The organism is Dactylosporangium sp. CA-139114, assembly GCF_050955725.1.
Classification (GTDB): domain Bacteria; phylum Actinomycetota; class Actinomycetes; order Mycobacteriales; family Micromonosporaceae; genus Dactylosporangium.
Genome location: NZ_CP192080.1, coordinates 4,148,646 through 4,263,297, shown reverse-complemented (window position 1 = coordinate 4,263,297; position 114,652 = coordinate 4,148,646). Strand labels below are relative to the sequence as shown.

Here is a 114,652-nt window from a genome sequence, read left to right as displayed (position 1 = left end):
ACCGTGCTCGCCGACGGGCCGTAGCCGATCAGGTGGACCAGCGGTTCACGGACGGCGCGGGTGCCCTCCATGCGGATGCCGCCGCCCGGCTCGCGCAGGTGCAGCGGGGCGAGGTGGGCCAGGGCCGCGCGGAAGCCGGTCGCCCAGATGACCGCGTCGAACGGCTCGAACCGCGACCCCCACACGGCGCCGCCGGCCACGAGCCGGTCGAACATCGGGCGCCGGTGCAGGGCGCCGCGCTCCTCGGCCCGCCGGGCGAGGTCGGTCCAGCCGAGGCCGGTCACGCTCACCACGCTGCGCGGCGGCAGGCCCGACGACACGCGGGCGGCGACCCGCGCCACGACCTCGCGGCCGTGGTCCTCGGTGAACTCGCCGGCGTGGAAGACCGGCTCGCGGCGCGTCACCCACACCGCGGAGGGCAGCTCGGCCAGCAGGTGGATCGCCGACGCGCCGCCCCCGACCACCAGCACCCGCTGGTGCTCGAACTCCCCGGGGCCGCGGTAGTCCGCGTAGTGCAGGCGGCGGCCGCGGAAGTCGGACATCCCCGGGTAGTACGGGACGTACGGGGCGGTCCAGGTGCCGGTCGCGTTGATGACGGCGCGAGCGCTCCACGAGCCGGTGCGGGCGTCGACACGCAAGCCGTCGCCGTCGCGGGACACCGAGGTCACCGCGACCGGGCGCAGCACCGGCAGGTCGAAGGCGGCCTCGTAGTCGCGGAAGTACGCCGGGACGACCTCGGCCGCCGAGCCGCCCGGCGGGGGCGTGAACGGGAGGCCGGGCAGGTCGAAGATGCGGTGCAGGGAGCCGGCGCCGAGCGACGGGGAGCGGTGCCGCCACGCGCCCCCCGGCCCCGCGCCGGCGTCGAGCACCGCGAAGGACAGGCCGCGCCGCCGCAGCCAGTAGGCGGCCGACAGCCCGGCCTGTCCCGCGCCGATCACCACGACGTCCACGGCGGGTACAACCCCGCCGGGGACGCCGATCATGCCGGAGGGTGACCGGCCTTACTTCGCCTTGCCCTTCACCAGGGCCCAGGCGGTGGTGTTCAGCGTGTCCTCGGTGCCGGCCAGGCCCTCGTCCGGCGTGAAGACCTCCTCGCCGAAGTCGTAGTCGACGTCGTCCGCGGTGCCGCCGATGTTGTCCGGCCCGACGCCGAACAGGCCCGGGAACGCGCCGCCGGCGTCCATGAGGTTGGGCGTGTCGTTGAGCGGGTCGGTGTGGAAGTTGCCGTAGAGGTGCCCGGCCTCGTGCGTGATCACGTTGCCCAGCGCCCGGCCGATGAACTTGATCTTGTCGCTGGCCGGGGTGATGTACGTGTTCAGCGACGCGTCCCCGCCCGGGTCGCTGAGCACGTCGAGCAGCACGATCGCGCTGTCCTCGGTCGCGTAGTTGCCCGGGTCGATGTACTGCGAGATGCCGATCGTGTCGATGCCCGACTCCGCGATGGTGCCGCCGACGACGATGCGGTGCACGTTGGGCCGGCCGAACGGGTCGGCGTCGTCGCGGCTGTTGAGGATCTTCAGCCCGATGCGCGGGTCGGTGCCGCGGGCCTTCGCGTCGGTCAGGATGTTCTCCCGCACCGTGGCGATGACCTCGTTGATCACCTTGTCCTCGTCGGCGGCGCTCAGCCCCCACCGGCCGAGGAAGCCCTGCAGGGGGCTGAGCTGGCGCACCCCGGGGCCGCCGAAGATCGCGGTGTTGATCCGGGCGCCGTCGAAGTCCAGGAAGAGCGTCTGGGTGACGCCCTGCTCCAGGGCCTCGGGGCCGGGCCGGTAGGCCTCGACGGTGATGTCGTACTGCCCGGCGGCCCCGCCGACCTCGATGGTGTAGCGGCCGTCGCGCGGCGCCACGTAGGACACGACCGCGTTGCCGCCGCCCGGCAGCGGCGAGGCGGGCGCGTAGATGAAGCTCGCGTCCTGCTCGGAGCCGAAGACGACCCGCCCGCCCGGGTCGCGCACGGTCAGGCGGGTGCCGACCCCGGCCACCGAGCCGCCGAGCACGTCGCCGGCGACCAGGTCCACGGCGTAGAAGTCGAGGTCGGGGTAGGCGAGGGAGACGTCGAGGTTGTAGGCGCCCTCCCGGCCGGTGCCGAGGCCGCTGCCGGAGTCGAAGGGGTCGGCCGGGAACACGGTGCCCAGGCCGTACCCGGCGATCATGAGGTAGTAGTCGCCGGTCGCCGGGACGGCGAAGTCGAGCAGGCTGCTCAGGCCGGGGCCGCTGTCGTCGTCGGCGGCGACGATCTCGCCGGTCGCGTCGTAGAGGCCGACGACGGTGTCCAGGGCGCCCGAGGTGCCGGCGATGAGCCGCTGCCCGGCGTGGCCGTGGACCTTGACGAAGTCGAAGTCGCCGGTCGCGTCGCCGGTGCTGCCGTGCGGGCCGTCGCCGATGACGCCGGTGGTGCTGAACCCGTTGCGGTTGGCACCGAGGCCGAACTCGAAGGCGAGCGGGATCGAGCCGTCGTCCTCCGCGGCCGGGTTGAGCGCCGAGGGGCTCACCGCCTCCGGCGAGAGCTGGCCGAGGACTCGGACGCGGTTGTTGAGCTTCTTGCCGGTGCCGAAGCCCTTGATCAGCTCGGCGGTGGCGTGCGAGTCGTTGGACCCGTGGGTGCCCTTCGGCTCGGCCTCGTCGTGGATGATCGGGTTCGCCGCGGCGAGCGTGTTCTGCGCCTGCCGCTGCTGGGCGCGGGCCTTGCCGGCCGCCTTGGCCTGCTCGGACCAGAAGTACTTGTCGACCTTGGCCGGGTCCCGCAGCAGCGCGGTGTAGGGGTTCGCGGCCCCGGTCGCCGCCGCCTTGCCGGACGCGGTCTGCTTCGGGACCACCTGGACACCCGCGGCGAGCTGCCGCCGGATCCCCGCCTGGAGGTCACCGTGCGGGGCCCTGGGTGCCGCGACCGCCGGTGTCTGGGCAACCACCACCCCGGCCCCGGCGATCAGGCCGGCCACGGCGATACTCGCGAGCCTCTTCCTCACTTGGCCTCCCCATGGAGTAAGGCTGATCCGAGCACGCTACCAATGATGTCCTTCAATTCATAAGGCGATCAAGCGACCGAGCGACGTCAATGTCCCGGCCGGCGGTAGGGTGTATCGGTGTCCGCGGTCATCAGTCCCACCCAGCGGCAGCTGACGCCGGCGGCCGTCACGGCCCTGCTGCGCGAGCGCACGGGCCGCACAGCCGTCCACTGTGGACCGCTCTCCGGCGGGACCTTCGCGGCCGTCTGGGCGGTCACCCTCGACGACGGCACCGAGGCCGTGGTCAAGATCGGGCCGCCGCCGGGCGTGCCGCTGCTGCGCTACGAGCGCGGGCTGATCGCCGCCGAGGCGCGCTACTACCGCCGGGCCGGCCGCGCCCCCGGGGTACCGGTGCCGCCGGTGCTCGCCGCCGACGAGGAGCTGGTCCTGGCCGGACGGCTGCCGGGACGCCCGTTGACGCAGCCGCATACAGACGACGCATCGGTACGGCACGAGCTGGGTGCGGCACTACGGCGCCTGCACACCGTGACCGGCGAGCGGTTCGGCTACGACGGGCCCGGCCGGGCGAGCGGCGGCACGTGGCCCGCGGCGTTCGCGGCGATGACCGCCGACCTGCTCGCCGACGGCCGCGACTGGGGCGTGGACCTGCCGGTGCCCGAGTCCGGGATCATGGCGGTGCTCGACCGCCACGCGGGAACGCTGGCCGAGGTCACGGCGCCGAGCCTGGTGCACTTCGACCTCTGGGACGGCAACGTGCTGGGCGAGGACGGGCGGCTCACCGGGCTCGTCGACGGCGAGCGGTACTTCTGGGGCGACCCGCTCTACGACTTCGTCTCCCCCGCCATCGGGCGCCGGATCGAGGACGAGCCCGGGCACCCCGTCCTGCGGGGGTACTACGGGCAGTCTTCGGTCGCGCTCACGGACGCGCAGCGGGTGCGGCTCATGCTGTACCGAATCCAGTTCTGCCTGCTGCTGCTGATCGAGATGCCGAGCCGGGCCCTGGCCGGCGAGGCGGAGCGGGAGCGCCGGGAGTGGGTCACCCCCTGGCTGCTGTCGGACCTGCGGGATCTGGGCTGATCGATCACGTTGTGGTATAGATGGCATCACCGAGGGTGAGGATGTCGATGGGCGTGCTGCGCGGAAGACGACTCCTGGCTGGCTACGCCGTGCTCGTGGCGGCCCTGGCGACCGTGCTCTTCGTCCGGCCGGGCCTGGCCCCGGTCGTCTGGGCGGCGATCGGCCTCGCCTCGGCCGGCGCGATCGCCGCCGGCATCGCACGGCACCGCCCGCACCGGCCGGCCCCCTGGTGGGCGCTCGCCGCGGCGCTGATCGCGATGACGGTCGGCGACGTCCTCTACGGCCTCACGCCGGACGACCCGCCCGCCCTCGCCGACGTCGCCTACCTCACGATGTTCCCGGTCGGCGCGGTCGCCCTCATCGGCCTGACCCGCGCCAGCACGGTCCTCGACGACCGCACCCGCCTGATCGACCTGCTCGCGCTCGCCACCGCCGCGCTGCTGGCCGCCTGGGTGTTCATCGCCTCCCCGCGCCTCGCCGTCGGCCTGAGCCCGGCGGACTGGTCCACCGATGCCGCCTTCACCCTCGGCGACGTGATCGTGCTCGTCGTGACCGTCCGGCTGGTCAGCGCGGCGCCGCGCAGCCCGTCCGCGATCCTGCTCGCGCTCGGCGCGGCCGCGATGCTGACCGGCGACGTGTGGTACGAGGTCGGCCAGGCCGCCCACGACGCGGTCCGCCCCGGCGGGCCCGCGGACCTCGCCTACGTGGTGTCGTACGCCGCCTGGGCCGCCGCCGCCCTGCGCCCCTCGATGACCGGGCTCACCGCCCCGCCGACCGGCGCCGTGCGCGCCCCCCGCGAGCCGATGCGCGGCCTCGGCCTGGCCCTGCTGCTCGCCTGCGTCGCGTTCGCCCCGCTCGTGCTCCTGGTGCAGGCGCTCACCGGCGGCGTGCACGACGGCCCGATGATCGCCATCGCCTCCGGCATCACCCTCGTGCTGCTCGTGGTGCGGCTCAGCGACGCGATGGGCAAGCACGCCAGCGCCCTGCGCCGCGAGCGCGCCCTGCGCCAGACCGGCACCGTGCTCGTCGGCGCCCACGACGCCGGGCAGGTCGCGGCCGCGGTCAAGTCGGCCGTCGCCACGCTGCTGCCCGCCGAGGCCCCGCACGCGATCGTCGTGGACTTCAGCCTCACCGACCTGCTGCCGCTGGGCGAGCACACCGCGCCGCGCATCCAGCCGATCGGCGACATCCCGCCGCTGTGGAGCGCCAAGCTCTCCGAGTGGGACCACGTGCTCGTCTGCCCGCTCGACGCCGGCGTGCTCTACGTGGCCGGGCGCCGCCGCGACCTGCTCACCGCGATCGACGCCGTCTCCGTCGTCGCCGCGCAGGCGGCCCTCGCCCTGGCCCGCATCGGCCTGACCGACGCCGCGAGCCGCCGCGACAGCGACGAATACCTGCGCGCCGTCACCGAACACGGCGGCGACGTCGTGCTCGTCCTCGACGACGACCAGCGCGTCCGGTACACCAGCCCGTCGGTCACCGACGTGCTCGGCATCTGGCCGACACCGTTCGCGACCCTCCGCGAGATCGTCGCCCCCGAGGACCGCGAGCAGGTCGAGCGCACCGTGGCCCGCGCCCTCGCCGAGGACCGCGACGGCACCCGCGACCAGTGGAGCCTGCGCCGCCCCGACGGCCGCCGCGTCCTGCTCGAGGTCATCTTCCGCGACCTGCGCGACGACCGCCTGGTCCGGGGCATGGTCCTGACGCTGCACGACGTCACCCAGGACCGCCGGGCCGAGCACGAGCTGCTGCGCCGCGCCTTCACCGACACCCCGGCGGCCCAGAACCGCGACAGCTCGGCCCGCAAGTTCCAGTGACCGCTCCCCCGGTGACGTGGCAGCGGCACACCGCGTGCGCGGCCGTCGCACCGTCGCACCGGGGCCGCGGCCCCGTCGACCGGCGCGGCCTGCCGTGGTGACCCCGCTGGTCGCCGCCGCCCGGGCCGCCGGCTTCGCCCGGTCCTGCCGGGCCGAACAGGGCGAGCTGCTGCGCGTGCTGGCCCGGGGCGTCGGCGACGGCGTGATCGGCGAGACGGGCACCGGCGCCGGGGTCGGCCTGGCCTGGCTCACGGCGGGCGCGGCGCCGGGCGCACGCCTGGTGAGCATCGAGCGGGACCCGGCGCGCGCCGCCGCGGCCGCGCGGTTGTTCCGCGACGAGCCGCGGGTCGAGGTCGTGACCGGCGACTGGCGCGAGCTGCGGCCGTACGGCCCGTTCGACCTGCTGGTGCTGGACGGCGGCGGCCAGGGCAAGGGCTCCGAGCCGCCGCTGGACCCGGCCGAGTGGCTCCGCCCGGGCGGCCTCGTCGTCATGGACGTCTTCACGCCGTGCACGAGCTGGCCCCCGACGTACGAGGGCCGGCCGGACGCGGCGCGGCAGTGGTGGCTGACCCACCCGGACCTGCGCGCGGCCCAGGTGAACGTGGCTCCCGACGCCGCGACCCTCCTGGCGACCTACCTCCCCGGCGCTACGGCACCACGGTGACGGGCCAGCGGCCGGACTTCACCAGGCGCACGGCCAGGGAGCCGACCCAGCGATGGCCGAAGCGGCGGCTCGCCCCCACCACGACCGCGTCGGCGCGCAGCTCCGTCGCCACGCGCACCAGCTCCTGGTAGGGGTCGCCGCGCACGGCGACGAAGTCGGTCGTCACGCCGGCGTGCAGGGCGCCCTCGTGGACCTGCCGGCGCATGTCCTCGATCGACTCCGTGATCGCCTGCTCGACGGCGCCGGCCGCCTCGGCGACCAGGCGGCTCGCGGCCGGGGCTCCGGTCACGAAGACGACGACCAGGCGGGCGCGCTGGCGGCGGGCCAGCCCCGCGGCGTAGGCGCCGGCCCGCATCGACGTGTCCGAGCCGTCGACACCGACCACGATGACCTTCGGGCCGTCGGTCCCGAGTTCGAACTGCACGGGAACAGGATGCCGTACTAGGTCCGGTCGCGCCGGTGGGAGGGGTGTGGCTCGTCGTTACTCACGAACCGATCCGCGAATCGGCCGGCTGCGAGGCGGCGGCCCGTCACCCGGTCTTCGCCCACGTGCCGCAGCCGTCGCTCTTGAACCCCGCGTCGGACTTGGCAATCTTGACCGTGATCGGCGAGCCGGGACCGGCGTTGTCGTTGGCCAGGATCGATCCGACCCCGCCGCCGAAGTCCTTCATCCGCTCCCAGTAGCAGTTGCGTTCACTCGCCGGAACCTTGGTCTTGTAGGTGCCGGGCGCGATGTCGACGTTCACCTCGTACGTTCCGTCGCCGAAGGAGGTCACCGGCCCGGCGGCCGGCGGCGGCGCGGCGGTCGTGGCCGGCGTGGTCGTGGCAGGTGCGGTCGTGGCCGGCGGCGATGGGATGTAGACCGTCTCGATCTTGTAGGCCGTCGTGACCACCGGCGAGGGCGTCACGACGACCGAGGTCACGGCATCGCCGTCGCCGGCTACGGCCGCGCCGGCCACGCCGCCGAGCCCGAGCCCGACAACGAGGCCGGCGACGCCGACGGCCGCCGTCAGGCGACGTGCGTTGCGCACCGGAGCCGGCGGCGGCACGACGGCCGGCGGCGGCGCCTCCGGCGGCGGGTCGAACGCAACCGGTCCGGGAACGACGGGAACGTCCGGCTGTGTGGTGCTCGGGTCACTCATGTGCGGCAGTGTCGCAGCGTGGCCGTGCGGTGGCGTACCGCTGAACGGGTTCGGCCGATCGAGAAACGGTCCACCTTGATCTGCCGGCGGCCGACGCATTCCGGCAGGCGCTACCGGGCCGGTGGGTCAGGTCGTGTCGGCGAGTGCCAGGGCCGCCGGCGGCACGGGTGGGGCGCGGACCGGCTCCGGGGCCGGTTCCCGGTAGATGAAGCGATCGGTCACGGCGAAGCGCAGCACGAAGGCCGCCGCCAGCGTGGCCAGGTTCGCCGGCACCGAGTGCAGGTGCAGGGCGCCGACCAGGAGGGTGAGCAGGGGCAGGCGCACGGCCAGGTCGAGGTTGTTCAGCACGGCGAAGCGGGCCAGGCGGCTCCACCAGGGGCGGGCCGCGCGGCGCCGGCGGAACACGAGCGTGTCGACCAGGACGAAGTTCCACAGGACGGCCACCTCGGTCGCCGCGACCGCGGAGGCCAGGTAGTGCACGCCCAGCCGCTGCGACAGCAGCCACATGACCGCCAGGTTCGGCAGGACGCCCGACGCGCCCGCGGCGCCGAAGGCCGCGAGGCGTAGCAGGCGGGTCACCGGCGGACCTTCCGGACCTCGATCTCGCCGAAGCGCTCGACGACGTCGGAGCCGGCCACGCCCGCGCGCAGGGTCGGCAGGGACGCCAGGGTGCTGTCGGCCTGGCCCGCCATCACGATGTAGTCGATGCTCGACACGCCCGCGGGCAGGACCTCCTCCATCACCTCCGGGTCGGTGTCGACCTTCCAGAGCCAGACGGGCTTCGTGAAGCCGGCGAGCTTCAGGTCGAGCCAGATGTAGTCGTCGGTCACGACGACCGAGTCGCGGGGGACGTGGTCGACGACCCACCGCGTGGCGGCGCGGGAGTCGGCGCTGCCGTCCGTCCTCGACTGGGCGATCATCGTCGAGGCCCACGCGGGGAGCACGAGGGTCACGGCCACCAGCGCGGCCGCGCCCGCCGGGAGGTACCGGCGCCAGGACGGCAGCCACGCCCACAGCTCGTCGCCGGCGCCCGCGATGAGCAGGGCCGCGAACGGGAGCAGGGCGATGACGTAGGCGAAGGGCAGGTAGCCGCCGCGGCACATCATCGCGACCTGGATGAGCAGGGCCAGGGCGATCGGGCGCAGGCGCGGGACGAGCAACGCCACCGGCACGAGCAGGACACCGGCGACGATCAGCCAGGGATCGAGGTCCACCCACGAGTGGGCCAGCGAGTAGGCGCCCGACGACGGGTCGAGGAGGCTGCCGCTGCCCGATCGGCCGAACAGCTGCCACCACAGCGCCCAGCTGAGGCTCACGTGCCCGTCCCCCGGCACGAGCTCGTTCTTGAGCAGGGCGAAGACCGGGTAGGCCGAGACGAGCACGACGAACGCGACCCCGAACACGCCGAGGTTCCACGGCCGGGTCCGGCGGTCCGTGTGCCGCACGAGCAGCCAGACCAGCGCCGGGAGCAGGATGACGATGGTCTCCTTGCACAGCGCGGCCCCGGCGAACCACACCGCGCTGCCCAGCGCCGCGCCGACGCTGCGCCGCGGGGAGGCGGCCGCGGCCAGGGCGGCGAGCATGAACATGGTGGCCAGGTTGTCCAGGAACACCATGCGGTGGAAGTACACCGCGAGCGGGCTCAGCGCGAACAGGGCGACGGCGACCGCCGACCAGGCCCGGTTGAACCTCAGCCGCCGGGCCAGCAGCCAGAGCAGGGCGCAGCTGACCAGCGCGGCGATGAGCATGACCTCGCGGCCGACCATGACGCCGCTGGGGGCGCGGTCGAAGCCGTCGGTCAGGCCGGCGTACCCGGCGATGATGGCCCAGCCGAGGAAGGGGTGGTCGTACCAGTACGTGTAGTGGGCCAGGGCGCCGTGGTCGAGCATCGCCCAGGCCTGGTCGACGTAGGTGCCCTCGTCGTCGTTGACCCGGCCCGGCCAGCCGTGCAGGTTCCACCCGTTGACGAGACCGGCGACGACGAGCAGCGGCACGAGGATCCAGGCGGAGCGGTAGGACCGTCGCTGGACCGGCGGCGCCGGTGCGGCCACGGCGGCCGAGCGCTCGATCTCCAGCAGCGCGGTCATGACGCGAGCACCGGGCGGTGGTGGCCGCCGTGGGCCGTCTTGTGCCAGGTGGTGTTCCCGTCGATGTGCTGCCAGACGGCCCAGAACGCCGCGCCCATGAGCACCCACTGGTACACCGGGGCCCCGGCGAGGAGGAAGGCGTAGTGGCGCCACAGGACCTTCTGCCGATACGAGCGCGCGAACTCCCGCAGCCCCACGACCTGCGTCGCGAGCGTGATGAGGATGGGCAGGAACGGCGCGTACATGAGCATGGCCACGAACACGGGCACCTTCAGCCACACGATCGTCGCGATCGACAGCGGCAGCAGCAGCGCCGAGAAGGCCTGCAGGAACGGGGTGGCCAGGATGTACCCCGCCAGCACCCGCTGCCGCAGCGTGGGCAGCGCCGACCAGCGGCCCTCGAGCAGGATGCTGAGGAACCCCTGGTTCCAGCGCACCCGCTGCCAGAACAGCGATCCGGCCCGCTTGTTCGCGATGGTCTGCGGCACCTCCTCCCGGGTCGCGAGCTCGGGCTCGTAGGCGGCGACGACCTTCGCGCCGTACCGCGTGCACAGCAGCACCCCGAGCGCGCAGTCCTCGGTGAGGTTGTCCGGCCACCCGCCGGCCTTCTCCAGCAGCGCGCGGCGGATGAACACGGTGTTCCCGCCGAGCGGCACGAAACCGGTCCGCACCTGGTAGAACATGCGGCTGGTGAACCAGAAGAAGTACTCCATGACGTTGTGCACCTTGAACCAGTCCCGCGCCCGCGAGCCCAGCGTCATCAGCTGCACCCCGCCCTGCACGACGTCGGCCCCGGTGCGCCCCAGGAGGGTGTCGACCCGCGTGAGCAGCTGCGGGGCGACGTCGTCCTCGGCGTCGACGACGCCGACGACGGTGCCGGTGGCCACGGCCAGGGCGGCGTTGAGCTGCCGCGGCTTGTTGGAGCGCTCGTAGGCGCGGATCACCGTGCGCACCCGCCCGTGCGGGTCGTGGCCCGCCCGCACGCGCTCGACCTCGGCGATCGTGGCGTCGTCGCCCTCGCACAGCGACACCAGGATCTCGTAGTCCGGGTGGTCCTGCTCGAGCAGGTGCCGCAGCGTCCCGGCGATGACCAGGTCCTCGTGCAGCGCCGGCACGATGATCGTGAACCGCTCCTGGTGGACGCCGTCGCTGAACGGCCAGCGCATCTGCGAGACCGCCTCGGGCGTGCGCCAGCCGTACAGCCGCCAGCGCACCTCCAGCGCGCCGACGACGGTGTTGTAGACGGCGACGGCGGTCACGAGCAGTGCCAGCACCGCGGCCCCGGACAGCGGCGCGGCCGCCAGCCCGGCGGTGAGCGCGGCGACGAGCGCGAGCAGCGTGCCCCAGCGGGCGGCCGGGGTCGCGAACCAGGTCGTCGCGCGCAGGGACGGCAGCTGGCGCAGGTACAGCAGCCCCTGCCGCAGGTCGCCCTTGCTCTGCCCCGCCAGCCGCGCGCCGAACTCCAGCGGCAGCTCGGTCCGGCGCAGCCGCGGGTAGCGGGCCAGGATCTCCAGGAGGATCTTGAACCCGCGGGCGCGCAGCCGGTCCGGGTCGACCTTGTCCAGCCGCACCCCGAAGAAGCCGGTCATGGGGTCGGTGACGCCGCGCAGCGCGACCGGGAACGCGGCCCGGGCGAGCAGCGTCGAGCCGGTCGAGACGGCCTGGCGCAGCGGCCCGTCGAGCCCGCCGCTGGTGCCGCCCTCGCGGTAGCGGCTGGCCATGACGAGGTCGTGGTCGTCGAGCGCGGCGAGCATCGCGGGCACGAGCTCCGGCGGGTGCTGCAGGTCGGCGTCCATCACGAGCGCCCGGGTCGCGCGGGCGCGCCGGTAGCCGTCGACGACCGCGCCGGCCAGCCCGCCCACGCGCTGCGCGCCGGTGCGGTGGAAGACCCGCACGCGCATGGTCGCGGGCAGTTCGCGGGCCGCGTTCGAGATGGCGGCAACGGTACCGTCGTCGTCGCTGTCGTCCACGAAGAGCAGCTCGACGTCGTCGACGACCGCGGCGAGCCGGCGCATCAGCGGCCCGACGTTGTCCTCCTCGTGCCGGCAGGGGATGACGATCGTGGCCCTTGGGCTGGTCACAGTGGATCTCCTCAAGATCACAAACGGATGACCGAACAGCGCGCCAGTGCGCTCCCGCCGCGCTCGAAGTACTCGACCGTGATCGTGTGGTCGCCCTCGAGCAGGGTGGTGTCGTACGTGTAGGTGGCCGGTGGGTGTTCGGACCAGCCGTCGATGACCACGTCCCCGTCGAGGCGCACGCGGATCCCGTCGTCGCTGGTGGCGGTGATGCGGTAGGCGCCGCCGGCGAGGTGCTCGGTCCTCGTCCAGCGGGCGGAGAAGCCGTCGGCGGGGATCGCCGGGCCGGGCGAGCCGCTGCCCCAGTCGAAGTCGATGGCGCCGTCGGTGCGCAGCATCGCCGGCGCGCCGCCGAGGTCGGTGCCCACGTAGTAGGCGCCGGTCCAGCCGGCCGGGGCGGCGACGTCGCCGACGCGCTTGTAGCCGAAGTGCAGGCGGGCGCCGGCGGCGTGCTCGTAGTACTCGACCCTGATGTCGTGCGCGCCGCCGAGCAGGGAGACGTCGGCGCTGAAGTCCTCGTTCTGGTCGCGCCACTTGTCCACGATCGGCAGCCCGTCGACCGAGACGCGGACCCCGTCGTCGGAGGCGCCGGAGAAGCGGTAGAGCCCGGCGGGCAGCACGACGGTGCGGGTGTACTCCGCGCGGAAGTCGTCCGCCCCGATCCCGTGCCCGGGCCCGCCGTCGCCCCACTCGTGGTCCACTGCGGACTCACTCGCGTAGTACTCGGCGTTCGCGTCCGTGTACTTCGCCAGGTACGGCGGGGCGGCCGGGATGTCCCCGGTGCGGGCCCAGGTCAGCCGGGCGAGGGCGCCGCCGCCGTTCTCGTAGTACTCCATGACCACCGTGTGCGCGCCGTTGCCCAGCGGCAGGTGGGCCGTGTAGGGCGTCGGGCCCTGGTCGCCCCAGTGGTCGACGGCGAGCTGCCCGTCGACCCACAGGCGCACGCCGTCGTCGGTCGTGGTGGTGAAGTCGTAGTACCCGGCGGTCAGGGTCAGCGACCGGGTCCACCGGGCGACGAAGTGGTCGTCGGCGATGCCCGGACCCGGCGACCCGAGCTGCCAGTCGTGGTCGATCGCGGGCTCGTCGCGGGTCAGCGCCGGGGCGGCCGACGGCACGCTGGGCTTGTCGCCGGAGCCGGGGGTGTTCCAGTACTGCGCGGTGAACACGTCCCGCGGCTGGTCCGGCGTCGTGTCCCAGCTCAGCCGGGCGCTCGCGTCCACGACGTTGTCGTAGAACTCCATCCGCACCGTGTGCTCGCCGGCGCCGAGGTCGGCGACGTGGTCGTAGGCGGTGGGGCCCTGGTCGTGCCACTGGTCGATGACGAGGTCGTCGTCGATGAAGAGGCGGGCGCCGTCGTCGGAGGCGATGGTGAAGCGGTAGCGGCCGTAGGCGAAGTACTCGGTCTTCGTCCAGCGCGCCGAGAAGTGGTCGGCGGCGATGCTCGGATCGGGCGAGCCGGTGGACCACACGAAGTCGACGGTCTTGTCGCCCCGGACGAGGGCGGGGGCGCCGTCGAGGTTCTGGTTGTTGAAGTACTCGCCGGTGAACGGGGCCGACGGGGCGTAGGTCGCGGTCCAGGTGGCGTCGGCCGGCGGGGTGGTCACGAAGTGCCGGATCGCGCCGCCGTCGGACCAGCCGGTGAAGTGGTAGACGGTGCCGGCCGCGTCCACGGCGGTCGGCGGCGCGGCCAGCTCGCGCTGGAAGCCGACCACGCCCGGCACCTGGTCCGGGGTCGCGATCGGGACGCCGTCGAGGGTCAGGCCGAGGCCGGGCGGGTTGGTCGCGAACGTCATCGTGGACGTGCGCGGGTAGATGAACACCGACCGGGCGCTCGACAGGCCGTTGCGGTCGGTGACGGTCACCTTGATCTCGAACCAGGTGTTCGCCGACGCCTCGCCGGTGGTCGGGATCGTGAACTGCCCGACCCGGCCGGTCAGCGGCCCGACGAACGGGTGCACGTGGGTGTTGTGGTGCAGGAAGACCTCGGTCTTGATGTCCCCGTCGGAGACGTCGAAGCCGGCCGCGTCGTTGCCGAAGGCGTTGACCGTGATCGTGTCGCCCGAGTCGTACGCGCTGCCGTCGACCGGCGCCGCGATCCGCACGGTGGGCGGGGTGCCGACCTGGACCACGATCGGCCGGGAGGCGACGGTGCTCGTGCCGTCCGAGACCGTGAGCGTCGCGGGATAGACGCCGACGTTCGCGTAGACCTTCGCCGGGTTCGGCGCCGTGCTGCTGCTGCCGTCGCCGAAGTCCCAGGTGTAGGTCAGGTCGTCCCCGTCGGGATCGCTCGTGCCGGCCGAGGAGAAGTGCACGGTCAGCGGGGCCGGGCCGCCGGTGGAGTCGGCGGCGGCGTGCACCACGGGGGCGTTGCCGGCCGGGCTGTACGACACGCGGTAGAGCTGGCCGGGGAAGTACGTGAGGTAGTAGAGCGACCCGTCGGGCGCCACCTTCAGGTCGACGACGCTGCCCGCGTCGAGGTCGAAGTCCTCGACGCGCTCGACCTGGCCCGCCCCGTCGAGCACCGCGCGCTTGATGAAGCCGCGGGAGTAGTCGCCGAAGAACAGGCTCCCGGCGTACTCGGCCGGGAACTGGGTGCCGTGGTAGACGGGTCCGGCGGTGACCGCGCCGCTGCCGCCGTCGTGGTTGTAGGCCGAGACGGGGTCGGTGTAGCCCGCGCAGCCGGTGCTGCAGCGGCCCTCGTGCACCGGCCAGCCGTAGTTGCCGCCCTTGACGACGAGGTTGAGCTCCTCCCAGGTGTAGTCGCCGACGTCGCCCGCGTAGAGGCGCCCGGTCGCGGCGTCGAACTGGAAGCGCCACGGGTTGCGGAACCCGTAGGCCCAGATCGCTCCGAGCCGGCCCGGCTGCCCGGCGAACGGGTTGTCGGCCGGGATCGAGCCGTCCGGGTTGATCCGCAGGATCTTGCCGTGCGGGTTGGAGAGGTCCTGGGCGTTGGGCGGGTAGCCGTTGTCACCGACCGCGAAGTAGAGCTTGCCGTCCGGCCCGAAGCGGATGCTCCCGCCGACGTGCAGCAGCTGCGACGGCGACTGGGTCTCGAAGATCGTGAAGGGGCCCTCGGTGCCGACGTCGCCGGACGCGTCGAAGCGCACGAGATGGTTTCGCAGGTCGTGGCCGGTGTAGTAGAAGTACACCCAGTGGTTGGCGACCCCGAACCCGGGATCGAACGCGACCCCGATCAGCCCCCGGTCGCCCGAGGCCTCCGAGGGCAGGTCGGCGAACGGCTGCGCGAGCAGGTGGCCGTCCTTGAGGATCTTGACCTTGCCGGTGCGCTCGAGGATGAAGACCCGCCCGTCGGGCGCGATCTCGAACCCGCTCGGCCCGTCCAGCCCCGCCCCGACGACGAGCTGCGTGGCGAAGCCCGCGGGGGTGGCGGCGCGGGCCGCGGGCACGGGCCCGAGCAGCGCGGCGACCAGGGCCAGCACGAGAGAGAATGGCAGCGTCCGACGCACGGCGAGAATGCTCCGGCCCCGGTGTGATGCGCCCGTGGCATTTCCACGAATACGCCGTCACAGCATTGATTCGGCGCCGTTTCCAGCAATTCAGGGATGCACACGTGTGAGGCGGCAGGACGCATCCGGAAACACGCGCTTGCTCAGATCGTCACGGGCAGCGACTCGAACCCGCGCAGGACCCGGGTGGTCCGTCGATGTGGTTCACCGTCGATGCGCAGGTCAGGATAGCGCTCGAAGAGCATCCGCAGCCCGATCTCGCCCTCGAGCCGGGCCAGCGCGGCGCCGAGGCAGTAATGCACCCCGCCGGAGAACGACAAATGCTCGCGCGCATTCGTCCGGGTCACATCGAATGTGTCCGGATCGGGAAATACTTCCGGGTCGCGGTTGGCACCGCCGAGCATCGCCATGACGACGTGCCCCGGCTGGATCGCCTCCCCGCCGAACTCGGTGGCCTTCCGGCACACGCGCGCGGTCACCTGCACCGGCGAGTCGAAGCGCAGCGTCTCCTCGACCGCGTTGCCCCACCGCTGCGGCTGCTCGCGCAGGATCGCGAGCTGCTCCGGGTGGCGCATGAGCAGCCAGGCGCCGGTGCCGAGCAGGTTCACGGTGGTCTCGAACCCGGCCGCGAGCAGCAGCCCCGCGGTCGCCAGCAGCTCGTCCTCGCTCAGGTCGTCGAGCCGCACCAGCTGGCTGAGCAGGTCGTCGCCGGGGTCGCGGCGCAGCCGCGCGAAGTGCCCGCGCATCCAGTCGTTGACGTGGCGGATGTTGACCTCGGTCTGCCGGTACGTCGAGAACGCCAGCCCCAGGTCCAGCGTCGGCGCGGCGGCGTTGCCCCAGGCCAGGAACTTCTGGCGCATGTCCAGCGGGACGCCGAGGATCTCCGCGATCACCGTCACCGGCAGCAGGGAGGCGAAGTCGGCGATCAGGTCGGCCGGCTTGTCCCGCAGCAGCTCGGCGCAGGTCTGCTCGATGCGCGGCCGCAGCCCCTCGATCGCACGGGCGGTGAACACCTTCGAGACCAGCCGGCGGTACCGCGTGTGGTCGGGCGGGTCCGTCACGAGCATCGACGGCGGGTCGACCGGCCCGATCGGCGAGCTGCGCCGGCTGAACCGGAACATGAGCCCGACCGGCGCCGGCAGCGGCCGGTCGGAGAACCCGACCCCGAAGGCCTCGTGCCGCAGCACCGCCCCGGCGAGGTCGTGCCGCGCGGTGGCCCACATGAGCCGGCCGCGCACGAGCGGCGCGGTCTCGCGAATGCCCCGGTAGAACGGGTAGGGATCGGCGCGCACGGCCGGATCGACGAAGAACCGGGCCTGCTCGTCGCCCTTGCGCGCGGCGGCGTTGATGCCGGCCCGCATGAAGCCGTGCTTGGTGGCCCATCGGACCGCGGTGCCTGGCAGCATGGCACACACCCCCTTGGTACTCGACGGTACCAAGGGGGTGCGCCTCCGGTCTACTTCGCCTCGATCGCCCCGGGCTTGCCGTTGCTCCCGCTCGCGCCGCTCGCCGCCAGCCCGGCCAGGAGGGCCTTGAGGTCGATGCCGGTCAGGTCGGTGCCGAGCTGCAGCCCCTGGGCCACGTTGCTCGCCACCGCCTTGGTCAGCGAGGTCGCGCCCTCGGTCGAGATGACCGTCATCCGGTCGATCTCCCCGATCGGCGCGCTCGCCGCCCCCACCACCTCGGGCAGCACGCGCACGAGCAGGTCGAGGATGGCCGCCTGGCCGTACTCCCCGAACGCCCCGGCCTTGGCCCGCATCGCCGCCGCCTCGGCCTGCCCGCGGGCCAGCACCGCGTCCGCCTCGGCCGCGCCCTCCAGCCGCACCGCCTCCGCGGCCGCCGCGCGCCGGGCCCGCTCGCCCTCGCCGACCAGCCGCGCCTGCTCCGCCTGGGCCTGTGCGCCGGCGATGGTCGCCTGCCGCCCGGCCTCGGCCCGCGCGATCGCCGCGTTCTTGGCCGCCTCGGCCTCCTGCTCCACCCGGTAGCGCTCGGCGTCGGCGGGCTTGCGCACCTCGGTGTCGAGCTGGCGCTGCTTGAGCTCGGCATTGCGCTCGGCCACCTTCTGCTGCTCGGCGAGGACCGCCTGCTGCATCTCGGCCTGCGCGATCGGGCCCGCGCTCGCCGAGCGGGCGTTGGCCGCGTCGATCTCGGCCTGCACCGTGGCCTTCTTGACCGCCAGGTTCCGCTCCGACTCGGCGATCGCCTCCTCGGCCCGCATCCGCTCCTGCTCGGCCCCCTGCCGGGCCTGCGCCTCGGCGATCGCGGCCAGCCGGAACACCCGGGCCGCCTCCGGCCGCCCGAGGTCCTGCAGGTAGGTGCCCGCGGTGCGGATGTCCTCGAGCTGGAACACGTCGAGGACCAGCCCCTGATGCGTGAGGGTGAGCTCGGCCTCCTCGGCGACGTGCGCCGCGAACCCGGCCCGGTCCCGGATGATCTCCTCGATGGTGAGCCGCCCGATGACGCTGCGCAGCGCGCCGGCGAGCACCTGCGCGGTGAACGTCTCGATGCGGTTCTGCTGGTGCAGGAACCGCTGCGCGGCCGGGCGGATCATCTCGGCGGTGCCGCCGACCTTGACGATCGCGACCGCCTCGGCGTCGCACCGGATGCCCTGCTTGCTCACCGCCGCGCTGACCTGGACGGGGATCTCGCGGCTGGACAGGTCCAGGCGGTACAGCCGCTGCACGACCGGCAGCACGAAGACCGACGCGCCCATGACGACCTTCTGGCCGGACAGGTCCGTGGTGACACTGCCGTCGGCGCTCGTGACGGCGCGGCCCTTGCGGCCGGTGACGATGAACGCCTCGTTGGGCCCGGCGACCCGGACCCGCGACAGCACGGAGGCGACGATGAGCACGACGAGGACGGCGAGGCCGCCGACGGCGACGTACAGGGGATTCATGACCCTTCCTCAAGGTTGAGAACGGCCGACAGCGGCATGACGAGCACGCTGGTGGGCGTCGGGACCCCGATGACCAGCACCTCGACGCCGAGCGCGAGCGGGCCGTCCGCGCGCGCGTTGCACTGCATCGGCTGCCCGGCATAGGACAGCCGCACCTGGCCGAGCCCGCCCACGGGGATCTCGCTGACGACGATCCCGGTGGCCCCGACGAGCCCGGCGCTCTCGGGGGTGGCGTCGGTGCGCATGCCGGCGACGGCGGCCACGAACCGCCCCGCCGCCCAGGCCAGCGGCGCCCCGACCACGACGCCGGCGACGATCCCGGCGAGCACCGCCGCGCCGCCGGTGCGATGGGTGGCCTCGATCGCGATCGCCCCGCCGAACCCGAACCCGCCCAGAAACCCGCTCGTGGCCGGCAGGGCGAACCCTGGGCCCCGCGCGTGACCCCGCGGCAGGTGCGGCCACCGCGGATGACCGGGGAGGTGCGGCCACCGCAGGTGCCCCAGGTGGCGGAACCGCAGCGAGATCAGCAGCGACAGCAGGCTCAGGCCACCCAGGCCCAGAAAGGCGAGCGTCACAGCGCTCATGTGCCATCCCCGTTGGTCCCGGTGTCAGGGCGCCGGGACCCGCAAGGCTGAACATACGCCCGTCACCGTCGACGAGCGCCGATGCGTTCGGTGACGCCGGTCACGCTCCCGGCACGCCCGTGTACTGCCGGTAACGACCGTCAGGCGCCGGCGCGCAGTACGATCTCGGTGATCTCGCTGGGCGCGAACACGCGGAACGGCGGTCCCCAGAAGCCGGTGCCGCGGCTGGTGTAGAGCTGCGTGCGCTCCCCGTGCCGGGTCAGCCCCTGCACCACGGGCTGGTCGACGCGCACCAGGTAGTGGAACGGCCAGATCTGCCCGCCGTGGGTGTGCCCGGAGATCTGCAGATCGATGCCGTGCGCCACCGCGGCGTCGATCTGCTTGGGCTGGTGGGCGAGCAGCAGCACGGGCAGCTGCGGGTCGGCCCCCTCCAGCGCGATGGCGTGGTCGGCCCGGTGCCCCTCCAGCCCGCTGCCGGCGGCGGTGCGGTCGTCGACCCCGGCCACCACGAGCCGGTCACCGCCGCGCTCGATCACGATGTGCCGGTTGTGCAGCGGTTCCCAGCCGAGGCCCTGCATGTGGTCGAGCCAGCCCTGGGCCTCGCCGAAGTACTCGTGGTTGCCGGTGACGTAGACCCGCGCCAGCCCGGCCCGCACGTCGGCCAGCGGGGCCGCCTGCGCGGTGCGCTGCCCGGGGGTGCCGTCGGCGATGTCGCCGGTGTGGGCCACGATGTCGGCCCCGAGCGTGTTGACCACCTCGGTGACCCCCTTCGACCAGGCGACGCGGTCGATCGGCCCGTAGTGGGTGTCGGTGAGCTGGACGATCTTGAGCCCGTCGAGCCCGGCCCCGAGCCGCGGGATGCGCACCTCGACCCGGCGCACCCGCGGGACGCGCATGGCCTCGCGGTATCCCCACACGCCCAGCCCCAGCGCGACCACCGCGGTGAACCCGGCCGCCACGCGGGAGCGCACCGGGTCGTCGACTCCCCCGGCGAGCAGGGCGAGGCGCAGCAGGTCCCCGGCCACGGCCCAGACGAAGAGGATCCACACGGCACCGAGGATCGTGTCGGCGAGGCGGGCCGCCCGGTCGACGCGGCGCCCGTGGCCGAGGAACATCGTCACCGGGAACACGACGAGCGCCACGGCGAACACGGCGGTGCCGGCGACCCGGACGCCGAGCGGCCAGTCGTTGCCGGCCATGACCAGCGACCACCACGGCACCCCGAACAGCAGCCCGAGCACCACGGCGAGGGTCGCCGTGAACGCGAGGGGCCGCAGGAGCGAACGCCGCCGGACCGCAGGGCCGGGAACCGCCTCAGTAGTCGCCATCGGATAAGCATGACACGCAGTGCCATCCGATTGCTGAGAGCGGGCTGTGATGCCGGTTGCAGGCTCGGGGACCCGGGCGGCGACCCGCGACGACGCGAAAGTGTCGTACCCCCGGTCTACGGTCGGCGGCGTCGGGATGCACGGGTTGGTTGCACAACTCCACAGAGGAATGTGACGCCGTCTGGCACCATGCGGGCGTGAAGACGATGCTCGCGTGGGCCGCCGGTGGGATCGCGCTCGGTGTGGTGTCGCTGGCGCTGAACCACGTGCTGCCGGGCGACTCGAGCCGGCTGGTGAACTCGGGGGCGGTGTGGGCCGCCGGGGCGTTCGCGGCCGGGGCGGCCGTGCGCGCGGGGTGGTGGCGGGTCTGGCTCGCGGGCACCGTGGTGCTGGTCGGGGCGGTGGCCGGGTACTACGGCGGGCTCGTGGCGTTCGAGGGGCGGCACGTCGGCGCCGACGTGCTCGCGGGGCCGCTCGGGTGGGGGGCGGTGGGCCTGCTGGCCGGTCCGGTGTTCGCGACCGCCGGGGCGTGGTGGCGCGACGAGCGGCGGGGGCGGCGGGTCGTCGGGGTGTGCGTGCTCGGCGGGGTGTTCCTGGCCGAGGCGGCGTACCTGGCGGTGCAGGAGCGCCCGGCGGGCGAGGCCTGGATCGTGGCGGCGATCGGGCTCGCGGTGCCCCTGGTGCTGAGCCGCACCGGGCGGGAGCGGCTGCTGGCGCTGGTGGCGCTCGTGCCGGCCGCGGCGCTCGGGGCGATGGCCTACCTCGCGCTCGGCTCGGTGCTGGACGTGGCGTTCACCCGCTGAGCGCGGCGGCGTGGCGGCCGGCGCACCTGGCGGCGCCCGGCCGGAGCCGGGCGCCGCCAGGTGCGCGGGGATGGGGGTGTGGGCTACTCCTCGACGCGGTTGCCGCCGACGGAGACCGCGGTGAGCGGCGTGGCCACGTGCTCGAGGGACTTGCCCTCCGCGTCCACGCCCAGGATGATCTCGACCGCGCCGCCGATGACCATCACGGCCGCGCCGACGAGGTAGCCGATGAACAGTTTGCCCGGGTCGGTGCCCTCGCCGATCAGCCAGCCGTAGAAGATCGGGCCGATGGCGCCGAAGCACTGGGCGATCGCGAAGAACACGGCGATCGCCTGGGCGCGGATCTCCAGCGGGAAGATCTCGGAGACCGTGAGGTAGGCCGAGCTCGCGCCGGCCGAGGCGAAGAAGAAGATGACGCACCAGGCGAGCGTCTGGGTGAAGGCGTTGAGGATGCCGGCGTCGAACATCCAGGCCGAGATGGCCAGCAGGACGCCCGACAGCAGGTAGGTGCCGGCGATCATCTTGCGCCGGCCGAGGGTGTCGAAGAGGTGGCCGAGCAGCAGCGGGCCGGCCAGGTTGCCCACGGCGAAGGCGATCAGGTAGATCGGGGTCTTCTCGGCGTCGACGTGGTAGAACTTCGACAGCACCAGGGTGTAGGTGAAGAAGATCGCGTTGTAGAGGAACGACTGCGTGATCATGAGCGAGGCCGACAGCGTGGAGCGGGCCGGCAGCTTCGTGAAGAGCACCTTGATCAGCGCGAGGTAGCCGTGGCCGGAGGCCGGCTTGACCTCGATGGCGTGGTGCTCGTCGACGGGGGCCAGGCGCTGGCCGGAGTGCTCGACGTCGCGCTCGATCTCGGCGATGGCCTCCTCGGCCTCCCGCTCGCGGCCGTGCATGATGAGCCACCGGGGGCTCTCCGGCAGGTGCCGCCGCAGGTTCCAGATCAGCAGACCGATGATCGGGCCGATGAGGAAGCCCAGCCGCCAGGAGATGTTCAGCGAGATGTGGTTGAGCAGCACGTAGGTGCCGAGCGTGCCGACGATGGCGCCGCCCCAGTAGGTGCCGTTCACGCCGATGTCGACCCGGCCGCGGTACCTGGCGGGCATCATCTCGTCGATGGCGGAGTTGATCGCGGCGTACTCGCCGCCGATGCCGGCGCCGGCGATGAACCTCGTCAGATAGAGGAAGACCAGGCCCGCGACGTCGTTGCCCCAGGTCAGCGCCGTGAGGGCGTTGCCGGCGAGGTAGACGCCGAGGGTGACGATGAAGAGGTTCTTGCGGCCGAGGGCGTCGGAGAGGCGGCCGAAGAACAGCGCGCCGAAGACCTCGCCGAGCAGGTACACGGTGGCGATCGCGCCGACCTGCGTGCTGGAGAGCCCGAGCGTCTCCTGCTTGTTGAGCACGGCCCCGACGGCGCTGGCGATGGTGATCTCGAGTCCGTCGAGCACCCAGGCGGTGCCGAGCGCGATGACCATGCGCGTGTGGAACGGCGCCCAGGTCAAGCGGTCGATCCGGGCGGGAATCAGACTTCGGATGATCCCGCCCGTGGGAGCTGATGCGGATTGCGTGTCAGCCAATGTGCACCTCCCAGGCCCCAGTGGACACGACGACGTGCCCATCTGTGACAGCACGTGCCCGATGCGTCAGACATCAAAACCCGCCACTTGACGGAACCGGCCGATTGGATGACGCTCTAGGCGAAGAGAGCGCTCTCTCACACGCGTCACCGACCACCGCCCGCCAGCGCCGGTCCACCGCCTGAACCGGCGCGCCCGATGGGGCGCGGCGGCGGCCGCCCCTACCCGCAATGACGCCCCAACCACGTCAGGGAGCTGCCTTGATGTCCGAAACCACCAGACCACCCGTCCCCGCATCCATCGATCGACGTCCACGGAATCGGCGGCGCGGCATCCTCGTGAGCGCGCTCTCCGTGGCGTTGGTCCTGGCCGGCTACGCGGCCTTCTCGATCGGCAGCGCCAGCGCCGCGAGCACGCTGCTGTCGCAGGGCCGGCCGACCACCGCCTCGTCGAGCGAGAACGCCGGCACACCCGCCTCGGCCGCCACCGACGGCAACACCGGCACGCGCTGGTCCAGCGCGTTCAGCGACCCGCAGTGGCTGCAGGTCGACCTGGGCCAGACGGCCACCATCGACCAGGTGGTGCTCAACTGGGAGGCGGCCTACGCCAAGTCCTTCCAGATCCAGACCTCGGCCAACGGCACGACCTGGACGAACGTCTACAGCACCACGACCGGCACCGGCGGCGTGCAGACGCTCAGCGTGTCCGGCTCCGGGCGCTACGTGCGGATGAACGGCACGGCCCGCGGCACCGCCTACGGCTACTCGCTGTGGGAGTTCCAGGTCTTCGGCACGTTCGGCGGCGGGTCCTGCGGCACGTCGAACTACGCCCAGGGCAAGCCGGCGACCGCGTCGTCGACGGAGAACGCCGCCAGCCCGGCCTCGGCCGCGTTCGACGGCAACACCACCACCCGCTGGTCCAGCGCGTTCAGCGACCCGCAGTGGCTGCAGGTCGACCTGGGCGCCACGGCGACGATCTGCGGCGTCGACCTGAACTGGGAGGCCGCCTACGGCAAGGCGTTCCAGATCCAGACGTCGGCCGACGGCACGACCTGGACGACGATCTACAGCACGACCACCGGCGCGGGCGGGGTGCAGAACCTGACCGTCACCGGCTCCGGGCGCTACGTGCGGATGTACGGCACCGCCCGCGCCACCGCGTACGGCTACTCGCTCTACGAGTTCGGCGTCCGCGTCTCCGCGACCACGCCGACCACGCCCGGCAGCACCCCGCCGAGCAGCCCGCCGCCCCCGGACCAGTTCTGGGGCGACACCAGCGGCATCCCGGCCGCCCAGAACGTGGTCATGGTGAAGGTGCTCAACCGCACCAACGGCCGCTACCCGGACAGCCAGGTCTACTGGAGCTTCAACGGGCAGACGCACTCGATCGCCGAGCAGCCCTACATCGACATGCCGGCCAACAGCGCGGGGCGGATGTACTTCTACGTGGGCCAGCCCAACGGGCAGTACTTCGACTTCATCGAGTTCACCGTCGGGGCCAACGTGTTCAACGGCAACACCACGCGGGTCGACGCGTTCGGCCTGAAGATCGCGATGCGCCTGCACGCCAAGGACGGCTACGACGTGCAGGTCGGCGAGGACTACCAGACCTTCACCGAGACGCGGGAGGCGACGTTCGCGAAGTTCATCGCCGAGGTGCCGCAGCAGTTCAAGGTGCTGGCCCAGTCGCAGGCGCCCTACCGGATCATCGCGCCGGGCAGCGACCCGACGTTCCGGGCGGGCGGGGTGAACCAGAACTACTTCACCGCCTACGCCCAGCAGTTCGGCATCAACGCGCCGACGTCGGACATCTTCGGCTGCGCCGGGGTGCTCGCCAACGACCCGACCAACTGCTCCACGCTCAACCGGCACGTGCGCGAGCGGCCGCAGGCCGACTGGTCGAACCCGAGCACGTACTACCTGGCCGCGCCGGCGAACTACTACGCGAAGTTCTGGCACGACCACGCCATCAACCGGCTCGCGTACGGCTTCCCGTACGACGACTACGCCGGCCAGTCGTCGTTCGTGTCGCACGGCAGCCCGCAGTATCTCCTGGTCGCCGTCGGCTTCTAGAGGACCGGGTGGCGCGGATCACCCGCGCCACCCTTTCTTCAACCCAGCTTTATCAGTCTACATTTACTATATGGAGATCGAGCAGACCGCCGCGGCACTGCAGATCGCGGTCGGGCGCATCGTCCGGCGGCTCCGGCAGACGCACGTGCCCGGGGAGCTGACGTTGTCGGAGGCCTCCGTGCTGTCGCGGCTCGATCGCGGCGGTCCGGCGACGCCCGGGGAGCTGGCCGGCGACGAGCGGGTCAAGCCGCAGGCCATGGGCGTCACGCTGCAGAGCATGGAGCAGCGCGACCTGGTGCGCCGCTCCCCCGATCCCGGCGACGGGCGCCGCGTGCTGATCACCATCACGGGCGAGGGGCGCCGGCTGCTCACCGACCGGCGCACGCTGAAGACCCACGCGCTGACCGAGGCGATCGGGCACCTGAACGACGACGAGCGGCGCGCGCTCGCGCAGGCGGCCCGGCTGCTGGACAAGCTGGCGGAGGAGCTGTGACCGCCACGCTGACGCGGACGAAGCCCGACCGGTACAAGTGGATCGCGCTGTCCAACACGACGCTCGGCATGCTCATGGCGACCATCGACGGCTCGATCGTCATCATCTCCCTGCCGGCCATCTTCCGGGGCATCGGGCTGGACCCCCTCGCGCCCGGGAACATCGGCTACCTGCTGTGGATGATCATGGGCTATCTGCTCGTGTCCGCGGTGCTGGTGGTCGCGCTCGGGCGGCTCGGGGACATGTTCGGCCGCGTCCGGATGTACAACCTCGGCTTCCTGATCTTCGCCCTCGCCTCGGTGGCCCTGTCCTTCGACCCGTTCCACGCCGGGGCCGGGGCGATGTGGCTCATCTGCTGGCGCATCGTGCAGGCGTTCGGCGGCGCGATGCTCACGGCCAACTCCGCGGCCATCCTCACCGACGCGTTCCCGGCCCGCCAGCGCGGCATGGCGCTGGGCATCAACCAGATCACCGCGCTCGCCGGGCAGTTCCTCGGGCTGCTGCTGGGCGGCCTCCTCGCCGCGATCGACTGGCGGGCGGTGTTCTGGGTCAGCGTGCCGGTCGGGGTGGTGGGCACGGTCTGGTCGTACCGCAGCCTGCGCGAGACCGGCGAGCGCCACCGCTCCCCCGTCGACTGGCTCGGCAACGTCACGTTCGCCGCGGGCACCCTGCTGATCCTGGCCTCGATGACGTACGGCATCCAGCCCTACGGCGGCCATCCGACCGGCTGGACGAGCCCGCGCGTGCTCGGCGGGATCGGCCTCGGGGTGCTGCTGCTCGTCGCGTTCGTGGTGGTCGAGTCGCGCATCGCGCACCCGATGTTCCGGCTCGGGCTGTTCAAGGTCCGGGCGTTCGCGGCCGGCAACCTCGCCGCACTGCTGGTGTCGATCGCCCGCGGCGGCATGCAGTTCATGCTCATCATCTGGCTGCAGGGCATCTGGCTGCCGCTGCACGGCTACCGGTTCGAGGACACGCCGCTGTGGGCGGGCATCTTTATGCTGCCGCTGACCGCCGGGTTCCTCATCGCCGGGCCGATCTCCGGCTACCTCTCCGACCGCTTCGGCGCGCGGCTGTTCTCGACCACGGGCCTGCTGCTCGTGGCGGCCGGGTTCCTGGGTCTGCTGCTGATCCCGATCGACTTCCCGTATCCGCTCTTCGCCGCGCTGCTCGTGCTCAGCGGGCTCGGCCAGGGCATGTTCTCCGCCCCGAACACCTCGGCGATCATGAGCAGCGTGCCGGCGAACCAGCGCGGCGTCGCCTCGGGCATGCGCGCCACGTTCCAGAACGCCGGCACCTCGCTGTCGATCGGGGTGTTCTTCTCGCTCATGGTGGTCGGCCTGGCCCACGCGCTGCCGCAGACGCTGACGAGCGGCCTCGCCGCGCAGGGGGTGCCGCACGACGTGGCCGGGTCCGTCGCCTCGCTGCCGCCGGTGAGCACCCTGTTCGCCGCGTTCCTGGGCAGCAACCCGGTCGCGCACCTGCTGGAGCCATACGGCGTGCTGCAGAGCCTGCCGCCGGCGAACGCCACGACGCTGACCGGGCACGAGTTCTTCCCGAACCTCATCGCGCAGCCGTTCCACGACGGGCTCGTGGTGGTCTTCGGCGCCGCGACGCTCATGACGCTGCTGGCCGCGGTCGCCTCGGCGTCCCGCGGCCGGCACGTGCGCCAGGTCTGAGGTCAGTCCTCCTCGACGGACAGGGCGCCGGAGGGGCAGCCGAGCACGGCCAGGCGGACCCGCTCCCGCAGGTCCTCCGGCGGCTCCTCGGCGAGCACCTCCACCATCCCGTCGTCGCGCTGGTCGAAGACCTCGGGCACGTTGAGCACGCACATGCCCGAGAACACGCACACGTCGGTGTCGGCCCGGACCTTCACCACAGCACCGGAACCTCGTCCACGGCGCCCGTGAGCCGGTTCGCGTGGACCTCGATGTCGTCCACGGGCACGGCGAGGCGCAGGCCCGGGAAGCGCCGCAGCAGGGCCGGGAACACGGTGCGCAGCTCGGTGCGGGCCAGGTTCGCGCCGATGCACACGTGCGCGCCGTGCCCGAACGCGAGGTGCACGTTGGGCTTGCGATCCACGTCGAACTCCGCGGGATCGGCGAAGACCGTGGCGTCGCGGTTGGCCGCGTTGCTGGAGATGATGACCGCGTCGCCGCGGGCGATCGCGACGCCGCCGACCTCGACGTCGTCGTGGGCGTAGCGCAGCAGGCCGAGGCCGCCGGGGGCGGTGATGCGCAGGATCTCCTCGACGGTCGCGGCGACCTCGCCCTCGGGGTCGGCCACGAACCGGTCACGCCGGCTCAGGTCCGCCAGCAGCAGCAGGGTGCCCAGGTCGATGCGGGTCGAGGTGGTCTCGTGGCCGGCGAAGATGAGCCCCGCCGCGAGCCGGGACACCTCGTCGTCGCTGAGCGTGGGGTCGGTCGTCTGCGCGGTGACGAGGTCGGAGATGACGTCCGGCGCGGGGTCGCGGCGCTTGCGCTCGGCGAGCCCGGCCGTGTACTCCTTGAACTCCCGCATCGCCAGCTGCGCGTCGGCACCGCCGTCGATGCGCCCGACGCGCTCGGAGAGGTTGCGGAAGCGCTGCCGGTCCTCGTAGGGCACCCCGAGCAGCTCGCAGATGACGAGCACGGGCAGCGGGAACGACAGCAGCTCGTGCAGGTTCACCGGGGCGTGCGGGTTCGCGTCCCGGGCGGCCTGCATGTCGTCGAGGCAGCGCGCGGTCAGCTCCTCGATGCGGGTGCCGAGCCGGCGCATGCGGGCCGCGGAGAAGGCGGGCGCGAGCAGGCGCCGCATCCGCATGTGCTCGCGCTCCTCCGTGTCGTAGTCCCCCGTCGGCCCATCCTGCAGCGCGGCGTGGGTGATCCGCGACGCGCGCTGCGGCTGGGGATGGGAGCGGCCGAAGCGCTTGTCGCCGAAGATCTGCCGCGCCTGCGAGTAGGCCGTCACGAGCCACGCGGGGTCACCGGCGGGCGTGGTCACGAGGGTGATCGGCGCCTCGCGGCGCAGGACGTCGTAGAGCGGGGCGATCTCGAGGATGTTGGGCCGGGCGAACGGCAGCCGCGGGGCTTGGCCGGCCGGGCGCTGTGTCGTAGCGGTCATGGTGGCTCCCCAGGCACATCGACTTGAATCGATCAAGACACTACCACGGGTCACGCCGCTCTGGCCTACAGTAGCGACGCTGCGATCGTAGCTCGCGCGGCGCAGGGCGGCGCCGAGCCCGGAAGCGGCCGCCACCGTCCAACGGCAGCGGCCCCACCGTCCGCAGTGGACGATGGGGCCGCCGTGGAACCGGTTACGCCCCGCCGCCACCGGGCTGGGTCACGCCGTTCACCGTGAGGGTGTACGGCGCGTACTGCTGCACCTGCTCCGTCGGCTCGTCGTAGGCCACGACGGCCACGACCTTCGGGAACAGCGACAGCAGCGCCAGCTGGATCCAGTTGAGCGAGAGGCTGTCCTGGCCGTTGAACTCGAACTGCCAGGCGAACGCGTGCGCCTCGTCGATGCCGATCAGCTTCACGTTCCAGTTGTTGACCGTGATCGGCTTGATCTGCGTCGGCGACTTGAACGGCGCCAGGCTGGAGCCGTCGCTCAGCAGCGTGCCGCCGAGCTTGATGTCGTCGAGCAGCAGACCGCCCTCGTTCACGCCACCGTCGGAGACGTAGCGGAACGACAGCAGGATCGACTTGCCGGCGTAGGCCGACAGGTCGTAGTTGTGCTGCTCGAACCCGTTCGTCGTGCCGTTCAGGCCGGGGCCGAACGGCGCGTCGACGGTCCGGTCGCCGGGGATCGAGGTGTACGTCGCGCCACCGTCGGTCGAGACCTGGACGTATCCGTAGTCGTAACCGAGCTCGGCGCCGTACTTCGCGAGGAAGCTCAGCGTCGCGTTGGTGGCGGGCACGGTCACCGGGATGACCGCGGCGGCGTCGGTGTTGTTCGCGTTGCCGGAGAACAGCACCGAGTTGCCGGGACGGTCCGGGTCGTTGTTGACCAGCGTCCAGGCCAGGGGCAGGGTCGGCAGGGTCTTCGCGCCGCTGAACTTCAGCGAGCGCAGGTCCTTGCCGGCCAGCGCCTTGCCGTTCTTCTGCAACAGGACGTAGTCCGCGCCGTTGGGGGCCGCGCCGGGCACGTCGTAGGAGTGCGGGTTGGCCAGGTTGACCGTGGACCGCAGGCTCTTGGACGTGACCTTCTTCTTGTCGGTCCCCAGGACGATGCCCCACTGGGAGTCGCCGACGATCTTGTCGAGCAGCACCATGCTCTGGTAGTCGTGCAGGACCGAGTACACGTCCTTGGCGCCCTCCGCCTTCACGGCGGCGTCGAGGCTCGCGAGACCCTGCAGCTCACCGTCGCGGTGGAGCCGCTCGATGATGTCCTGACCGAAACGGTCGTAGAGGTACAGCATCAGCTCGTAGGCGTTGCCGTAGTCGGCGAGCACCCCGTTGCCGTTCGTACCCTCACCCCAGAGGTTGAGCGAGTTCTGGGCACCGTTGCAGTCGCGCGGGTTCGGGTTGTACGGCGTCTGCACGCCCCCGAAGCCCTGGAAGCAGTACAGGTGGCCGTCGCCGCCCTTGTCGAAGACCGTCTTGGTCCCGTCGACGTAGCCGGTGAGCGTCTGCGCGAAGTCCGACAGACCCTCGTTCATCCAGCTGGTCTCGTTCGGGTCCGAGTAGGACTCGACCAGGTGCTGCCACTCGTGCGCGAACGTGCCCTCGTAGAGGCGCGGGCGGGCCGGGCGGCTGGTGCACAGGTCCGACGTGGGCGCGTCGACGGGGTCGGCACCGGTGCGGTGCTCCCAGTCGAACGCGTCGATCGTCATGACGTTGCGGTCGAACAGCTCGTTGAACTGCGAGGAGAAGAAGCCGGCGATGTAGGTCGGCGCGGCCGGGAAGGTGTAGTAGTTGTCGTCCCGGACGTTGTCGACCAGCGTCACCGTCTTGTCGCCGCCGCCGGTGTAGACGCCACCGTTGCCGTTCTTGTCCGGGCCGAGCAGCGCGTTGCTGCCGTCCCGGTTCGGCGGGGTGGCGAAGGCGGCGGTCTCCTTCGGGTACATGTTGGTGTCGAACTGCGTGATGAAGTTCGCCACCTGGGCGTCGGTCACCGTGGTGGTGTTCGGGATCTGGTTGCGGCAGTCGCCCGCGGGGAACGACGTGTCGACCGCGACCCAGACCTCGATGTGCTCACCGACACCGCGCAGGACGTAGTCCTTGCGGTAGAGGGTGCCGTTGTAGTCGTCGGAACCCAGCCACTGACGCACGGTGCCGACCGGCGGGGTGGTGCCCGCGGCGAGGGTCGAGCGCGACTGCGCCTTCGCCTTCGCCATCTTCGCCGTGTCGACGACCTTGCCGTCCAGCTTGAAGTTGGTGCGGGTCATCTCCCGCACGTCGGACGCGCCCGCCGACTCCTTGGCCGGAGCTTTCGCCGGTGCCGCGAACGCCGACGTAGCCGGCAGCGCGACGAGCACCGGGATGGCCAAGGCAATGGCCGCGGTCGTGGCCAGGCCTTTTCTCACCATGAAGCCTCCTTGCGACGACGCGCCGAGCCCGGCGGGGTGGCCACCGGGCAGGCGCGACGGGTTCGGAATCGTATTGACACCGCACACTATCGTCGCCGTCCATATCGGCGCGCGCCCCTTGGCAGGCGAAGGGTCGGGGCAAGGGGTCGGCGGGGTTGCCGATTCCGGCAAAACCGTGATTACCGTCGATGTTTGCCCGTCGTCGCACCCGGCCGGGGTCATTCGTCCGGCTCGATCACCGAGCGTAACGGACGGGCTGCGGTCACTCGAATGCGTGACGCGCGAACCGGTCATCGGGTTGCACGGCGGGACGAACATCGCACCGGAAACGTCCGGCCGGTCGACGGACGCCGCCGGTCAGACGATCACCGACCGCGACGTCCGGTGGTGCGGGCCCCGGCCGGACGGACGGGGTTACCGGCTGGACAGTGGTTCACCCACCGTCACCGCAGACCGTATCGTCGCAGCATGGCAGCACTGACCCTCGCGGTGGAACGACTCGCTGCCGCCACGGTGCTGTCCTGTCACGGGGCGCTGGTGGCGGCCAGCGCCCTGCAGCTGGAGACGGCACTGTCGCAGGCGCTGCTGCGGCCGGAGCTGCGCATCGTCGTCGACCTCGAGGCGGTGGCCGCGATCGACTGCACCGGCGTGATGATGCTGCGCGTGACCGCGGGCATCGCCGCCGAGCAGGGCGGCTCGCTGGTGCTCGCCGCGCCGAACGCGCAGGTCGTGCGCACCCTGCGTGAGGGCGGGACGCTCACCAGCATCCCGGCGTACCGCACGGTGCCCGCCGCGCTCGAGGGCGACGCGAGCGCCCTGATCACCGAGCCGGACGCGGTGGCCACCCCGAACGCGTGGCCGATGAATCGCGCGGACCGCCGCAGCGCCTGACCTGGACCCGTGGACTCCGCGTACGTCCGCTGGCGGCCCGCCCCGGCCGTGCGGCCCTTCGCGGCCTGGTACACGGGCTACGCCCAGCCCCCGATGCCCGCGGGTGCCCGGCACCGGGGGCTGCCGTCGCCGTACCTGACGCTGATCATCACGCTCGACCGGCCCCTGCGCGTCACCGCGCATCCGGACCCGGCCGCGCCGCCCGGGCAGTACGACACCCTCATCGGCGGCCTGCACACCACCCCCGCGCTGATCGAGCAGGTCGGTGGCTCGGCCGGCATCCAGGTGGCCCTGTCCCCGCTGGGCGCCCGCGCCCTGCTCGGCCTGCCCGCGGGCGAGCTGGCCGGGGCGGACCTGCACGGCACCGACGTCCTCGGGCCGTTCGCGGCCGAGCTGCACGAGCGGGTCGGGCTCGCCGCGGACTGGCCGGCCCGGTTCCGCGTCGTCGACGAGCTGCTCACCCGGCGCGCGGTGCCCGGCCTGCTCCCGGCGCCGGAGGTGGCGTTCGCCTGGCGCCGGCTGTGCGCGAGCGGCGGCTCGGCCGGCCCGGCCGAGCTCGCCGGGGAGACCGGGTGGAGCGGGCGGTACCTCGCGCGCCGCTTCGCCGTCGAGATCGGCCTGTCGCCGAAGGTCGCCGGGCGGGTGGCCCGCTTCGACCGGGCCCGCCGGCTGCTGCAGACGTCGGGCGGCGCCCACCCCCTCGCCGGGCTCGCCGTGGCCTGCGGCTACTACGACCAGGCCCACCTGACCCGCGAGTTCGCCGCGCTGGCCGGGCTGCCGCCGGCCCGCTGGTGGGCGGAGGAGTTCCGAAACATGCAATCCCCGGTGGACCTGGCCGGCGCAGAATCGGCCCATGAGCGATGACCGGACCCCGCCGCCGAACGTGTGGCCGACCCTGCGCGCGACCGACGCCCGCGCCCTGATCACCTTCCTCGTCGACGCGTTCGGCTTCGTCGAGGTCGCCGTGTACGGCGACGGCGACCTCGTCGAGCACGCCCAGCTGGCCTGGCCGGAGGGCGGCGGCGTCATGCTCGGCAGCGACCGCCGCGACGCCTCGCCGTGGAACCTGAAGCCCGGCACGTCCGGCTGCTACGTCGTGACCGCCGACCCCGCCGCCCTCTACGCGCGGGCCCGGGCGGCCGGCGCGGAGATCCTGCAGGAGCTGCACGAGGCCGACTACGGCTCGCAGGGGTTCGCGGTGCGCGACCCCGAGGGCAACCTGTGGTCGTTCGGCACCTACCGCGGCGAGCCCCGGCCCGTGTAGAGCCGCGCCCGCCGGCTCCGACCTTCGGGCATGACGAAGTTCCTGCTGTTGCACGCGGCCGGGTCGGCGCCGCCGGCCGAGCTCGGGGGCGAGCTGGTCGACGCGGGCCGGCTCGCCGACCCGAGCCTGACGGTCCGGCTCGAGGGCGGCGCCGGTCCCGGGGCGTTTCGCTGGTACTGGCTGGTCGACGTCGACTCGCTGGAGCGCGCGGTGCAGATCGCGGCGGCCGCGGGCGGCCCGGTCTCGGTGCGTCCGCTGATGACCGACCGCCCCGGCCTGTGCCTGGAGTCCTAGCCGGCCCGGGGCGCCGGCCGCTGCGCGGTGCTAGCCGCGCACCGCGACCAGCTCGCCGAGCAGCCGTTTGAGCTCGGCGAGGTGCGCCGGCGGGTATTCGCGCCCGGCCGGGTCGACGACGTGCTTGACGCCGCGCAGCAGCCGCCAGGCCTCGTCGGCGTGCCCGAGCTGGGCGAGGGCCTGGGCCTCGAGCCAGTCGCAGTACTGGCGCTCGGCGCCGTGCTCGCGCAGCTCGCGCGCGAGGAAGACCACGACGTCGTCGTGCCCGGCGCCGAGCAGCAGCCGGGCCAGCGCGTCGGTGCCGAGCACCCACTGCCGGTCGCCGGGCCGGGTGCGCTCGCGCAGCTGCTCGAAGGCGTCCACGGCGTCCTGGGCCCGCCCGGCGCCGACGTAGCTGCGCCCGAGGTCGAGCAGCGTCGTGGCCGCCAGGTCGTGGTCGGCCTCGCCGGTGAGCCGCTCCAGCACCTCCTCGCCGATCGCGGCGTTGCGGACGGCCTTGCGGCGGCGCGTCTCGGCGTCGGCGTAACCGTGGTGCACGAGGTGCAGCGCCTCCCGGGGCACCGCGGGCCAGACGCCGTCCTCGGGCACGAGCCGCTCGTGGACCCGCCCCTGCCAGTGCACGCGGCCGGGGCGGAAGAGCCGCGGGGTGTGGTGGGTGTACGGCAGCTCGTCGTGCCGGTTGTCGATCGGCACGAGCAGGGCGCCGCTGCGGGCGGACGCGAGGATGGCGCGCAGCCGCCGCGGGTCGCCCTCGGCCCGGTCGTCGGCGTCGATGCTCAGCACCCACTCCGGCCTTCCGGCGGCTTGCACGGCGGCCTGGAGGGCGCCCTGCACGCCGGGTGCAACGGCGGCATCAGCGGCGCCTTGAACGGCGGCTTGGAGGGCGGCATTGCGCGCGGCGGCGAAGTCGTCCCGCCACTGCCCCGCGCTCACCGTGGCCCCGAGCGAGCGCGCGAGGTCGACGGTCTCGTCGGTGGAGCCGGTGTCGTGCACGTGCACGCCGTCGACGATCCCGTCGAGGGAGGACAGGCAGCCGGGCAGGTTGGCCGCCTCGTTGCGGACGATGAGCACCGCGACCAGGTTCACCCCGGCCCGATCGGCCGGCGCGCCCCGGCCTTGAGCGATTCCGGCCCGCGACCCCGTCCGCGAGCACAGCCCGACGAACGCGGCCCGACCAACGCGGCGCGGCGAACTCGGCCCGGCGAACTCGGCTCGGCGAACTCGGCCCGTGAACCCCGTCCGCGAGCACAGCCCGACCAACGCGGCGCGGCGAACTCGGCCCGCGAACCCCGTCCGCGAGCACAGCCCGACGGACTTAGCGCAGCGAGCTCGGCCGCCGGGAAGCGCGCGGGGCGCCCCGGCGGCCGGTTCGGGTCGTGCTAACGGCCCGTGGCGGCGTGGAACTGGTCCACGATCTCCTGCTTGATGCGGCCACGGTCGGAAACCTGGAATCCGGCGCCCTGTGCCCATTCCCGGATCGCGCGGTTCTGGTCGCGATCACCCCGGGTCGTGGCGCGGCCCCGGCCCGGGGTGGTTCGGGCCCCAACGGTCGCGCTGCGGCCGACCTTGGTGCCCGCGGAAATGTAGGGCTTGAGCGCGGCGCGCAGTTTCTCCGCGTTCTTCTTGGACAGGTCGATCGAATACTGCACGCCATCGAGGCCGAACGTCACACTCTCATCGGCGGGCTTACCGTCCAGATCGTCGATCAGTTCCTGAATGACACGCTTGGCCATGCCGGCCGACCTCCCGTGAGCGACTGGGTCCGGACTGGAAATAACGGTGCCCGTGGCGAACAGTATCGCCAATCAATTGCATTCCCGCCAGATAGCGGAGGAAAACAGTTCCTCACCGTTCGTGGCGAGGTAATTACGCGCAACCGGTCCAGGCTCGTGGCATGCGCGCACCGCCGCCGGGCCGGGGGTCTGCTCGGCGCCCAGCTGCGGTTCTCCTGGCACGCCCACCCGTGGCCGGGGCCGCAGGGGCTCACCGACGAGGAATATCTCTGGGAGCCGATGCGCGGGCGCTGGAACATCCGCGCCGGCGAGGAGGGCCGATTCCGGGCCCGACGGCCGCACGACGCAGCGGCGGCCGCAGCCGGTCACCACGATCGCCCGGCGGATGATGCACATCGCGGCCGGGTGTTTCGTCATCCGTTCGGCGACGTTCTTCCCGGCTCCCGGCGAGCAAGCCGATGGCGACATGTTCGACCCGTGTCACAGGCCGGCCGATCTGCCCGGCACCGCGGCCGGCACGGTGGCGTTCCGGCACGACAGTTCCCGGCAATGGCACGTGCGCGTCTCTGCCCGGCACCGCGGCCGGCACGGTGGCGTTCCGGCACGACAGTTCCCGGCAATGGCACGTGCGCGTCGCCGCGCTCGACGACGTGGCGATGCGCACGCCGCCGGGACCGAAGGGCGCCTATTTTCTCCGCCGATCCGATGGCCGTGCCGATCGTGCCCGTGAACGGTGAAACGATGCACGACGGCGGCGAGACCGGCCTGCGCGCGGCCTTTACGCCGCGCGTTGCCGAACCCGGCGGGCACGCGGCGAGCACCGGTCTCCTGATCGAACTCCGGGCGGCCGCGGCCGCGGCGCGCGGACCCAGCTGGTCGGTGCGGTACCACCGCCACGGCCCGCCGGGACGGGTCGGCCCGGCGTGGGACAGCGGGGAACTGATCGACACCTACACCGGAGGCGGGGTGGCGCCGGGCGGTCGCCGAGGGCCGCCCGGCCCCGTCAGAGCGTCACCGCGCCGGTCATGATCGCGACCGCCTCCGCCATGGTGTGCGACTCGGGGGTGATGACCCCCGCGCCGCGGCCGAGGCGCTGGATGTGGATGCGGTCGGCGACCTCGAACACGTGCGGCATGTTGTGGCTGATCAGGATCACCGGCAGGCCGCGGGCGCGCACCTCGCCGATGAGCCTGAGCACCTGGTTGGACTCGCGCACGCCGAGCGCGGCCGTGGGCTCGTCGAGCACGATCACCCTGCTGCCGAACGCGGCCGCCCGGGCCACGGCGACGGCCTGGCGCTGGCCGCCCGAGAGCGTCTCGACCGGCTGGGCCATGTTCTGCAGGGTGCCGATGCCCAGGTCCGACAGCGCCTGGGCGGCGTCGGCGCGCATGCCCTTCTTGTCGAGCATGCGCAGGACCGAGCCGAGCACGCCCGGCCGGCGGCGTTCCCGGCCCAGGTAGAGGTTCCCGGCGATGTCGAGCGCGGGCGCGACGGCCAGGGTCTGGTACACGGTCTCGATCCCGGCCTCGCGCGCGTCCTGCGGGCGGCGGAAGTGCACGGGCTCGCCGTCGAGGCGGATCTCGCCCGCGTCCGGGACCAGGGCGCCGGTCAGGCACTTGATGAGGGTGGACTTCCCGGCGCCGTTGTCGCCGATGATCGCGAGCACCTCGCCCGCGTGCAGGTCGAGGTCGACGCCGTCGAGCCCGACGACCCGGCCGAAGGTCTTCACCAGTCCGCGGGCCGACAATACGACGGTCATGCCCTCACCCGCCGGATCCACTGGTCCACGGCCACGGCGAGCAGGACGAGCAGGCCGACGGCGAGGACGCGGTACTGGTCGTCGACCCCGGCGAGGGAGAGCCCGCTGCGGAAGGCCCCGACGATGAGGGCGCCCAGCAGGGTGCCCAGCACCGCGCCGCGCCCGCCGAAGAGGCTGGTGCCGCCGATCACGACGGCGGTGATGCTCTCCAGGTTCGCGTCGGCGATCGCGTTCGGGCTCGCCGCACCGGCCCGGCCGATGAGGATCCAGGCGGTCAGGCCGTAGATGGCGCCGGCGAGGGTGTAGACGCTGAGCAGCACGCGGTCGACGCGGATGCCGGCGAGGCGGGCCGCCTCCCGGTCGTCGCCGACGGCGTGGACGTGCCGGCCCCAGGCGGTGTTGGTCAGGGCGAAGCCGACGACGCAGTACAGCACGGCGACGAGCACCACGCCGACGGTGATGTGGAAGCGGCCCACGGCGAACGTCTCGCCCGTCCAGTTGACGAAGGCCGGGAGGTCGGCCTGCTGGACGCTGCGGCCCTTGGAGTACAGCAGGCCGATCGCGGTGAACACGCTCAGCGTGCCGAGCGTGACGATGAACGGCGGCAGCCCGATGCGGGTCACCAGCGCGCCGTTGAGCAGCCCCGCGACGACCCCGACGGCGACGCCGGCGAGCACCGCGACCGGCCCCGGCAGGCCTCCGCCCTCGGCCAGCTTCGCCGAGAGCATCATCGCCAGGATCGTGATCGCGCCGACGGACAGGTCGATGCCGGCGGTGAGGATCACGAGGGTCTGGCCGACCGCGAGCGCGCCGATGACGGCGACCTGCTGCAGCACCAGCGACAGCGAGTTGGGCGACGAGAAGCGCGGGTTGACCGCCGAGAACGCGACCGCGGCGACGACGAGCACGAGCAGCGGGCTGATGGCCGGATGACGGTGCAGCACATGGTGCACCCGCTGCAGCGGCGACTGCCGGCGCAGCGCGAACCGCTCCGCGGCGGTCGTGGCCGTCACCGCTTGCCCCAGCAGAGCTCGGTGCCCTTGGCCGTGTCGATCGACTCGACGCCAGGGGCCGGCTTGTCGGTCACGAGGGCGACGCCGGTGTCGTAGAAGTCCAGGCCCGGGGAGACCTGCGGCTTCTGCCCGCCGCTGGCGATCTGCTTGATCGCCTTGACCCCGAGCTCGGCCATCTTGAGCGGGTACTGCTGCGACGTGGCACTGATGACTCCGGCCCCGACCTGCCGCACGCCGTCGCAGCCCCCGTCGATCGACACGACGATCGGGCTCGGGCCGCCGGCCGCCTTGATGGCCTGCTGGGCGCCGACGGCCGCGGGCTCGTTGATCGTGTAGACCACGTTGATGCCGGGGTTCTTGGTCAGGCAGCGCTCCATCGCGGTGCGGCCGCCGTCCTCCGCGCCGTTCGTGGGCTCGTTGCAGGCGATGGTGTAGGTGCCGCCGCTGTAGCTGCCGGTCTTCTCCTCGTCGCCGTTGCGCTTGCGGTCCTTGGCGTCGATGCCCATGCCGGTCAGGAATCCCTGGTCCCGGCTGTAGTCGACCGACACGATCTTGTCGTTGAACAGGTCGAGCAGGGCGATGACGGCGGGCTTGCCGGCCAGCGTGGTGGCGGTCCACTTGCCGATGAGCTCGCCGGCCTTGAAGTTGTCGGTGGCGAAGGTGATGTCGACGGTGTTCGCCGGGTCGGGCGGGGTGTCGAGGGCGATCACGTAGAGCCCGGCGTCGCGGGCCTTCTTGATGGCGGGGTTGACGCCGGGGCCGTTCGGGGTGATGAGGATGCCGGCGTCGCCGCGCGCGACGGCGTCCTCGATCGCCTGCACCTGGCCGGCCTCGTCGCCGTCGGCCTTGCCCGCGGCGATCGTGATCTTCACGCCCTCGGCCGCGGCGGCCTGCCGGGCGCCGTCCTGCATGGTGACGAAGAACGGGTTCGTGGAGTTCTTGGTGATGAGCGCGACCGAGATGTCCTTGCCGCCGCCGGCCTGGTTGTCGCCGCACGCGGCGGACGGCAGCACCGCGAGGGTGGCGACGGCGAGCGCGCTCAGTGCTCTGCGCATGGTTCCTCCCTTGACAACGTTGTCAAATACTCTGGCCATGCATCCTCATGCTTGTCAATAAAGGCTGGTCCAAGATCTATGATAACGAATTCGAATACAGTTGACCATCGATGACATCGTTGTCACCGTCCGGTCCCGGTACGCTGGGCCACCGTGGACGCCCGACCGACTCTCCGCGACGTGGCCCAGCTGGCCGGGGTCAGCCCGAAGACCGTCTCCCGCGTGGTGAACGCCGAGCCCGGGGTGAGCGCGACCAAGGAGAGCCGGGTCCGGCGGGCGATCGAGCAGCTGGGCTACCGACCGAACATGACCGCGAGCCGGCTGCGGCGGGCGGACGGGCGCACGGCCGCCATCGCCGCGCTGCTGGAGGACATCGCGAACCCGTTCTCCTCGGCGCTGCACCGCGCGCTCGAGGACGTCGCCCGCGAGCGCGGGGTGCTCATCTTCGCCGGCAGCGTCGAGGAGGACCCGGAGCGCGAGCGGACGCTGGTGCGCGAGTGCGCGCGGCGCCAGGCGGACGGGCTGGTCATGGTGCCGGCCGGGGACGACCAGGCCTACCTCACCCGCGAGCTGAACCCGGACACGCCCGTCGTGTTCGTGGACCGCCCGCCGGTGGGCCTGCACGCCGACGCGGTCCTCGCCGACAACGAGGCCGGCGCCGCGGTCGCGGTGCAGCACCTGGTCGCGCACGGCCACCGTGACATCGCCTACCTCGGCGACCTGCGCTCGATCGCGACCGCGCGCCAGCGGTTCACCGGCTACCGGGAGGCCCTGGCCGAGCACGGCATCCACCGCAGCGCCGCGCACGTCGCCCACGACCTGCACACCGCGGACGCGGCCGAGGCGGCGTTGCTGCGCATGCTCGACGGCCCGCGCCCGCCGACGGCCTGCTTCAGCGCGCAGAACCTCGTGACGCTGGGCGCGATCCGGGCCCTGCGCAGCCGCGACCGGCACACGTCGGTGGCGCTCGTGGGGTTCGACGACTTCCCGCTCGCCGACCTGCTGCAGCCCGCGGTGACAGTCGTGGCCCAGGACCCGGCCGCGATGGGCCGCCTCGCCGCGCAGCTGCTGTTCCGGCGCCTGGACGGCGAGACCTGGGAGCCCGCGACGCACGTGGTCGCGACCCGCCTGATCGCCCGCGGCTCCGGCGAGCTGCCCGGCCCCTACGCCTCGCCCGGCACCTGACCGATCGCGAAGCGGCCCAGGGCCGCGCAGTCCGCGTCGGCGTGGCGATCACCGGACCCTCGGTGATCGGGATCGGGCCGGCGGAGCTGCGGCTTCACTTAATTGGCGACTTACTTTAACTATTAGGCTTCTTTACCTTGTGCGGGGCGTCATCGATGCACGATGATGCGACTGAGCGGATCCGCCCATCCCTCTCACCCTCACCCGAAGGACCCCCAACCGTGCGCAGAAAGCTGGCGCTGGCCGCGCTTGCCCTGTTGACGCTGCTGGGGGTGGGCCTCGTGATCCGGCCCGCCCTCGCCGCCACCCCGTTCAAGGTGCTCGCGTTCTACAACGGCACCTGGGACGCCGCCCACATCGACTTCGACAAAGAGGCCAGGGACTGGTTCCCCGCCCAGGGCGCCGCCAACGGCTTCACCTGGGAGGCCACGACCGACTGGAGCCGGCTCAACACCGGCAGCCTGGCGCAGTACAAGGTGATCATGTTCCTGGACGACGCCCCGCCCTCCGGGCAGCGGGCCGCGTTCCAGCAGTACATGCAGAACGGCGGCGCGTGGATGGGCTTCCACGTGAGCGCGTTCACCACCGACCCGAACTCGTGGAGCTGGTACTACAACACCTTCCTCGGCTCCGGCGCGTTCCAGACGAACACGTGGGGCCCGACGCGCATCACGTACAAGGTCGAGGACCGCGGCCACCCGTCGACGGCCGGACTGCCGGCGACGTTCACCTCCGCGGTCTCCGAGTGGTACTCGTGGAGCAACGACCTGCGCCAGAACCCGAACATCGACATCCTCGCGTCGGTCGACCCGAGCAGCTTCCCGGTCGGCACCGACCCGAACCAGTCCTGGTACAGCGGCTACTACCCGATCCTGTGGACCAACCGCAACTACAAGATGCTCTACGCCAACTTCGGCCACAACGGCATGAACTACAGCACCAACACGCGCACGTCCTCGACGTTCGACAGCGCGAACCAGAACCGCTGGATCATCCAGGGCATCCAGTGGCTCGCGGGGCAGACGTCGACCCCGCCGACCTCGTCGTCGCCGACGCCCACGGCGTCCTCGGGGCCCCTGCAGCCCGGCACGTACTACTCGCTCGTCAACAAGACCAGCGGCAAGTGCGTCGACGCCCGCGCGGCCGCCACCGCGAACGGCACGGCGATCCAGCAGTACACCTGCAACGGCACCAACGCGCAGCACTACCGGTTCCAGGCGACCGACGGCGGCTACTACCGCATCGACAACCAGGCCAACCCGGCCCAGTCGCTGGACGTGACCGGCAGGTCCACCGCCGACAACGCGCCGATCCAGCTGTGGGCCTACAGCGGCGGCACCAACCAGCAGTGGCAGCCGGTGGCCGAGGGCGGCGGGTGGTACCACTTCGTCAGCCGCGCCACGGGCAAGTGCCTGGACACGCCGGGGGCGTCGACGGCCGACAGCGTACAGCTGGTGCAGTACGCGTGCAACGGCACCGGCGCGCAGTCGTTCAAGCTGGGGTAAGCGCTTTCCCCGCGTAAGTTTCACGATCCCGGGACCGTCGCGCGCGGTCCCGGGATCGACGCCTTTCGAAACGCTTCGCTCCGGCGCTACCGTCCGCCGAAACGGCCCGGCGGATGAGGGAGCGAAACGTGCGACGAGCAGCGGCCGCCTCGGCGGCGATCCTGGCGGCCGGAGCCGGTGCCGTGGCGGCGGTGCACATCGCCTCCGCCGCGGCGGCCGGCTGCCGGGTGCAGTACACCATCACCAACACGTGGCAGGGCGGCTTCGGCGCGAACGTCGCCATCACCAACCTCGGCGACGCGATCAACGGCTGGAACCTGATGTGGACGTTCGCGAGCGGACAGTCCGTGACCCAGGCCTGGAACGCGACCGTCACGCAGTCCGGCACCGCGGTCCAGGCGGTCGACGCCGGCTACAACGCCGCGATCGCCGCGAACGCGACGGTCTCGTTCGGCTTCAACGGCGCGTACACGTCCTCGAACCCGGTGCCGCCGGCCTTCTCCCTCAACGGGGTCGCCTGCACCGGAGGCACGACCACGCCGACCTCGCCGCCGCCCTCGACCTCGCCGCCGCCCTCGGGTGAGAACGGGCGGCAGATGGAGAAGCTCGACCGCGGGCTCATCTCCGTGCGCTCCGGCAGCGGGAACCTGGTGTCGTGGCGGCTGCTGGGCACGGAGGCGTTCGACACGTCGTTCAACGTGTACCGCGCCGGCACCCGCATCGCGACGGTCACCAACTCGACGAACTACCTCGACAGCGGGGCCGCCGCCGACGCCTCCTACACCGTCCGCGCGGTCGTCGGCGGGGCCGAGCAGGCGGCCTCCCCGGCCTCGCTGCGCTTCACCGGCGGGGGCTACCTGGACGTGCCGATCTCCAGCCCGGGCTCCACGTACAGCGCCAACGACGCGTCGGTCGGCGACGTCGACGGCGACGGGCAGTACGAGATCATCCTGAAGTGGGACCCGGCCGACAGCAAGGACAACTCCCAGTCGGGAGTCACCAGCAACGTCTACGTCGACGCGTACAGGCTCGGCGGCCAGCGGCTGTGGCGGATCAACCTCGGCCGCAACATCCGCGCCGGGGCGCACTACACGCAGTTCCAGGTCTACGACTACGACGGCGACGGCCGGGCCGAGGTCGCGATGAAGACCGCGGACGGCACCACCGACGGCACCGGGCGCGTGATCGGCGACGCGAACGCCGACTACCGCAACGCCTCGGGCTACGTCCTGTCCGGACCGGAGTACCTGACCATGTTCAACGGGCAGACGGGCGCCGCGATGTCGACGGTGAGCTACGACCCGTCGCGCGGGACGGTCTCCGCGTGGGGCGACAGCTACGGCAACCGCGTCGACCGCTTCCTGGCCGGGACCGCCTACCTCGACGGCAAGCGCCCGTCGCTCATCATGGCGCGGGGGTACTACACCCGCTCGGTCATCGCCGCGTGGGACTTCCGCAACGGCTCGCTGACGAAGCGCTGGACGTTCGACAGCAACGCCTCCGGCAACAGCGCCTACGCCGGGCAGGGCAACCACCAGCTCGCCATCGCCGACGTCGACCAGGACGGACGGGACGAGATCGTGTACGGCGCGATGGCGATCGACGACAACGGCGCCAAGCTGTGGAACAACGGCAACGGTCACGGCGACGCGATGCACGTCGGCGACCTCGACCCGGCCCGCCCCGGCCTCGAGGAGTTCAAGGTGGACGAGGACGGCTCGAAGCCCTCGTCGTGGATGGCCGACGCCCGCACCGGCCAGGTGCTGTGGACCACGCCGGCCAACGGCGACAACGGCCGCGGCGTCTCCGACGACATCTGGGCCGGCAGCCCCGGCGCCGAGTCGTGGTCCGCGGCCGCCGACGGCCTGCGCTCGCCGAGCGGGGCGGTGGTGGCCTCGCGCAAGCCCGGCTCGACGAACTTCGTGATCTGGTGGGACGGCGACACGACCCGCGAGCTGCTGGACGGCACGCACATCGACAAGTACGGCACCGGCGGCGACACCCGCCTGCTCACCGGCTCCGACGTGCACGCCGACAACGGCACGAAGTCCACGCCGTCGCTGTCGGCGGACCTGTTCGGCGACTGGCGCGAGGAGGTCGTCTGGCCCACGACGAACAACACGGCGCTGCGCATCTACAGCACGACGATCCCGACGACGACGAAGTTGTACACGCTGATGCACGACTGCCAGTACCGCGAGGCGATCGCGTGGCAGAACACCGCGTACAACCAGCCGCCGCACCCGTCGTACTTCATCGGCAGCAACATGGCCGCCGCGAGGCAGCCCGTCATCTATGTCCGATAAGTTCGGGTAGGGTGCCCGGGTGACGTCGCCCGGTTGGCTGGTTATCGATGGGACCCCGCCTGCGCAGCTTGCCGCCGACGGGCTCGACGGTGTCGTCCTGCTCGACACCACCGAGCCCGCGGCCGCGGCCCTGGCCGCCGACCTCGGCCTGCCCGTGCTCGCGCCGGGCGGCCCGGTCGTCGTCTCCCCCGGCGGCACGATGTTCGCCGCGGCCGGCTGGTGGCGGCACACCCCCGACGGGCAGCGGGTCGCGGCCGGGCCGCGCTTCCCGGCCCCCGCGTGGCCGGACGCCGACCTCGACGCGACCCCGATCCCGGCCGGCTGGCTGCTGTCGGCCGGGCCGGCACCGGAGATCACCCGCTCCGTCGCCGTCGACCCCGCCCGCCCGCTGCTCGTGTGCGACGCCACCGTCACCGGCCCCGGGCTCGCCGCCGCCCTGCGCGCCCTGCCGGAGGCCGCCGACGTGGCCTTCCTCGCGCCCGGGCAGGGTGCGGGCCGGCCCGTCGCCCTCGCCGCCGCGGCCGAACTCGGCGAGCCGGTGAGCCTGGTCAACGGCATCCCCCTGCACACGCCGTCGGGCGAGGTCGTCGTGTACGCCCTCGACTCCGCCCTGAACCCGGTGTGGCCCGAGCCGGCCGCCCGGCTGCGGTGCCTGCCCGACGGCCGCGAGGAGGTCGCGGCGTCCACGCCCCCGCAGCCGGGCCTGCGCGCGCTCGACGCCGCGACCTACGCGCTCGAGCTCGGCTGGCTCGTCCGCGTCTCCGGCGGCGGCCTGCACGCGATGCCGGTCGGCCCGCTCGCGCCGGCCGTGGGCCGCGCCGCGGTGCCCGCGCCCGAGCCCGCGCCGGCGCCGGCGCCGGCCCAGGAGTCGACGGCCGACCTGACGCCGTACCGCCAGCTCGCCGACGGTCGCTACCGGGTCGTCGTGGGCACCCCCGGGCTGGACATCAACGACCTCGTGTGGCCGGCCCTGTCCACGCTGTTCACGGCGGCCCTCACCGACGTGCCCGCCGGCGTGGAGCTCGAGGTGATCGGCGAGCCGACGGACTGGGGCCGGGCCGCGGCCGCCGAGCTCGCCGAGCGCCACCCGGGCGGCGATGCGGCGGTGAAGCCGTACCAGGTCGCCCGGGTCCTCGCGCTCGGCGCCGAGCCCGCCGCGGTGGCGGCCCCCGCCCCCCGCCGCCGGCTCCTCCTGGCGGCCGCGGGCGCCGCGGCGGTCGTGGCGCTCGGCGCCGGGGTGGTGGCCGCGTGGCCGGAACGCCCGGCGCCGGCCGGCACGGACGCGGCCGGCGAGCCCTACCCCGTCCCCGGCGGGTCGGGGCCGTCCCCGGCCGCGAGCGGCTCCAGGCGCCCGCCCTCGGCCCGCCCCTCGTCGCCGGCTCCCCGCCCGAGCGGCTCGGCGCCGTCAGCGGGGCCCGGCGGGGACACCGAGGGCACGTCGAGCAGCGGCGGCCCCGACCCGCTCGGCCTCAACGGCCTGCTCGACCTGGCCGCGGGCCGCAACACCCGCGACAGCGGCCACGCGGACGTGTACGGCTCCGGCAACATCACCGACGGCGACGCGAGCACGTACTGGGAGAGCCGCAACAACGCGTTCCCGCAGTGGGTGCAGGTCGATCTCGGCAACCCGGCGCCGGTGCGCCGCGCGGTGCTGCGGTTGCCGCCCTCGCCGGCGTGGCCGGCCCGCAGCCAGCGCATCGAGGTCCAGGCCAGCGCCGACGACAAGACGTTCTCGACGCTGGTGAGCGCGGCGAACTACACCTTCGACCCGGCGTCGGGCCAGCGCGCGACGATCATGCTGCCGGGCTCGCAGTGGCGCTACGTGCGGCTGGTCTTCACCGCGAACACGGTCCAGGGCGCGGGGCAGCTGGCGTCGCTGGAGCTGTACCGCCTGTGACGCGCACGCCGGGCAGGTGCGGCCCGGCGGCAGGGCCGGAACAGCGCGGCCCGGGGAGGGTGCCGAATCCCCTCCCCGGGCCGCGAATCCCCCCAGGTTCTACGAGCAGGTGGCGCCGTTGAGCTTGACGCCGGACGGGGCGGGGCTGGACGGGCCGTTGGCGGTGAAGCCGATCGTCACCGAGGCCCCGGCGGCCAGCGACGGGGCCCAGCTCGGGGCGGCCGCCGTGAACGTCGTGCCGGACTGGGTGACGGTGGCGTTCCAGCCGCTCTGCAGCGTCACGCCGGACGGCACGGCGAAGGTGGCGGTCCACGGGTTGACGGCCGCGCTGCCGGTGTTCTTCACCGTGACGCTGGCCTGGAAGCCGCCCTGCCAGGCGTTGTCGATCTTCACGGTCGCGGTGCAGCCGCCGGTCGGGGGCGGGTTCGACGGGCTCTTCGACGCCGAAGGCGAGACCGACGCGGACGGCGAGGCCGAGGTGGACGGCGAGGCCGACCTGGACGCCGACGCCGAGCCGGTGGGCCCGGTGCCGCCGGCGGGCGGGATGAGGTACGGCTGCAGGATCGACTGCTTCTGCTGGTTGACCGTCTTCCAGTCGTCGCCGACGATGCCGCCGGTGTCGCCCGAGTTCGGGTTCCAGGACCAGTAGGTGAAGTTCATGCCCGTGACGCCGGTACCCATGTACTGCATGAGCTTCTGCAGCCACCGCACGTCCTGCGGGTTCTGCAGGGTGCTGCCGAACTCGCCGATGAGCACCGGCGCGATGTTCTGCTTCTGCAGGTAGCCCCAGAACTGGTCCCAGACGGCGGGGAGGTTGTCCGGGAAGCTCGGGTCGTCGAACCACGCCTGGTGGTAGACGGAGTTGGCGTACTCGTGCGCGGAGTACACGAGCTTGTTCGGCTTGTTCAGGCGCACCGGGAACTGCCCGGCCTTCGACAGGTTGCCGCCCCACCAGCCGCACGGCTCGTCCGGAATGTCGTCCCAGGCGTTGGCGTTGCCGCCGCTCGGGCAGCTGACGCCCTCGACGACGATGAGCCAGTTCGGGTTCGCGTCGAGGATCGCGTTGCCGGCCCGCTCGGCGGCCAGGCGCCAGTCGCGGTTCACGTCGCCGCAGCCCCAGCAGGCGCCGGTGCCGTTCGGGTCGGTGCCGTCCGCGTGCGGCTCGTTGTGCAGGTCGGCGCCGATGACCGTGGTGTTGCCGGCGTAGTGGCGGGCGAGCATCTGCCAGTTGCTGATCCACGCCGACTCGGGGGTCGCCGGGACGTACCACAGGGCGCTCTGCCCGGCGCTCGTCGGGCGGTGCCGGTCGAGCAGGATGCGCATGCCCTTGCTGCCGGCGTAGTCCACGACCTTGTCGAGGATCTGCAGCGGGGTGAGGCCGACCAGGTCCGGGTTGCTGTACCCGTCGACGCTGTTCGCCTGCGCGCCCGGCTTGAGCGCGTCCTCGGAGAAGGGCACCCGGATGGTGTTGTACCCGAGGCTCGCCATCTGGTCGATGTGGTCCCGCCACGGCCGGGCCCACAGCCCGTGGAACGTCTTGTTGTCGGTCTCCATGCCGAACCAGTTGAGGCCGGTGAGGCGGACCTTGGTGCCGGTCGCGTCGACGAGCTGGGCACCGACGGTGCTCAGGTATCCGGTTCCGGTGCCGCCGGTGGCCGCGGATGCCGTGCTGTTGAGGCCGATGACGGCGACCGCGCCGACGACGGCCATGCTGCTGGCCGCGACGGCGGCCCAGAGTCTCCTCATGCCCGTTGTTGTATTGAGACACGTCACATGCTGCCCAGCCGGTGATCGCGAACCGGGGAGTCCGTGCAGCTCAGAGCGGTACGGCGGGCGGAAACTTACACCGCCGGCAGGGCCTGCATCAGCTTCGTGTGGGCCGCGAGGATCCGTTCGGCGGCGCCTTTCGTGGCCGTGTCGGATCCGGCCGTACCTTCCGAGGTCGCCAGGTGCGTCGTGCCCTCGAAGTGCTCGCGCAGCACCCGGACCGCCGTGGCCAGGCGCTGCTCGGCGGGCGCGGCGCGGATCGCGGCGAGGTCGTCCTCGAGCACCATCCCGGGCAGGTCGTGCCCGGCGTGCTCGGACGGGTTCTCGACGCCCCCGCCGGCGGTCAGGGCGGAGCGCAGCGCGGCGAGCTCGTCGCGGTGCCCGGTGGCGGCCGGGCCCACGACCCCCGCGAGCTGGGTGTCGTCCTTGAGCAGGTCGAACAGTGGCAGCGCGCTGTTGTCCAGCGAGATCATGAGCTGCAGGAAGGCGAGGTCGGTCGGGTTCAGGTTGCCCGAGGCGGCGGGCTGGCCCCCGGGCGGCAGCGCGGGCGCGCCGGGTTCGTGCGCGGGGCGGGCCCACAGCAGCACGACGGCGAGCGTGGCCACGAGCACGACGACGACGGCGAGGACGCGGCGCCAGAGATCGCGCTTGACGGTCTCCTCGTCCTCCTCGTCCTCCTCATCTACCTCGTCCTGCTCGTCCTGCTCGTCGGCGACGGCGGGCTCCTGCGCGTCAGCAGGAGCATGCTCCGGTTCGCGGGGCGCAGGCTCGCTCGACAGAGCCACGCTGGCACCGTTGATGGGCTCGTCGCCGTCCTCGGTCACGACCTCGACGGTAAATCCGCGGCCGGGCCGGTTTCTATTAGCTGCGGATTAAGTTGTCCCGATGATTTTCGACGGGTGCGAATAACGCTTTTAACGTGAAACTAAGGATGCTCCCCGCCGTATGCGCAAGACTGGGCCGGTGAGGCGGCTCCTGCGCGTTCCGGTGGTGCTCCTGGTCGCGGTGCTGTGGGGCCTGGGGTCGTACGCGCTCGGCTTCGCCGCCCTCGCCGACAGCTTCCCGTGGGCCCTGGCGGCCGCGTTCGCCGGCGGGGTGGTCGTCACCGGCGCGCTCGGCAGCCTGACCAGCCGGCCGCGGCCCATCCTGCTCGCCCTGCCCCTGGCGATCATCGCGCTCACCACCACGGTCTACGCCGCCGGCGTGCACCACCTGCGCGAACGCCCCCGCCTGACCCTCGTGGTCGACCAGCGGCAGTGCACGGGCACGGGCTGCGCCTACACGTTCCGCGACCCGGCGGGCCGGCCCACCCCGTTCCGCCTCGCCGGCGGGCCGGTCCACGACATCGGCGACACCGCGGAGGTCTACCGCACCGGCACCGCCGACGAGGTCCGCTGGTGGCCGGCGACGCTGCTCGCGGCCGAGCCGACCGCGCTCACCACGGCCCGGATCACGGTCCCGCTGCTCGCCGCCTACACCGTCGCGCTCGGCATCGCGGGCGCGCTCGGCGACGCGGCCACCGTGCGCCGCTTCCGCCGGCACATGGCTAGTTCCCGACCTTCGTGACCGACCCGTGCGGGCCACCCTGCCACCACATGCAGTCGACCAGGTAGGCGGCGCCGCCGCTGTCCGACACGAACTGCACGACGAGCCGGGCCGGCTCGTTCTGGGCCTGCGACACCGAGTAGCCCTCCCGGGGCGTGGCGGTGACGAGCGAGACGACCTCGGCCCGGATCCGCACCACCGCGTCGCCGCCCTCGGACCGGAACGACTTGAGGTACACGTCCACGCCGTCCGAGCCCGTCGTCACCGTCCAGCCGTCGACGGTGCGGGGCGGGGCCGTGGTCTTCTGCGTCGGCGGCGCCTGCGTGGTGCGGGTCGCGCCCGGGCTCGTCGGCGGCGGCGTGAACGCCGAGCTCGGGTCCTCGATGACGACCATGTCCGGCGTGGAGGGCGCGGCCGACGGCGGTGGCAGCGTCTGGGTCGCGACCTTCCGGTCACCGCGTTCGTCGCCCGCCGCGACCGGGATCGAGTCCTGGGGCACGGCCGTGCGCAGCACCGGGCGCAACGCCAGCGAGGCGACGCCGATGCTCGCCGTGGTGGCCAGGCACCACAGCAGGACCGGCACCGCGCCCTTCTCAACCCGCATCGCGGCATTGTCGCACGCGGACCCGCCGAAAGGTTTCGCCGCAATGGCGATAGGGTGCGCGCATGCCGCTCATCCTGCTGGTCGAGGACGACGTCGCCGTCTCGGGCGCCCTGTCCCGGGCGCTCACCGACGCCGGGCACGTCGTGCGCCCCGTCGGCAACGCCGGGTCCGCGCTGCGCGTGATCGCCACCGACCCGCCGGACCTCGTCATCCTGGACCTGGGCCTGCCGGACATGGACGGGCTCGACGTCCTGCGGATGCTGCGCGGGATCTCCAACGCCCCCGTGATCGTGGCGACCGCCCGCCGCTCCGAGCGCGACATCATCCGGCTGCTCGACGCCGGCGCCGACGACTACGTGACCAAGCCGTTCTCGAGCGCGCAGATGTCGGCCCGGATCAACGCGGTGCTGCGCCGCGGGCAGGGCACCCCGGGGCCGGCCCAGCCGCCGGCCGGGGTCACCGTCGGCGGGCTGCACGTCAACCCGCAGCAGCGCTCCGCGGCGCTGGACGGGCGGCCGCTGCAGCTGACGAAGAAGGAGTTCGACCTGCTGGCGTACCTCGCCCAGCGCTGCGGCCGCGTGGTGAGCCGCCGCGAGCTGCTGACCGAGGTGTGGCAGCGCCCGGACAGCTCCGGCGAGGACCAGACGATCGACGTGCACGTCTCCTGGCTGCGGCGCAAGCTCGGGGAGAGCGCGACGCAGCCGCGATACCTGCGCACCTTCCGCGGGGTCGGGGTGATGCTCGTCGACCCGGCGCAGCCGCCCGCATGAGATCGGCGTTGATGCGCCTGTCGTTCGCGATCACCTCGATGATCGCGCTGGCGTTCCTGGTGCCGCTGGCCTACGTGACCAAGCAGATCGCCCACGACCGCGCGCTCGCCGAGGCCCGCTACCAGGCCGACGCGATGGTCGCCGCGCTCGCCTCGGCCCCGGGCGACCAGCAGGGGGCGCTGGTGCGCGCGGTGGCCACGGTGCCGGCGGGGCAGTCGGGGCGGCTGGCGGTACACCTCGTGGGAAATCCGACCGTCGGCACCTCGCACGCGCTCGCCGGCGACGTGGACCGGGCCGCGCACGGGCGCCGCTCGCTGACCGTGAACGCGCCCGGCGGGGTCGCCTATCTGCAGACCGTCGTGCTCGACGGGGACCGGACCGCGGTCGTGGAGGTGTACGTCTCCGACGACGAGCTGACCCAGGGCGTCGGCGCGGCCTGGCTCGCGCTGGCCGGCCTCGCGGTGCTGCTCGTCGCCGGCTCCACCCTCGTCGCCGACCGGCTCGGCGCGCAGATCGTGCGGGCCACCCGCAAGCTCGCCGAGGGCGCCCGCGCGTTCGGCGACGGCGACCTGCACGCGCGGGTCGAGCCCGACGGCCCGCCGGAGCTGCGCGACGCCGCCAAGAGCTTCAACCGCATGGCCGAGCAGATGATCGCGTTCGCCGACGCCGAGCGCGAGCTCGCCGCGGACCTCTCGCACCGGCTCCGCACCCCGCTGACCGCGCTGCGCCTGGACGCCGACGCCATGCCGCCCGGGCCGATCGGCGAGCGGATGCGCCAGGCGTTCGACGCCCTCGACGACGAGATCGAGCAGATCATCACCCAGGCGCGGCGCTCGGCCGCGGACCGGCAGCCGGAGACCACGGATCTCGTGGAGGTCGTCGCCGACCGGCTCGCGTTCTGGTCGGTGCTGGCCGAGGACCAGAACCGGCCGTGGCGGGTGACCGGCGGGCAGGAGCCGGTGTACGTCCCGGTGTCCGAGGCCGATCTCGTCTCGGCCGTGGACTGCCTGCTCGGCAACGTCTTCCAGCACACCGGCGAGGGCACCGGCTTCGAGGTGCACGTCTCGGCCCGCGGCCTCTACGTGGACGACGCCGGCCCCGGCATCGCCGACCCGGACCGCGCCCTGCGCCGGGGCGCGAGCGGCGCCGGCTCGACCGGGCTGGGCCTGGACATCGTGCGCCGGGTCGCCGAGGCGGCCGGCGGGCGCCTGCTCATCGAGCGCAGCCCGCTGCGGGGCGCCCGGATCGCGATCGAGCTGGACCTGTTCGCCCCCGAGATCCCGCCGCCGCGGGCCACGCGGCGCATCGTGCGCTGAGGCTCGACGCGCGGCCCGGCTTCGCCGCTCGCCTCTCCCTGGTGGGCTCGGCCGCCCTCGGCGTGTTCCCGGACCACGCGCGGGCGCTGCGGCCGCGGGCGGCCTCAGGCCAGTAGCCGCTGCAGCAGCCCGTCGAACACGGCCAGCTCCTCCTCGTTCAGCGGCGCGAACGAGCGCCGCAACACCTCCTCCAGCAGCCGCTGCCCCTGCTCGCGGATCGCGTCGCCCTTCCCGGTGAGCCGGTGGCGCACCGCCCGGCCCGGCCCCGGCATCCGCTCGATGAGGCCGCGGTCGATCATCCGCGTCGCGAGGGTGCCGAAGGACTGGTCCGTCTGGAAGGTCAGCTGGGCCAGGTCGTGCAGGGACGCCTCCGGGTTGGCGCGCAGGTGCCGCAGCGCGTCCCACTGCACCAGGCTCACGCCCAGCGGGGCGAGCGCGGCGTTGGCCTCGCGGTGGTGGCGCATCTGCAGCCGCTTGACCGACAGCCCGATCTCGGAAATCGCCCTCGTCATGCCGACCATGCTATCTCAGGTTGCTGATATCAACATGCTGATATAAGGTTCCTGATGTGACTGCCAACCCGATCAGGACCGTGGCGTTCGCCGGCGCGGCGATGCTCGTCTCCTACCTGCCGTTCTCCGCGGTCGACGGCGCGCTCGGCGCCGTCGCCGCGGCCACCGGCGCCGGGACGCCGCGGCTGCAGTGGGTCTCCGACGCGTTCGCGGTCGCCCTCGCCGCCGTCGCGACCCTCTGGGCCGCGGTGCTGACGGCCGCGCTGGGCACGACGGCCGTCGCCACCGCCGCACTGCTGCGCCTGCGCCGCCGAATTCCGTCCCCGCAACCCGCGGCCCCTTGAGGGCGCTGAAACCGCAACCAGCCCTCGCGCCCGCTTCCCGGGGCCGCCGAAACCGCAACCCACCCTTCACGGCACGGGCTCCACGCCGTCGCACCCCACGCCCCCGCGCCTGCCTCCCAGGGCCGCCGAAACCGCACCTACGCTGCCGGAAACCCGAACGCATCACCCATTCCGCGCATATACGAAAAATCCGATATGTCGCGGCGCGGAGCGCCCGACATATCGAGCAGCCCACCGAACCCAAGGAGCCCCTCATGAGCGTCACGTACACCGAGCGCGGCACCGGCCGCCCCGTTCTGCTCCTGCACGGCGGCGCCGGCCCCGCCTCCGTCACCGCCTTCGCCGACCGCCTGGCCGCCGAGCACCCCGCCCGCGTCATCACCCCCACGCATCCGGGCTTCGACGGCACCGAGCGCCCCGCGGCGCTCGACTCGATCGCCAAGCTCGCCGCCCTCTACCGCGACCTGCTCGACGAGCTCGAGCTCGACAACGTCGCCGTGGTCGGCAACTCGATCGGCGGCTGGATCGCCGCCGAGCTGGCCCTGCTCGGCTCCCCCCGCGTCGCCGGCGTCACCGTCGTCGACGGGGTCGGGATCGAGGTGCCCGGGCACCCGGTCATCGGCTTCTTCGGGCTCACGTTCGAGCAGATCGCCGCGGCCAGCTACTACGATCCGACGGGCCGCGTGATCGACCCGGGCGCGATGCCGGAGGCGGCCCGGGCGGCCATGGCCGCGAACCGGGAGACGCTGGCGCTGTACGCGCCGAGCATGCAGGACCCGACGCTGCGCGACCGGCTGGCGGCCGTCACCGTGCCGGCCCTGGTGATCTGGGGCGACAGCGACGGGATAGCCGGGCTGCAGTACGGGCGGGCGTATGCCGAGGCGATCCCCGGCGCCCGGTTCGTGCTGCTGGAGCGAACCGGGCACCTGCCGCAGCTGGAAAGCCCGGACGCCCTCATCGGTCCACTGTGGAGCTTCATCGACGAGCACTGAGACGGCGCAAGGGGCGGACCGCCGACGCCCCCGAAGGCGGCCCACCCCTTGCATTCCCACCGGACACCAGTGCAAAGCTTCAGCGGGCGCGCCCCGCACGGCGCTTGGCCCACACGTCGAACGCCACCGCGGCCAGCAGGACGAGGCCCTTGACGAGCATCACGCGCTCCGGCGGCTCGCTGTTGAGGGACATGCCGTTGCTGATGACGGCCATGATGAGCCCGCCGGTGATGGCGCCGACGACCTTGCCGACGCCGCCCTGCACCGCGGCGCCGCCGATGAACGCGGCCGCGATCGCGTCGAGCTCGAAGGCGTTGCCCGCGGTCGGGCCGGCCAGGTTGAGCCGGCCCGCGAAGATGATGCCGGCGATCGCCGACAGCACGCCCATGTTGACGAAGATCCAGAACGTGACCTGCTTGACCTTGACGCCGGAGAGGTTCGCGGCCTGCAGGTTGCCGCCGACGGCGTAGATGTGCCGGCCGAAGACGGTGCGCTGGGAGATGAGGGTGTACGTCAGCACGAGCACGGCGAGCAGCACGAGCACCCACGGCAGGTTCTTGAACCGGGCCAGCTGCACGATGACGAACATGAGCACGAGCGAGGCGCCGGCGAGCTTGGCCCAGAAGACCGGCAGCGAGTCGACGGCCTGGCCGTAGCCGATGCGGCCGCGGCGGGCCCGCCACTGCACGGCGACGATGCCGACGACCGTGGCGATGCCGACGAGCAGCGTGAACAGGTCGGCGCCGCCGAGCGGGCCGAGGCCGACGTTGTTCAGGAAGCCCGGGATGAAGCCGTTGGACAGGGTGCGCACGTCGTCGACGAAGGGGCCGATGCCCTGGTTGCCCAGCGTCGTCATGGTGAGCGCGCGGAAGACGAGCATGCCGGCGAGCGTGACGATGAAGGCGGGGATGCCGAAGTACGCGATCCAGAAGCCCTGCCACGCCCCGATCGCCGCGCCGGTCAGCAGCGTGATCAGGATGGCCAGCGGCCAGGGGATGTCCGCCTTGACCATGAGCACCGCGGCGAGCGCGCCGGTGACGGCCACGACCGAGCCCGCGGACAGGTCGATGTGCCCGGCGATGATGATGAGGATCATCCCGATCGCCAGGATCAGCACGTACGAGTTCTGGATGACCATGTTCGAGAGGTTCTGCGGCTCGAGCAGGGCGCCGTTGGTCAGGATCGTGAAGAACACGACGATCGCCGCGAAGGCGATGTAGATGCCGCTCTGACGCAGGTTCACCGAGAACCGGGTCGGTGGCGTGACGGTCGGCTCGACCGCGGGTTCGACCACTGTGGTCATGGGCGGGTTACTCCTTGATCCTGGTCATGAGGCGCATCAGACGCTCCGGGGAGAACTCGGCGCGCTCGACCGAGCCGGTGATGCGGCCGGCGGACAGGGCGTAGATCCGGTCGCAGATACCGAGCAGCTCGGGCAGCTCGGAGGAGATGACGAGGATCGCCTTGCCCTGGTCGGCGAGCTGATTGATGATCGTGTAGATCTCGTACTTCGCGCCCACGTCGATGCCGCGGGTCGGCTCGTCGAGGATCAGCACGTCAGGGTCGGTGAAGATCCACTTGGCCAGCACGACCTTCTGCTGGTTGCCGCCGGACAGCGTGCCGGTGACGGTGCCGACGCTCTTGGCCTTGATGTTGAGGCTGCCGCGGTAGCGCTCGGCGACCTCGAACTCCCGGTTGTCGTCGACCCAGCCGCCGCGGGACAGCTTGCCCAGGGCCGCGCCGGAGACGTTGCGCTGGATGTCCTCGATGAGGTTGAGCCCGTAGCGCTTGCGGTCCTCGGTCGCGTAGGCGATGCCGTGCCCGATCGCCTCCTGCACCGAGCGCAGCTGGATCGGCTGCCCGCGCTTGAAGACCTGGCCGCGGATGTCGACGCCGTAGCTGCGCCCGAAGACGCTCATCGCGAGCTCGGTGCGCCCGGCGCCCATCAGCCCGGCCAGCCCGACGATCTCGCCGGCCCGCAGGGTCAGGGAGGCGTCGTCGACGACCGTGCGCCCGTGCTGGGTCGGCGAGTGCACGGTCCAGTGCTCGATCCGCAGCACCTCCTCGCCGATCTTCGGCTCGTGCGGCGGGAAGCGGTGCTCGAGGTCGCGGCCGACCATGCCGGCGATGATGCGGTCCTCGCTGACGCCGCCGGGGGCGTGCATGTCGAGGGTCTCGATGGTCCGCCCGTCGCGCAGGATCGTCGTGGAGTCGGCGATCGCCTCGATCTCGTTGAGCTTGTGCGAGATGATCACGCAGGTGACGCCCTCGTCGCGCAGGTCGCGCAGCAGGCCCAGCAGGTGCGCGGAGTCCTCGTCGTTGAGCGCCGCGGTCGGCTCGTCGAGGATCAGCAGGCGCACCTCCTTGGACAGCGCCTTGGCGATCTCGACGAGCTGCTGCTTGCCGACGCCGAGGTCCATGGCCGGCGTGACCGGGTTCTCGCGCAGCCCGACCCGCTCCAGCAGCTTCGCCGCGTCGGCGTTGGTGCGGTTCCAGTCGATGAGGCCGCGGCCGACCCGCTCGTTGCCGAGGAAGATGTTCTCGGCGATCGACAGGTACGGGATCAGCGCCAGTTCCTGGTGGATGATGACGATCCCGCGCCGCTCCGAGTCGCGGATGCCGCCGAAGTGGCAGGGCTCGCCCTCGAAGAGGATTTCTCCGTCGTACGTCCCGTGCCCGTAGACCCCCGACAGGACCTTCATGAGGGTCGACTTGCCGGCGCCGTTCTCCCCGCAGATGGCGTGGATCTCACCGCGGCGCACGGTCAGGTTGACGTCGTCCAGGGCCTTCACGCCCGGGAACGTCTTGGTGATGCCCCGCATCTGCAGGAGCGCGTCGGTCATGCTCTTTCTCCCTCGAGACCGCCGCGGACCCGGGCGCTGACCACGCCCGGGTCCGGCGGAGCCGCACACTACTTGAGCTGGCTCTCGGTGTAGTAGCCGCCGTCCACGAGCACGGTCTTGTAGTTGGACTTGTAGACCACGACCGGGTCGAGCAGGTAGGAGGGCACGACCTTCTTGCCGTTGTCGTAGTCCTTGGTGTTGTTCACCTCGGGCTTGCCGCCCTTGAGCACGGCGTCGCCCATCTTGACGGTCACGTCGGCGAGCTTGCGGGTGTCCTTGTAGATCGTCGCGTACTGCTCGCCCGCGATGATCGACTTGACCGAGGCGACCTCGGCGTCCTGGCCGGTGACGATCGGGTACGCCTGGCCGCCGGTGCCGTAGCCGGCGCTCTTGAGCGCCGACAGGATGCCGATCGACAGGCCGTCGTAGGGCGAGAGGATGCCCTGCACCTTGGCGCCGCCGCCGTAGGCCTTGGTGATCAGGTCCTCCATGCGCTTCTGGGCCGTGGCCGGGTCCCAGCGCAGAATCGCGACGGTCTTGAAGTCCTTCTCGCCGCTCTTCACCACGAGGGTGCCCTTGTCGATGTAGGGCTTGAGCGTGTCCATCGCGCCGTTGAAGAAGAAGGTCGCGTTGTTGTCGTCCGGCGACCCGGCGAACAGCTCGATGTTGAACGGACCCTGGGCGGTGCCGTCGGAGCCGTCCTCCTTCTTCAGGCCGAGGCCGACCAGCAGCGAGGTCGCCTGCTGCACGCCGACCTTGTAGTTGTCGAAGGTGGCGTAGTAGTCGACGTTCGGCGAGTTGCGGATCAGCCGGTCGTAGGCGATGACCGGGATCTTCTTGTCGGCCGCCTCCTGCAGCTGGGTGGTGATGGCGGTGCCGTCGATCGAGGCGATGATCAGCAGCTTCGCGCCCTTGGTGATCTGGTTCTCGATCTGGGCGACCTGCGTCGGGATGTCGTTCTCGGCGTACTGCAGGTCGACCTTGTAGCCGAGCTTCTCCAGCGCGCTCTTGACGTTGTTGCCGTCGGCGATCCACCGCTCCGACGACTTGGTCGGCATCGTGACGCCGACCAGGGCGCCGGCGGCGTCCGCGGGAGCGTTGGCATTCTTGTCGGCCGTCTTCTCGGACGAGCCACAGGCGGCCACACTGAATGCGACCGCGAGGCCAATCGCCGAAGCGGCGATGCGGGCAAACTTCACTTCTCCCCCTCAGGGCAGCGTGCAGCGGTCGGCAGGCGCGGCGTCAAGGGTGTGAACGCTGCCACCGACACGATTTCGAAAGTATTGCAGGGGCGTTGCCGCCACAGTGTTAACGCTCACAAAGAGGGGTGTCAAGACGGGCGGTCGGATCGTGATCCGGCCGTTTCCACGCCTCTGCGCCCGTGTGACGATGGGGCCCATGCGCCTGCTCAAGGGTCTGCACGCCCACGGTACCCACCACCAACCCGCTGTCAGTGTGAACGGTCGCGGACTGTCCGCCGAACGGTTACGCAACGCCGCCGCCGCGGTCGCCGCCGAGGTGCACGGCGCCGCCACCGTCGCGGTCGACGCCACCGCGACGCTGGAGACCGTCGTCGCCGTCACCGGCGCCCTCATGGCGGGCGCGGCCGTCGTGCCGGTGCCCGCCGACGCCGGCCCGGCCGAGCGGGAGCACATCCGGCGCGACTCCGGGGCGGCCGTCACGCTCGGCAACCGCCCGGACCGCCACCCCGGCGCGGTGCCGGTCGACGTGTCGCGGGAGTCGGCCGCCGGGTTCCCGGACCCGGACGCGGGGGCGGTCGCCCTCGTGATGTACACCAGCGGTACGACCGGCAACCCCAAGGGCGTCGAGCTCACCCACGGCGCCGTCGAGGCCGGGCTGGACGCCCTCGCCGAGGCCTGGGCCTGGACGCCCGAGGACCGGCTCGTGCACGGCCTGCCGCTGTTCCACGTCCACGGCCTCATCCTCGGCGTGCTCGGCGCGCTGCGGCACGGCTCGCCCCTGACGCACACCGGCCGCCCGCACCCGGCCGCCTACGCCGCCGCCCGCGGGACCCTCTACTTCGGCGTGCCCACCGTCTGGTCCCGCGTCTGCCAGGAGCCCGCGGCCGCCCGCGCCCTGCGCCCGGCCCGGCTGCTCGTCTCCGGCAGCGCCCCGCTGCCCGCCCCGGTCTTCGAGCGCCTGTTCGCGCTCACCGGCCACCGCCCGGTCGAGCGCTACGGCATGACCGAAACGCTCATCACGATCTCCAGCCGCGCCGACGGCGAGCGCCGCCCGGGGCAGGTCGGGGTGCCCGTGGCCGGCGTGCGCACCCGGCTCGTCGCCGAGGACGGCACCGACGCCGCACGCGACGGGGAGACGATCGGCGAGCTGTGGGTCGACGGGCCGATGCTGCTGCGGCGGTACCGCGGGCAGCCCGCCGAGTCCGCCCGCACCCCCGACGGCTGGTTCCGCACCGGCGATCTCGCGCGCATCGCGCCCGACGGCTGGCACCGCATCGTCGGGCGCGCCTCCACCGACCTGATCAAGAGCGGCGGCTACCGCATCGGCGCCGGCGAGGTCGAGGACGCGCTGCTGGCCCACCCGGCCGTGCGCGAGGCGGCCGTCGTGGGCGTGCCCGACGAGGACCTCGGCGAGGTCGTCACCGCGTTCGTCGTGCCCGCTGGATCGCCGGGCACCGTCACCGAGCGCGAGCTGGCCGACTTCGTGGCCGCGCACCTCAACGTGCACAAGCGCCCGCGGGTCGTGCACTTCCTCGAGGCCCTGCCCCGCAACGCGATGGGCAAGGTGCAGAAGAAGCGGCTGCACGGTCCTATGCTGTAGTCCGGATGCTTCGTGGGTGGGCGGTGGTTCGTGGTGGAGACGGGCAGGATCCTGCGGTTCGACGAAGTCCGGGGTTACGGCTTCATCGCGCCGAACGCGGGCGGCGAGGACGTGTTCGTGCACGCCAACGACTTCGGCGACCAGCGGCACCTGGTGCACCCCGGGATGCGGGTCGAATACGAGGTCGAGGAGGGCGAGCGGGGGCTGAAGGTCGCCTCCGTGCGCATCCTCGACGCCCCGCCGCCGTCGCGCCGCGAGCACGCCCGCACCACGGCCGCCGCCACGGCGCCGTTCACGCCGCTCACCGGTCAGCCGCGCGGCGGCGAACGCTCCGGTGGAGAGCCGGGCGAGGACGACGGGCTGTGCGACGTGCTGTCCGGCCGCGAGTTCACGACCGAGGTGACCGAGCTGCTCATCCAGCACGTGCCGTCGCTGACGGGCGCCCAGATCGCGCAGGTGCGCCAGCACCTCGCGGCGCTCGCCCGCAGCCACGGGTGGGTGGAAAGCTGAGCCTTCCTCTAGGGTTGCGCCTGTGAAGGTTCTGTTCATCGGTGGCAGCGGCATCATCAGCTCCGCGTGCTCGCGCCTGGCCGTCGAGCGCGGCATCGACCTCTTCGTGCTCAACCGCGGCGAGTCGCGGCAGCGGCCCCTGCCCGCGGCGGCGACGCTGCTGCGGGCCGACGTGCACGACCCCGCCGCGGTGCGGGAGGCGCTGGCCGGGCACTCCTTCGACGCCGTCGTCGACTGGGTCGCCTTCACGCCCGAGGACGTGCGCGCGGACATCGAGCTGTTGCGGGGCCGCACCGGGCAGTACGTCTTCATCAGCTCGGCCTCGGCCTACCAGACCCCGCCGGCGCGCCTGCCGATCGTGGAGTCCTCGCCGCTGCGCAACCCCTTCTGGCAGTACAGTCGCGACAAGATCGCCTGCGAGGACCTGCTCGTGCGGCAGTACCGCGACACGGGCTTCCCGGCGACCATCGTGCGCCCCTCGCACACGTATGACCGCACGCTCGTGCCGTTCGACGGCGGCTGGACGGTGCCGGCCCGCATGCGCGCGGGCAAGGAGATCGTCGTGCACGGCGACGGCACCTCGCTGTGGACCCTGACGCACCACGAGGACTTCGCCCGGGCCTTCGTGCCGCTGCTGGGCCACCCGCGCGCGATCGGCGACACCTTCCAGATCACCAGCGACGACTACCTGACCTGGAACCAGATCGCCGAGCAGCTCGCCGCGGCGCTGGGCACCACCGCGAAGATCGTGCACGTGCCGTCGGACGCGATCGCCGCCGCCGACCCGGACTGGGGCGCCGGCCTGCTCGGCGACAAGGCCCACTCGATGGTCTTCGACAACAGCAAGGTCCGCGCGCTCGTCCCGGACTACGTGGCCACGATCCCGTTCCACCGGGGCGCGCGCGAGATCGCCGCCTGGTTCGACGAGGACCCGGCCCGCCAGGTCGTCGACGAGCGCCTGGACAAGGTGATGGACGACCTCGTGGCCCGGTTCCGCATCGCCTAGCGCCCCGACGGGCGTTCCACACTGCCCTCTCTGCCGACGGCCCTCGACGCTCAGGAGGCCTCGCGGGGGCCACTCGTCGTCCTCTCGAAGTCAGACAACGGCAGGCGCGACACCTGACGTGCGCGCCTGCCGCATCGTGGCCTTTCAGTCCTTCGGTGCGACCCGGATGCGGTTCCCGTCGGGATCGGCTGCGAGGAAGGTCAGCCCGAACCCCGCATCATGAGGCTCGTGCAGGATCGTGACGCCCTTGGACTGCCACTGCTTGAAGATCGCGTTGATCTCGTCGGGTCGTCCACCGCCGATGGCCAGGCACACCTCACTGGTACGTGGGATGTCCGGTGACAGATCCGGGAACTGGCCGGACCACAGAGCGAGCTCAGCGCCTGGCCCAAGGCCGAAGGTGATGTATCCCGGAGTCTCGAACGAAGGACTGATGCCGAGGAGGTCGCCGTAGAAACGAGCCGCGGCGGGAGCGTCGTTCACATAGACGATGGACACGACGGATGTGGTCATGGTTGTTCCTTCTCACCGGTCGTAGGTACGCATCCACAGCCTGGCGGGAATATGCGCCGTATCGTGTCGCAATTCCTGGAAAACTTGGCGTGTGACCCCGGACCGCTTCTTCGCCCTGATGCTGCTCCTCGAATCGAGGGATGGCGCGACCACGCAGGAACTCGCCTCGGCGCTCGGGGTTTCCCTGCGAACCATCACCCGGGACCTGAACTGGCTGCGCGACGCCGGTCTGCCGGTGACCGCACACCGGGGCCGCCTCGGCGGCGTGACCATGCTGCCCGGGTCCGGGCTCGACCTCACACGACTCACGCCCGGCGAGCGTGACCATCTCGCACTCATCGGGCTGGATGAGCAGCAACGCGCGGAGCTCAACGCATCGGTCGAAAGCCGACGCGCGCTCGCCAAGATCGCCGCTACACAGTCACGTCGAGTTCATGAGCTCCTGCCGCTCAGTGACGTCGTGTACGTGGACAGCCGTCCCTGGCGCCAGACACGAGCTTCCGGCACGACTCCGGCTTCGCTGATCGGCTCAGTGCGGCGAGGTCGCCGGCTACTGATCGAGTACGACAGCCCGCGCGAGTCAGACCCACGCGACGTGGTCGTGGATCCCTACGGGCTGCTCGCCAAAGCCGGCACCTGGTACCTCGTCGCCGACTGTGCCCGAGTGCCACGGATGTACCGACTCGAGCGGATCGCGACGTGGAAGGAAGCCGACCAGCCACGACGGATCCGCGAGAACCAGACCCTGGCCACCGTCGCTGCCGCGCTCATCGAGCAGTGGGAACACAACCACGCGATAGAGGTCAGCGCCACCATCGACCAGACCCAGATCGAGCGAGCGCAACGGATCTTCGGCCTACGACTCGTCCGGGACGACCATGAAGAGTCCGCCACCGGCCACAAGGTAACCATTCGCTTCCTGCATCTGGAGGACGTACGAGCACTGCTGCCGTTCGGCAGTGCCATCACGGTGCACGGCCCCACCGAAGCCAGGGCTCACCTCCGCGACCTCGCCACCGACCTTGCCCACCACTATGCGCCGTCACCGACGTCCTGACCGGCAACACCTAGATGTCCTCCACGCGCGGTCGGCCGAATAGGAGGGCAAGGCTGCCCCGTTACCTGGCCGCTCGTCGTCGACGACGCTGCAGCAGCAGCGCACGCCAGAACCTGTCGGCAAGCTCGATCGGCCGGATCGCCGCCGCAACACGCTGGGACTTGACGGGGAACGTTCGTGCCGTTTTCAACCCAGTCAACGAAGTCGGTAGCGGCCAGCGACCGGATCAGAGTGTCGTAGGCGGCGAGATCCTCGTCGTCGAGGACGTCGCGCCACTGGCCGGCCTGGCCGGAGCGAAAGAAGGCACCTTCGCTGGTGAACAGCCCGAGCCGCTCGTCGGGAACCAGTTGGCCGGCCCTGGATCGCATCGAGGCGAAGGTGGCGGCCTCGATCAGCGCCGGCCACCGGGGTGGTGGCACCTCAATGCCCAGCCGGTCGGCGAGGCGCCGCATGTGCCCGGCCAGATCTTGAGAGAGATCGGCATGGTGCATGAGGATCACCGCCGGTTCGTTGCGGCGGTCCCATGCCTGGCCGAGGTGGTGGACCACGGTGCGCAGCGAGTCGAGGTTTTCTGTCGCCGTCCGCTGGTCGTGAATCCATTGCAGGACGCGTTCGCGCCTGCTCGCGGGGCGTTGCGGTGCGGCCGACGGGCCGATGGGTGCCTCCTCGCCGGAGGTGAGCAGGCGGTGGAGGAGTTGGTCGTCGAGGTTGTTCCGGTGGTGGTCCATCGACACGGCGACGTCGCGGGGATCGCGGCCGACCACGACATACGACACGCCGGGCAGCTGCGGCAGGCCGTCGAGCGGGGTGTGGGTCTTGATGAACCGGCGGTGCTGTTGCGCGTCCAGGGCCCGGGTGACGTCGGCGAGTGGTCGCAGGCGCATGTCGAGCCACGGCGACACGGTCGTCAGAGGGGCGGGCAGGTCTGTGCTCTGAAAGATCAGCAGAGCGCAGATCATCTGTACCCAGGTCGTGCCGCATTTCGACGGTGCGCTGATGACGATGTCGTCGGGCCGTAGCGAGAAGTGCTGCCATCGACTGCTGTCGGTCAGTCCACTGCGGTAGACGGCAGGCGCCGCGTTCACCATGGCATGACCCTACCGTCCGTAACCACCGCGGCGATGGGCGTCCGGCCCCGGCCCGGTGCCGCCGGGCAGGGTTGGGTTGAGCCGGAACGAGGCGGCGAACTTGCGCTGGTAGACCACCTTGGTGTCGGCGTCCCAGGGGGATGCACCAGCGTCCGCTCGGACCTCGCCGGGCAGGGACCCGGCCGAGGGCGAGGCACCGCGAAAGGTGCGGTCCGCACCGCTGAGGCCTGCAGTGGCATGCTGGCGGCGTGGTCGATGACGTCAAGACGCACCTGCGGCACTACCTGCGCATGAGCCGGGACAACCTGGTGTGGAAGCTCGACGGGCTGGGCGAGTACGACATCCGCCGGCCGATGGTGCCCACCGGAACCAATCTGCTGGGGCTGGTCAAGCACGTGGCGTCGGTCGAGGCCGGGTACTTCGGGGACACGTTCGGGCGGCCCTTTCCCGAGCCGATGCCGTGGCTCGCCGACGACGCCGAGGTCAACCTCGACATGTACGCCACCGCGGACGAGTCGCGCGAGGACATCGTCGGGCTGTACCGCCGCGTCCAGGCCCACGGCGATGCCACCATCGAGGCCCTCGACCTCGACGCGCCGGGCCGGGTGCCGTGGTGGAAGCCGGAGTCCGCGGACGTGACCCTGGGCCAGATCCTCATCCACGTCATCGCCGACATCGAACGCCACTGCGGGCACGCCGACATCCTGCGCGAGCGCATCGACGGCGCGGCCGGATGGCGGCCCGGCAAGGACAACCTCGCGTTCGCCACGGCCGAGGAGTTCCGGGCCTTCCACGACCGGATCGAGCGGGCGGCGCGGGAAGCCGCGGACCGGGGCTAGATGCCGACGCGGGCCCGGATGACCGCGACCAGGGAGTCCTGCACCGATTCCAGGGTGCGGTCGGGCTCGAAGACCAGCCAGTCCACGGCGACGACCAGGCACACGCCGAACAGGGCCGCCGCGGCCATGCGCACGTCCAGGTCCGCGTCGAACCAGCCCTCGTCGGCGCCGCGGCGCAGCACGTCGGCGATGACGTCCACGGCCTCGTCGCGCAGCAGGTGCAGGGTCTGGTGCCACTCGCGGTTGGTGCGCCACATCTCCGACAGCAGCAGCTGCGCGAACGAGCGGTGCCGCTGGATGTACGCCAGCTCCGCCCGGATCAGCCCCACCGCCTGCTCCGGCGGGGTCGCCGCGGCCGCCACGGCGGCCCGGAAGTCGGCGGTGAGCAGCCCGACCCCGTGGCGCAGCAGGGCCTCGAAGAGCGCGTTCTTCGAGGGGAAGTTGTAGTAGACGGTCCCCTTGGCGACCCCGGCCGCGACCGCGATGTCGTCGACCGTCGTGGCCGAGAAGCCGTGCTCGGCGATCAGCTCCATCGCGGCGTCGTAGAGGCGCTGCCTGGTGTCGTCGCGGCGGCGGGTGCGACCGTCGGGCACGGCTCGGGACTCCCTACATGACCAGCTACATGACCAGGTCCGGGTGGAGCTTCGACGGCGTGAGCCGGCGCCCGCGCCACGCGGCGAGCGTGGTGAGGGCGAACGCGGCGGCCGCGAATCCGGCCAGGACGAGCGCTCCGGTGACCACCGTACCGCCCGGGCCGCCGTTGACCAGGTGCCGCAGGCCCGACACCACGTAGGTCATCGGCAGGAACGGGTGCACCGCCTGCAGGAAGCCGGGCGTGGTCTCGATCGGGTAGGTGCCGCCGGACGAGGTCAGCTGGAGCATGAGGACCGCCAGGGCGACGAGCCGGCCCGCCGGGCCGAGCCGGGCGCCGAAGCACTGGATGAGCGCGGTGAACGCGACGGCGGTCAGGGCCAGGAAGGCGTACATGCCCAGCGGGTGCGCCGGGTGCAGGCCGAGCGCGAAGCGGACCACGAGGAACAGCGCGGTCGCCTGCACCACGCCGATGAGCAGCGCGGGCAACCAGCCGGCCAGCGCCGCGCGCCAGGGCTTCGCGCCGCAGACGAGGTGCCGGCGGGTGAGCGGGCGCAGCACCATGTAGCTGATCATGGCGCCGACCCAGAGGGCGAGGCCCAGGAAGTACGGCGCGAAGCCGGCCCCGTAGGTGCCCGCCGGGTGCTCGGTCTCGCGGTCGAGCGCGACCGGGTCGCCGAGCACGCCGGCGCGCTGGGCGCGGGTGTCGGGGTCGTACCCGGGGATCTTCCCGGCGCCGTCGGCGAGCCCGTCGGCCAGGCGGGTCGCCCCGTTGCCGAGGTCCGTGAGCCCGGCCGCGAGCCGGTGCCCGCCGTCGGAGAGGGTGCCGAGGCCGCTGTCGAGCTGGCGGGCGCCGGTGGAGAGCCGGAACAGGCCGCCGTTGAGGTCCTTGGCCCCGGTGACCGCCTGGCCGGTGCCGGTGTGCAGCCGCTCGGCCCCGCCGGCCAGCGCGTCGAGGCCGTCGGCGAGCCGGTCGACCTGGGCCCGGGCCGCGGCGACGTCGTCGGCGAGGTGCGGGGCGGCCTGGGCGACCTGGCGGGCCGTCTTCGCGACGGCGGTCATCTGCGTGCGCAGCTGGTCGAGGTCGCCGGTGTCGAGCCGGGTCTGCAGCTGCTGGGCGGCCTTCGCGGCGGCGTCGGCGGCCTGCAGCGCGTGCTGGTAGTCGGAGCTGTCCGTGATCTGCGGGTACCGCTGCCCCAGCCGCTGCAGGTCGGCCCTCGTCGCGGCGGTCTGCTGGGCGGCGGTCTTCGCGAGGCCGGGCAGGGCGTCGAGGTGCGCGACGATCTGCTCGGCCCCGTCGGCGATGGCCGTGGCCGCGTTCGCGATGAGCTCGGCGTTGTCGCGCAGCACCGGCCCCGCGGCGTCGGCGGCGGCGTCGACCTTCCCGGCGAGCAGCCGCCCGCCGGCCGCGGCCTGGGCGGTGCCGTCGGCGAGCTGGGCCGCGCCCGCATCCAGGGCGACGAGGCCGTCGTAGAGCTGCTTCGACCCGGCCGTGGCCCGGGCCAGCCCGCCGTCGAGCTCGCCGGCCCCGGCGTGGGCCTGGTCGAGGCCGTTGCTGAGGTCCCCGGCGCCGCTCTTCGCGTCGGCGGCCCCGCCGGCCAGCTGGGAGGCGCCGGCCGCGGCCTGCTGCGTCTGGCTCTTGAGGTCGGTGAAGCCGATGAGCATCCGGTCGAAGTAGCCGCGCGCGGCCGTGCTCGACGCGCCGGCCCGCACCTCGGTGAAGACGCTGCGGGACAGCTGCCCCGACAGGTAGTTGCCGGCGTCGTCGCTGACCACGGTGAGCTGCCCGCGGGTGGGGTCGCGCCGCGGGTCCGGCGGGGTGACGAGCGAGGCCGAGAAGTCCGCGGGGATGGTGAAGACGAGCTGGTACCGGCCGTCCTCGAGGCCCCGGCGGGCCTGCTCGGCGGTCGCGGGCTGCCAGCCGAACACGTCGCGGTGCTGCAGCTCGTCCGCGAGGTCCCGGCCGGCGTCGAGGGTGCTGCCGTCGGCGGCGCGGGCGGGCCGGTCGGCGTTGACGATGGCGACCGGGATGTGGCGCATGTTGCCGTAGGGGTCCCAGAAGGCCCAGAGGTACAGCGCGCCGTACAGCAGCGGAATGAGGGCCAGCACGACCAGCGCCGCGACGGTGATCGGGGCGCGGAGGAACCGGCGCAGCTCGAACAGGTTCATGCCGCGCGCTCCGTGACGACGACGGCCGCGCCGGTGTCCCGCAACGCTTCCAGCAGCATCTTCCGCTCCACTTCGCAGAGTCCTTGGTCGACGTCGTCGGCGAGGATGATCCCGGGCTCGCCGACCCGGGCGAGGGTCAGGCACAGCAGGTGGGCGCCCAGGCGGTCGAGGTCGCGCCCGAGAGTCCGGGGATCCAGCGGTACCCCCTCCAGCCGGTCGAGCGCCTGGCGCCGCCGCCGCCGGAGGTTCCACGACGCCCGGCCGAGCAGCACGAGCCGCTCCTCGACGTGCTCGGCGACGGTCAGGCCGGGCTCGGGCTCGTTGACCCCCGCGACGAACCCGAGCGCGGGCCGGGCGAGCCGGCGCACGGTGCCCTCGGTGGTCCGGAAGTACCCCGCCAGCGCGAGCAGCAGCGAGGTGCGCCCGCTGCCCGCGGCCCCGTCCAGGGTCACGAGCTCGTCCTCGCCGACGGTGAGATCGACGCCGCGGAACACCCATCCGCGCCGCGTGCGCGCCCCGAGCCCCTCGGCGACGAGTACGTCCGCCACGACAGCCTCCCCAACTTGTACTGACCAGTCAGTCTAAAAACATCCGGGCGGCTCGGCGCTATTCCTTGCGTCACTAACCCCAGTGGGGTTATATAGGGGGCATGACGATGGTGCGCATTGACGTGACCCTTCCCGACGACCTCGCCGAGGCCCTGGCACGATCCGGGCTCCCGGCCTCGGCCCTCTGTGCGCGCGCACTGGAGTAGGCGCTTCGCCGGGTGACCGCGCTGCGCTGCGGCGACGTGGAACTGCCGAACTGGACCGCCCGCGCCCGCACCGCCCTGCGGCTGGCGTCGCAGCGCACGGACGCGGCCGTGACGACCGCGGACCTGCTCCACGGCGTGCTGGCCGAGGGCGCGAACCTGGCCGTGCGCCTGCTGCCGCCCCTGGGCGACGCCCCCCTGGGGCCGGAGGACGCGCTGCCGCAGTGGTCGGGCCCGGCGGTGGCCGCCCTCGAGCTCGCCCACGCCGAGGCCGCCGGCCTGGGCCACAACTACGTGGGCTGCGAGCATCTGCTGCTGGGCCTGCTCGCGGAGCCGTCCGGCCGCGCGGGCGAGTTCCTGCGCGCCCGGGGCCTCGACCTGGCGAGCTTCCGGGCGGCGGTGGTGGCGGCGCTCGCGGGGTTCGCGCATGCCCGCGGCTAGCCCGTCCGCGGGCACACTGGTCTACCTGCTGCTGATCCTGCCGCTCCTGCTCGACCTCGCCCGGTGACGGGCGCGCCGGGCTCAGGGGCGCAGGAGGGGGCGGCTCACCAGGGCCGCCAGGGCGGCGATCGCCGCGGCGAAGCCCAGCAGGGCCACCGGCGCGCTCACGAGCTGGGTCAGGATGCCCAGGCCGAGGACCGGGACGGCCAGGCCGAGGTACGCGCCGAGGAACACACCCGCGAGCGCCTCGCCGCGCACCGGCGCCGGGGCCAGGCCGGCCACCGTCGAGATCGCGCCCCTGAGCAGCGCGCCCGCGCCGGCGCCGGCCAGGGCGCCGCCGAGCAGGAAGGCCGGCAGGGACTCGGCCCAGACGGCCGCGGTCACCGCGGCGAGGCCGAGGACGATCAGGGCCACGCCGGTCGCGAGCTGGCCGCGGATCGAGCGGCGGCGCAGCAGGACCTGGGCCACGGCGCCGGAGACCAGCGACGCCACGGCGCCGGCCGGGGCGCGGGACGGGTGGTGCAGCGTGCCGGCCACGAAGGCGGGCGCCAGGGACGTGAACAGCCGCGGGCCCGGCCGGCGCCCGGGCGGGCCTTGGCGTGCAGGCGGCGCGGGACGCCGTCGCCGAGGTCCGCGGCGGCCTGCGCGGCACGGCGCGCATCGGCACCCTGATCTCGGCCGGGTTCGTGGACCTGCCGGGGTGCTCGGCCGGTACCGCGCCGAGCACCCCGCCGTCGACCTGCGCCTGCGCGCCGCCCCGACCGGCCCGGCGGGCCTCGCGGCGAGCCTGCTGGACGGGGAGCCTGCCGGGCCGCGCCCCGGCCGGGCTGTCCGTGCGCACCCTGGCGGCCGAGCCGATCGTGGCGGTACTGCCCGCCGCCCACCCGCTCGCCGCACGCCCCCGCCTGACGCTCGCCGACCTCGCCGAGGAGCCCTTCGTCGACTCCCCGCCGGGGTACGGCGACCGCGCCGAGGTCGACCGCGGGTTCGCCGCCGCGGGGCTGCGCCGCCGGGTGGCGGTGGAGGTGACCGGCATCGCGACCGTGCGGCAGTCCGTGCGCGAGGGCCTGGGCGTGGCCCTGATCCCGCGCTTCCCGGCACCGGACGAGCCGGGCCTGGGCGCGGTGCCGATCGACGCCGAGCTGCGCTGGACCTTCGCGATCGCCACGGCGTCCGGCCGCCGCCCGAGCGCGGCGGTCCGGGCGCGGCTGGACCTGGTGGACGCGTACCGCATCTGAACCGGCCCACGCACCACCGCGCCGGATGCTCTACTGGAGGGTGGCCCCGCGTGCGCGCTCCCCGCCCGGCCGGGGCCGAATCCGTTCCGCGGAATCCACGGGGCCGGCTCAGGGCCGGACCTCGGGGACGATCCGGGGTTGCGCCCCGGATGCGGGCCGGCACGCCGTGTTCGTACGGTGTGAGCAGGGTGAACGTTCCAGGGAGGTGCGAGATGCCCGATGTGTTGGCGAACGCGCGTGCCGAGGCGCTGTTCGTCTCCAGCGTGCAGTCCTCGGAGTCGCCGGCGGCGGTCGAGGTGCGCAAGGCGGTTGCGGAGTCCTTCGCGCGGCTCGGCAGCCGCGGCTGCGCGGCGTGCGTGGCCGGCGAGTTCGGCGATCACCCCGAGGTCGCCGTGGCCCGGATGCGCTGGGCGATCGCGATGGTCAGCACGGTGTACCGCCCCACGCGCCGCCCGGTCTGCGGCCGCCCCCACCGCCCGCGCCCGACGACCGCGTGCACCGGGTGACAGCGGCGGCGACACTGATGGGGTGACGACCGACGGCGTGTTGCGGGTCAGGCGGGTCCGCGGGCGGCTCGCCCGCGAGGGTGCGACGTGGTCGGCCGGCAACGGGCTCGAGTTCGAGACCGTCAGCCTGCCCGAGGACGAATGCGACCGGCTTCGCGACCTGCTCGTCGCCGAGCGCGCGGCCTGCGTCGTGGAGATCGGGCTCGCCTACGCGAGCTCCGCGCTGGCGATCGGCGAGGCGCTGCTGACCGTCGGCGCGCCGGACGCGCGGCACGTCATCGTCGACCCGTTCCAGGACAGCGTGTGGTCCGGCGCCGGCTGGTCCCTGCTGTGCGACGCTGGGCTGGACGCGATCGCCCGCCTGGTGCCGGCCTGGTCCTCGATCGCCCTGCCGCGGCTGCTCACCGACGGCTTCGTCGCCGACGCGGCCTTCGTCGACGGCAGCCACCGCTTCCACGAGGTCTTCGTCGACGCCTACTTCCTGCGCAAGATCGTCCGGCCCGGCGGGCTGATCGTGCTCGACGACTACTGGGCCCCGCCGGTGCGCACCGCCGCCGCCTACTTCGAGCGCAACCTCGGCTGGACGGCGCTGCCCGATGCCATCGGCGGCGATCGCTGCCAGGCGTTCCGGCTGCCGGCGGAGGCGTACGAGCCCCCGTTCCGGCAGTTCGAACCGTTCTAGCCCTTCGGCAGCCGCGCGCTCGCGTCGCCGCGGGTCTTGGCGACCTGCTCGGCGAGGGTCTTCACCGCGGGGCTGGTGCCGTTGGCGAGCTCCGAGGTGGCGAGGTTGCGCAGCTGGTCGAGGTGCTCGCGGAGGGTGGCGACGGCCTGCTGCTCGAACTGCGGACCCGTGCCCGCGCGCAGCCGGGCCAGCAGGTCGGCGTCGACGAGGCCGGGCATCTTGTGGCCCGCGTGCGGGTTGTCCTTGGGCAGGCCGGCCTGGTCGGAGAGGGCCCGCAGGCGCGGGATCTCCTGGTCGTAGGTCCCGCGCAGCTCCCCCGCCAGGGCCACCAGCGCCGGGTCGGCGGCCTTGGTGCGGACCAGGTCCAGCACCGGCAGCAGCTGCTCGTCCATCGGGATCATGAGCTGGACCCAGGCGAGGTCGGTGCCCCCGAACTCCGAGGCAGCCGCGGAGACGGCCGGCGGCGGGGCGGTGCCCGGTCCCGGCTCGCCACCGCAGCCCGCGCCGAGCGCGAGCACGGTGAGCAGGCCGGCGGCGAGGCGGATGGGCGCGGTCGGCCGTGGCGGCGGTCGGCGTCGCATGAGGTGGGCGACCTCCTTGTCGAGGGCGCGGGCGGCGAGGCTGCGGCTGCGGCGTTGCCGGGCGCTGGTGGCGAGCCTGCGGTTACGGCGTTCCGGGGCGCCCAGAGCCCGCGACGGAACGCCGCAACCGCAAGGTCGGCGCGGGTGCGGCGTGGTGCCGCGCCCGGTGGCGGGGACCCCAACCCGGTCACCGCCACGACGGCTGCACGGACCGCCCGGCCCCGGGCCGGACGACGTCCCCCGCCGGCGCGCGCCGAGGTGCCCCGCCCGGGACACACCACGGACGCTCGGGCAGCCCCCGCCTGGATGACCGACCCGAACGACCGCGCTCGTGCGCACTCCGCCGGGCGACCCAGTCAGCCCCCGTCAGGCCCGCTGACCCGCTGCACTGGCCGCCCCGGACAGCACGCTCCACCGGCACCCGATCCGTTGGAGAGCGCTCTCCGTAGCACCCAGTCTCACCGCTTCCCCAGCCGGTGTCAACAGCGGAAAGGCCCATCGGACCGCGTCCTGGCGCACTCTTGGGAGAGCGCTCTCCCATCTCCGCCGTGCCGCCACCCAAGCGCGCAGCGCCCGGTTTTGCCGGCACGGCACGCGCGCATCGGCAGTGCGCGAAGAGGCCGGCCTCAATCCGGAACCGGATAGCATGCTGCGGCGTGGAGCATGACGTGCGCGGCGTGGTCCGCCGGCACCTGCCCGGCGTCGACGCCGGCCGGGTCGAGCCGCTCGGGCGGGGGCTCGACAACACCGCGTACCTCGTCGACGGGGCCTGGGTCGTCCGGTTCCCGTCCGGCCCGGACGCGCTCGACGTGGCCCGTGAGGCGCGGCTGCTCGCCGAGGTCGCCGACGTGCTGCGCGGGATCGTGGCCGTGCCCGAGCCGGCCTTCGCCGCCGAGGGGGCGCTCGGGTATGCGCTGCTGGGAGGGGTACCGCTGATGCTGCGACCGGCCGCGGACCTCGGCGGGGTCGCGGACACGCTCGGGGCGGCGCTGCGGGCCCTGCACGCGCAGCCGCCGGACCGGTTCGCGGGCCTGGTGCCCCGTGAAGCCGAGCCGCCGCAGGAGTGGCTGGCCGAGGCGCGGGAGCTCGCGGCCGGGCTCGAGCTGCCGGAGGCCGCGGCGTTCCTGGCGCACGACCCGCCGCCGGCCGCCGAGCGCCTGGTGTTCTCGCACAACGACCTCGGGGCCGAGCACGTGCTCGTGGACCCGGGGACGGGCGCGGTCACGGGGCTGATCGACTGGAGCGACGCCGCGATCTGCGATCCCGCCCGCGACTACGGGCTCCTGCTGCGTGACCTCGGGCCGGACGCCCCTGTCCCGCCGGCCGGGCTGCGGGAGCGCGCGTGGTTCCATGCGCGCTGCGGGCTCATCGAGGATCTCGCGTACGGCCTGTCGCGGCACGAGCGCCACTACGCCGACAAGAGCCGGCGGCAGGCCGCGTGGCTGTTCAGGCCGAGTGGCGAACCACCAGCTTCGGGTCGAAGATGACCGACTCGACGCGCAGCCCGGGGTCGTCGATGCGGGCCAGCACCAGGCGGGTCGTCTCGGCGGCCATGTCCTCCAGCGGGTGGCGGACCGTCGTGAGCTGCGGCCGCGCGTCCAGGGCGGCGCTGCTGTCGTCGAAGCCGACCACGGCCACGTCCTCGGGCACCCGGCGCTCGAGGCTGCGCAGGGCCATGAGCGCGCCCTGCGCCATGAGGTCGTTGGCCACGAAGACGCCGTCGACGGTGGGGTGCTGCCGCATCAGCTCCAGCAGCGAGGACTCCCCGGACTCGTAGGTGAACCCGCCCTCGACCGTCGGGAACCAGGCGTGGCCGTGGCGGGCGAGGGCCTGGCGGAAGCCGGTCAGGCGGTCCTGCGAGGCGGGCACGTGGGCCGGGCCGGTGATCATGCCGAGCCGGGTGCAGCCGCGGCCGAGGAGGTGCTCGGCGGCCAGGGCGCCGCCGGCGTCGTTGGCGAGGTCGACGTACGAGATCGGCACCGGCTGCGCGGGGCGCCCGACGAGCGCGGCCGCGATGCCCGCGTCGCACAGCTGCTGGGGCAGGGTGTCGTCCGGGTGCAGGCTCAGGACCACGGCGCCGTCGGCCTGGCCCTGGCCGAGGTCGCCGACGAGGCGCGTGCGGGCCTCCTCGTTGCCGACGATCTGCAGGGCCAGCTGGATGCCCTTGGGCCGCAGGACGCTCATCACGCCGCCGACGATGCGGCCGAAGAACGGGTCGGCGAAGAAGCGGCGCATGAACGGGTCGTCGTCGTGCGAGACGGCGTCGGAGACGACCAGGGCGACCGTGCCGCTGCGGCGGGTCACCAGCGAGCGGGCGGCGCGGTTGGGCACGTATCCGGTCGCGCCGACGGCCTGCCAGACGATCTCGTGCAGCTTCGGGTCGACGTTGCGCACGCCGTTGATGACCCGCGAGACGGTGGCCCGCGAAACGCCTGCGGCCTCGGCCACATCTTCCAGAGTCGGTCGCCGTTTCTCGGTCACGCGCCTTTATAGCACGCCATACGGAAAGCGCTCTCCAGGCAATCTGCCCAGAGAGCGCTTTCACGGCATTCCAGTCACACAACTACGACCGGTCACACAACTACGAGCGGTACACCCCGAACTCCCACAGCGAGTAGCCGTAGGTCGTCGCCCGGGTCTGGCCGTTGATCCGCACGTACCGGGCGTTACCGTTGACGTTGACGTCGTCGAACCCGCCGTCGCCGGCCGTGGTCGAGTAGATCGTCGTCCAGGTGGCATTGTCGTCCGACGTCTGGATCTGGTAGCCCTTCGCGTACGCGTCCTCCCAGGCCAGGAAGACCTTGTTGAAGGTCTGCTTGGAGCCGAGGTCGACGGTGATCCAGGCGGTGTCGAGCCACTCGCTGGCCCAGCGGGTGCCGTAGTTGCCGTCCACCGCGTAGGAGGGCAGCTGCGGGCCGTTGGTGCCGGTCGGCTGGTAGCTCGAGGCCGTCGCCGTCTTGTTCAGGGCGAGGTTCGTGCCCGGGATGCTGGGCGCGACCACCTTGAACGAGCGGGTCTCGATGCCGACGTTGCCCTGGCCGTCGAAGGCGTACACGTAGATCTTCCAGACGCCCAGCTTCTCCGGCGCGGTGACCGTGAACGTGGAACCGTTCTGCGTGAAGTTCACGTTCCGGAAGCCGGTGCCGCCGGTGATGTACTTGTCGCTGGCCATCAGGTTGTAGCGGATCGTGTCGCCGTTGGGGTCGCTCGCCGCCACGTTCACCGTGAACTGGCTGCCCGCCGGCACCGCCGTCTGGTTGGACACCGTCATCGCGGTGATCTGCGGCGCGGTGTTGGCCAGCGGGCTGCCGGTGTAGGCCTGCTTCAGCGCCCCGTACCCGAGCCGGCGCCAGCCGCCGGGGTACGTGTTGAGCCAGACGCCGCCGAAGTCGTTCTCGAGGCCGTAGTGGAACTCGGTCACGCCGAGGGCCACGCCCGGGTGCGACTTGATGGCGTTCCAGCTGGCCGTGTAGCCGTCGCGCTTCTGCAGGTCGGTCGGCTCGTTCGGCACCCCGTTGACGTCGTTGGGCACCTCCCACTCGCCGGACGGCCCGCCCTCGGTGACGATGTACGGCTTGGTGTACCCGCCGTTGATCCAGTCCTGCTTGACGTTGCCGATGGCCCCGTAGGAGTTCACGGCCAGCAGGTCCAGGTGCGGCGAGTTGGCCTTGTAGTACGGCCAGGCGCCGGTGTACGCGTCGGTCGAGGTGACCGGGTGGTTCGGGTCGGCCGCGTGGATGGCCACGGCGAGCTCGTCGACGAACTTGGCGTACGCCACCCGCCGCGCCTCGACGTCGGCCGCGGACAGCCCGTGGTCCTGCATCGTGAGGATGACCTCGTTGCCGACGTCCCACATGAGCACGCCCGGGTTGTTCTTCAGCGCGTTGACCCGGTTGACGATCTCGGTCTTGGTGTTGTTCTTGTACGCGGTGTCGTTGACGTAGTCGGCGCCCTGGTTGAGCCAGTGCCCGACGACGACCTTGAGGCCCTGCTGCGCGGCCCGGTTGAGCAGCTCCGGGGTCTGCGCGTCGTCCACGCCCCAGGTGCGGATCGTGTTGACGCCCAGGTTCTTCAGGTCGCGCATGTAGCCGTCGGCGGCGCCCTGCGGCGGGCCGTAGGTGAGGCCCTTGACCTCCCACGGCTGCCCGTTGACCTGCAGCTGCCAGTTGCCCTGGCTGCCGGTCACCTTGACCACGCTCGGGCCGGCCGGCGTCGCCGGGTCGGTCATCGCGGCCGGGGCCGTGCCCGTCGCCTTCGACACCGTCACCGAGTCGACGGACAGGATGCCGCCGGAGGTGGTGTTCGGCGTCGGGGTGGTGAAGCCGGCGACCGCGTTGGGCAGCGAGCCGCCGATGGACAGGTCGAAGCGCAGGTAGAACCCGTGGTGCACGGCGTTGTTCCACGCCGTCACGCCGACCTGGCTCTCCCGCACGACCCAGGACTGCTTGCCGTCGAGGTAGAAGCGGATCTCCTCGTCGGTCTTCGTGCGGTCGATGACCTGGGTGTACTCGTGGTAGCCGGTCTGGCAGCCGACGCACGAGGCCAGGCCCGAGGAGCGGCCGTTGTACTCGCCGCAGACGCCGTCCGGCGCGGTGCCGCAGTGCAGGGTCTGCGAGAGCTGGCTGCGGCCGTTGACGTCGGTCATGATGTCGGTCTCGCCGACGCCGGGCCAGTTGTTGTAGTTGCCGCGGTACGCCGCGCCGGTCGCGCGGAAGCCCGGCCAGTAGCCGGCGGCGTTGGCCACATCGGGCTGCTTGACCAGCGCGGTGAACTTCACCTGCTCGCCCGGGGCGGCCTGGAAGTCGGTGCGCTGGGTCTCCAGGCGGCCGGAGGTCCAGTTGCCGGCCCCGTCGCGGATCGCCTTGATGTTGAGCTTGCCGGCGCCGTCGAGGTACACGTTGGCCGTGCTGTTGCTGGCCGTCTCGACCTCACCGGTGCCCCAGTTGGCGGCTCCGCCCGGGAACTGCGTGCCGGTGCGCATGAGCCAGTTCGCCGCGGACGGCGACGTGTTCGCCGCGCCGTCGAACGTGTCCTGCCAGACCGTGGTCCAGCCGGGCTCCTGGGTCGGCGGGGTCGACGGGGACGTCGAGGGGGTCGGCGACGTGGTGGTCGTGCCGCCGCCGGCGAACACCTTGAACTCCCACAGCGAGTAGCCGTAGCCGCCGGGGCGGGCGGTGCCGTACATGCGGATGTAGCGCCCGGAGCCGCTCACCGGGATCGTCTGCGTGCCGCCGGTGCCGGTGCTGGTGGAGTAGATGTCCGTCCACGCCGTGCCGTTGGCCGAGGTCTGCAGCTGGAAGGTCTTGCCGTAGGCGGACTCCCACTGCAGGACCACCTGGCAGATCGACTGGGTCGAGCCGAGGTCGACCTGGATCCACTGCGGGTCGCTGAACTGGCTGCTCCAGCGGGTGCCGGCGTCGCCGTCGACCGCGTACTGCGGGCCGTTGCCCGCACCCTCCGAGGACGAGGCCGTGGCCGTCTTGCCCTGCGCCACGTTGGTCGTCGTGTTGCAGGCGCCGCCGGTCGGGTTCGTGGTGCCGCCGATGGTGCCGTAGACCTGGAACTCGTACAGCGAGTACCCGTAGCCGGATCCGCGGACCGTGCCGTACATGCGCACGTAGCGTCCGGTGCCGGTGACGTCGAGCGTCTGCTGGCCGCCGGTGCCGGTGGTGGTGCTGTAGATGTTCGTCCAGTTCTGGTCGTCGGCCGAGGTCTGGATCTGGAAGGCCTTGCCGTAGGCGCCCTCCCAGCTCAGCTTGACCTGGCTGATCGTCGCGGTCGCACCGAGGTCGATGCGGATCCACTGCGGGTCGCTCCACTGGCTGCTCCAGCGGGTGCCCGCGTTGCCGTCGTTGACGTAGCTGGCGGCGACATCGGCGGCCTGCTCCGAGGAGGCCGTGACGGGCTTGCCTTGCGAGATCAGGCCGTCGGCGGCGCGCGCGAACGGCGCGACCACGACGGCGACGGCGGCGACGACGGCGAGCACCAGGGCGATGCGCCATCGCGAGGTCAGGAGTTTCCGCCAGGCGGGGGCGGACGTGTGCGCCGGATGCACGAGGGGGCTCCTTGCGGGGTGTGTGGAGGGCGCGGCGGCGGTTTGGAGAGCGCTCTCCGATTGCTCGCAGTGTTGTCCGGCCGTTTCCGTCGTGTCAAGGGTTCGCGGTGATTCGCGGCCATGAGGCGCATCCGCGGACCTTGACACTCACCCACAAAGGGTCGCAGTCTGGTCACACAGTTTGGAGAGCGCTCTCCAAGCACTCCCTACGAGGCACGGGGTGATACGTGTGAGCACGACGGCAGTCCAGGCCGAGCAGGACGCGCTGACCTTCCCCTCGACGTTCTGGTGGGGCGCCGCCACGGCCGCGTACCAGATCGAGGGCTCCGTGGACGCCGACGGCCGCACCCCGTCGATCTGGGACACGTTCGCGGCCCAGCCGGGCCGGATCGACGGCGGCGACACCGGCGCCGTCTCGACCGGGCACTTCCTGCGCTACCGCGAGGACGTCAAGCTGATGGCCGAGCTCGGGCTGTCGGCGTACCGGTTCTCGGTCGCCTGGCCCCGCGTGCGCCCGGCCGGCGGCGGCGCCGACGGTGCGGTCAACGAAGCGGGCCTCGACTTCTACGACCGGCTCGTCGACGAGCTGCTGGCCGCGGGCGTGCGCCCGGTCGCCACCCTCTACCACTGGGACCTGCCCCAGGAGCTCGAGGACCGCGGCGGCTGGACGGCCCGCGACACCGCGCTGCGCTTCGGCGACTACGCGGCCGCGGTCGGCGCGCGCCTCGGCGACCGGGTGGCCCTGTGGAACACGCTCAACGAGCCCTGGTGCTCGGCCTTCCTCGGCTACGGCACCGGCGGGCACGCCCCCGGCCGCCGCGGCCACGTCGGCGCCCTGACCGCGACCCACCACCTGCTGCTGGCGCACGGGCTGGGCGTCGCGGCCCTGCGCGCGGCCGGCGTGACGGGCCAGGTCTCGGTGGCGCTCAACGCCGGGGCCGTGCGCCCGCTGACCGCGAGCCCGGCCGACGCCGACGCCGCCCGGCGCATCGACGGGCTGCTGAACCGGATCTTCTTCGACCCGATCCTGCGCGGGTCGTACCCGTCCGACACCATCGAGGACACCCGCGACCTGACCGACTGGCACTTCGTCCAGCCGGGCGACCTCGCGACGATCTCGGCCCCGGTCGACGCGATCTGCGTGAACTACTACCAGCCGGACCTGGTGAGCGCGGCCCCCGACGGCGTGCTGGACCACAACACGCCCTACCCGACCGCGCAGGCCGTCCGGTTCCACCCGACCCCGGGGCCGGTGACGCACATGGGCTGGTCGGTGGACCCGACGGGCCTGCGGGACCTGCTGCTGCGCATCAACCGCGACTACGGCGACCGCCCGATCTACGTGACCGAGAACGGCGCCGCGTACGACGACCGCCCCGGCCCGGACGGCGGCGTCGACGACCCGGAGCGCATCGCCTACCTGCGCGGCCACCTGGCGGCCGTGCACGAGGCGATCGCGGCGGGCGTGGACCTGCGCGGCTACTTCGTGTGGTCGCTGCTGGACAACTTCGAGTGGGCGTTCGGCTTCAGCCGCCGCTTCGGCCTGATCCGCGTGGACTACGCGACGCTGGAGCGCACGATCAAGGCGAGCGGCCGCTGGTACGCCGAGGCCATCGCGCGCAACGCCATCTGAGCCGGCCCCTGCCCCCTCGACGGCGGCCGGCCCACGCCAGCCAGCGCCCGGCCGCCGTCGGGGCCCAGCGCCCGTCAGCGCTCATCAGCGCTCATCAAGGACGCGGCGCATCTTGCCGGCCGAGCGCTCCACGGTGCCGGGCTCGGCCACCGCCACGCGGATCGTCACGCCGATCGAGCCCTTCACCGCCCGCTCCAGCTCCCGCGCGTCCGCCTCGGCCGTCTGCGGGGCCGAGCCCGGGCGGCGCTCGGCGCGCACGGTGAGCACGTCGAGGCGGTCGGCGCGGGACAGTACACACTGGAAATGCGGCGACAGGGACGGCCGGCGCAGCAGGAGCTCCTCGATCTGGGTCGGGAACACGTTCACGCCGCGCACGATCATCATGTCGTCGCTGCGGCCGGTGATCCGCTCCATGCGGCGCATCGTGCGCGCGGTGCCGGGCAGCAGGCGGGTGAGGTCGCGCGTGCGGTACCGGATCACGGGCATCGCCTCCTTGGTCAGCGACGTGAACACCAGCTCGCCGTAGGAGCCGTCGGGCAGCACCGCGCCGGTGACGGGGTCGACGATCTCCGGGTAGAAGTGGTCCTCCCAGATCGTGAGGCCGTCCTTGGTCTCGGCACACTCGTTGGCGACACCGGGGCCCATCACCTCCGACAGCCCGTAGACGTCGACGGCGTGCATCCCCAGGCGCCGCTCCAGCTCCGCGCGCATGTCCTCGGTCCAGGGCTCGGCGCCGAGGATCCCGACCTGCAGCGAGGTGTCCCGCGGGTCGAGGCCCTGGCGCTCCATCTCGTCGACGATCGCGAGCAGGTAGGACGGCGTCACCATGATGACGTCGGGCCGGAAGTCGCGGATCAGGGTCACCTGCCGCTCGGTCATGCCGCCGGAGACGGGCACGACCGTGCAGCCGAGCCGCTCGGCGCCGTAGTGGGCGCCCAGGCCGCCGGTGAACAGGCCGTAGCCGTAGGCGACGTGCACCAGGTCGCCGGGGCGCCCGCCCGAGGCCCGGATCGAGCGGGCCATGAGCCCGGCCCAGGTGTCCACGTCGGCCTTCGTGTATCCCACGACCGTGGCCTGGCCCGTCGTGCCCGACGAGGCGTGGATGCGGGCCACCCGCTCGCGCGGCACCGCGAACATGCCGAACGGATAGTTCGCGCGCAGGTCGGCCTTCGCCGTCATCGGGAATCGCGCCAGGTCCGCGAGGTCGCGCAGATCCGACGGGTGCACGCCGGCCGCCGCGAACGCGGCCGTGTAGTGCGGCACGTGCTCGTACGCGTGCCGCAGCGTCTGCTGGAGGCGGGCGAGCTGCAGGGCGGCCAGCTCGTCGCGGGAGGCGGTCTCGATCGGTTCCAGGGTGCCGGGGGCGGGGGTGACGTCACGCACACGACCATCCTGCACCCGCAGCTCAGCGCGTGCGTGCTCCCGATCACCCCCGCGCGCCGCCCGACCGCCCTTCTGAATCGATACAGTAGAGCCATGACCACAGCCATGACCACAGCGATGGAGACCACCACCCGCCGGGTTCGCACCGCGATCGCCGGCCGCATGCAGGCCCGCCGCGCCCGGCGCAGCCTGGAGCGCGAGATCGCCGCCTACCGGACCCCGGCCGAGCGCCTCGAGCTGGACCTGATCCTGGGCCGGCACACGGAAGAGGAGATCGCCGAGATCGACGCCATCCTCCGCAACCCCTAACCGAGCGCGGCGGCCGCCGCTTCCACCGTCGCGGCGATGGTGAAGACCTGGTCGAGCCCGGTGATGCGGAAGATGCGCGCGACCCGCTCGTCGGCGCACACGACGGCGAACCCGCCGCCGGCCTCGCGCGCCCGGTTGTACGCGCCGATCAGCACGCCCAGCGACACCGAGTCCATGAAGGTGACCGCGGCCAGGTCGACCACGAGCGAGGGCCGCGCGTCGAGCGCGGCGGTGATCGCGTCGCGCAGCTCGGGCGCGTTGCCGACGTCGAGCTCACCCTCGGCGCGCACGACCCCGTGCCCGCCCGCCGTGTCGATCGTGAACGCCACGGCGTAGACGGTAGCGGCTCGCGCACGGCTCGTGACCCCGGGGTCCGGCCCGGTCACGGCGCGCTACTGTGATGCGACCGGCGGCCGGAGGGAGGCGGGATGAGCGGCGCGCGGGGCGTGCCCATCGAGATCCTCCTCGTCGAGGACGACCCGGGCGACGTGCTCATCACGCGCGAGGCGTTCGCCGAGCACAAGCTGCACAACCGGCTCACCGTGTGCAGCGACGGTGCCGAGGCGCTGCGGTTGCTGCACCGCGCGGACGCGCCGCGGCCGGACATCATCCTGCTCGACCTGAACCTGCCCGGCGTCGACGGCCGCGCGGTGCTCGAGGCCGTGCACGCCGACCCGGACCTGGCCCGCATCCCGGTCGTGGTGCTCACCTCGTCCACGGCCGAGGAGGACTTCCTGCGCGGCCACCAGCTGCGGGTCGCGGGCTACCTGGCCAAGCCGGTCGACTTCGCCGGGCTGATGCGCGTCGTGCGGCGCATCGAGGCCTTTTACATCAGCGTGCGGCGCGCGGTCCAGGACAGGGCCTGACAGCAGCGGGACTCGGGTCCGCGGGGGTGCGGACCGTCGCTCCCGCCAGACACCGCTCGGCGCTGCGCGCCGTCGCTGCCAGGCCCGCCGTTGGTCACCCCACCCTGCTCTCAGTCCCTCGCGCTGGGCCATGTAAAGAATCCTTGACACGATGTCGGGGTCGCTTTACCTTCGTGATGTCAAAGATATTGGACACGTGAAGCGAGGGACCATGGCTCATCAGGAGAAACGCGCCTGGATCTACGCCGTTGTCGCCGTCGTCGTCTACGCCGGATACGTGACCGCGCTGCTGCTGCGGATGCCCGCCGAGGGCCTCACCGCCACGCACTACGTCATGCCCCTGCTGGTCGCGGTCGGCGCGTCGATGGTGCTCAACGTCGCCGCCGTGACCGTCGCCGCCGGCGCCGCACCGAAGGACGTGCAGCCCACCGACGAGCGGGACCGGGCGATCGGCCGGCTCGGCGAGTACGCCGGCTTTTACGTCATGAGCGTCGCCGCGCTCGTCCCGCTGGTGCTGGCGATGCGCGAGGCCCCGTACTTCTGGATCGCCAACTCCCTGTACCTGGCGTTCGTGCTCGCGGCCGTGGCGTCGGCGGCCGTGAAGATCGTCGCGTACCGGCGGGGGATGTAGGCGTGGGCAAGCCGACCCGCGTCACGAACTCGCTCCGCGCGCTGCGCTTCGCCCACGGCGAGATGACCCAGGCGGAGCTGGCCGAGCGCATCGGGGTCACGCGGCAGACCGTCAACGCCATCGAGCAGGGCAAGTACTCCCCCACGCTCGAGGCGGCCTTCCAGATCGCGCGGGCGTTCGGCGTCCCGCTCGAGGCAGTGTTCCACTATCCGCAGGAGGAGTCATGAGGGCGGTCGTGCGGCAGCGCTACGGCGACCCGATCGAGATCCGCGAGACCCCCGCGCCGGCGACCGGGCCCCGCGGGGTGCTCGTCGAGGTCCGCGCGGCCGGCGTCGACCAGGGCGTGTGGCACCTGGCGACCGGGCTGCCCTACGCCGTGCGGGCCGCCGGCTTCGGCCTGCGCCGCCCCCGCCGGCCGATCCTGGGCCTCGACCTCGCGGGCGTGGTCGCCGCCGTCGGGCCGGAGGTGACCGGGCTGCGCGTCGGCGACGAGGTGTTCGGCGCCGGCGACGGCACCTATGCGGAGCTGGCCGTCTCCACCGAGCGGCGCCTGGCCCGCAAGCCGGAGCCGATCTCGTTCGCGCAGGCGGCGACGGTCGCCGGGTCCGGCGTCGCCGCCCTGCAGGGCCTGCGCGACGCGGGGCGCCTGCGCCCGGGTCAGCGCGTGCTGATCCTGGGCGCGGGCGGCGGGGTGGGGTCGTTCGCGGTGCAGATCGCGCGCATCCTCGGCGCCGAGGTCACCGGGGTGTGCTCGGCCGCGAAGGCGGACCTGGTGCGCTCCCTCGGCGCGGCGCACGTCGTCGACTACGCGACCGGCGAGCCCACCGGCCGCTGGGATCTCGTCCTCGACACCGGCGGCGGCCGGAGTCTGCGCACGCTGCGGCACCTGCTGACCCCGGCGGGCACGCTGGTGATCGTCGGCGGCGAGGGAGGCGGCAAGTGGCTGCAGGGCAGCGACCGGCAGCTGCGCGCGGGCCTGCTCAACGGCTTCACCCGCCAGCACCTGACCGGCCTGCTGTCGAAGGCCACCGCCCCGCTGCTGGAGACGCTCGCCGCCTGGATGGCCTCGGGCGCGCTGACACCGGTCGTCGACCGCACCTTCCCCCTCGCCGAGGCCGCCTCGGCGCTGGACTACCTGCGGGCCGGGCACGCGCGCGGCAAGGTCGCGCTCACGCTCTGAGCCGCGGCGCGCACTCCCACCCGCTCACGCTCTGAGCCGTGGCGCGCACTCCCACCCGCTCACGCTCCGAGCCGTGGCGCGCACTCCCACCCGCTCACGCTCCGAGCCGTGGCGCGCACTCCCACCCGCTCACGCTCTGAGCCGCGGCGTGCCGGCCCCGCCCGTCCGCGCGAAGGCGACGAGCCCGTCCACGTCGATCCCGTGCGGCGCCTGGCCCGCATACGCCGCGATCCGCAGCGCCGCCCGGTCCAGCAGCCGGGCGGCGCCGTCGGCGTTGCCGCGCCGGGCGTGCGTGAGCCCGACGGCCAGCTGGGCGAGCCCGCGCCACAGCTCGCGCTCGGCCTGCGGGGCGGACTTCCAGGCGGCCTCGAGGACCTCGTGGGCGTGGAACGGCCGCCCCTCGTCCAGCAGCCCCTGCGCCCGCGCGAGCGCCTCCTCGGGCGTGACCTCGAGATCGTCGGGCATCGTCGGCACGCCCGCCACCCCGCGGGGCAACGGCCGCCCGAGCTCGTCCCGCGGCCGCTGGTTGCGCGCCCGGCCTTCGACATCTCGATCGCGCTCCATGCCTCCCAGCGTATTTCACGGTTTTCCGTGACGGTGGTTCCGCTCGATGTCGGGCATGATGGACCGCGTGACGCAATGGGAATATGCGCGACTGGAGTACCGTGCGGCCGGCACGCTGGGCACGGACAAGTTCGAGGACTGGGACGCCGTCTTCCACCACCCGGGCGGCGTGCAACGGTGGGGCACCGACGAGCGCTTCAACGACCTGCGCCACCTCAACCGCGCCGGCGCCGAGGGCTGGCAGGCCTACGACCGCGCCGCGATGATCATCGGTCAGCCGCACCGCCTGCACGCGGTGACCTACTCCCTGCGCCGCCCCATAGAGCGCTGACCCACAGCGCGCTGACCCTCGCCCCCTCCCAGCCGGGTCGCCGCCTCCTGCCCCGCCCGGTGAGCCGTCGGCCCGCCGCCCGGAGTGCATCGCGGTGGCGGCCCCGGCCCGCTCCGGCACGACGACCGCCGCCCTCCTGGACGACGACTCCCCGCCCACGCATGGCGCGTGTCGGGGGATGCCGGCGGGACCATGCGTGACAGCCGGATCGAGACAGCCGGATCGAGTCGGCATACGGACAGTCACGCGCATCAGCACCCGGGAGCCGGTACGCCTGACCCGTACCCATCCGGATTCCGGGGAGGCTCCACCATGACCACACCCGCGCAACCCGAACCCGATCCCCCGCTGCAGCCCACGGCGCCCGTGCACGACCCGATGCCGGGGCAGCCCGCGGTCGCGGCGCCGCCCAGGAGCGGCAAGCGCCGGCCGGTCACGATCCTGCTCTCGCTGGTCGTCCTGCTCGGCGTGCTGCTCGGCGCCGCCTGGTACTTCAACCGCGACGCGGCCGCGAACGCCAACGTCGGCGACTGCCTGCACGACCCGGGCGACAGCAAGCTCAAGATCGTGAAGTGCGACGGCGGCGACGCGGACTTCGTCGTGCTCGGCAAGGTCTCCGGCAAGAAGCAGAGCGAGGCGACCGGCCCGTTCACGTCCGTGTGCGATCAGTGGCCGGACAGCACCAACACGTTCTGGCAGGGCGAGCAGGGCAAGCAGGGCGACGTCCTCTGCCTCAAGTCGACGAAGCAGTGACACGAAGATGGGCCGGGGGCGACCCCCGGCCCACCGTCCGTCAGTAGCCGGGGAAGACGGCGCGCAGGTCGTCCAGGCTGATGGGGCCGGTGACGGTGACCGACGACGGCGTGTAGGCGGGCTTGAGCCGGCCCGAGGCCAGCCGCAGCCACGCCTCCAGCGTCAGCGACAGCGTGCCGTCCGGCGTGGCCGGGGCGGCCCCCAGCGCGACCGGGTCGGCCAGGTGCAGCCCGAGGGTCTCGCCGGTGTCGGTGAGCTGGACGAGCAGGTCCGCGGTGCGCCCGTCGAGGTTGGCCGGCTTCGCGATCCAGCCGAACAGGCCCTCGACGCGGTCGCCGATGAGCGCGGCCGCCTCGGGAGCGAGCTGCGCCGCCGGGTCGAGGCCCGCGCGCACGTCCCAGTCGTGGTAGCCGAACTCGGTCAGCCGCAGCAGCGCCGAGGTGGCCACGTCGACCGGCTCCGGCATCCAGCCGATGTCGATCTTGTGCGACTCGCGCTGCTCGGGCGTGAGCGCCTCGTAGGCCTCGACCAGGCGCTGGTTCGCGACCGGGAACGCGGCCTGGCGCTCCTGCGGGGTCATGGCGTCCCAGCGCGCCCAGACGCCCTTGTTGAACTCGAACTCGGGGGCGGGACGGCCCTCGAGCGAGGCCTGCACGGCCTCCAGGTTGATCTCGGCGCCGCTGCCCAGGTGGCTCACGACCTGCGACACATCCCACTCGTCGGCCGCCGACGGGCCGGTCAGCTGCTCCGCCGACAGGCCCGCGACCAGCGCGGAGAGGTCGTCGTGGCCCTTGCGCAGGGCGGCGATCGCCTGATCTGCCCGACTACTCATCAAACCCCCAAAAACGATCCGGAACCCGAGATACTTGAAGCATAAACAAGCCCGGAAATCTTGCGTCACCCGCAACATCAGGTAGCGTCGCCTGATGAACACGGGGGCCGAACTGGGTGAACGGCAGCACGCCACACGGTTGAGGCCCCGGGCATGGACCGAGTTGCTGCTGGTCCTGGGGCTGTTCCTCGCCTACAAGGTCGGCCGCCTCGCCGTCGACGGACGCGTCGGGGCCGCCTACAGCGACGCCGACCTGATCTGGCAGCTCGAACGCGTGCTGCGCCTGCCGGACGAAGCCGACGTCCAGCACCTGCTGCTCAGCGCGGATGCCCTGGTCCGGGCGGCCAACGTGTTCTACGCCGTCGTGCACTTCCCCGCCACGATCGCGTTTCTGATCTTCATGTACTGGCTCCGCCCCGAACACTACCTTCGCTACCGCCGCATCCTGGCGTGGCTCACCGCGGCCGGGCTCGTCATCCACTTCGCGTTCCCGCTCGCCCCGCCGCGGATGCTCGGCGACCTCGGGCTCATCGACACCGCCGCCGTGTACGGCCCCAGCGTCTACGGCCCGCCCCAGACCGACACGCTCAGCAACCAGTACGCGGCGATGCCGAGCCTGCACGTCGGCTGGGCCCTGGTCGTGGCCGCCGGGCTCATCCACGCCACCGCCTCGAAGTGGCGCTGGCTCTGGCTCGCCCACCCGGTCCTCACGATGCTCGTCGTCGCCGGCACCGCCAACCACTACTGGCTCGACGGCGTCATCGCCGCGATCCTCGTCGGCATCCTGCTCATGGCCACCAGCCGCCCGCAGCACGCCGCCCCGCGCATACCGCTCCAGGTCGGCCCCGCCCAGGCCGAGCAGCGGGAACGCGTCCAAGGCACAAAGCTGACATCACAACAATGATCCGTGCGGTATAGAAGATCGTGTGGATTGGAACCTGCGCACCTGTGCGCGCCGCGGGCACGTCACCTACGCCCCGACCGAGGATTCGTTCCGGGAGAAGCTGCACGCCACCACCCCGGTCGGCCCGGCCTGGCGGTGTCTGCGCTGCGGGGACTTCGTCATCGGCGAGCCGCACCAGCACGGGCCCGCCGAGCGCGCCCCCATCGTGCTGCGCGGGCGGGCCCTGCGCGACGCGCTGATCCTGCGCCTGCTCTCCCTCGAGCGGTTCATCAAGGGCCTGCTCTGCCTCGCCGCCGCCTACGGCGTGTTCCACTTCCGCAGCCACCGCGACGGCGTCGAGCGGGCCTTCAACGAGGACCTGCCGCTGCTCAAGCCCTTCATGGACAAGGTCGGCTGGAAGTTCGAGGACTCCGCGATGATCCACACCATCCGGACCGTCATCGAGGCCGAGGCCAAGACCCTCCTGTGGGTCGCGGCCGGGCTCGCCCTCTACGGCACGCTCCAGCTCATCGAGGGCATCGGCCTGTGGATGCTCAAGCGCTGGGGCGAGTACTTCGCCGTCGTCGCCACCTCCCTCGGCCTGCCCATCGAGATCTACGAGCTCACCGAGAAGATCACGTTCACCCGCGTCGGGGCGCTCGTGATCAACATCGTCGCGGTGCTGTACATCCTGCTGTCCAAGCGCCTCTTCGGGCTACGCGGCGGGAAGGCGGCGCACGAGGCCGAGCGGCACGAGACCAGCTTCCTCGAGGTCGAGCTCGCCGCGAACGAGCCCACCCTGCCGAAGGGCCTGCGCATCCCCAAGGCACCCGCAGGCGTCCGGTAGGCGAACAAACTGCCACTGGCGGGACACGCGCACGAGTCGTATAGTTAAGAGCGAGACCGGCATCTTCCCCCGTGGATGCCGGTCTTCTTATTGTCCTGAACTCAGCTGACGTTCTTGCGGATCGTGCGGATCGCGTTGAGGTTGTGCTCGCGGGCGCACGACTCCAGGAGCGCCGGGTCGTCCTCGCCCCGCTCCAGCCGCTCCAGCAGCTCGTCGTGCTCCTCGACCGCCGCCGCCACCCGCAGCGCCGGATACAGCGTCACCAGCACCCGCGACGCGTCGATGCGGTCCCAGATCGCGTCCAGCGACTCGATGACGTAGCGGTTGCCGCAGCAGCGGTACAGCGCCCGGTGGAACCGCCGATGCAGCGCCATCACCTGCCCGTGATCGATCGGCCCGGCCGCGGCCGCCTCGCGCAGCCGCCCGTTGAACGCCCGCGCCTCGGCCAGGTCCTCCGGCGACACCCGCGCCGCCGCGGCCGCGAACGCGAACCCGTCCAGCAGCGCCAGCATCTCGACGAGCTCCTCCCACTCGTCGTCCTGCAGCGTCGCCACCCGCGCGCCCACGTTGCGCTCGAACGCCACCAGGCCCTCCGCCTCCAGCCGGCGGATCGCCTCGCGCACCGGCACCGGGGAGACGTCGAGCTCCCGCGCCAGGGCGCTGAGCACCAGCCGCCGGCCCGGGCCGAGCCGGCCATCGATGATGCGCGCACGGATCTCGCGGTACGCGAGCTCGTGCTTGGACGGCTCCGGGTGCACCACGCGCCACTTCCCACTCTTGACAGGACCGGACGGGGCATCGATCATATACGATCATCGTATACGATCGACGTCGGCGGTCCGGCCGGGGCAACGGGGGCGGCCGGACCGTCAACGGCACGCGATCCACGATCACGCGTCGGTCATCGTAAGGCCCAGCTCCCGGGCGGACACCTCGCGCATCTCTACCTTGCGGACCTTGCCCGTGACGGTCATCGGGAACGCCTCGACGATCTTGACGTACCGCGGGATCTTGTAGTGCGCGAGCCGCCCCGCGCAGTAGGCCCGCACGGCCTCGGCGCTCAGCGGCCCGGCCCCCTCGCGCAGGCGCACCCAGGCCATCAGCTCCTCGCCGAACCGCTCGTCCGGCACCCCGATCACCTGGACGTCGACGATGTCCGGGTGACCGTAGAGGAACTCCTCGACCTCGCGCGGGTACACGTTCTCGCCCCCGCGGATCACGAGGTCCTTGATGCGCCCGACGATGGTGACGTAGCCCTCGTCGTCCATCGTCGCCAGGTCGCCGGTGTGCATCCACCGGGCCGCGTCCACGGCCTCGGCGGTGGCGTCGGGCTGGTTCCAGTACCCCAGCATCACGCTGTAACCGCGCGTGCACAGCTCCCCCGCCTCGCGCCGCGGCACCACCAGGCCGGTCCGCGGGTCGATGATCTTCACCTCGAGGTGCGGCCCGACCCGCCCGACGGTCGACACCCGCCGCTCCAGGTCGTCGTCGCGGGCCGTCTGGGTCGACACCGGGGAGGTCTCGGTCATGCCGTAGCAGATCGTCACCCCGGCCATGCCCATGTCGGCGATGACCCGCTGCATCACGTGCACCGGGCACGGCGAGCCGGCCATGACGCCGGTGCGCAGCGTCGAGAGGTCGTAGGCGGCGAAGTCGGGCAGCGCCAGCTCCGCGATGAACATCGTCGGCACGCCGTAGAGCACCGTGCAGCGCTCCTGCTCAACCGCGGCCAGGGTGCGCGCCGCATCGAAGGCCCGCGCCGGGATGACCATGCAGCTGCCGTGCGTGGTCGCGCCGAGGTTGCCCATCACCATGCCGAAGCAGTGGTAGAACGGCACCGGCAGGCAGACCCGGTCGGCCTGCGTCCAGCCCTGCGTCTCGGCCACGAAATAGCCGTTGTTCAGGATGTTGTGGTGCGACAGGGTGGCGCCCTTCGGGAAGCCCGTCGTGCCCGAGGTGTACTGGATGTTGATCGGGTCGTCGAAGGTCAGGGTCGCCTCCCGCTCCCGCAGCGCGGACCCGGGGGCCTGCTCCCGGGCGAGCGCGGCCCAGTCGTCGGAGTCGATGAAGATCACGTCGGCGAGGCCGGGGCGCACCTCGGTGACCATCGCGCGGTAGTCCGAGGTCTTCAGGCGCTCGGCCGAGACGAGCAGGCCCACGCCGGACTGCTCGAGCACGTAGGCCAGCTCGTGGGTGCGGTACGCCGGGTTGATGTTCACCAGGATCGCGCCGATCTTGGCGGTGGCGTACTGCAGGATCGTCCACTCGGGACAGTTGGGCGCCCAGATCCCGACCCGGTCGCCCTTGGCGATCCCGCGCGCGAGCAGCCCCCGCGCCACCGCCTCCACCTCGGCGAGGAACTCGCGATAGGTCCAGCGCCGGCCGGTGGGGACGTCGACGAGGGCATCGGCACCGGGCACGCGGGCGGCGGTCCGGTCGAGGTTGGCGCCGATGGTTTCGCCCAGCATCGGCCCGGCGGCGGCCCCGACGGAGTACGACAACAGTGTCATGCCGCGACGATGCCACCACCCTGCGCAAAAAGCACCAGGGAACATAAGCTGAAGAAGATGGGCGACACGGAGTTCAGCCGCGACCTGGCGGCGGTGGACTGGGCCGCGACTCCGCTCGGACCGCCCGAGTCGTGGCCGGCGAGCCTGCGCTCGGCGCTGGGCATCATGCTCGGCTCGCGCTTCGCGATGTGGATGGCGTGGGGCCCGCAGCTCACCTTCCTGTGCAACGACGCCTACCGGCGCGCCACGCTCGGCAAGAAGTACCCGTGGGCCCTCGGGCGGCCGGCGCGCGAGGTGTGGGCCGAGGTCTGGGACGAGGCCGGCCCCCGCATCCGGACCGTGCTGGAGACCGGCCGGGCCACCTGGGACGAGGGGCTGCGGCTGCTGCTCGAGCGCGGCGGCTTCACCGAGGAGACGTATCACACCTGCTCCTACGGCCCGCTCACCGACGACGACGGGGCCGTCGCCGGGGTGCTGTGCGTGGTCACCGAGACCACCGAGCGGGTCGTCGCCGAGCGGCGCATGGCCACCCTGCGCGACCTCGGGGCCGGGCTCGACGCGGCGGCGGACGAGGCGCAGCTGCTCGCGGCCGTCGAGCGCGGCCTGTCCGGGCGGCCCGACGATCTGCCCTTCACGCTGCTGTACCTCCATGACGGCGACCACCCCGTGCTCGCCGCGAGGACCGGCGTCCCCGACGGCCACCCCTGCACCGACCCCGCGACGTGGCCGAGGGTGGACGCGGCGCCGGTGAGCGCCGGCGGGCTCGACGGGCTGCCGTCCGGCGCGTGGGACGAGCCGCCGTCCGAGGCGCGGATCGTGCCGCTGACCCCGCCCGGTGGCGGTCGGCCACTGGGCTTTCTGGTCGTGGGCCTCAACCGGTACCGGCCGTTCGACGCCGCCTACGCGGGCTTCGTCGACCGCCTCGCCGGGACGGTCGCGGCCCGCCTGAGCACGGCCCGCGCGTTCGCGTCCGAGCACGGCCGCGCCGAGGCCCTCGCCGAGCTCGACCGCGCCAAGACCGCGTTCTTCACCAACGTCAGCCACGAGTTCCGCACGCCGCTGACCCTGCTGCTGGGCCCGGCCGACGACGCCCTCGCCGACCAGGCCGAGCCGCTGCCGCCGGTCCAGCGGGGCCGGGTCGAGGTGGTGCGGCGCAACGCCCAGCGGCTGCTGCGGCTCGTCAACACGCTGCTGGACTTCTCGCAGCTGGAGTCCGGGCGGCTCGAGCCGCACCGCGAGGCGCTGGACCTGGCCCGGCTCACCGCGGAGCTGGCCGGCATGTTCGCGCCCGCCGCGCAGCGGGCCGGGCTGCGCCTGGAGGTCGACTGCCCGCCGCTGCCGCGGACCGTCTTCGCCGACCGCGACATGTGGGCCAAGATCGTGCTCAACCTGCTGTCGAACGCGGTGAAGTACACCTTCACCGGCGGCGTCACGGTCCGGCTCACCCCGGACGGGGACGAGCACGTGGAGCTGGCCGTCACCGACACCGGCGTCGGCATCGACCCGGCCCACCAGGCCCGGATCTTCGAGCGCTTCCACCGGGTGCCGCAGGCCCGGGCCCGCACGCACGAGGGCTCCGGGATCGGCCTCGCGCTGGTCGCCGAGCTGGCCGCGCTGCACGGCGGGGCGGCCGGCGTGCGCAGCCGGCCCGGGGAGGGCTCGACCTTCACGGTCCGCATCCCCGTCGGGTCCGGCCCGGCGCTGCCGGCGCAGATTTCGCCCGTACCGGCCGTGCACGGCTACGTCGCGGACGTCGAACGATGGGTCGGCGCCCCCGCGAGCGCCCCGCCCGCGGGCCCCGACCCGGCCGCGCCCCGCGTGCTCGTGGTCGATGACAGCGCGGACATGCGCGACTACGTCCGCCGCATCCTCGGCGCCGACTACCAGGTGCTGGAGGCGGCCGACGGGGTGCGGGCGCTGCAGCTCGTGCGCGCCGACCCGCCCGACCTCCTGCTCACCGACGTGATGATGCCCGGCCTCGACGGGTTCGGGCTCATCGCGGCCGTGCGCGCGAATGGCCCCGGGCACCTGCCGGTGATCGTGCTCTCGGCCCGGGCCGGGGACGAGGCCACCGTCGAGGGCCTCGACGCCGGCGCCGACGACTACCTCGTCAAGCCGTTCAGCCCGCGGGAGCTGCGGGCGCGGGTGCGGGCCAACCTGGAGTTCGACCGCATCCGCCGCACCCGCGACGAGCTGCAGCGCAACCGGGAGCTGCTGGACCAGGCCCAGCGCCTGGCCGCCGTCGGCTCGTGGGAGCTCGACCTGACCACCGGCGACATCCGCGGCTCCGACGAGTTCCTGCGCCAGTTCGCCGTCACCCCCGAGCAGCTGCTCGACGAGCACGGCCGGCAGCTCATCAACGGCCGGGTGCACCCCGACGACCGCGCGCGGGTCGACGAGGCGATCGACGCCGCCGTCGAGGGCGCGCCGCTGGACTACGAGTCGCGGGTGCAGATGGGCGACGGCACCGAGCGCATCTTCCGCACCCGCGGCGAGCTCGAGCGCGACGCCGCGGGCAAGCCGGTCCGGCTGCGCGGCTCCAACCAGGACATCACCGAGCAGCGCAACGCCGAGCGGGCCGTCGCCGCCGCGGCCGCCGCGCAGGAGGCCGCGGCCCGGGAGCACCGCATCGCCGACCAGCTCCAGCGCAGCCTCCTGCCGCCGGTCACGCTCGCCCCCGAGCACCTGGAGCTCGCGGCCTACTACCGCCCGGGCGTCGCCGGGACGCAGGTCGGCGGGGACTGGTACGACGTCATCGAGCTCGGCGCCGACCGCACCGCCCTGGTGACGGGCGACGTGATGGGCCGGGGCGTGCCCGCCGCCGCCGTCATGGGCCAGCTGCGCGCCGCGGTGCGCGCCTACGCCCGGCTCGACCTGCCGCCGGCGGACGTGCTGGAGTACCTCGACGGGGTCGTGCGGGACCTGCGCGAGGACCAGATCGTCACCTGTGTCTACGCCGTCTACGACCCGGGCGAGCGCAGCCTGACCTACGCCAACGCCGGCCACCTGCCCCCGCTGCTGCTCCTGCCCGGGGCGGCGCCGCGCCCGCTGACCTCGTCCGGCCCGCCGCTCGGCACCGGCCCGCTGACCCTCGCCGAGGAGCGCCTGGAGCTGCCGGTCGGGGCGCTGCTCACGCTCTACACCGACGGCCTGGTCGAGCACCGCGACCGCGACCTCGACGCGGGCATCTTCGCCCTGGCCGCGCTCGTCGGCGAGCTCGACGGCCCGCTCGCCGACGCCCCCGACCGGCTCGTGAGCAAGCTGCTGCCGGACGGCCCCGACGACGACATCACGCTGCTCATGACCCGGGTCGTCGGCGAGCCGGGCGAGGAGCAGTCGGTCATCCGGCACATCCCGGCCCACGAGCGCGCGGTCCGCGACGCCCGGCGCCTGGTCGGCTCGACGCTGCGCCGGTGGGACGCGCCGCCGCGCGTCGTCGACGACCTGGTCCTGGTCGTGAGCGAGCTGGCCGCGAACGCGGTCCTGCACGGCCGCCCGCCGATCCAGCTGCGGCTGCGCCGCACGCAGACGCACGTGGTGCTGGAGCTGCACGACACGGCGCCGTACCTGCCGCGCAAGCGACGCCCCACCCCGGACGACGAGCACGGCCGCGGCCTGCAGCTGGTGGCGTCCCTGTGCGAGCGCTGGGGCACCCGGCCGACGGCCGAGGGCAAGGCCGTGTGGTGCATGCGCTCGCTCTAGGGCACCGCCGTCCTCCCCCCACGGCCGCGGCGTCTCCTACGGCAGCGCGTAGAGCCCGCGGCGGGCCGCGACGAAGGACTCGACCGTCATCGGGGGCGAGCCCGTCACCCGGGCCACGTCCGTCGTCAGGCGGTCGTAGCGGTCCTCGCGGTGCAGCCGCGCCATGGTGGCGATGTGCTCCCGGGTGTGCGCCGGCAGCCCCGACGGCGCCAGGACCTCGGCCTCCCAGCGGTCCGGGTCCGCGGCCACGTAGGTGATCTCGCGGCCCAGCGCGCGGGAGAACGCCGCCGCCACCTCCGGCATCGACAGCGCGCGCGGGCCGGTCAGCTCGTAGACGCGGCCGAGGTGCCGGGCCGGGTCGCGCAGGATCGTGGCCGCGACCCGGGCGACGTCGGCCACCGCGATCGGGGAGGTGCGGCCCGTGCCGAACGGCAGCTCGAGCGTGCCGCGCGCCCGGATCGAGGCGGCCGCGAGGGTCGTGAACAGCGGGTTGTCCAGGAACGCCGTCGGGCGCAGGTGTACCACCGGCAGCCCCGACCAGTCCAGGACGCGCTCGGCGAGCCAGTGCAGCCGCTGCTGGCGCGACTGGCCGGTGCTCGTCGCGGTCATCTGCGACACCGTCATCTGCGACAGGCCGACGAGCGCGCGCAGGCCGCCGCGGTCGCGGGCCACGCTCGCCACGACCGCCGTCGCGAGCAGGTGCTCGGGTGAGACCGGCATCGAGAAGAACATCGCGTCCGCCCCGTCGAGGGCCTCGGCGACCGACTCGGGCCGGGTGAGGTCCCCGACCACGGCGTCGAAGTCCACCGGGGCGGGACGGTGCAGCAGGCCGCGCACGGGCACGCCGGCGGCGCGCAGGTCGGCGAGCACCGCGCGGCCGACGTCGCCGACCCCGGCGACGAGGACGAGGTTCACCGGCCGCGCCTACCCGGGGCGGCGCGCTTCAACCACCCCGCTACGGCCGGGGCGAGCCCTCGGCGAGGTGGGCGAGGATGGCGGCCCGGGTCGGGCGGCGGTCCAGCTCCATGAACCGCTGCGGGCCCGCCACCGGCTCGAAGCCGCTGCGCCGGTACACCTCGTGGGCGTCGCGCGTGGCCAGCAGCAGCCGCAGCACGCCGGCCGCGGCGAGCTCCTCGACGATGCTGTCGACGAGCCAGACGCCCAGCCCGCGGCCGCGGTGTGCCGGGTCGACGTACACGTCGCAGATCCAGGCGAACGTGGCGCCGTCGGTGATCGCGCGGGCGAAGGCGACCTGGCGGCCCTCGTGCAGGACGGTGAAGGGCACCGAGCCGTCGATCGAGCGGGAGACCACCTCGAAGGCCCGGCCGGCGGCCCAGTACGAGTCCTCGCAGAGCCAGCGGTGCACGAGCGCCCGGTCGACGCGGGCGGGGTCGGTGGTCAGCAGGTATCCGTCACGTTCGCGTTCGCTCACGGGGGTGACCGTACCGCCGCCACCGACCGGGCCCGAGGGCCAAATCCGGATCAGCGGACCGGATCAGCCCGACCTCCTCAGGCATGCGCCTTCCCGCGTCACCCCGGGCACGGACCACGGCCGCGGTCAATGACCACCTTGTCGCAGCCAGTCGCCGGTCATGGCCTGCACCCCGCGGCCGTCGACGTCGGCGAGCTTGCGGGCCAGGTAGTCACGGGCGTGGGCGCTCGTCGGGATGCGAAACGGCGGGTCGGCGGCGGTGAGCGCGTCGACGATGACGGCGGCGACCTCGGCCGGGGTCTGGGCGCCCTCGACCGCGCCGGAGGCCACGAACCGCCGGTACGCCGTGAACGCGTCCGCGTAGGGCGGCTCGACCCGCACCGGGACCGCCTTGACGAACGCCGTGCCGAGCACCGCGGCCGGCTCGACCACGCACACCGTCACCCCGGCCGCGGCGGCCGTCGGCGCCAGGGCCTCGAGGTAGCCCTCGACGGCGAACTTGGCCGCGCAGTACGCCTCGTTGAACGGCTGGCCGATCGCGCCCCGGACGCTGCCGACGGTCACCACCCGCCCCCGGCTCGCGCGCAGCAGCGGCAGCGCCGCCTTCGTGACCGCGAGCACGCCGAAGAGGTTCACCTCCAGCACCGCCCGCACGGCCTCCAGCGACGCCTGCTCCAGGGTCCCGGGGGTGCCGGAGACCCCGGCGTTGTTCACGACGGCGTCGAGCCGCTCCAGGCCCGCGAGGCAGGCGTCGACCGAGGACCGGTCGGTGACGTCGAGGGGCACGACCCGGGTGCCGGGCAGCTCGACCGGCTCGCGCATGCCGGCGTGGACGGTCCAGCCGGCCGCGGCGAGGGCGAGCGCGGTGGCCCGGCCGATGCCGGTCGAGGCGCCGGTGACGAGGACGTCAGGCACGGGGCCCCTCCCCCAGCATCGGCTGCACCGGGGCCAGGGGCAGCCACGCGGACAGCCCGATCACGGTGCCGCCGAGCATCGTGGCGGTGACCGCGGCCCGGATGTCCATCGAGTGCGCGAGCGCGGTGACGACGAGACCCCCGGCGAACGCGCTGAGCGGGATCACGCCCCAGGTGACGGTGCGGTAGGCGGCGTAGATGACGGCCTGGTCGGCGATCGGCATGCGGGCCTGGCGCACCGACTGGGAGCAGATGTTGTACCAGGCGAAGAAGAACATGTAGGCGGCGAGCGTGGCCCCGAGCACCACCGCGGGCGGGCCGAGCCCCATGGCGAGGATGCCCAGGCCGCAGGCCGAGTGCAGCGGCATCGCCCAGGCCATCATCCGGGCCGGCCCGGCCCGGCGGCTGACCGCGGGGGCGACCAGCGCGCCGGCCACGGCCCCGGCCGCGCCGACGGTCATGACGGTGCCGAAGACGCCGACGCTCATGCCCCAGCCGTTGTACGCCAGGACGGGCAGCTGCGTGACGAAGACCGGCCCGCCGATGTTGGCCAGCAGCGTCCCCGCGGTGCAGCGGCGCAGCACGGGATCGCGCCAGTTGGCCCGGACCCCGACGAGCAGGCGCTCCCGCAGCGAGCCGGCCGGGCCGCCGAGGGCGCCGAGCGGGCGCAGCCGCCGGACGCACGCGGCCGAGACCAGGTAGGTGACCGCGTCGACGAGCAGCGCGGCGGCGCCGAGGAGCTGGAACAGGCCGCTGCCGAGGGCGGGCCCGCTGACCTCGGCGGTCATCCGGCTCGTCTCCAGCCGCGCGTTGCCGGTGACGAGCTTGTCCCGATCGACGAGGTGGGTGAGCGCGGGCACGTAGCCGATGTTGAAGAACACCGTCGCCGCGCTGATGACCACGACGCACGCGAAGAGCATCGGCACCGACAGCACGCCGCGCCAGTAGGCGATCGGGATGACCGCGACCGCGGCGCAGCGCAGCAGGTCGCACGCGATGAGCAGGCGGCGCAGGTCCCACCGGTCCACCAGCACCCCGGCCACGAGGCTCAGCACCGGGATCGCCAGGTACTGCGCCGTGGAGACGAGCCCGACCTGCAGCGGCGAGGCGTGCATGGCGAAGATGAGCAGCGCCGGCACCACGAACAGCGTGACGCGGTCGCCGGCGTTGCTCACCGTCTGCCCGGCCCACAGCAGGTTGAACTGGGGGCCGAGCGAGCGTCCGGTCCTCGGCGCGACCGTGGTCATGCGGCCGGGCGGCGCACGAGGTTGGGGACCTTGCCGGTGCGCTCGTTGCCCACGAGGGCCTCGACCACGCTCACCTCGAGCGCGTCGGCGTTGCGCTGGAACACGATGGACGGGCCGAACGCGGAGCCCAGCAGGTGCCGGCGGACGTCCTCGGCGAGGCCGGCCTGCGGGGCGCCGCCCGGCAGCACCAGCACCTCCAGCACGCTGCCGCGGTCGGTGAACTCCTTGACGACCAGCTGGGCCCGCGCGACGCCCGCCACGGTGGCGACGTCGCGGACCAGGTCGTCGACGTTGACGAGGTGCCCGCGGAACTTGATGAGCCCGTCGCGGCGCCCGAGCACCTGGAAGGCCCGCCCCTCCCGGCCGCACGGGCAGGCGACCAGCCGGCCGGCGTCGCCGGTGCGGTAGCGCAGCACCGGGTTGAGCCCCGCGGGGTTGAGCGTGGTGAAGTCGAGCATCTCGTCCTCGCCCCCGCCGGCGCAGACGAGCTGCGAGGGCAGCGGGTGCCAGGTGTCGGCCGGGCAGTCCGGCGTGTTGGTGCCCACGACCCACGTCTCGGTGCTGCCGAACATCCCCCACCGGCGGGCGTTGGGCGCGACGGCGGCCAGGTCCTCGTCCAGCTGCTCGTTCCAGGCCTCGCCGAGGTAGAGCACGGCGCGCAGGTCCGGCAGCTTGACCCCGGTGTCGCGGGCGTGGCCGAAGATGAGCCGCAGCACGCTCGGGGTGCCGCCGAACGCGGTGACCCGGCGCGCGGCGAAGAAGCGCAGCCAGGGGTCGTACTCGTCGCGGGTCATCGCGCCCAGGTTCATCGCGGTGCAGTGGGCGTGGTCGGTGAGGGCGTTGACGAGGAAGTGCGCGCCCCACATCTTGCCCGCGCTCCAGCCGTTGACGAACACGTCACCGGGGCCGATCGGCTGCCACTGCTCGTACACCTCCCGCATGTAGAGGCCCGTCGGGGCGTAGCCGACCTGGGGCGCGCCGGTGCTGCCGCCGCTCTGGAACACCCACGTGGTGGCGTGCTCGGCGCGGGGCTCGAGGTGCGCGAGCGCGGCCTGCAGGTCGTCCTTGAACATGGGCGGAACGGCGGCCAGATCCCGCAATGTGGAGGGTTCGGCGACGCCGTCGTAGCGGGCGGCCAGCCCCGGCACCGAGCGCAGCGCGGTGAACAGCTGCCGGACCCGGGCGACCCCGGCGGCGTCGAGGGTGTCGTGGGTGAACTCAGGCATGGCGGGCTTCCCTCCAGGCGGCGTGCGCCCGGCGGTAGGCACCGAACCGGGCGGCGATGAGGTCGTGCTGGACACCGGCGTCGGGGTTGCCGGCCGCGCCGTCGGTCTCGATCTCCGACAGCCAGTAGCGGGTGCCGTCGTGGAGGAAGTCGACGCAGAAGTACGGCGTCGGGATCCTCGCCACGAACCAGTCCACAGTGGACGCCAGCTCGTCCGGCAGGTCCACGAAGCGCATGCTGCCGCCGCGGCTGCCGCTGGAGCAGGGGGCGTCGTCCTTGGGGATCCGGGCCAGCACGGCCTGCACGCGGCCCTCGACGACGTAGAGGCGGTAGTCGGTGGTGCCGGCCCCGAGGTAGGGCTGGGCCACGAGCGTCGTCTCGCCGCCCTGGGCGAGGCTGAGCAGCCCGCGCAGGTCCTCCTCGCCGCGGGCCAGGTTGACGCCCCAGCCGGACGCCCACCCGGCCGGCTTGACGATCGCCGGGTAGGTCAGCTCCGCCAGCGCCGGCTCGTAGAGCCGCTGCTGGATGTCGCGGCCGCAGCCGATGCGCACGGTGGGGACGGGCGGGATCGGCGCGCCGGCCAGGAACAGGTTCGTGGCGAGCTTGTCGTTGACGACCGCCGACAGCCAGGGCGGGATCGGCAGGTAGAAGCCGGCCTGCTCCAGCACCGCGTAGACGGCGTACTGGTTGAACACGTCCATGGTGTGGTACGGCAGCGAGTACAGCGCCGTGATGAACGCGGTCTCGTCCGGGTCGACCAGCTCGCCGTCGACGAACACGCGCGGCCGGGCGGGGTCCAGCCCGTCGACCGCGATCGCGTCCGGCGCGTGGATCGTGAACGACATCCCCAGCTCCGCGGCGACCTTCTGGTAGGCGTCCCAGAACACCCGCCGCCACATGGCGCCCTGCCGGGCCGACTCCCGGTCCGGAAACACCCAGCAGATCCGTTGCAGTGTCTCGCTCATCGGACTCCCCTCGTCCTCACCGTCGCGCTCTGGCCACGGAACTCGGCGACGACCTCGCCGCCGTGGCGGACCGTGACGTCGTAGACCCCGCAGGCGCCCGTCGTCGCGCGCTCGACGGCCTCGGCGACCAGCTCGGCGCCGATCGGCACCGGCCGCAGGAAGGTGATCTGGGCGGCCTGCGCGAGCGCCACGCGGCCCTGGTTGCAGGCGTGGGCGAACGCGGTGTCGGCGAGCAGGAAGAGATAGCCGCCGTGCGCGATCCCGTGCAGGTTGGCCATGGCGTCGGTGACCCGCATCCGGGCCCGGGCCCGGCCGGGACCGACGTCGCCGACCTCGATGCCGTTGCCGGCCTCGCTGCCGTTGCCGGCCTCGCTGCCTTTCGTCATGCCAGGCAGGCTGGCAGGAGGCGCTGCAAATCCGCTGCGAAAGCGGTGCTCAGATCTCGCCGGGGCCGATCAGCGCGCGGATGTAGTCGCTGATGCGGGCCACGAGGTGCGCGTCGGGGTCGACGAACTCCACGCCGAGCTCGTCGGCGTCGCCGCCGATGTGCCGCACGGCACGGCCCCGCACCCGCAGCTCCTCGTCGCCGAGGTGCAGGCGCAGGTCGAGCTCGGCGGCCAGCGGCGGGCGCAGGCCGTCGTGGAAGCCGCAGCGCAGGCCGCTGATCGACAGGTCGAGCAGGTCGGCCTCGATGGGGCGGCCCTGGTGCACCACGGTCACCTTGCCCTCGACCGCGGCGCGGCTGTGCCGGCGGCGCTCGAGCCGGTCGGTGACCTGGGCGAGGGCCTCGATGCGGGCGACCGCCTCGCGGACGCTGCCGACCAGCCGCTCGACCGAGGCGCGCTGGCGCACGGCGACGGCGCTGAGCTCGGCGGTGACCTCACCGACGGCGTTGACCCCCTGGCTCATGTCGGTGATGACGGCGGACATGGCGGTGGTGTTGGCGCCGAGCGCCGAGACGGTCTCGGTGATCTCGGTGGTGGAGTCCTTCGTCTTCGACGCCAGGCCCTTCACCTCGCCGGCCACGACGCTGAAGCCCCGGCCGGCCTCCCCGGCCCGGGCCGCCTCGATGGTGGCGTTGAGGGCGAGCAGGTTGGTCTGCCCGGCGACGCCGGCGATGAGGTTCGCGATGCCGTCGACCCGGCCGAGGCTCGCGGTCACGGCCTCGATGACCCCGCCGGCGTCGTTGGCGCGCTCGACGACGCCGCGGGTGACCCGGTCGGCGTCGCCCGCCTGCCGCTCGATCGCGTCGGCGGCGCCCATCACCTCGTCGGCCTGCTCCATGACGTTGCGCAGCTCGACCAGCACGGCGTCGCTGGTGTCGTCGATGACCTCGCCCGCCCGGCGCCGGACCGTCTGCTCGGCCAGCTGCTGGCGCACGTTCGTGGTCATCAGCTGGGCCTCCTTGGCGGCCCGCTCCTGCTGCAGGTGCACTTCCTGCTCGTGCATGGCGTCGAGCATCGCGTCGATGGCCCGGCCGAGCTCGGCGATGTCGTCGCTGCCCTCGGGGTGCACCCGCAGGAGCTTGTCGCCGGAGCGGACGATCGCCTCGGTGGTGCGCCGCAGCGGCCCGACCCGGCGGCGCAGCGCGGCCCGCACGGACCACAGCATCACCACGACGAGCACGACGGTCGCGGCGGCGACGAACACGAACAGCTGCACGGCGGTGCGGCTGGCGGCGGCGTGGATCGGACGGACGGCGACGACCTCGAGCACGACCCGGCCGCCGTTGGCGGTGGCGATCGTGGCGTCCATGGCGATGTGGTGGGAGCCGGTCACCACGGTGCCGATGGCGACGCTGCCGAGCTGGCTGGTGAGCCCGGGCTGGGCCTGGGTGCCCGGGCGCGGCTCGGCGACCAGGGTCAGAGGCAGGTTGATGGCCTTGGCGAAGCGGGCGACCCGCTCGGCGTCGAGGCGCTTGAGCATGACCATGCCCCCGGACGGGGGGCCCTCGCCGCTGCTGGGGAACGAGCCGACGCCGCAGAAGAGGTACGGCGCGTCGGCCGTCACGATCCCGCACAGCGACGCGCCGGCCGGCTTGGCCGGGTCGAAGAGCGCGCGCAGCACGGCCGGGTCGCGCAGCTGCGGCGGCGGCTGGACGAAGGTCTCGGCGGCGCTGGTCAGGCCGCCGACGCGCAGGGTGCCGTCGAGGCCGACGCCGAGCAGCCCGTCGATGTCGTTGACGTCGAGCTGGGTGTTCGGCGGCAGATCGGCGGTGAAGCCGGCCGTGTCGGCGTTCTGGATCTCCTGGAACGTGTTGTCCCAGACCGCGTTCACGGTGCCGAACGCGGTCAGCAGCTGGGCCTGGGCGTCCAGGCCGATGCGGATCCGGTCGGCGTCCTGCGCCACCTGGCTCGACTCCAGCCGCTCGAACGCGCTCGTGGTGATCATCTGCATCACCAGGAACGCCGCCGCCAGCCCGGCGAGCGCGGCGGCGACCGGCACCAGGCGACGGGTCAGCCGCCGTCCGTCGAGACCCACACCGTGCTGTTCGGCACGGCGGCGGCCGACCTGAGCGTCATTCGCCGGTCAGTACGGCGTTGGTCCAGCCGCCCTCGACGATGCCCTCGCCGTCGATCCACACGCCCCAGTCGACGATCTCCGGGTCGCGGACCAGGGTCGGGCGGCCGGTGCGCACCGCCGGGTCGATCTCGGCGTCGGACATGCTCACGCCGTGCAGGCGGCGCGGGTCGGGCCAGGTGGTGACGGCGGACCAGATCAGCTCCGTCGCCTCGCCCCGGGTCAGGCGGTGCTTGACGATGAGGTGCCGCTCGGGGCCGAACTCGCCGGCCAGGAACCGGGTGCGGGCCGCGGGCAGGGCCTCCCGGGCGCTCGCGACGGCCTCGCGCATCCGCTCGTCGTCCGGCGCGTACCGCACCGTCGTGGACCGCACCCCGAACAGCTCGTCGACCACCTGGGCCAGAAACTCCCCGGCGGAGTACGGGAACTCGTCGGGCGGAATGATCGTGAGTAGGCTGTCCTGCTCCGGCGACTCGACGTCCAGCCGCAGCTGCACCAGCGTGGAGCGGGCCTCGGCGTCCGCCCCGGGCACCTCGCCGTAGGCGCGCACGGCGTCGGCCGCGGTGACGGTCAGCTCGTTCGGCATGCGCACGAACGCCTCGCCGTGGGCCCGCTCGACCGCCTGCGCCCAGCGCACCACGAGGGCCCGGGCGATCCCGGTCAGCCCGCTCGTCCAGGCCCGCGCGAGCGTCGGCGGCACGTCGTTCACCTGCAGTTCCGGCAGGCCGAAGCGGCCCAGGCCGCGGGTCGTCATCCACAGCCCCCGGTCCCCCGCCGACTGCGGCACGAGCACCCACGCGCTCAGTGCGGAGCGGCCGTCGGGGCCGGGCAGCGAGGCCAGGGCCGCGGCCGGGTCGAGCACCTGCGGGGTGAACAGGTCGACGAGGGTGCCGCCGAGGTCCTGCGCGATGCCGGCCGCGACCGCGCGGGCGTGCCACTCGTGGGCGGGCGGCCAGCCGGCGCCGAAGACCGCCTGGACGACGACGAGGTGTGTGGCGGTGACCACGGCCCGCAGCGCCTCGGGCGGGGCGGCGAAGACGCGCAGGTGCTCGATCGGCAGCGGCGGGGCCTCGGCGACCGGGGCGACGCTGACCGACATCAGCGGCCCGTCGAGCATCCGGCGCACCGCCTCGCCCAGCGGGCCCTCGATCCGGGCCGCCGCCGCGCTCGCCGCCGCGGCCGGGTCGCCCGGCGGCCGGTCGGTCGCCACGACGTAGGTGGCGACGATGGTCTCGGGCACGCTGAGCACGATCTCCACGCCGGCAATCCTGTCGCATTCCGCGCGTGTAGTCGACCCGAAGCGGTTCCGTGGCGGCGCTCGCGACACTCCCTGCACCCGTGGGCGCGCAACGCTCACCGACGAGCAGGGGGTTAGGCATGCTGCGACGACTGTGCTGGCTGTTTCCGGACCGGGAGTCCAGCCGGACCTCGGCGACGTGGAACGCGGCGTTCTGGCAGACCTACGCCGAGGTCGCGAAGGACCTCGACCTGAGCTGGGAGCGGGTGACCCCCGAGTCGGTGGTCGTCGACGCGCTGGACCCGCGGCGGCCGGTGGTGCGGGTCGACGGGGTGGCGGTGACGCCCGAGGACACGCTGTTCATCACGTCGCTGTACTCCCTGCCCTACCAGTCCGCCGACGTGTTCAACCAGCTCGCCCTGTTCGAGGTGCTCGACCAGGCCGGCTTCTACCTGCCGCACCCGCCGCGCCTGGCGATGCTGTGCAACGACAAGCTCGCCTCGGCCCTGTTCCTGCGCGACTGCCCGGTGCCGCCGATCCCCACCGTGCGCATCGGGCCCGGCCGGGACCTCGTCTACGACGACTACGTGGCGAGCATCGGGGCGCTGCCCTTCCCGGCGCTGGCCAAGCCGTCGGGCTGGTGCGCCTCGCGCGGGATCAACCTGGCGCACAACCCGCACGACGTGCGCGGGTTGCTCAGCCTCGCCCAGGGCGGGGACACGACGCTGGTGTTCCAGCCGTACCTCGGGCCGCGCACGATGGACTACCGGGTCTACCTCATCGACGGCGAGCCGCTCGGGGTGCTGGTGCGCCGGCCCGGCGACGGGGCGCTCTACGTGCAGTTCAGCACCGGCGGGAAGCTCTACTACACGGACCTGCCCGACGAGCTGCGGCCCGCGGTCGCGTGGTTCAAGGACAATCTGCGGCTGCCGTACCTGTGCGCCGACTTCCTGCACGACGGCGAGCGCTGGTGGCTGTCGGAGATCGAGCTCGACGGCACCATCCAGTGCCCGGACGCCAAGTCGCCCGACGCGGTGCGCACGCAGCGGGAGCTCATCGCGGCCCGGTTCGACGCCTACCGCCGCGGGCACGCCGCTCGCTTCGCCGGGCCCGCATGCTGACCGCCGACCCGCCCGTGCGCCTCGGCCGGGAGTTCAACCTGCTGTGGGCCGGGCAGACGGTGAGCAACATCGGCGACAAGATCAGCATCTTCGTCATCCCGACCCTCATGATCCTGGTGCTGCACGCCTCGCCCTTGCAGGTCGGGCTGGTCGCGATGGCGCAGTACCTCGCGATCCCGCTGCTGAGCCTGGTCGCGGGGGCGCTGGTGGACCGGTGGGACCTGCGCCGGACGCTGATCGGCTGCGACCTCGTGCGGGCGGCCGTCATCGCGCTCGTCCCGGCCGCCTACTTCGGGGGCTTCCTGTCGGTGCCGCTGGCGTTCGCCGTCGTCGCCGTCGTCAACGCCACCGCGGTCTTCTTCAACGTCGGCTACACCGCGACCATCGCCTCGATCGTGGAGCCGGAGGGGCGGGTCAAGGCGTACTCGCACCTGGAGGCCAGCCGCACCACCTCCGACGTCGTCGGGCCGGCCGTCGCCTCCGGCATCTACGTGCTGCTCGGCGCGGGCGCGCTGCTCGTCGACGCGGCGTCGTTCCTGTTCTCGGCGCTGCGGATCCGGGCGATGAAGCCCTACGGCGGCGGCGAGGGGCGGCAGGAGCCGATGTTCAGGCGCCTGGCGCACGGGGTGCGGCTCAACTGGAGCGACCCGGTCCTGCGCCGCACGCTGCAGGGCACCCTGCTGGCCAACATCGGCGGCCCGATCTTCGTGACCGTGCTGCCGATCCTGGCGTACCGCGGCCTCGGCATGTCCGTCGGCACGCTCGGGGCGGTCATGTCGATCGCCGCGGCCGGGGCGGTCGGCGGGTCGCTGGTCGCGCAGCGGGTCAGCGCGCGGCTCGGCGCGGCCCGGCTCATCCCGTGGTCGATCTTCCTGCACTCGGCGGTCGGCTTCGGCGTGCTGCTCGCGCCCGCGCTGCCGGCCCCGATCGTGCTGGGCGTGACGCTGACGCTCTACGGGATCTTCATGGTCTGGTACAACGTCAGCACCGCCGCCGTCCGCCAGGCCCGGGTGCCCTCGCGGGACCAGGCCGTCTCGCACGCCGCGTTCCGGACCATCACCTGGGGCGTGATCCCGTTCAGCGTGCTCGCCGGCGGCATCATCGTCGACGCGCTCGCCGGGGACTGGGGCATCCTCGGCGCGGCCAAGCTCGCCATGGCCGGGGGCACGCTCATCGGCACGCTGTTCGCGGCCATCCCCCTGGCCCCCATCCACGGCCTGCTCCAGCGCGAGCGGGCCGCCGTCGAGGCGGAGGTCCCGGCATGAGCGGTCCGGAGCGAAGCGGAGGTGGCGGCATGAGCGGTCCGGAGCGAAGCGGAGGTGGCGGCACGAGCGGTCCGGAGCGAAGCGGAGGTGGCGGCACGAGCGGTCCGGAGCGAAGCGGAGGTGGCGGCATGAGCGGTCCGGAGCGAAGCGGAGGGGCCGCTCATCATGGACCCAGTTCCCTCAGGCCGACACCGGAGCGAAGCGGAGGTGGCGGCATGAGCAAGGTGCTGCTGGTCACGGGAGCGTCCACCGGCATCGGGCTGGAGACCGCGAAGGCGGCCGCCGCCGCCGGGTGGAGCGTGGTGGCGGGGATGCGCAAGCCCTTCGACCTGCCCGGCATCGACGTCCGCCCGCTCGACGTCACCGACCCGGACTCGGTCGCGGCCTGCGTCGCGGGCGTGGCCGCCGACCACGGCCGGCTCGACGCGCTGGTCAACAACGCCGGCGTCGGCAACACGGTGCCGACGATCGAGCAGGCCGACCTGGCCGCGTTCCGGGCCAACATCGAGGTCAACTTCTTCGGCGTGGTCGCGATGACCAAGGCCGCGCTGCCGCACCTGCGGGCCGCGGGCGGGCGGGTGCTCACCGTCGGCAGCACCCGCGGGCTCGTCGGGCAGCCGTTCAACGAGGCCTACTGCGCGGCCAAGTTCGCCGTCGAGGGCTTCATGGAGGCGCTCGCCCCGGTCGCCCGGGGCCTCGGGGTGACCGTCGTGCTCGTCGAGCCCGGGCCGGTGCTGCAGACCGCGTTCGCGGCCAACACCGGGGTCACCCGCGAGTCCCTGCTCGCCTCGGCCGGGCCCTACGAGCCGGTGCTGCGGCCCTACCTCGACTGGGTCGCCCGCACCGCCTGGCCGGGCGCGCAGCCGGCCGCCGAGATCGCCGCGATCATCCTCGCCGCGCTGGCCGACCCCGACCCGCCGCTCCGGGTGCTGACCAGCGACTGGGCCCGCGAGTTCGCCGCCGTGAAGCTCGCCGACCCCGACGGCACCGAGATTCGCCGCCGGGCCAGTTCCTGGCTTGTCTGACACCCCGCCCGCCCGCGCGCAAACCGCCGGATTCGAACATGCGTTCGAGTCCGGCGGCTTTTCTTTATATATCGATCATCGCGAATTGCGAATTCGATTCGGCGCCCCGGACCCAGTGTCCGGCCCGCCGGGGTTCGCGGGGGACCGCGGCCTGCGTGGGCATCCGATCACATACCAAGGGGTTCGCGGCAATCCCGCGCTTCACGGCCTGCGCGCCACTCGCCCGGCGTGCCAGAAAAGGCCCGAGTTGACACATGGCGCGAAACCACCCGGCAATTCGCCCGATTCGCTCCCTTGGCCGAGCATCGAAGGCCGTCACGCTCCGTGATGACTGCCCGACTCTTGCCGCAGCCTCGCCTCGTCGTGCACGAATGGATGCCCGATCGCGAACCGATCGGCCGCAATCGATCACACACACGATGTGGGACAGCTCTACGGGATGAGGTATATCGATGCTTGAGGTATCGCTGCTGGGTCCGACCGAGGCGCGCGTATCCGGCCGTACGGTTTCCCTCTCGCCGTTGGAACGCAATGTTCTCGCCATTCTCGCGCTGTCCAGAAATGCGGTCGTCTCCACCGAGCGCATCATCGAGCTGCTGTGGAGCGACCGGCACCCGGCCGCCCCCCGCTCCCGGGTCCAGGGCCTCGTCTCGGCCCTGCGGCGCAAGGTCGGCGCGACGCTGGCCACCCGGCACCCCGGCTACGTCCTCGAGGCGGCCGGCGCCGCGACCGACCTCGACGCCATGCACGCCCTGGTGCGCCGGGCCCGCCGCGGCGCCACCGTCGCCGACACCGCCCGCGACCTGCGCGCCGCCCTCGCACTCTGGCGCGGCGACCCGCTCGACGGCGTCACCGCGCCGGGCGCCGAGGTCGAGCGCGTCCGCCTCGCCGAGCTGCGCATCGGCCTGTTCGAGGAGCTCTTCGAGGCCGAGCTGGCGGTCGGGCCGCCGGCCGGGCTGGCCGGGGTCGCGGACCTGGTCGGGGAGATGGCCGGGCTGCTGGCCGCGAACCCGCTGCGGGAGCGGCTCGCCGGGCAGCTCATGCGGGCCTTGCTGCGGGCCGGTCGCCAGGCCGACGCGCTGCACGTCTACGAGACGCTGCGGCGGCGGCTCGCGGACGAGCTCGGCGGCGACCCCGGACCCGAGCTGCGCGGGCTGCACGCGGCGATCCTGCGCGGCGAGATCGCGCCGCCGCGGGCCGAGGCCTGGGCGGACGCGATCACGGCCTACGCGCCCGCCCCGGCCGCGGGCTCGATGGGCTCGGCGCTGGCGGTGGGGCTGGAGCGGGCGCCGGACCCGTTCGCGGCCCGGTTCGCCGACGCCCCGGCCTTACCGGGGGCCCTCGCGGCGGGGCCGTTCACCACGGCCGCGGGGGCCATGCGGGCGCCGGCCACGCTGCCGGCCAGCGTCGGGCACTTCACCGGGCGCGACGAGGCGCTCAAGGCGCTCACCGACGCGGTCACCCGCCCCGCCGACGAGCCGCGGGTGGTGCTCGTCTCCGGCCTCGGCGGGCTCGGCAAGACCGCGCTCGTCGTGAAGTGGGCGCACGGCGCGGCCGGGGACTTCCCGGACGGCCAGATCTACGTCGACCTGCACGGCGACGCGCTGTCGCCGCTGGACGCGCTCGGGGCGGTGCTGAGCGCGCTCGGGGCGGGCCGCGACGAGCTGCCGGAGGGGCTGGACGAGCGCACGGCGCGGTACCGTGCCCACCTCAACGGCCGCCGCGTGCTCATCGTGGCCGACGACGCCGGCTCGGTCGAGCAGCTGCTCCCGCTCGTGCCGCCGACCACGGACGGGCAGCTCGTGGTCACCAGCCGGCTGCGGCTGCCGGCCCTGGCCGCGCACCACGAGGTCGAGGTGCTGCCGATGGACCCGCTGACCGGCGAGGCCACCCGGGAGCTGCTGGAGCGCATCGCGGGCCGGGAGATGCGCCGCGGCGACCCGGCGGCCGGGCGGCTCGTGCGCTGGTGCGGCGGCTACCCGCTCGCGGTGCGCACGGCCGGGCTGCGGCTGGCCGGGCGGCCGGGGCAGTCGCTGGACGCGTTCGCCGAGGAGCTGACCGGCGCCGACCTGGACGACGACGCGCCCGGCGGCTCCCTCGACGTGCTCCGCCGCGGCGGCCGGAGGGGCGACGCCCCCGGCGACGGCTCCCGCGACGGGTTCGCCGCCGGCCCGGCGGGGGTGCCCGGCGTGCTCGCGCCGGCGCTGGCCAGCGCGCACGCGACGCTCAGCCCGGCAGCGGCGCACCTGTTCGGCCGGCTCGGGCTGGATCGCGGCGCCGCGATCACGGTGGACCGCTCGATGGCCACGACCGACCGGGCGCTGCGACGGGTGCGGCAGCTGCTGGACGAGCTGGTGAGCGTCAACCTGCTCACCGAGTCGGGGCCGGGCGGCTACCGGTTCCACGACCTGGTGCTGCGCTACGCCCGCGAGTGCGGGGCCGAGCTCGTGGACCGCGACGCCGTCGACGAGTGGATGCGCCGCCGCGGTCCGGTCGGCATCGCCGTCTGAGCACCCACCCCGCGCGGCCCGCACCTTCGCCGGGCCGCGCGGGCTAGTGCCCGCACCGCACGCGGGGCCGCGCGGGCTGGGGCCCGCACCGCATGCCGGGCCGCGCGGGCTGGGGCCCGCGGCGCACCGTCCGACGGTGGCGGGAGTCCGCAGCGCATCACTCGCGGCCGTGTGGCGCATCCACAGCCGATCTGTAGCGGCCGATGCCACGCTCGGCGGGCCTTCGACAACGCGTCGAACGCCCTTCGAGCAGGTGAGGTGGCATCATCGACACGCTGCTGTCCGCCGTGGCCGCGCACGCCCGCGTGGCGCCGCTGCGGCCCGCGATCGTGCACAACAGCATCCCGGTGAGCTACGGGCAGCTCGCCGCGGACCTCGGCGCCGTGCGGCGCCGGCTCGGGCCGCGGCCCGGCACGGTGACCGTCGACGCGCGGCACGACCCGGCCACGATCGCCGAGCTGCTGGGGATCTGGGCGGCCGGCGGCACCTACTGCCCGCTCGACCCCGCGTTCCCGCCCGCCCGGCGCGAGGCGATGCGGCAAGCCGTCGCCGAGCCGGGCGACGCCGCCGGTGACGACCTCGCCTACATCCTGTTCACCTCCGGCTCGACCGGGGCCCCGAAGCCGGTCGCCACCCCGCGCGCCGCGATCGAGACCGTCACACCCGCGCTCGCGGGGCTGTTCGGGCTCACCGCGGCCGACCGGGTGCTGCAGTTCGCCTCGCTCAACTGGGACACGTGCTTCGAGGAGATCCTGCCGACGCTGCTGGCCGGGGCCGCGGTCGTGCTCGCCGACGACGCGCACAGCGGGTCGTTCCCGCGGCTGCTGCGCGCGGTCGAGCGCGACGAGGTCAGCGTGCTCAACCTGCCGACCGCGTTCTGGCACGAGCTCGTCCGGCACCTCGCGGCCGCCGGGCACGGGCTGCCCGCGAGCGTGCGGCTCGTCGTCATCGGCGGGGAGGCGGTGGCCCCGGCCCGACTCGCCGAGTGGTCCGCGCTGCCGGGGACGCGAGGCGTGCGGCTGCTCAACACGTACGGCTGCACCGAGACCACCCTGATCACGCACGCCGCCGAACTGCCCGGCGACGGGGCCCCGATCGGGCGGGCGCTGCCGCACGTGCGCGAGCGGATCGAGGCCGACGGCGAGCTGCTCATCGGCGGCCCGGCGCTCGCCCGCGGCTACCTCGGCCGGCCCGCCGAGACCGCCGAGCGGTTCGTGCAGCGCGACGGCGAACGCTGGTTCCGCACCGGCGACCTGGTGTCCCGGCGCGGCGACGGGCAGCTCGTGCACGAGGGCCGCCGCGACCGCCAGGTGAAGATCCGCGGCATCCGCGTCGACCCCGGCGAGATCGAGGCGCGGCTGGCCGAGCACCCGGGCGTGCGCGGGGTCGCCGTGGTGGCGAGCGTGCGCGGCGGGCAGACGTCGCTGACCGCCTACGTCGTGACGACCCCCGGGACCGCCGACATCGCCGACATCGCCGCCCACGTCCGCACGCACCTGCCCGGCCATCTGGTGCCCGCACGCATCGAGCGGGTCGAGGCGCTCGCCTACACCGCGAGCGGCAAGGTCGACCGCTCCGCCACCGCCCAAGCCCACGAGGAGGCCCTGCGTTGACCGTCGACGAGCTCACCCTGATCTACGCCGAGGTGCTGGAGGCGCCCGGCATCGCCCCCGACGAGGACTTCTTCGCCGCCGGCGGGGACTCGCTGCTGGCCACCCGCGTGCTGTCCGCGGTCTACCGGGCCGGCGGCGGCGAGCTGACGTTCGAGGACTTCGTGGCCCACCCCACCCCGGCCGCACTCTCCACCTTGCTCATCGGCCGCCAGGCGAGCCCGTTGGGCGTGGCTCCGTGAGGGTCGTCGTGGTCGGGGCCGGTCTGGCCGGGCTCACCGCCGCAACCCGCCTCGCCGAGGCCGGGGCGGACGTGACCGTGCTGGAGGCGCGCGACCGGGTCGGCGGGCGCACCCACGGCCTCGAGGTGGCGCCGGGGGCGTGGGTCGACGCCGGCGCCGCGTACCTCGGCGAGCGCCACACCGCCCTGCTCGACCTCCTGGCCCGGCTCGGGCTCAAGACGGTCCCGACGGGGATGGACGGGGCCAGCCGGTTCGCGCTGCACGGCGACGCCGTCGAGCAGCGCGACGGCCGGTTCCCGCCGCTGGCCGCGGTCGCGCTCGGCGACCTCTTCGACCGCCTCGACGCGCTCACCCGCCGGGTCGACCCCGCGGCGCCCTGGGCCACCGAGGGGGCCGCGGCGCTCGACACGCTCACCGCCGGCGCGTGGGCGCGGGCGAACCTGACCCACCCCGACGCGCGGGCCTTCTTCCCGCTGTTCCTCGGCGAGATGATGGCCGCCGCGCCCGAGGACGTCTCGGTCCTGCACATGGCGTTCTACCTGCGCTCGGGCGGGGGGCTGCGATACCTCAACGCCTTCGCCGGCGGCGCCCAGGAGTCCAGGGTGGACGGAGGCGCGCACCAGGCCTGCGAGCTGCTGGCCGAGCGGCTCGCCGGGCGGGTGGTCCTCGGCCGGCCGGTCACGAGCGTGCACCAGGACGCGCACGGGGTGACCGTCGAGGGCCACTACCGCGCCGACGCCGTCGTCGTCGCGGTCCCGCCGCTGCTCGCCGACGCCATCGACTTCCGCCCGGGGCTGCCGGCGCCCCGGTCCGGGCGGGCCACCGCGCCCGGCTGCGCGGTGAAGGTACACCTGGTCCATCCCTCGCCGCTGTGGCGTGAGCAGGGCCTGTCGGGCTGGTCGGTCAGCGCGCAGGGGCCGCTGACGTCCACTGTGGACGACAGTCCGGCCGGCGGCGGGGCGGGGGTGCTGACCGGCTTCGTCACCGGTGCCGACGCGCACCGCTTCGCCGCGCTCGGCGAGCGCGAACGGCGGGCGGCCGCGACCGCGCAGGCGGCGAGGCTGTTCCCCGGCCTGCCCGAGCCGATCGCGGTGCACGTCACCGACTGGGTGCACGAGCGCTGGAGCCGCGGCTGCTACGCCGCGCTCCTGGGCCCCGGCGACTGGCTCGCCACCGGGCCGCGGCTGACCGAGCGGCACCACCGCGTGCACTGGGCCGGCACCGAGACGAGCACCGAGTTCTTCGGGCTCATGGAGGGCGCGATCCGCTCGGGCCACCGAGCGGCCTTGTCGGTTTTGGAGGAGCACGATGTATGAGACGCACAGCCCGGTCGCGCCGCTCGAGGTGCGCGAGCGGTTCATGACCGAGCCGGCGCTCGGGGCCGGCAACTTCCTGCAGTACGCGGCCGAGCACAACCCGAACCGGGCCGTGCCCGTGGTCTACAGCCACCACCCCGACCACACCGGTGGCGTGGTCCTGCGCGGGCACAGCCTGCTCGACCTGGTGGCGCTGCGGGACCGCTACGCGCGCTGGTACACGGTCAACGGGGTCCGCCCCGGCGAGCCCGTCGCCGTCGTGGTCGCCGAGGGCCTCGAGCCGCTGCTGCACTTCCTCGCGCTCACCGCGCTCGGCGCCATCCCGGCGATGGTCAACGACGCGATGCGGCCCGACGTCATGGTCCGCTACCTCGACCACGTCGGCGTCGTCGGGGTCGTGGCCGACGACACCACCCGGCTCGCCACCGCCTACCGGCAGAACCCCCAGCGGCGGCCCCGGTTCCTGGCGCTCGCGGCCGAGGTGCAGGCGTTCGACGCGTCCGGGGTCGAACTGCCGCCGTCGTACCCGTACCAGCACGCGCCGGACGACGTCGTCGGGCTCATCCACTCCAGCGGCACCACCGGCACCCCGAAGTCCACGATGCTCGCCCACCGGCAGTTCTGGAACGGCAAGCAGCCGCGCATGGTGCGCTTCCCCTGCGAGCCGTACGACCGCCTCATGTCGCTCATGCCGCACACCCACGCCGGCGGGCTGAGCTACTTCCTCACCGCGATCCTGCTCGGCCTGCCGGTCATGGTCATGGGCGACCACCGCCGCGCGACCGTCGAGCCGGTGATGGAGGCCTTCCAGCCCACCATGGTCGCGTCGTTCCCCCGCACGTTCGTGGAGCTGGCCACCGGCGAGCTGCCGGTCAAGGGCGCCGCGAAGGTCCACTCGTGGTTCAACACCGGCGACTCCGCGCACCACGGCCACATCCGGCGCCTGGTCACCCTGGGCGAGCGCCCGGCCGGGCTCATCAAGCCGTGGCTGCTGCCGAGCGAGGCCGCGGCCGAGGCGGCGCTGCCCGGCTCCCAGTTCGTCGACGGGCTCGGCTCCTCCGAGATGGGCATGGCGCTCTTCGGCGGCATCACCACCCCGGAGACCGTCCGCAACGACCGGTGCGTCGGCAAGCCGCTCGAGGTCGTCGAGGCCGCGGCGATCCTGGACGAGGACGGCACCGAGCTGCCCGACGGCACGGTCGGGCTCCTCGCGGTCAAGTCGCCGTCGCTCACGCCGGGCTACTGGCACAATCCCAGGCTCACCGCCAGCTTCAGGCTCAACGGCTTCTGGTTAACCGGCGACGTCGCCTACCGCGACGCGGACGGGAACTTCTACCACCTCGACCGCACCGTCGACGTCATCGACACCGTGGACGGCCCGGTCTACAGCCTGCCGCTGGAGGAGGTGCTGCTCGCCGACTGCGCCGCGATGGTCCGCGACTGCTCGGTGGTCGGCGTCCCCGCGCCCGGCGGCGGCCAGCTGCCGATCGCCGTCGTGCAGCTGCAGGCGGGCGCCGATCCCGGCGAGGACGAGCTGCTGGAGCGGGCGAACAAGGAGCTCGCCGGGGCCGGCCTCGCGCCCCTGGCCGCGGTGCGGATCGCGCGCACCCCGGCCGACTTCCCGCTCGGCCCGACCGGCAAGGTGCTCAAGCGGGAGCTGCGGGCGCGGCACGCGTCCCTGCTGTCGTGACCGGCTACACCTACGTGCGGACGCCGCTGGTCGAACCCGACTGGCGGCGCCTGCCCGGTTACCGGTCGGTCACCGCGGCCGAGTGGCGCAGCGCCGGCTGGCAGCGCGCGCACTGCGTCAAGACCCCCGCGCAGCTGCGGGCCGTGCTCGGCGACCGGGCCGGCGACGACTTCTACGACGACCTCGCCGCCGACCGGGCCCGGTTCGCCACCATGGCGATGCTGCTGCCGCCGCAGATGCTCAACACGATGGTGCCCGGCGCCGAGCCGGACGCCGAGGCGCTGCGGGCCGACCCGGTGCGCCGCTACATGCTGCCGCTCGCCTCCGACCGGCACCCCGTCTGGCCGAGCCACCCGCGGGCCGAGCGGGACTCGCTGCACGAGGCCGAGATGTGGGCGGTCGAGGGGCTCACGCACCGGTACCCCACGAAGGTGCTCGCCGAGCTGGTGACGACGTGTCCGCAGTACTGCGGGCACTGCACCCGGATGGACCTCGTGGGCACCTCGACGCCGCAGGTGACCAAGAACCGGCTCACGCTCAAGCCCGCCCATCGCCGGGAGCTGATGCTGGACTACCTCAAGCGCACCCCCGCGGTCCGCGACGTGGTCGTCTCCGGCGGCGACGTGGCCAACGTGCCGTGGCACCAGCTCGAGGGCTTCCTGCGCCAGCTGCTCGACCTGGACTCGATCCGCGACATCCGCCTGGCCACCAAGGCGCTCGTCGGGCTGCCCCAGCACTGGCTGCAGCCCGGCGTGGTCGAGGGCGTGGCCCGGGTCGCGGCCGTGGCCCGGGAGCGCGGCGTGAACCTGGCCGTGCACACCCACGCCAACCACGTCGCGTCGCTCACCCCGCTGGTCGCCGAGGCGGCCCGGGCACTGCTCGGCGCGGGCGTGCGCGACGTGCGCAACCAGGGCGTGCTGCT

At 73.1% G+C, this 114,652-nt stretch carries 102 protein-coding genes (2 of these 102 only partly in view); 50 read left to right on the top strand and 52 right to left on the bottom strand.

Annotation, left to right across the window (positions count from 1 at the left end; genetic code table 11):
- Window positions 1-950: the 5' portion of an FAD-dependent oxidoreductase gene (locus ACQP2P_RS19390; RefSeq protein WP_433617889.1), read on the bottom strand. It extends 76 nt beyond the left edge of the window; the window shows 950 of its 1,026 coding nt (coding positions 1-950); its start codon is at window positions 948-950; its stop codon lies beyond the left edge, outside the window.
- 51 nt (window positions 951-1,001) lie between these two features.
- A complete protein-coding gene (locus ACQP2P_RS19385) occupies window positions 1,002-2,966 on the bottom strand; it encodes a hypothetical protein (RefSeq protein ID WP_433617887.1) in 1,965 nt (654 codons plus the stop codon).
- Between the two features lie 117 nt (window positions 2,967-3,083).
- On the opposite strand from ACQP2P_RS19385, the gene ACQP2P_RS19380 reads away from it, so the two are divergent.
- The 3 genes from ACQP2P_RS19380 to ACQP2P_RS19370 all read left to right on the top strand — a co-directional run bounded on the left by ACQP2P_RS19380 (window position 3,084) and on the right by ACQP2P_RS19370 (window position 6,524).
- Entirely contained in the window at window positions 3,084-4,043 is a 960-nt protein-coding gene (locus ACQP2P_RS19380; RefSeq protein ID WP_433617886.1) for a phosphotransferase family protein, read from the top strand.
- Between the two features lie 47 nt (window positions 4,044-4,090).
- Window positions 4,091-5,860, top strand: a complete 1,770-nt coding sequence (locus ACQP2P_RS19375; RefSeq protein WP_433617884.1) for a PAS domain-containing protein — start codon at window positions 4,091-4,093, stop codon at window positions 5,858-5,860.
- A 97-nt stretch (window positions 5,861-5,957) separates the two neighbouring features.
- Window positions 5,958-6,524, top strand: coding sequence for an O-methyltransferase (locus ACQP2P_RS19370; RefSeq protein WP_433617883.1), 567 nt, complete (start codon window positions 5,958-5,960; stop codon window positions 6,522-6,524).
- Here ACQP2P_RS19370 and ACQP2P_RS19365 read toward each other — a convergent pair.
- The 10 genes from ACQP2P_RS19365 to ACQP2P_RS19320 form a co-directional block, all read right to left on the bottom strand.
- Window positions 6,508-6,948, bottom strand: coding sequence for a universal stress protein (locus tag ACQP2P_RS19365; protein ID WP_433617881.1), 441 nt, complete (start codon window positions 6,946-6,948; stop codon window positions 6,508-6,510). The genes ACQP2P_RS19370 and ACQP2P_RS19365 overlap by 17 nt on opposite strands.
- Before the next feature lie 106 nt (window positions 6,949-7,054).
- Window positions 7,055-7,666, bottom strand: a complete 612-nt coding sequence (locus tag ACQP2P_RS19360; RefSeq protein ID WP_433617879.1) for a hypothetical protein — start codon at window positions 7,664-7,666, stop codon at window positions 7,055-7,057.
- 126 nt (window positions 7,667-7,792) lie between these two features.
- Entirely contained in the window at window positions 7,793-8,245 is a 453-nt protein-coding gene (locus tag ACQP2P_RS19355; RefSeq protein ID WP_433617877.1) for a GtrA family protein, read from the bottom strand.
- A complete protein-coding gene (locus ACQP2P_RS19350) occupies window positions 8,242-9,753 on the bottom strand; it encodes an ArnT family glycosyltransferase (RefSeq protein WP_433617875.1) in 1,512 nt (503 codons plus the stop codon). Before ACQP2P_RS19350 ends, ACQP2P_RS19355 begins: the two co-directional genes overlap by 4 nt.
- Window positions 9,750-11,834 carry a glycosyltransferase family 2 protein gene (locus ACQP2P_RS19345; RefSeq protein ID WP_433617873.1) on the bottom strand — a complete coding sequence of 695 codons (2,085 nt, stop codon included), beginning with the start codon at window positions 11,832-11,834 and terminating at the stop codon, window positions 9,750-9,752. The genes ACQP2P_RS19350 and ACQP2P_RS19345 overlap by 4 nt, the downstream gene beginning before the upstream one ends.
- Window positions 11,835-11,851: 17 nt before the next feature.
- Window positions 11,852-15,298: a PA14 domain-containing protein gene (locus tag ACQP2P_RS19340; RefSeq protein ID WP_433617871.1), complete on the bottom strand. Its 3,447-nt coding sequence runs from the start codon at window positions 15,296-15,298 to the stop codon at window positions 11,852-11,854.
- Between the two features lie 143 nt (window positions 15,299-15,441).
- Window positions 15,442-16,704 carry a cytochrome P450 gene (locus tag ACQP2P_RS19335; RefSeq protein ID WP_433617870.1) on the bottom strand — a complete coding sequence of 421 codons (1,263 nt, stop codon included), beginning with the start codon at window positions 16,702-16,704 and terminating at the stop codon, window positions 15,442-15,444.
- 50 nt (window positions 16,705-16,754) lie between these two features.
- Window positions 16,755-18,197, bottom strand: coding sequence for a flotillin family protein (locus ACQP2P_RS19330; protein WP_433617868.1), 1,443 nt, complete (start codon window positions 18,195-18,197; stop codon window positions 16,755-16,757).
- A complete protein-coding gene (locus ACQP2P_RS19325) occupies window positions 18,194-18,781 on the bottom strand; it encodes a hypothetical protein (protein WP_433617867.1) in 588 nt (195 codons plus the stop codon). The genes ACQP2P_RS19330 and ACQP2P_RS19325 overlap by 4 nt, the downstream gene beginning before the upstream one ends.
- Before the next feature lie 140 nt (window positions 18,782-18,921).
- The gene (locus ACQP2P_RS19320; RefSeq protein ID WP_433617866.1) at window positions 18,922-20,109 is read right to left on the bottom strand and encodes a metallophosphoesterase; all 1,188 of its coding nucleotides are present in this window, start codon (window positions 20,107-20,109) and stop codon (window positions 18,922-18,924) included.
- Between the two features lie 206 nt (window positions 20,110-20,315).
- On the opposite strand from ACQP2P_RS19320, the gene ACQP2P_RS19315 reads away from it, so the two are divergent.
- Complete coding sequence (locus ACQP2P_RS19315) at window positions 20,316-20,912, top strand: DUF6518 family protein (RefSeq protein ID WP_433619186.1); 597 nt, start codon at window positions 20,316-20,318, stop codon at window positions 20,910-20,912.
- An 83-nt stretch (window positions 20,913-20,995) separates the two neighbouring features.
- Here ACQP2P_RS19315 and ACQP2P_RS19310 read toward each other — a convergent pair whose 3' ends face one another.
- A complete protein-coding gene (locus tag ACQP2P_RS19310; RefSeq protein ID WP_433617864.1) occupies window positions 20,996-22,414 on the bottom strand; it encodes an MFS transporter in 1,419 nt (472 codons plus the stop codon).
- 338 nt (window positions 22,415-22,752) lie between these two features.
- Here ACQP2P_RS19310 and ACQP2P_RS19305 point away from each other — a divergent pair, with 338 nt between their 5' ends.
- From ACQP2P_RS19305 to ACQP2P_RS19295, 3 genes are all read left to right on the top strand, one after another.
- Complete coding sequence (locus ACQP2P_RS19305) at window positions 22,753-24,561, top strand: discoidin domain-containing protein (protein ID WP_433617863.1); 1,809 nt, start codon at window positions 22,753-22,755, stop codon at window positions 24,559-24,561.
- A 70-nt stretch (window positions 24,562-24,631) separates the two neighbouring features.
- Complete coding sequence (locus tag ACQP2P_RS19300) at window positions 24,632-25,054, top strand: MarR family winged helix-turn-helix transcriptional regulator (RefSeq protein WP_433617862.1); 423 nt, start codon at window positions 24,632-24,634, stop codon at window positions 25,052-25,054.
- The gene (locus ACQP2P_RS19295; RefSeq protein ID WP_433617860.1) at window positions 25,051-26,730 is read left to right on the top strand and encodes an MFS transporter; all 1,680 of its coding nucleotides are present in this window, start codon (window positions 25,051-25,053) and stop codon (window positions 26,728-26,730) included. The genes ACQP2P_RS19300 and ACQP2P_RS19295 overlap by 4 nt, the downstream gene beginning before the upstream one ends.
- A gap of 2 nt (window positions 26,731-26,732) precedes the next feature.
- On the opposite strand, the gene ACQP2P_RS19290 is transcribed toward ACQP2P_RS19295, so the two are convergent.
- The 3 genes from ACQP2P_RS19290 to ACQP2P_RS19280 form a co-directional block, all read right to left on the bottom strand.
- Window positions 26,733-26,930, bottom strand: a complete 198-nt coding sequence (locus ACQP2P_RS19290) for a ferredoxin (protein ID WP_433617858.1) — start codon at window positions 26,928-26,930, stop codon at window positions 26,733-26,735.
- Window positions 26,924-28,153 (bottom strand): cytochrome P450, encoded by a 1,230-nt coding sequence (locus ACQP2P_RS19285; protein ID WP_433617856.1) that lies wholly within the window; start codon window positions 28,151-28,153, stop codon window positions 26,924-26,926. Before ACQP2P_RS19285 ends, ACQP2P_RS19290 begins: the two co-directional genes overlap by 7 nt.
- A 193-nt stretch (window positions 28,154-28,346) precedes the next feature.
- On the bottom strand, window positions 28,347-30,563 hold the full coding sequence (locus ACQP2P_RS19280) for a choice-of-anchor J domain-containing protein (RefSeq protein WP_433617854.1): 2,217 nt from the start codon (window positions 30,561-30,563) through the stop codon (window positions 28,347-28,349).
- A 468-nt stretch (window positions 30,564-31,031) separates the two neighbouring features.
- On the opposite strand from ACQP2P_RS19280, the gene ACQP2P_RS19275 reads away from it, so the two are divergent.
- From ACQP2P_RS19275 to ACQP2P_RS19260, 4 genes are read left to right on the top strand one after another with little or no spacing between them, the layout of a single operon-like run.
- Window positions 31,032-31,454, top strand: coding sequence for an STAS domain-containing protein (locus ACQP2P_RS19275; RefSeq protein ID WP_433617852.1), 423 nt, complete (start codon window positions 31,032-31,034; stop codon window positions 31,452-31,454).
- Between the two features lie 9 nt (window positions 31,455-31,463).
- Complete coding sequence (locus tag ACQP2P_RS19270) at window positions 31,464-32,318, top strand: helix-turn-helix domain-containing protein (protein ID WP_433617850.1); 855 nt, start codon at window positions 31,464-31,466, stop codon at window positions 32,316-32,318.
- Window positions 32,308-32,718 (top strand): VOC family protein, encoded by a 411-nt coding sequence (locus tag ACQP2P_RS19265; protein ID WP_433617848.1) that lies wholly within the window; start codon window positions 32,308-32,310, stop codon window positions 32,716-32,718. Before ACQP2P_RS19270 ends, ACQP2P_RS19265 begins: the two co-directional genes overlap by 11 nt.
- A gap of 30 nt (window positions 32,719-32,748) precedes the next feature.
- The gene (locus ACQP2P_RS19260) at window positions 32,749-33,012 is read left to right on the top strand and encodes a hypothetical protein (protein ID WP_433617846.1); all 264 of its coding nucleotides are present in this window, start codon (window positions 32,749-32,751) and stop codon (window positions 33,010-33,012) included.
- Window positions 33,013-33,042: 30 nt separating this feature from the next.
- Here ACQP2P_RS19260 and ACQP2P_RS19255 read toward each other — a convergent pair whose 3' ends face one another.
- From ACQP2P_RS19255 to ACQP2P_RS19235, 5 genes are all read right to left on the bottom strand, one after another.
- A complete protein-coding gene (locus tag ACQP2P_RS19255; RefSeq protein ID WP_433617845.1) occupies window positions 33,043-34,098 on the bottom strand; it encodes a glycosyltransferase in 1,056 nt (351 codons plus the stop codon).
- A gap of 293 nt (window positions 34,099-34,391) precedes the next feature.
- Entirely contained in the window at window positions 34,392-34,745 is a 354-nt protein-coding gene (locus ACQP2P_RS19250; protein ID WP_433617843.1) for a histone-like nucleoid-structuring protein Lsr2, read from the bottom strand.
- 1,003 nt (window positions 34,746-35,748) lie between these two features.
- Window positions 35,749-36,504, bottom strand: a complete 756-nt coding sequence (locus ACQP2P_RS19245) for an ATP-binding cassette domain-containing protein (RefSeq protein WP_433617841.1) — start codon at window positions 36,502-36,504, stop codon at window positions 35,749-35,751.
- The gene (locus tag ACQP2P_RS19240) at window positions 36,501-37,517 is read right to left on the bottom strand and encodes an ABC transporter permease (protein ID WP_433617839.1); all 1,017 of its coding nucleotides are present in this window, start codon (window positions 37,515-37,517) and stop codon (window positions 36,501-36,503) included. The genes ACQP2P_RS19245 and ACQP2P_RS19240 overlap by 4 nt, the downstream gene beginning before the upstream one ends.
- The gene (locus ACQP2P_RS19235; RefSeq protein ID WP_433617837.1) at window positions 37,514-38,572 is read right to left on the bottom strand and encodes a substrate-binding domain-containing protein; all 1,059 of its coding nucleotides are present in this window, start codon (window positions 38,570-38,572) and stop codon (window positions 37,514-37,516) included. The genes ACQP2P_RS19240 and ACQP2P_RS19235 overlap by 4 nt, the downstream gene beginning before the upstream one ends.
- A gap of 153 nt (window positions 38,573-38,725) precedes the next feature.
- Here ACQP2P_RS19235 and ACQP2P_RS19230 point away from each other — a divergent pair, with 153 nt between their 5' ends.
- From ACQP2P_RS19230 to ACQP2P_RS19215, 4 genes are all read left to right on the top strand, one after another.
- On the top strand, window positions 38,726-39,757 hold the full coding sequence (locus ACQP2P_RS19230) for a LacI family DNA-binding transcriptional regulator (RefSeq protein ID WP_433617835.1): 1,032 nt from the start codon (window positions 38,726-38,728) through the stop codon (window positions 39,755-39,757).
- 221 nt (window positions 39,758-39,978) lie between these two features.
- Window positions 39,979-41,262: a ThuA domain-containing protein gene (locus ACQP2P_RS19225; protein ID WP_433617833.1), complete on the top strand. Its 1,284-nt coding sequence runs from the start codon at window positions 39,979-39,981 to the stop codon at window positions 41,260-41,262.
- A 113-nt stretch (window positions 41,263-41,375) separates the two neighbouring features.
- Complete coding sequence (locus tag ACQP2P_RS19220; RefSeq protein WP_433617832.1) at window positions 41,376-43,568, top strand: cellulose binding domain-containing protein; 2,193 nt, start codon at window positions 41,376-41,378, stop codon at window positions 43,566-43,568.
- 19 nt (window positions 43,569-43,587) lie between these two features.
- Window positions 43,588-45,465 (top strand): discoidin domain-containing protein, encoded by a 1,878-nt coding sequence (locus ACQP2P_RS19215; RefSeq protein ID WP_433617830.1) that lies wholly within the window; start codon window positions 43,588-43,590, stop codon window positions 45,463-45,465.
- Window positions 45,466-45,564: 99 nt separating this feature from the next.
- Here ACQP2P_RS19215 and ACQP2P_RS19210 read toward each other — a convergent pair whose 3' ends face one another.
- Together ACQP2P_RS19210 and ACQP2P_RS19205 are read right to left on the bottom strand one after the other, a co-directional pair.
- The gene (locus ACQP2P_RS19210) at window positions 45,565-47,211 is read right to left on the bottom strand and encodes a cellulase family glycosylhydrolase (protein WP_433617828.1); all 1,647 of its coding nucleotides are present in this window, start codon (window positions 47,209-47,211) and stop codon (window positions 45,565-45,567) included.
- Window positions 47,212-47,306: 95 nt separating this feature from the next.
- A complete protein-coding gene (locus tag ACQP2P_RS19205; RefSeq protein WP_433617826.1) occupies window positions 47,307-48,056 on the bottom strand; it encodes a hypothetical protein in 750 nt (249 codons plus the stop codon).
- Window positions 48,057-48,195: 139 nt separating this feature from the next.
- Here ACQP2P_RS19205 and ACQP2P_RS19200 point away from each other — a divergent pair, with 139 nt between their 5' ends.
- The gene (locus ACQP2P_RS19200; protein ID WP_433617825.1) at window positions 48,196-48,798 is read left to right on the top strand and encodes a hypothetical protein; all 603 of its coding nucleotides are present in this window, start codon (window positions 48,196-48,198) and stop codon (window positions 48,796-48,798) included.
- On the opposite strand, the gene ACQP2P_RS19195 is transcribed toward ACQP2P_RS19200, so the two are convergent.
- Window positions 48,779-49,381 (bottom strand): hypothetical protein, encoded by a 603-nt coding sequence (locus tag ACQP2P_RS19195; protein ID WP_433617823.1) that lies wholly within the window; start codon window positions 49,379-49,381, stop codon window positions 48,779-48,781. The two genes, ACQP2P_RS19200 and ACQP2P_RS19195, sit on opposite strands and share 20 nt — an antisense overlap.
- Before the next feature lie 62 nt (window positions 49,382-49,443).
- On the opposite strand from ACQP2P_RS19195, the gene ACQP2P_RS19190 reads away from it, so the two are divergent.
- Both ACQP2P_RS19190 and ACQP2P_RS19185 read left to right on the top strand, forming a co-directional pair.
- On the top strand, window positions 49,444-50,151 hold the full coding sequence (locus ACQP2P_RS19190; RefSeq protein WP_433617822.1) for a response regulator transcription factor: 708 nt from the start codon (window positions 49,444-49,446) through the stop codon (window positions 50,149-50,151).
- A complete protein-coding gene (locus ACQP2P_RS19185; RefSeq protein ID WP_433617820.1) occupies window positions 50,148-51,467 on the top strand; it encodes a HAMP domain-containing protein in 1,320 nt (439 codons plus the stop codon). Before ACQP2P_RS19190 ends, ACQP2P_RS19185 begins: the two co-directional genes overlap by 4 nt.
- 104 nt (window positions 51,468-51,571) lie before the next feature.
- Here ACQP2P_RS19185 and ACQP2P_RS19180 read toward each other — a convergent pair whose 3' ends face one another.
- Window positions 51,572-51,979, bottom strand: a complete 408-nt coding sequence (locus ACQP2P_RS19180; protein WP_433617818.1) for a MarR family winged helix-turn-helix transcriptional regulator — start codon at window positions 51,977-51,979, stop codon at window positions 51,572-51,574.
- 56 nt (window positions 51,980-52,035) lie between these two features.
- Between ACQP2P_RS19180 and ACQP2P_RS19175 the strand changes: the two genes are divergently transcribed.
- Window positions 52,036-52,323: a hypothetical protein gene (locus ACQP2P_RS19175; RefSeq protein WP_433617816.1), complete on the top strand. Its 288-nt coding sequence runs from the start codon at window positions 52,036-52,038 to the stop codon at window positions 52,321-52,323.
- 254 nt (window positions 52,324-52,577) lie between these two features.
- On the top strand, window positions 52,578-53,315 hold the full coding sequence (locus ACQP2P_RS19170; protein ID WP_433617814.1) for an alpha/beta fold hydrolase: 738 nt from the start codon (window positions 52,578-52,580) through the stop codon (window positions 53,313-53,315).
- Window positions 53,316-53,394: 79 nt separating this feature from the next.
- On the opposite strand, the gene mmsB is transcribed toward ACQP2P_RS19170, so the two are convergent.
- The 3 genes from mmsB to chvE all read right to left on the bottom strand — a co-directional run bounded on the left by mmsB (window position 53,395) and on the right by chvE (window position 57,357).
- The gene (gene mmsB / locus ACQP2P_RS19165; protein WP_433617813.1) at window positions 53,395-54,618 is read right to left on the bottom strand and encodes a multiple monosaccharide ABC transporter permease; all 1,224 of its coding nucleotides are present in this window, start codon (window positions 54,616-54,618) and stop codon (window positions 53,395-53,397) included.
- A gap of 7 nt (window positions 54,619-54,625) precedes the next feature.
- Complete coding sequence (gene mmsA, locus ACQP2P_RS19160) at window positions 54,626-56,158, bottom strand: multiple monosaccharide ABC transporter ATP-binding protein (protein WP_433617811.1); 1,533 nt, start codon at window positions 56,156-56,158, stop codon at window positions 54,626-54,628.
- Between the two features lie 68 nt (window positions 56,159-56,226).
- The gene (gene chvE / locus ACQP2P_RS19155) at window positions 56,227-57,357 is read right to left on the bottom strand and encodes a multiple monosaccharide ABC transporter substrate-binding protein (protein ID WP_433617809.1); all 1,131 of its coding nucleotides are present in this window, start codon (window positions 57,355-57,357) and stop codon (window positions 56,227-56,229) included.
- Between the two features lie 199 nt (window positions 57,358-57,556).
- Between chvE and ACQP2P_RS19150 the strand changes: the two genes are divergently transcribed.
- The 3 genes from ACQP2P_RS19150 to ACQP2P_RS19140 are packed head-to-tail and all read left to right on the top strand — an operon-like array spanning window position 57,557 to window position 60,476.
- Window positions 57,557-58,960 carry an AMP-binding protein gene (locus ACQP2P_RS19150; protein WP_433617807.1) on the top strand — a complete coding sequence of 468 codons (1,404 nt, stop codon included), beginning with the start codon at window positions 57,557-57,559 and terminating at the stop codon, window positions 58,958-58,960.
- A gap of 30 nt (window positions 58,961-58,990) precedes the next feature.
- Complete coding sequence (locus tag ACQP2P_RS19145; protein WP_433619184.1) at window positions 58,991-59,470, top strand: cold-shock protein; 480 nt, start codon at window positions 58,991-58,993, stop codon at window positions 59,468-59,470.
- A gap of 22 nt (window positions 59,471-59,492) precedes the next feature.
- Window positions 59,493-60,476 carry an SDR family oxidoreductase gene (locus tag ACQP2P_RS19140; protein WP_433617805.1) on the top strand — a complete coding sequence of 328 codons (984 nt, stop codon included), beginning with the start codon at window positions 59,493-59,495 and terminating at the stop codon, window positions 60,474-60,476.
- A gap of 144 nt (window positions 60,477-60,620) precedes the next feature.
- Here ACQP2P_RS19140 and ACQP2P_RS19135 read toward each other — a convergent pair whose 3' ends face one another.
- Window positions 60,621-60,989, bottom strand: a complete 369-nt coding sequence (locus tag ACQP2P_RS19135; protein ID WP_433617803.1) for a VOC family protein — start codon at window positions 60,987-60,989, stop codon at window positions 60,621-60,623.
- Between the two features lie 91 nt (window positions 60,990-61,080).
- Between ACQP2P_RS19135 and ACQP2P_RS19130 the strand changes: the two genes are divergently transcribed.
- Complete coding sequence (locus ACQP2P_RS19130; protein WP_433617802.1) at window positions 61,081-62,046, top strand: helix-turn-helix transcriptional regulator; 966 nt, start codon at window positions 61,081-61,083, stop codon at window positions 62,044-62,046.
- On the opposite strand, the gene ACQP2P_RS19125 is transcribed toward ACQP2P_RS19130, so the two are convergent.
- Window positions 62,022-63,134: a sulfotransferase domain-containing protein gene (locus tag ACQP2P_RS19125; RefSeq protein WP_433617800.1), complete on the bottom strand. Its 1,113-nt coding sequence runs from the start codon at window positions 63,132-63,134 to the stop codon at window positions 62,022-62,024. The two genes, ACQP2P_RS19130 and ACQP2P_RS19125, sit on opposite strands and share 25 nt — an antisense overlap.
- 248 nt (window positions 63,135-63,382) lie before the next feature.
- On the opposite strand from ACQP2P_RS19125, the gene ACQP2P_RS19120 reads away from it, so the two are divergent.
- Window positions 63,383-63,973 (top strand): DinB family protein, encoded by a 591-nt coding sequence (locus tag ACQP2P_RS19120; RefSeq protein ID WP_433617798.1) that lies wholly within the window; start codon window positions 63,383-63,385, stop codon window positions 63,971-63,973.
- Here ACQP2P_RS19120 and ACQP2P_RS19115 read toward each other — a convergent pair.
- From ACQP2P_RS19115 to ACQP2P_RS19105, 3 genes are read right to left on the bottom strand one after another with little or no spacing between them, the layout of a single operon-like run.
- Window positions 63,970-64,566, bottom strand: coding sequence for a TetR/AcrR family transcriptional regulator (locus tag ACQP2P_RS19115; RefSeq protein ID WP_433617796.1), 597 nt, complete (start codon window positions 64,564-64,566; stop codon window positions 63,970-63,972). The genes ACQP2P_RS19120 and ACQP2P_RS19115 overlap by 4 nt on opposite strands.
- Before the next feature lie 25 nt (window positions 64,567-64,591).
- Window positions 64,592-66,733: a YhgE/Pip family protein gene (locus ACQP2P_RS19110; RefSeq protein ID WP_433617794.1), complete on the bottom strand. Its 2,142-nt coding sequence runs from the start codon at window positions 66,731-66,733 to the stop codon at window positions 64,592-64,594.
- A complete protein-coding gene (locus ACQP2P_RS19105; protein ID WP_433617792.1) occupies window positions 66,730-67,281 on the bottom strand; it encodes an ATP-binding cassette domain-containing protein in 552 nt (183 codons plus the stop codon). The genes ACQP2P_RS19110 and ACQP2P_RS19105 overlap by 4 nt, the downstream gene beginning before the upstream one ends.
- A 218-nt stretch (window positions 67,282-67,499) precedes the next feature.
- Between ACQP2P_RS19105 and ACQP2P_RS19100 the strand changes: the two genes are divergently transcribed.
- Window positions 67,500-67,925 carry a Clp protease N-terminal domain-containing protein gene (locus tag ACQP2P_RS19100; RefSeq protein WP_433617790.1) on the top strand — a complete coding sequence of 142 codons (426 nt, stop codon included), beginning with the start codon at window positions 67,500-67,502 and terminating at the stop codon, window positions 67,923-67,925.
- 81 nt (window positions 67,926-68,006) lie between these two features.
- Here ACQP2P_RS19100 and ACQP2P_RS19095 read toward each other — a convergent pair whose 3' ends face one another.
- Window positions 68,007-68,462 (bottom strand): hypothetical protein, encoded by a 456-nt coding sequence (locus ACQP2P_RS19095; RefSeq protein ID WP_433617789.1) that lies wholly within the window; start codon window positions 68,460-68,462, stop codon window positions 68,007-68,009.
- 62 nt (window positions 68,463-68,524) lie between these two features.
- Between ACQP2P_RS19095 and ACQP2P_RS19090 the strand changes: the two genes are divergently transcribed.
- The 3 genes from ACQP2P_RS19090 to ACQP2P_RS19080 all read left to right on the top strand — a co-directional run bounded on the left by ACQP2P_RS19090 (window position 68,525) and on the right by ACQP2P_RS19080 (window position 70,351).
- A complete protein-coding gene (locus ACQP2P_RS19090; RefSeq protein WP_433617787.1) occupies window positions 68,525-69,163 on the top strand; it encodes a LysR substrate-binding domain-containing protein in 639 nt (212 codons plus the stop codon).
- Between the two features lie 212 nt (window positions 69,164-69,375).
- Window positions 69,376-69,669: a hypothetical protein gene (locus tag ACQP2P_RS19085; protein ID WP_433617785.1), complete on the top strand. Its 294-nt coding sequence runs from the start codon at window positions 69,376-69,378 to the stop codon at window positions 69,667-69,669.
- A gap of 22 nt (window positions 69,670-69,691) precedes the next feature.
- Complete coding sequence (locus ACQP2P_RS19080; protein WP_433617783.1) at window positions 69,692-70,351, top strand: class I SAM-dependent methyltransferase; 660 nt, start codon at window positions 69,692-69,694, stop codon at window positions 70,349-70,351.
- Here the strand turns inward: ACQP2P_RS19080 and ACQP2P_RS19075 are convergent.
- Entirely contained in the window at window positions 70,348-70,932 is a 585-nt protein-coding gene (locus tag ACQP2P_RS19075) for a DUF305 domain-containing protein (RefSeq protein WP_433617781.1), read from the bottom strand. The genes ACQP2P_RS19080 and ACQP2P_RS19075 overlap by 4 nt on opposite strands.
- 656 nt (window positions 70,933-71,588) lie before the next feature.
- Here ACQP2P_RS19075 and ACQP2P_RS19070 point away from each other — a divergent pair.
- Window positions 71,589-72,419, top strand: coding sequence for a phosphotransferase family protein (locus tag ACQP2P_RS19070; protein WP_433617779.1), 831 nt, complete (start codon window positions 71,589-71,591; stop codon window positions 72,417-72,419).
- Here the strand turns inward: ACQP2P_RS19070 and ACQP2P_RS19065 are convergent.
- Both ACQP2P_RS19065 and ACQP2P_RS19060 read right to left on the bottom strand, forming a co-directional pair.
- Entirely contained in the window at window positions 72,379-73,380 is a 1,002-nt protein-coding gene (locus ACQP2P_RS19065) for a LacI family DNA-binding transcriptional regulator (RefSeq protein WP_433617777.1), read from the bottom strand. The genes ACQP2P_RS19070 and ACQP2P_RS19065 overlap by 41 nt on opposite strands.
- A 133-nt stretch (window positions 73,381-73,513) precedes the next feature.
- Entirely contained in the window at window positions 73,514-76,987 is a 3,474-nt protein-coding gene (locus ACQP2P_RS19060; RefSeq protein ID WP_433617776.1) for a galactose-binding domain-containing protein, read from the bottom strand.
- A gap of 229 nt (window positions 76,988-77,216) precedes the next feature.
- On the opposite strand from ACQP2P_RS19060, the gene ACQP2P_RS19055 reads away from it, so the two are divergent.
- Window positions 77,217-78,620 carry a GH1 family beta-glucosidase gene (locus ACQP2P_RS19055; RefSeq protein ID WP_433617775.1) on the top strand — a complete coding sequence of 468 codons (1,404 nt, stop codon included), beginning with the start codon at window positions 77,217-77,219 and terminating at the stop codon, window positions 78,618-78,620.
- A gap of 84 nt (window positions 78,621-78,704) precedes the next feature.
- Here the strand turns inward: ACQP2P_RS19055 and paaK are convergent, their stop codons facing one another.
- On the bottom strand, window positions 78,705-80,003 hold the full coding sequence (gene paaK, locus ACQP2P_RS19050) for a phenylacetate--CoA ligase PaaK (protein WP_433617774.1): 1,299 nt from the start codon (window positions 80,001-80,003) through the stop codon (window positions 78,705-78,707).
- A gap of 93 nt (window positions 80,004-80,096) precedes the next feature.
- On the opposite strand from paaK, the gene ACQP2P_RS19045 reads away from it, so the two are divergent.
- Window positions 80,097-80,312: a hypothetical protein gene (locus ACQP2P_RS19045; protein ID WP_433617772.1), complete on the top strand. Its 216-nt coding sequence runs from the start codon at window positions 80,097-80,099 to the stop codon at window positions 80,310-80,312.
- Here ACQP2P_RS19045 and ACQP2P_RS19040 read toward each other — a convergent pair.
- Window positions 80,309-80,641, bottom strand: coding sequence for an STAS domain-containing protein (locus tag ACQP2P_RS19040; protein ID WP_433617770.1), 333 nt, complete (start codon window positions 80,639-80,641; stop codon window positions 80,309-80,311). The two genes, ACQP2P_RS19045 and ACQP2P_RS19040, sit on opposite strands and share 4 nt — an antisense overlap.
- 99 nt (window positions 80,642-80,740) lie before the next feature.
- Between ACQP2P_RS19040 and ACQP2P_RS19035 the strand changes: the two genes are divergently transcribed.
- The 4 genes from ACQP2P_RS19035 (at window position 80,741) to ACQP2P_RS19020 (ending at window position 82,989) form a co-directional block, all read left to right on the top strand.
- Window positions 80,741-81,178, top strand: a complete 438-nt coding sequence (locus ACQP2P_RS19035; RefSeq protein ID WP_433617768.1) for a response regulator — start codon at window positions 80,741-80,743, stop codon at window positions 81,176-81,178.
- Between the two features lie 211 nt (window positions 81,179-81,389).
- Entirely contained in the window at window positions 81,390-81,809 is a 420-nt protein-coding gene (locus ACQP2P_RS19030; RefSeq protein WP_433617766.1) for a hypothetical protein, read from the top strand.
- A 2-nt stretch (window positions 81,810-81,811) separates the two neighbouring features.
- Window positions 81,812-82,036: a helix-turn-helix transcriptional regulator gene (locus ACQP2P_RS19025; RefSeq protein WP_433617764.1), complete on the top strand. Its 225-nt coding sequence runs from the start codon at window positions 81,812-81,814 to the stop codon at window positions 82,034-82,036.
- The gene (locus ACQP2P_RS19020; protein ID WP_433617762.1) at window positions 82,033-82,989 is read left to right on the top strand and encodes an NAD(P)-dependent alcohol dehydrogenase; all 957 of its coding nucleotides are present in this window, start codon (window positions 82,033-82,035) and stop codon (window positions 82,987-82,989) included. The genes ACQP2P_RS19025 and ACQP2P_RS19020 overlap by 4 nt, the downstream gene beginning before the upstream one ends.
- A 129-nt stretch (window positions 82,990-83,118) precedes the next feature.
- On the opposite strand, the gene ACQP2P_RS19015 is transcribed toward ACQP2P_RS19020, so the two are convergent.
- A complete protein-coding gene (locus ACQP2P_RS19015; RefSeq protein WP_433617760.1) occupies window positions 83,119-83,553 on the bottom strand; it encodes a DUF309 domain-containing protein in 435 nt (144 codons plus the stop codon).
- Window positions 83,554-83,620: 67 nt separating this feature from the next.
- On the opposite strand from ACQP2P_RS19015, the gene ACQP2P_RS19010 reads away from it, so the two are divergent.
- Window positions 83,621-83,884, top strand: coding sequence for a hypothetical protein (locus ACQP2P_RS19010; RefSeq protein ID WP_363344875.1), 264 nt, complete (start codon window positions 83,621-83,623; stop codon window positions 83,882-83,884).
- Between the two features lie 312 nt (window positions 83,885-84,196).
- Complete coding sequence (locus ACQP2P_RS19005) at window positions 84,197-84,637, top strand: LppU/SCO3897 family protein (protein ID WP_433617759.1); 441 nt, start codon at window positions 84,197-84,199, stop codon at window positions 84,635-84,637.
- 40 nt (window positions 84,638-84,677) lie between these two features.
- On the opposite strand, the gene ACQP2P_RS19000 is transcribed toward ACQP2P_RS19005, so the two are convergent.
- On the bottom strand, window positions 84,678-85,469 hold the full coding sequence (locus tag ACQP2P_RS19000; protein ID WP_433617757.1) for a maleylpyruvate isomerase family mycothiol-dependent enzyme: 792 nt from the start codon (window positions 85,467-85,469) through the stop codon (window positions 84,678-84,680).
- A 94-nt stretch (window positions 85,470-85,563) separates the two neighbouring features.
- On the opposite strand from ACQP2P_RS19000, the gene ACQP2P_RS18995 reads away from it, so the two are divergent.
- Entirely contained in the window at window positions 85,564-86,373 is an 810-nt protein-coding gene (locus ACQP2P_RS18995) for a phosphatase PAP2 family protein (RefSeq protein ID WP_433617755.1), read from the top strand.
- 22 nt (window positions 86,374-86,395) lie between these two features.
- Window positions 86,396-87,199 carry a DUF2127 domain-containing protein gene (locus ACQP2P_RS18990; RefSeq protein WP_433617753.1) on the top strand — a complete coding sequence of 268 codons (804 nt, stop codon included), beginning with the start codon at window positions 86,396-86,398 and terminating at the stop codon, window positions 87,197-87,199.
- Between the two features lie 101 nt (window positions 87,200-87,300).
- Here the strand turns inward: ACQP2P_RS18990 and ACQP2P_RS18985 are convergent, their stop codons facing one another.
- Together ACQP2P_RS18985 and ACQP2P_RS18980 are read right to left on the bottom strand one after the other, a co-directional pair.
- A complete protein-coding gene (locus tag ACQP2P_RS18985) occupies window positions 87,301-88,005 on the bottom strand; it encodes a GntR family transcriptional regulator (protein WP_433617751.1) in 705 nt (234 codons plus the stop codon).
- Between the two features lie 84 nt (window positions 88,006-88,089).
- A complete protein-coding gene (locus tag ACQP2P_RS18980; protein WP_433617749.1) occupies window positions 88,090-89,709 on the bottom strand; it encodes an AMP-binding protein in 1,620 nt (539 codons plus the stop codon).
- A 57-nt stretch (window positions 89,710-89,766) separates the two neighbouring features.
- On the opposite strand from ACQP2P_RS18980, the gene ACQP2P_RS18975 reads away from it, so the two are divergent.
- Window positions 89,767-93,411, top strand: a complete 3,645-nt coding sequence (locus ACQP2P_RS18975; protein ID WP_433617747.1) for a SpoIIE family protein phosphatase — start codon at window positions 89,767-89,769, stop codon at window positions 93,409-93,411.
- A 36-nt stretch (window positions 93,412-93,447) separates the two neighbouring features.
- On the opposite strand, the gene ACQP2P_RS18970 is transcribed toward ACQP2P_RS18975, so the two are convergent.
- From ACQP2P_RS18970 to ACQP2P_RS18930, 9 genes are all read right to left on the bottom strand, one after another.
- Window positions 93,448-94,326 (bottom strand): NAD(P)H-binding protein, encoded by an 879-nt coding sequence (locus ACQP2P_RS18970; RefSeq protein ID WP_433617745.1) that lies wholly within the window; start codon window positions 94,324-94,326, stop codon window positions 93,448-93,450.
- Between the two features lie 40 nt (window positions 94,327-94,366).
- Entirely contained in the window at window positions 94,367-94,843 is a 477-nt protein-coding gene (locus ACQP2P_RS18965) for a GNAT family N-acetyltransferase (protein WP_433617743.1), read from the bottom strand.
- Between the two features lie 126 nt (window positions 94,844-94,969).
- Complete coding sequence (locus ACQP2P_RS18960; RefSeq protein ID WP_433617741.1) at window positions 94,970-95,758, bottom strand: SDR family NAD(P)-dependent oxidoreductase; 789 nt, start codon at window positions 95,756-95,758, stop codon at window positions 94,970-94,972.
- Window positions 95,751-97,004, bottom strand: a complete 1,254-nt coding sequence (locus ACQP2P_RS18955) for an MFS transporter (RefSeq protein ID WP_433617740.1) — start codon at window positions 97,002-97,004, stop codon at window positions 95,751-95,753. Before ACQP2P_RS18955 ends, ACQP2P_RS18960 begins: the two co-directional genes overlap by 8 nt.
- On the bottom strand, window positions 97,001-98,230 hold the full coding sequence (locus tag ACQP2P_RS18950; protein ID WP_433617738.1) for a phenylacetate--CoA ligase family protein: 1,230 nt from the start codon (window positions 98,228-98,230) through the stop codon (window positions 97,001-97,003). Before ACQP2P_RS18950 ends, ACQP2P_RS18955 begins: the two co-directional genes overlap by 4 nt.
- On the bottom strand, window positions 98,223-99,194 hold the full coding sequence (locus tag ACQP2P_RS18945) for an ATP-grasp domain-containing protein (RefSeq protein ID WP_433617737.1): 972 nt from the start codon (window positions 99,192-99,194) through the stop codon (window positions 98,223-98,225). Before ACQP2P_RS18945 ends, ACQP2P_RS18950 begins: the two co-directional genes overlap by 8 nt.
- Window positions 99,191-99,580 carry a hydroxyphenylacetyl-CoA thioesterase PaaI gene (paaI, locus tag ACQP2P_RS18940; protein ID WP_433617735.1) on the bottom strand — a complete coding sequence of 130 codons (390 nt, stop codon included), beginning with the start codon at window positions 99,578-99,580 and terminating at the stop codon, window positions 99,191-99,193. The genes ACQP2P_RS18945 and paaI overlap by 4 nt, the downstream gene beginning before the upstream one ends.
- A 49-nt stretch (window positions 99,581-99,629) precedes the next feature.
- Complete coding sequence (locus tag ACQP2P_RS18935; protein ID WP_433617733.1) at window positions 99,630-101,675, bottom strand: methyl-accepting chemotaxis protein; 2,046 nt, start codon at window positions 101,673-101,675, stop codon at window positions 99,630-99,632.
- Window positions 101,676-101,712: 37 nt separating this feature from the next.
- Window positions 101,713-102,972 carry a DUF2314 domain-containing protein gene (locus ACQP2P_RS18930; protein ID WP_433617732.1) on the bottom strand — a complete coding sequence of 420 codons (1,260 nt, stop codon included), beginning with the start codon at window positions 102,970-102,972 and terminating at the stop codon, window positions 101,713-101,715.
- Window positions 102,973-103,091: 119 nt separating this feature from the next.
- Between ACQP2P_RS18930 and ACQP2P_RS18925 the strand changes: the two genes are divergently transcribed.
- From ACQP2P_RS18925 to ACQP2P_RS18885, 9 genes are all read left to right on the top strand, one after another.
- Window positions 103,092-104,072 carry an ATP-grasp domain-containing protein gene (locus ACQP2P_RS18925; protein ID WP_433617731.1) on the top strand — a complete coding sequence of 327 codons (981 nt, stop codon included), beginning with the start codon at window positions 103,092-103,094 and terminating at the stop codon, window positions 104,070-104,072.
- Window positions 104,066-105,337, top strand: a complete 1,272-nt coding sequence (locus tag ACQP2P_RS18920) for an MFS transporter (RefSeq protein ID WP_433617730.1) — start codon at window positions 104,066-104,068, stop codon at window positions 105,335-105,337. The genes ACQP2P_RS18925 and ACQP2P_RS18920 overlap by 7 nt, the downstream gene beginning before the upstream one ends.
- Before the next feature lie 215 nt (window positions 105,338-105,552).
- Window positions 105,553-106,362, top strand: a complete 810-nt coding sequence (locus tag ACQP2P_RS18915) for an SDR family NAD(P)-dependent oxidoreductase (RefSeq protein ID WP_433617728.1) — start codon at window positions 105,553-105,555, stop codon at window positions 106,360-106,362.
- 521 nt (window positions 106,363-106,883) lie between these two features.
- On the top strand, window positions 106,884-108,872 hold the full coding sequence (locus tag ACQP2P_RS18910; protein ID WP_433617727.1) for a BTAD domain-containing putative transcriptional regulator: 1,989 nt from the start codon (window positions 106,884-106,886) through the stop codon (window positions 108,870-108,872).
- Window positions 108,873-109,159: 287 nt separating this feature from the next.
- Window positions 109,160-110,485, top strand: coding sequence for an amino acid adenylation domain-containing protein (locus ACQP2P_RS18905; RefSeq protein WP_433617725.1), 1,326 nt, complete (start codon window positions 109,160-109,162; stop codon window positions 110,483-110,485).
- The gene (locus ACQP2P_RS18900; protein ID WP_433617723.1) at window positions 110,482-110,724 is read left to right on the top strand and encodes an acyl carrier protein; all 243 of its coding nucleotides are present in this window, start codon (window positions 110,482-110,484) and stop codon (window positions 110,722-110,724) included. Before ACQP2P_RS18905 ends, ACQP2P_RS18900 begins: the two co-directional genes overlap by 4 nt.
- Window positions 110,721-112,040 carry a flavin monoamine oxidase family protein gene (locus ACQP2P_RS18895; RefSeq protein WP_433617721.1) on the top strand — a complete coding sequence of 440 codons (1,320 nt, stop codon included), beginning with the start codon at window positions 110,721-110,723 and terminating at the stop codon, window positions 112,038-112,040. The genes ACQP2P_RS18900 and ACQP2P_RS18895 overlap by 4 nt, the downstream gene beginning before the upstream one ends.
- On the top strand, window positions 112,033-113,730 hold the full coding sequence (locus ACQP2P_RS18890) for a class I adenylate-forming enzyme family protein (protein ID WP_433617719.1): 1,698 nt from the start codon (window positions 112,033-112,035) through the stop codon (window positions 113,728-113,730). The genes ACQP2P_RS18895 and ACQP2P_RS18890 overlap by 8 nt, the downstream gene beginning before the upstream one ends.
- Window positions 113,727-114,652, top strand: partial view of a KamA family radical SAM protein gene (locus ACQP2P_RS18885; protein ID WP_433617718.1) — the 5' portion only. 355 nt of this gene lie beyond the right edge of the window; 926 of the gene's 1,281 nt are visible here — the first part of the coding sequence; the start codon lies at window positions 113,727-113,729; the stop codon falls past the right edge of the window. Before ACQP2P_RS18890 ends, ACQP2P_RS18885 begins: the two co-directional genes overlap by 4 nt.

Bases quoted from the DNA above. Each gene is read 5' to 3' on its own strand.
- ACQP2P_RS19375 (WP_433617884.1), top strand. From the start codon at position 4,091: ATGGGCGTGCTGCGCGGAAGACGACTCCTGGCTGGCTACGCCGTGCTC.
- ACQP2P_RS19360 (WP_433617879.1), bottom strand. From the start codon at position 7,666: ATGAGTGACCCGAGCACCACACAGCCGGACGTTCCCGTCGTTCCCGGA.
- ACQP2P_RS19350 (WP_433617875.1), bottom strand. From the start codon at position 9,753: ATGACCGCGCTGCTGGAGATCGAGCGCTCGGCCGCCGTGGCCGCACCG.
- ACQP2P_RS19335 (WP_433617870.1), bottom strand. From the start codon at position 16,704: ATGCTGCCAGGCACCGCGGTCCGATGGGCCACCAAGCACGGCTTCATG.
- ACQP2P_RS19330 (WP_433617868.1), bottom strand. From the start codon at position 18,197: ATGAATCCCCTGTACGTCGCCGTCGGCGGCCTCGCCGTCCTCGTCGTG.
- ACQP2P_RS19325 (WP_433617867.1), bottom strand. From the start codon at position 18,781: ATGAGCGCTGTGACGCTCGCCTTTCTGGGCCTGGGTGGCCTGAGCCTG.
- ACQP2P_RS19320 (WP_433617866.1), bottom strand. From the start codon at position 20,109: ATGGCGACTACTGAGGCGGTTCCCGGCCCTGCGGTCCGGCGGCGTTCG.
- ACQP2P_RS19315 (WP_433619186.1), top strand. From the start codon at position 20,316: ATGCTCGCGTGGGCCGCCGGTGGGATCGCGCTCGGTGTGGTGTCGCTG.
- ACQP2P_RS19305 (WP_433617863.1), top strand. From the start codon at position 22,753: ATGTCCGAAACCACCAGACCACCCGTCCCCGCATCCATCGATCGACGT.
- ACQP2P_RS19300 (WP_433617862.1), top strand. From the start codon at position 24,632: ATGGAGATCGAGCAGACCGCCGCGGCACTGCAGATCGCGGTCGGGCGC.
- ACQP2P_RS19285 (WP_433617856.1), bottom strand. From the start codon at position 28,153: ATGACCGCTACGACACAGCGCCCGGCCGGCCAAGCCCCGCGGCTGCCG.
- ACQP2P_RS19280 (WP_433617854.1), bottom strand. From the start codon at position 30,563: ATGGTGAGAAAAGGCCTGGCCACGACCGCGGCCATTGCCTTGGCCATC.
- ACQP2P_RS19275 (WP_433617852.1), top strand. From the start codon at position 31,032: ATGGCAGCACTGACCCTCGCGGTGGAACGACTCGCTGCCGCCACGGTG.
- ACQP2P_RS19265 (WP_433617848.1), top strand. From the start codon at position 32,308: ATGAGCGATGACCGGACCCCGCCGCCGAACGTGTGGCCGACCCTGCGC.
- ACQP2P_RS19260 (WP_433617846.1), top strand. From the start codon at position 32,749: ATGACGAAGTTCCTGCTGTTGCACGCGGCCGGGTCGGCGCCGCCGGCC.
- ACQP2P_RS19250 (WP_433617843.1), bottom strand. From the start codon at position 34,745: ATGGCCAAGCGTGTCATTCAGGAACTGATCGACGATCTGGACGGTAAG.
- ACQP2P_RS19245 (WP_433617841.1), bottom strand. From the start codon at position 36,504: ATGACCGTCGTATTGTCGGCCCGCGGACTGGTGAAGACCTTCGGCCGG.
- ACQP2P_RS19235 (WP_433617837.1), bottom strand. From the start codon at position 38,572: ATGCGCAGAGCACTGAGCGCGCTCGCCGTCGCCACCCTCGCGGTGCTG.
- ACQP2P_RS19220 (WP_433617832.1), top strand. From the start codon at position 41,376: ATGAGGGAGCGAAACGTGCGACGAGCAGCGGCCGCCTCGGCGGCGATC.
- ACQP2P_RS19210 (WP_433617828.1), bottom strand. From the start codon at position 47,211: ATGAGGAGACTCTGGGCCGCCGTCGCGGCCAGCAGCATGGCCGTCGTC.
- ACQP2P_RS19195 (WP_433617823.1), bottom strand. From the start codon at position 49,381: ATGCGGGTTGAGAAGGGCGCGGTGCCGGTCCTGCTGTGGTGCCTGGCC.
- ACQP2P_RS19190 (WP_433617822.1), top strand. From the start codon at position 49,444: ATGCCGCTCATCCTGCTGGTCGAGGACGACGTCGCCGTCTCGGGCGCC.
- ACQP2P_RS19185 (WP_433617820.1), top strand. From the start codon at position 50,148: ATGAGATCGGCGTTGATGCGCCTGTCGTTCGCGATCACCTCGATGATC.
- ACQP2P_RS19180 (WP_433617818.1), bottom strand. From the start codon at position 51,979: ATGACGAGGGCGATTTCCGAGATCGGGCTGTCGGTCAAGCGGCTGCAG.
- ACQP2P_RS19170 (WP_433617814.1), top strand. From the start codon at position 52,578: ATGAGCGTCACGTACACCGAGCGCGGCACCGGCCGCCCCGTTCTGCTC.
- mmsB (WP_433617813.1), bottom strand. From the start codon at position 54,618: ATGACCACAGTGGTCGAACCCGCGGTCGAGCCGACCGTCACGCCACCG.
- mmsA (WP_433617811.1), bottom strand. From the start codon at position 56,158: ATGACCGACGCGCTCCTGCAGATGCGGGGCATCACCAAGACGTTCCCG.
- ACQP2P_RS19150 (WP_433617807.1), top strand. From the start codon at position 57,557: ATGCGCCTGCTCAAGGGTCTGCACGCCCACGGTACCCACCACCAACCC.
- ACQP2P_RS19135 (WP_433617803.1), bottom strand. From the start codon at position 60,989: ATGACCACATCCGTCGTGTCCATCGTCTATGTGAACGACGCTCCCGCC.
- ACQP2P_RS19125 (WP_433617800.1), bottom strand. From the start codon at position 63,134: ATGGTGAACGCGGCGCCTGCCGTCTACCGCAGTGGACTGACCGACAGC.
- ACQP2P_RS19110 (WP_433617794.1), bottom strand. From the start codon at position 66,733: ATGAACCTGTTCGAGCTGCGCCGGTTCCTCCGCGCCCCGATCACCGTC.
- ACQP2P_RS19085 (WP_433617785.1), top strand. From the start codon at position 69,376: ATGCCCGATGTGTTGGCGAACGCGCGTGCCGAGGCGCTGTTCGTCTCC.
- ACQP2P_RS19075 (WP_433617781.1), bottom strand. From the start codon at position 70,932: ATGCGACGCCGACCGCCGCCACGGCCGACCGCGCCCATCCGCCTCGCC.
- ACQP2P_RS19045 (WP_433617772.1), top strand. From the start codon at position 80,097: ATGACCACAGCCATGACCACAGCGATGGAGACCACCACCCGCCGGGTT.
- ACQP2P_RS19035 (WP_433617768.1), top strand. From the start codon at position 80,741: ATGAGCGGCGCGCGGGGCGTGCCCATCGAGATCCTCCTCGTCGAGGAC.
- ACQP2P_RS19030 (WP_433617766.1), top strand. From the start codon at position 81,390: ATGGCTCATCAGGAGAAACGCGCCTGGATCTACGCCGTTGTCGCCGTC.
- ACQP2P_RS19020 (WP_433617762.1), top strand. From the start codon at position 82,033: ATGAGGGCGGTCGTGCGGCAGCGCTACGGCGACCCGATCGAGATCCGC.
- ACQP2P_RS19015 (WP_433617760.1), bottom strand. From the start codon at position 83,553: ATGGAGCGCGATCGAGATGTCGAAGGCCGGGCGCGCAACCAGCGGCCG.
- ACQP2P_RS19005 (WP_433617759.1), top strand. From the start codon at position 84,197: ATGACCACACCCGCGCAACCCGAACCCGATCCCCCGCTGCAGCCCACG.
- ACQP2P_RS19000 (WP_433617757.1), bottom strand. From the start codon at position 85,469: ATGAGTAGTCGGGCAGATCAGGCGATCGCCGCCCTGCGCAAGGGCCAC.
- ACQP2P_RS18995 (WP_433617755.1), top strand. From the start codon at position 85,564: ATGAACACGGGGGCCGAACTGGGTGAACGGCAGCACGCCACACGGTTG.
- ACQP2P_RS18985 (WP_433617751.1), bottom strand. From the start codon at position 88,005: ATGATCGATGCCCCGTCCGGTCCTGTCAAGAGTGGGAAGTGGCGCGTG.
- ACQP2P_RS18980 (WP_433617749.1), bottom strand. From the start codon at position 89,709: ATGACACTGTTGTCGTACTCCGTCGGGGCCGCCGCCGGGCCGATGCTG.
- ACQP2P_RS18975 (WP_433617747.1), top strand. From the start codon at position 89,767: ATGGGCGACACGGAGTTCAGCCGCGACCTGGCGGCGGTGGACTGGGCC.
- ACQP2P_RS18955 (WP_433617740.1), bottom strand. From the start codon at position 97,004: ATGACCACGGTCGCGCCGAGGACCGGACGCTCGCTCGGCCCCCAGTTC.
- ACQP2P_RS18950 (WP_433617738.1), bottom strand. From the start codon at position 98,230: ATGCCTGAGTTCACCCACGACACCCTCGACGCCGCCGGGGTCGCCCGG.
- ACQP2P_RS18945 (WP_433617737.1), bottom strand. From the start codon at position 99,194: ATGAGCGAGACACTGCAACGGATCTGCTGGGTGTTTCCGGACCGGGAG.
- paaI (WP_433617735.1), bottom strand. From the start codon at position 99,580: ATGACGAAAGGCAGCGAGGCCGGCAACGGCAGCGAGGCCGGCAACGGC.
- ACQP2P_RS18925 (WP_433617731.1), top strand. From the start codon at position 103,092: ATGCTGCGACGACTGTGCTGGCTGTTTCCGGACCGGGAGTCCAGCCGG.
- ACQP2P_RS18920 (WP_433617730.1), top strand. From the start codon at position 104,066: ATGCTGACCGCCGACCCGCCCGTGCGCCTCGGCCGGGAGTTCAACCTG.
- ACQP2P_RS18915 (WP_433617728.1), top strand. From the start codon at position 105,553: ATGAGCAAGGTGCTGCTGGTCACGGGAGCGTCCACCGGCATCGGGCTG.
- ACQP2P_RS18890 (WP_433617719.1), top strand. From the start codon at position 112,033: ATGTATGAGACGCACAGCCCGGTCGCGCCGCTCGAGGTGCGCGAGCGG.